The 115,343-nt window shown below is 44.7% G+C and carries 106 protein-coding genes and 1 pseudogene (2 of these 107 running past the window's edge); 73 read left to right on the top strand and 34 right to left on the bottom strand.

The window, feature by feature from the left end:
- The 8 genes from V5G21_RS06220 to V5G21_RS06185 all read left to right on the top strand — a co-directional run.
- A protein-coding gene (locus V5G21_RS06220; protein WP_011248358.1) for an extracellular solute-binding protein crosses the window boundary here: on the top strand, positions 1–998 show its 3' portion. 262 nt of this gene lie to the left of the window's left edge; the window shows 998 of its 1,260 coding nt (coding positions 263–1,260); its start codon lies off the left edge, out of view; its stop codon occupies positions 996–998.
- A 60-nt stretch (positions 999–1,058) separates the two neighbouring features.
- The gene (locus V5G21_RS06215; RefSeq protein WP_050749063.1) at positions 1,059–2,333 is read left to right on the top strand and encodes a carbohydrate ABC transporter permease; all 1,275 of its coding nucleotides are present in this window, start codon (positions 1,059–1,061) and stop codon (positions 2,331–2,333) included.
- On the top strand, positions 2,333–3,175 hold the full coding sequence (locus tag V5G21_RS06210) for a sugar ABC transporter permease (RefSeq protein WP_035203351.1): 843 nt from the start codon (positions 2,333–2,335) through the stop codon (positions 3,173–3,175). The genes V5G21_RS06215 and V5G21_RS06210 overlap by 1 nt, the downstream gene beginning before the upstream one ends.
- A 20-nt stretch (positions 3,176–3,195) precedes the next feature.
- Positions 3,196–4,398: a glycoside hydrolase family 53 protein gene (locus V5G21_RS06205; RefSeq protein ID WP_011248355.1), complete on the top strand. Its 1,203-nt coding sequence runs from the start codon at positions 3,196–3,198 to the stop codon at positions 4,396–4,398.
- 21 nt (positions 4,399–4,419) lie between these two features.
- Positions 4,420–6,468, top strand: a complete 2,049-nt coding sequence (locus V5G21_RS06200) for a beta-galactosidase (RefSeq protein ID WP_212929674.1) — start codon at positions 4,420–4,422, stop codon at positions 6,466–6,468.
- A gap of 322 nt (positions 6,469–6,790) precedes the next feature.
- Positions 6,791–7,591, top strand: a complete 801-nt coding sequence (locus V5G21_RS06195; RefSeq protein WP_011248353.1) for a transcriptional regulator — start codon at positions 6,791–6,793, stop codon at positions 7,589–7,591.
- Entirely contained in the window at positions 7,588–7,878 is a 291-nt protein-coding gene (locus V5G21_RS06190; protein ID WP_011248352.1) for a hypothetical protein, read from the top strand. The genes V5G21_RS06195 and V5G21_RS06190 overlap by 4 nt, the downstream gene beginning before the upstream one ends.
- Before the next feature lie 610 nt (positions 7,879–8,488).
- Positions 8,489–9,016: a DinB family protein gene (locus V5G21_RS06185; protein ID WP_011248351.1), complete on the top strand. Its 528-nt coding sequence runs from the start codon at positions 8,489–8,491 to the stop codon at positions 9,014–9,016.
- A 57-nt stretch (positions 9,017–9,073) separates the two neighbouring features.
- Here V5G21_RS06185 and V5G21_RS06180 read toward each other — a convergent pair whose 3' ends face one another.
- Positions 9,074–10,156: a M20 family metallopeptidase gene (locus V5G21_RS06180; RefSeq protein WP_011248350.1), complete on the bottom strand. Its 1,083-nt coding sequence runs from the start codon at positions 10,154–10,156 to the stop codon at positions 9,074–9,076.
- Positions 10,157–10,194: 38 nt separating this feature from the next.
- On the bottom strand, positions 10,195–11,244 hold the full coding sequence (locus tag V5G21_RS06175) for an ATP-grasp domain-containing protein (RefSeq protein WP_011248349.1): 1,050 nt from the start codon (positions 11,242–11,244) through the stop codon (positions 10,195–10,197).
- 287 nt (positions 11,245–11,531) lie between these two features.
- On the opposite strand from V5G21_RS06175, the gene V5G21_RS06170 reads away from it, so the two are divergent.
- From V5G21_RS06170 to erm, 3 genes are all read left to right on the top strand, one after another.
- Positions 11,532–11,960: a MerR family transcriptional regulator gene (locus tag V5G21_RS06170; protein ID WP_011248348.1), complete on the top strand. Its 429-nt coding sequence runs from the start codon at positions 11,532–11,534 to the stop codon at positions 11,958–11,960.
- Positions 11,957–12,307, top strand: coding sequence for a DUF4260 domain-containing protein (locus V5G21_RS06165; RefSeq protein ID WP_011248347.1), 351 nt, complete (start codon positions 11,957–11,959; stop codon positions 12,305–12,307). Before V5G21_RS06170 ends, V5G21_RS06165 begins: the two co-directional genes overlap by 4 nt.
- A gap of 799 nt (positions 12,308–13,106) precedes the next feature.
- A complete protein-coding gene (erm, locus tag V5G21_RS06160; RefSeq protein WP_011248346.1) occupies positions 13,107–13,952 on the top strand; it encodes a 23S ribosomal RNA methyltransferase Erm in 846 nt (281 codons plus the stop codon).
- 142 nt (positions 13,953–14,094) lie between these two features.
- Here erm and gsiB read toward each other — a convergent pair whose 3' ends face one another.
- The gene (gsiB, locus tag V5G21_RS06155) at positions 14,095–14,496 is read right to left on the bottom strand and encodes a glucose starvation-inducible protein GsiB (RefSeq protein ID WP_011248345.1); all 402 of its coding nucleotides are present in this window, start codon (positions 14,494–14,496) and stop codon (positions 14,095–14,097) included.
- A 376-nt stretch (positions 14,497–14,872) separates the two neighbouring features.
- Between gsiB and V5G21_RS06150 the strand changes: the two genes are divergently transcribed.
- Positions 14,873–15,424 carry a DJ-1/PfpI family protein gene (locus tag V5G21_RS06150; protein WP_011248344.1) on the top strand — a complete coding sequence of 184 codons (552 nt, stop codon included), beginning with the start codon at positions 14,873–14,875 and terminating at the stop codon, positions 15,422–15,424.
- Positions 15,425–15,504: 80 nt separating this feature from the next.
- Here V5G21_RS06150 and V5G21_RS06145 read toward each other — a convergent pair whose 3' ends face one another.
- The 6 genes from V5G21_RS06145 to V5G21_RS06120 form a co-directional block, all read right to left on the bottom strand.
- Positions 15,505–16,359, bottom strand: a complete 855-nt coding sequence (locus V5G21_RS06145) for a class II fructose-bisphosphate aldolase (protein ID WP_011248343.1) — start codon at positions 16,357–16,359, stop codon at positions 15,505–15,507.
- Positions 16,360–16,377: 18 nt separating this feature from the next.
- Positions 16,378–17,643 carry a PTS sugar transporter subunit IIC gene (locus V5G21_RS06140; RefSeq protein ID WP_011248342.1) on the bottom strand — a complete coding sequence of 422 codons (1,266 nt, stop codon included), beginning with the start codon at positions 17,641–17,643 and terminating at the stop codon, positions 16,378–16,380.
- Positions 17,644–17,673: 30 nt separating this feature from the next.
- Positions 17,674–17,973 carry a PTS sugar transporter subunit IIB gene (locus V5G21_RS06135; RefSeq protein WP_011248341.1) on the bottom strand — a complete coding sequence of 100 codons (300 nt, stop codon included), beginning with the start codon at positions 17,971–17,973 and terminating at the stop codon, positions 17,674–17,676.
- A gap of 2 nt (positions 17,974–17,975) precedes the next feature.
- Complete coding sequence (locus tag V5G21_RS06130; RefSeq protein WP_011248340.1) at positions 17,976–18,980, bottom strand: 6-phosphofructokinase; 1,005 nt, start codon at positions 18,978–18,980, stop codon at positions 17,976–17,978.
- Complete coding sequence (locus tag V5G21_RS06125) at positions 18,964–21,084, bottom strand: BglG family transcription antiterminator (protein WP_011248339.1); 2,121 nt, start codon at positions 21,082–21,084, stop codon at positions 18,964–18,966. The genes V5G21_RS06130 and V5G21_RS06125 overlap by 17 nt, the downstream gene beginning before the upstream one ends.
- 350 nt (positions 21,085–21,434) lie before the next feature.
- Positions 21,435–21,788, bottom strand: coding sequence for a VOC family protein (locus V5G21_RS06120; protein WP_011248338.1), 354 nt, complete (start codon positions 21,786–21,788; stop codon positions 21,435–21,437).
- A 211-nt stretch (positions 21,789–21,999) separates the two neighbouring features.
- On the opposite strand from V5G21_RS06120, the gene V5G21_RS06115 reads away from it, so the two are divergent.
- Positions 22,000–23,436 (top strand): carboxylic ester hydrolase, encoded by a 1,437-nt coding sequence (locus tag V5G21_RS06115; protein WP_212929675.1) that lies wholly within the window; start codon positions 22,000–22,002, stop codon positions 23,434–23,436.
- A gap of 48 nt (positions 23,437–23,484) precedes the next feature.
- Here V5G21_RS06115 and V5G21_RS06110 read toward each other — a convergent pair whose 3' ends face one another.
- The 3 genes and pseudogenes from V5G21_RS06110 to V5G21_RS06100 form a co-directional block, all read right to left on the bottom strand.
- Positions 23,485–24,306, bottom strand: coding sequence for a carbohydrate ABC transporter permease (locus tag V5G21_RS06110; RefSeq protein ID WP_011248336.1), 822 nt, complete (start codon positions 24,304–24,306; stop codon positions 23,485–23,487).
- A pseudogene (locus V5G21_RS06105) lies at positions 24,306–25,169 on the bottom strand (carbohydrate ABC transporter permease). The gene V5G21_RS06110 and the pseudogene V5G21_RS06105 overlap by 1 nt, the downstream one beginning before the upstream one ends.
- Positions 25,170–25,182: 13 nt before the next feature.
- Positions 25,183–26,412: an ABC transporter substrate-binding protein gene (locus V5G21_RS06100; protein WP_041824112.1), complete on the bottom strand. Its 1,230-nt coding sequence runs from the start codon at positions 26,410–26,412 to the stop codon at positions 25,183–25,185.
- Positions 26,413–26,760: 348 nt separating this feature from the next.
- On the opposite strand from V5G21_RS06100, the gene V5G21_RS06095 reads away from it, so the two are divergent.
- On the top strand, positions 26,761–27,516 hold the full coding sequence (locus tag V5G21_RS06095) for an ABC transporter ATP-binding protein (protein WP_011248333.1): 756 nt from the start codon (positions 26,761–26,763) through the stop codon (positions 27,514–27,516).
- Positions 27,513–29,432 (top strand): ABC transporter permease, encoded by a 1,920-nt coding sequence (locus V5G21_RS06090; RefSeq protein WP_338465371.1) that lies wholly within the window; start codon positions 27,513–27,515, stop codon positions 29,430–29,432. Before V5G21_RS06095 ends, V5G21_RS06090 begins: the two co-directional genes overlap by 4 nt.
- Before the next feature lie 121 nt (positions 29,433–29,553).
- Here the strand turns inward: V5G21_RS06090 and V5G21_RS06085 are convergent, their stop codons facing one another.
- The 3 genes from V5G21_RS06085 to V5G21_RS06075 are packed head-to-tail and all read right to left on the bottom strand — an operon-like array spanning position 29,554 to position 33,200.
- Positions 29,554–30,675 carry a Ger(x)C family spore germination protein gene (locus V5G21_RS06085; protein ID WP_338465369.1) on the bottom strand — a complete coding sequence of 374 codons (1,122 nt, stop codon included), beginning with the start codon at positions 30,673–30,675 and terminating at the stop codon, positions 29,554–29,556.
- Positions 30,672–31,760, bottom strand: a complete 1,089-nt coding sequence (locus V5G21_RS06080) for a GerAB/ArcD/ProY family transporter (protein ID WP_011248330.1) — start codon at positions 31,758–31,760, stop codon at positions 30,672–30,674. The genes V5G21_RS06085 and V5G21_RS06080 overlap by 4 nt, the downstream gene beginning before the upstream one ends.
- Before the next feature lie 6 nt (positions 31,761–31,766).
- Positions 31,767–33,200 carry a spore germination protein gene (locus V5G21_RS06075; protein ID WP_051881177.1) on the bottom strand — a complete coding sequence of 478 codons (1,434 nt, stop codon included), beginning with the start codon at positions 33,198–33,200 and terminating at the stop codon, positions 31,767–31,769.
- A 361-nt stretch (positions 33,201–33,561) separates the two neighbouring features.
- Here V5G21_RS06075 and V5G21_RS06070 point away from each other — a divergent pair, with 361 nt between their 5' ends.
- From V5G21_RS06070 to V5G21_RS06040, 7 genes are all read left to right on the top strand, one after another.
- The gene (locus V5G21_RS06070) at positions 33,562–34,692 is read left to right on the top strand and encodes a DUF6612 family protein (RefSeq protein ID WP_035203301.1); all 1,131 of its coding nucleotides are present in this window, start codon (positions 33,562–33,564) and stop codon (positions 34,690–34,692) included.
- 180 nt (positions 34,693–34,872) lie between these two features.
- Positions 34,873–35,808: an ectoine hydroxylase gene (gene thpD / locus V5G21_RS06065; RefSeq protein ID WP_073305344.1), complete on the top strand. Its 936-nt coding sequence runs from the start codon at positions 34,873–34,875 to the stop codon at positions 35,806–35,808.
- A 299-nt stretch (positions 35,809–36,107) separates the two neighbouring features.
- Complete coding sequence (locus tag V5G21_RS06060; protein ID WP_338465368.1) at positions 36,108–37,637, top strand: ABC transporter substrate-binding protein; 1,530 nt, start codon at positions 36,108–36,110, stop codon at positions 37,635–37,637.
- A 103-nt stretch (positions 37,638–37,740) separates the two neighbouring features.
- On the top strand, positions 37,741–38,718 hold the full coding sequence (locus V5G21_RS06055) for an ABC transporter substrate-binding protein (protein WP_338465367.1): 978 nt from the start codon (positions 37,741–37,743) through the stop codon (positions 38,716–38,718).
- Complete coding sequence (locus V5G21_RS06050; RefSeq protein WP_422397411.1) at positions 38,708–39,739, top strand: FecCD family ABC transporter permease; 1,032 nt, start codon at positions 38,708–38,710, stop codon at positions 39,737–39,739. The genes V5G21_RS06055 and V5G21_RS06050 overlap by 11 nt, the downstream gene beginning before the upstream one ends.
- Positions 39,729–40,754, top strand: coding sequence for a FecCD family ABC transporter permease (locus V5G21_RS06045; protein WP_338465366.1), 1,026 nt, complete (start codon positions 39,729–39,731; stop codon positions 40,752–40,754). The genes V5G21_RS06050 and V5G21_RS06045 overlap by 11 nt, the downstream gene beginning before the upstream one ends.
- 29 nt (positions 40,755–40,783) lie before the next feature.
- Positions 40,784–41,605 (top strand): alpha/beta hydrolase, encoded by an 822-nt coding sequence (locus V5G21_RS06040; RefSeq protein WP_338465365.1) that lies wholly within the window; start codon positions 40,784–40,786, stop codon positions 41,603–41,605.
- 81 nt (positions 41,606–41,686) lie between these two features.
- Here V5G21_RS06040 and V5G21_RS06035 read toward each other — a convergent pair whose 3' ends face one another.
- Positions 41,687–42,985: a Zn-dependent hydrolase gene (locus tag V5G21_RS06035; protein WP_095254316.1), complete on the bottom strand. Its 1,299-nt coding sequence runs from the start codon at positions 42,983–42,985 to the stop codon at positions 41,687–41,689.
- Between the two features lie 127 nt (positions 42,986–43,112).
- Here V5G21_RS06035 and V5G21_RS06030 point away from each other — a divergent pair, with 127 nt between their 5' ends.
- Both V5G21_RS06030 and blaOXA read left to right on the top strand, forming a co-directional pair.
- Complete coding sequence (locus tag V5G21_RS06030) at positions 43,113–43,799, top strand: FHA domain-containing protein (RefSeq protein ID WP_035203287.1); 687 nt, start codon at positions 43,113–43,115, stop codon at positions 43,797–43,799.
- Positions 43,800–43,916: 117 nt separating this feature from the next.
- Positions 43,917–44,729, top strand: coding sequence for a class D beta-lactamase (gene blaOXA / locus V5G21_RS06025; protein ID WP_035203696.1), 813 nt, complete (start codon positions 43,917–43,919; stop codon positions 44,727–44,729).
- Positions 44,730–44,842: 113 nt separating this feature from the next.
- Here the strand turns inward: blaOXA and V5G21_RS06020 are convergent, their stop codons facing one another.
- Positions 44,843–45,673, bottom strand: coding sequence for a nucleotidyltransferase domain-containing protein (locus V5G21_RS06020; RefSeq protein WP_035203284.1), 831 nt, complete (start codon positions 45,671–45,673; stop codon positions 44,843–44,845).
- A gap of 137 nt (positions 45,674–45,810) precedes the next feature.
- Between V5G21_RS06020 and V5G21_RS06015 the strand changes: the two genes are divergently transcribed.
- Entirely contained in the window at positions 45,811–47,160 is a 1,350-nt protein-coding gene (locus tag V5G21_RS06015; protein WP_051881176.1) for a globin-coupled sensor protein, read from the top strand.
- A 30-nt stretch (positions 47,161–47,190) separates the two neighbouring features.
- Here the strand turns inward: V5G21_RS06015 and V5G21_RS06010 are convergent, their stop codons facing one another.
- Both V5G21_RS06010 and V5G21_RS06005 read right to left on the bottom strand, forming a co-directional pair.
- Positions 47,191–48,228, bottom strand: coding sequence for a LacI family DNA-binding transcriptional regulator (locus tag V5G21_RS06010; protein ID WP_035203281.1), 1,038 nt, complete (start codon positions 48,226–48,228; stop codon positions 47,191–47,193).
- Positions 48,229–48,432: 204 nt separating this feature from the next.
- A complete protein-coding gene (locus V5G21_RS06005) occupies positions 48,433–49,266 on the bottom strand; it encodes an aldo/keto reductase (RefSeq protein ID WP_035203279.1) in 834 nt (277 codons plus the stop codon).
- 168 nt (positions 49,267–49,434) lie between these two features.
- Here V5G21_RS06005 and V5G21_RS06000 point away from each other — a divergent pair, with 168 nt between their 5' ends.
- From V5G21_RS06000 to V5G21_RS05955, 10 genes are all read left to right on the top strand, one after another.
- On the top strand, positions 49,435–50,412 hold the full coding sequence (locus V5G21_RS06000; RefSeq protein WP_035203277.1) for an iron-hydroxamate ABC transporter substrate-binding protein: 978 nt from the start codon (positions 49,435–49,437) through the stop codon (positions 50,410–50,412).
- Between the two features lie 129 nt (positions 50,413–50,541).
- Positions 50,542–51,327, top strand: coding sequence for a helix-turn-helix transcriptional regulator (locus V5G21_RS05995; protein WP_035203276.1), 786 nt, complete (start codon positions 50,542–50,544; stop codon positions 51,325–51,327).
- Between the two features lie 60 nt (positions 51,328–51,387).
- Positions 51,388–51,750 (top strand): nuclear transport factor 2 family protein, encoded by a 363-nt coding sequence (locus V5G21_RS05990; RefSeq protein WP_035203273.1) that lies wholly within the window; start codon positions 51,388–51,390, stop codon positions 51,748–51,750.
- A 159-nt stretch (positions 51,751–51,909) separates the two neighbouring features.
- Complete coding sequence (locus V5G21_RS05985; RefSeq protein WP_035203270.1) at positions 51,910–52,926, top strand: LacI family DNA-binding transcriptional regulator; 1,017 nt, start codon at positions 51,910–51,912, stop codon at positions 52,924–52,926.
- A 93-nt stretch (positions 52,927–53,019) separates the two neighbouring features.
- On the top strand, positions 53,020–54,000 hold the full coding sequence (locus tag V5G21_RS05980) for a Gfo/Idh/MocA family protein (protein WP_051881175.1): 981 nt from the start codon (positions 53,020–53,022) through the stop codon (positions 53,998–54,000).
- 38 nt (positions 54,001–54,038) lie between these two features.
- Positions 54,039–55,262 carry an ABC transporter substrate-binding protein gene (locus V5G21_RS05975; RefSeq protein ID WP_251225518.1) on the top strand — a complete coding sequence of 408 codons (1,224 nt, stop codon included), beginning with the start codon at positions 54,039–54,041 and terminating at the stop codon, positions 55,260–55,262.
- Positions 55,263–55,282: 20 nt separating this feature from the next.
- On the top strand, positions 55,283–56,218 hold the full coding sequence (locus tag V5G21_RS05970) for a carbohydrate ABC transporter permease (RefSeq protein WP_338465361.1): 936 nt from the start codon (positions 55,283–55,285) through the stop codon (positions 56,216–56,218).
- Positions 56,215–57,048 carry a carbohydrate ABC transporter permease gene (locus V5G21_RS05965; protein WP_095294006.1) on the top strand — a complete coding sequence of 278 codons (834 nt, stop codon included), beginning with the start codon at positions 56,215–56,217 and terminating at the stop codon, positions 57,046–57,048. Before V5G21_RS05970 ends, V5G21_RS05965 begins: the two co-directional genes overlap by 4 nt.
- Before the next feature lie 19 nt (positions 57,049–57,067).
- Positions 57,068–58,030 carry a sugar phosphate isomerase/epimerase family protein gene (locus V5G21_RS05960; RefSeq protein WP_095316224.1) on the top strand — a complete coding sequence of 321 codons (963 nt, stop codon included), beginning with the start codon at positions 57,068–57,070 and terminating at the stop codon, positions 58,028–58,030.
- Between the two features lie 146 nt (positions 58,031–58,176).
- Positions 58,177–59,100 (top strand): AEC family transporter, encoded by a 924-nt coding sequence (locus V5G21_RS05955; protein ID WP_338465360.1) that lies wholly within the window; start codon positions 58,177–58,179, stop codon positions 59,098–59,100.
- Between the two features lie 27 nt (positions 59,101–59,127).
- Here the strand turns inward: V5G21_RS05955 and V5G21_RS05950 are convergent, their stop codons facing one another.
- On the bottom strand, positions 59,128–59,367 hold the full coding sequence (locus V5G21_RS05950; protein ID WP_035203257.1) for a hypothetical protein: 240 nt from the start codon (positions 59,365–59,367) through the stop codon (positions 59,128–59,130).
- Positions 59,368–59,469: 102 nt separating this feature from the next.
- Positions 59,470–60,084: a helix-turn-helix transcriptional regulator gene (locus tag V5G21_RS05945; RefSeq protein ID WP_338465359.1), complete on the bottom strand. Its 615-nt coding sequence runs from the start codon at positions 60,082–60,084 to the stop codon at positions 59,470–59,472.
- A gap of 203 nt (positions 60,085–60,287) precedes the next feature.
- Between V5G21_RS05945 and V5G21_RS05940 the strand changes: the two genes are divergently transcribed.
- The 4 genes from V5G21_RS05940 to V5G21_RS05925 all read left to right on the top strand — a co-directional run bounded on the left by V5G21_RS05940 (position 60,288) and on the right by V5G21_RS05925 (position 63,397).
- On the top strand, positions 60,288–60,668 hold the full coding sequence (locus V5G21_RS05940; protein WP_338465358.1) for a VOC family protein: 381 nt from the start codon (positions 60,288–60,290) through the stop codon (positions 60,666–60,668).
- Between the two features lie 55 nt (positions 60,669–60,723).
- Positions 60,724–60,900, top strand: a complete 177-nt coding sequence (locus tag V5G21_RS05935) for a hypothetical protein (protein ID WP_169024156.1) — start codon at positions 60,724–60,726, stop codon at positions 60,898–60,900.
- 288 nt (positions 60,901–61,188) lie between these two features.
- Positions 61,189–61,698, top strand: coding sequence for a DoxX family protein (locus V5G21_RS05930; protein ID WP_073305329.1), 510 nt, complete (start codon positions 61,189–61,191; stop codon positions 61,696–61,698).
- A gap of 232 nt (positions 61,699–61,930) precedes the next feature.
- Positions 61,931–63,397: a UDP-N-acetylmuramoyl-L-alanyl-D-glutamate--2,6-diaminopimelate ligase gene (locus V5G21_RS05925; protein WP_338465357.1), complete on the top strand. Its 1,467-nt coding sequence runs from the start codon at positions 61,931–61,933 to the stop codon at positions 63,395–63,397.
- A gap of 3 nt (positions 63,398–63,400) precedes the next feature.
- Here V5G21_RS05925 and V5G21_RS05920 read toward each other — a convergent pair whose 3' ends face one another.
- Positions 63,401–64,243: an STAS domain-containing protein gene (locus tag V5G21_RS05920; RefSeq protein WP_338465355.1), complete on the bottom strand. Its 843-nt coding sequence runs from the start codon at positions 64,241–64,243 to the stop codon at positions 63,401–63,403.
- A 228-nt stretch (positions 64,244–64,471) separates the two neighbouring features.
- Here V5G21_RS05920 and V5G21_RS05915 point away from each other — a divergent pair, with 228 nt between their 5' ends.
- The 5 genes from V5G21_RS05915 to V5G21_RS05895 all read left to right on the top strand — a co-directional run bounded on the left by V5G21_RS05915 (position 64,472) and on the right by V5G21_RS05895 (position 68,220).
- Positions 64,472–65,065 (top strand): TetR/AcrR family transcriptional regulator, encoded by a 594-nt coding sequence (locus V5G21_RS05915; protein ID WP_063609232.1) that lies wholly within the window; start codon positions 64,472–64,474, stop codon positions 65,063–65,065.
- Between the two features lie 81 nt (positions 65,066–65,146).
- Positions 65,147–65,836 carry a YqeB family protein gene (locus V5G21_RS05910; RefSeq protein WP_338465354.1) on the top strand — a complete coding sequence of 230 codons (690 nt, stop codon included), beginning with the start codon at positions 65,147–65,149 and terminating at the stop codon, positions 65,834–65,836.
- 152 nt (positions 65,837–65,988) lie between these two features.
- A complete protein-coding gene (locus V5G21_RS05905; RefSeq protein ID WP_170969632.1) occupies positions 65,989–66,294 on the top strand; it encodes a PadR family transcriptional regulator in 306 nt (101 codons plus the stop codon).
- Between the two features lie 2 nt (positions 66,295–66,296).
- The gene (locus V5G21_RS05900; RefSeq protein ID WP_338465353.1) at positions 66,297–66,878 is read left to right on the top strand and encodes a hypothetical protein; all 582 of its coding nucleotides are present in this window, start codon (positions 66,297–66,299) and stop codon (positions 66,876–66,878) included.
- Between the two features lie 457 nt (positions 66,879–67,335).
- Positions 67,336–68,220, top strand: coding sequence for a VanW family protein (locus V5G21_RS05895; RefSeq protein ID WP_338465352.1), 885 nt, complete (start codon positions 67,336–67,338; stop codon positions 68,218–68,220).
- Between the two features lie 934 nt (positions 68,221–69,154).
- Here the strand turns inward: V5G21_RS05895 and V5G21_RS05890 are convergent.
- A complete protein-coding gene (locus V5G21_RS05890; protein ID WP_338465351.1) occupies positions 69,155–69,793 on the bottom strand; it encodes an SOS response-associated peptidase in 639 nt (212 codons plus the stop codon).
- A gap of 188 nt (positions 69,794–69,981) precedes the next feature.
- Between V5G21_RS05890 and V5G21_RS05885 the strand changes: the two genes are divergently transcribed.
- The 3 genes from V5G21_RS05885 to V5G21_RS05875 all read left to right on the top strand — a co-directional run bounded on the left by V5G21_RS05885 (position 69,982) and on the right by V5G21_RS05875 (position 74,087).
- On the top strand, positions 69,982–70,947 hold the full coding sequence (locus V5G21_RS05885) for a S8 family peptidase (protein ID WP_063609238.1): 966 nt from the start codon (positions 69,982–69,984) through the stop codon (positions 70,945–70,947).
- Positions 70,948–71,102: 155 nt separating this feature from the next.
- On the top strand, positions 71,103–72,068 hold the full coding sequence (locus V5G21_RS05880; protein WP_338465350.1) for a multidrug resistance efflux transporter family protein: 966 nt from the start codon (positions 71,103–71,105) through the stop codon (positions 72,066–72,068).
- Between the two features lie 537 nt (positions 72,069–72,605).
- Complete coding sequence (locus tag V5G21_RS05875; protein WP_338465349.1) at positions 72,606–74,087, top strand: SA1320 family protein; 1,482 nt, start codon at positions 72,606–72,608, stop codon at positions 74,085–74,087.
- A gap of 166 nt (positions 74,088–74,253) precedes the next feature.
- Here the strand turns inward: V5G21_RS05875 and V5G21_RS05870 are convergent, their stop codons facing one another.
- Positions 74,254–75,417, bottom strand: coding sequence for a dicarboxylate/amino acid:cation symporter (locus V5G21_RS05870; protein WP_063609240.1), 1,164 nt, complete (start codon positions 75,415–75,417; stop codon positions 74,254–74,256).
- A 180-nt stretch (positions 75,418–75,597) separates the two neighbouring features.
- Between V5G21_RS05870 and V5G21_RS05865 the strand changes: the two genes are divergently transcribed.
- Entirely contained in the window at positions 75,598–77,286 is a 1,689-nt protein-coding gene (locus V5G21_RS05865; RefSeq protein WP_095254978.1) for a M3 family oligoendopeptidase, read from the top strand.
- 264 nt (positions 77,287–77,550) lie between these two features.
- On the top strand, positions 77,551–79,650 hold the full coding sequence (locus tag V5G21_RS05860; protein WP_338465348.1) for an ATP-dependent Clp protease ATP-binding subunit: 2,100 nt from the start codon (positions 77,551–77,553) through the stop codon (positions 79,648–79,650).
- 171 nt (positions 79,651–79,821) lie between these two features.
- On the opposite strand, the gene V5G21_RS05855 is transcribed toward V5G21_RS05860, so the two are convergent.
- Positions 79,822–80,445, bottom strand: a complete 624-nt coding sequence (locus tag V5G21_RS05855) for an N-acetylmuramoyl-L-alanine amidase family protein (RefSeq protein WP_095326449.1) — start codon at positions 80,443–80,445, stop codon at positions 79,822–79,824.
- A gap of 429 nt (positions 80,446–80,874) precedes the next feature.
- On the opposite strand from V5G21_RS05855, the gene V5G21_RS05850 reads away from it, so the two are divergent.
- Together V5G21_RS05850 and V5G21_RS05845 are read left to right on the top strand one after the other, a co-directional pair.
- On the top strand, positions 80,875–81,171 hold the full coding sequence (locus V5G21_RS05850; RefSeq protein WP_035203234.1) for a hypothetical protein: 297 nt from the start codon (positions 80,875–80,877) through the stop codon (positions 81,169–81,171).
- A 672-nt stretch (positions 81,172–81,843) separates the two neighbouring features.
- Complete coding sequence (locus V5G21_RS05845; RefSeq protein WP_011248284.1) at positions 81,844–83,382, top strand: helix-turn-helix domain-containing protein; 1,539 nt, start codon at positions 81,844–81,846, stop codon at positions 83,380–83,382.
- Positions 83,383–83,578: 196 nt separating this feature from the next.
- Here V5G21_RS05845 and sda read toward each other — a convergent pair whose 3' ends face one another.
- From sda to V5G21_RS05830, 3 genes are all read right to left on the bottom strand, one after another.
- Positions 83,579–83,722, bottom strand: coding sequence for a sporulation histidine kinase inhibitor Sda (gene sda, locus V5G21_RS05840; RefSeq protein WP_081427673.1), 144 nt, complete (start codon positions 83,720–83,722; stop codon positions 83,579–83,581).
- Between the two features lie 89 nt (positions 83,723–83,811).
- Entirely contained in the window at positions 83,812–84,258 is a 447-nt protein-coding gene (locus tag V5G21_RS05835; RefSeq protein WP_035203230.1) for a hypothetical protein, read from the bottom strand.
- Positions 84,255–84,605, bottom strand: coding sequence for a YolD-like family protein (locus tag V5G21_RS05830; protein ID WP_011248283.1), 351 nt, complete (start codon positions 84,603–84,605; stop codon positions 84,255–84,257). Before V5G21_RS05830 ends, V5G21_RS05835 begins: the two co-directional genes overlap by 4 nt.
- Positions 84,606–84,876: 271 nt before the next feature.
- On the opposite strand from V5G21_RS05830, the gene V5G21_RS05825 reads away from it, so the two are divergent.
- From V5G21_RS05825 to V5G21_RS05790, 8 genes are all read left to right on the top strand, one after another.
- Positions 84,877–86,109, top strand: coding sequence for a DUF418 domain-containing protein (locus V5G21_RS05825; protein ID WP_011248282.1), 1,233 nt, complete (start codon positions 84,877–84,879; stop codon positions 86,107–86,109).
- 262 nt (positions 86,110–86,371) lie between these two features.
- Positions 86,372–87,583, top strand: coding sequence for an ROK family transcriptional regulator (locus V5G21_RS05820; protein WP_011248281.1), 1,212 nt, complete (start codon positions 86,372–86,374; stop codon positions 87,581–87,583).
- 11 nt (positions 87,584–87,594) lie between these two features.
- Entirely contained in the window at positions 87,595–88,851 is a 1,257-nt protein-coding gene (locus tag V5G21_RS05815; RefSeq protein ID WP_011248280.1) for an ABC transporter substrate-binding protein, read from the top strand.
- A gap of 12 nt (positions 88,852–88,863) precedes the next feature.
- Positions 88,864–89,808, top strand: a complete 945-nt coding sequence (locus tag V5G21_RS05810) for a carbohydrate ABC transporter permease (protein ID WP_011248279.1) — start codon at positions 88,864–88,866, stop codon at positions 89,806–89,808.
- A 69-nt stretch (positions 89,809–89,877) separates the two neighbouring features.
- Entirely contained in the window at positions 89,878–90,642 is a 765-nt protein-coding gene (locus V5G21_RS05805; protein WP_081427723.1) for a carbohydrate ABC transporter permease, read from the top strand.
- Between the two features lie 45 nt (positions 90,643–90,687).
- Positions 90,688–91,704 (top strand): Gfo/Idh/MocA family protein, encoded by a 1,017-nt coding sequence (locus V5G21_RS05800; protein ID WP_011248277.1) that lies wholly within the window; start codon positions 90,688–90,690, stop codon positions 91,702–91,704.
- A 21-nt stretch (positions 91,705–91,725) separates the two neighbouring features.
- Positions 91,726–92,730 carry a Gfo/Idh/MocA family oxidoreductase gene (locus tag V5G21_RS05795; RefSeq protein ID WP_338465347.1) on the top strand — a complete coding sequence of 335 codons (1,005 nt, stop codon included), beginning with the start codon at positions 91,726–91,728 and terminating at the stop codon, positions 92,728–92,730.
- Positions 92,714–93,553, top strand: coding sequence for a sugar phosphate isomerase/epimerase family protein (locus tag V5G21_RS05790; RefSeq protein WP_011248275.1), 840 nt, complete (start codon positions 92,714–92,716; stop codon positions 93,551–93,553). The genes V5G21_RS05795 and V5G21_RS05790 overlap by 17 nt, the downstream gene beginning before the upstream one ends.
- Before the next feature lie 114 nt (positions 93,554–93,667).
- Here the strand turns inward: V5G21_RS05790 and V5G21_RS05785 are convergent, their stop codons facing one another.
- Entirely contained in the window at positions 93,668–94,579 is a 912-nt protein-coding gene (locus tag V5G21_RS05785; protein ID WP_338465345.1) for an alpha/beta hydrolase, read from the bottom strand.
- A gap of 155 nt (positions 94,580–94,734) precedes the next feature.
- On the opposite strand from V5G21_RS05785, the gene V5G21_RS05780 reads away from it, so the two are divergent.
- A complete protein-coding gene (locus tag V5G21_RS05780; RefSeq protein WP_338465344.1) occupies positions 94,735–95,577 on the top strand; it encodes a LysR family transcriptional regulator in 843 nt (280 codons plus the stop codon).
- Positions 95,578–95,870: 293 nt separating this feature from the next.
- Here V5G21_RS05780 and V5G21_RS05775 read toward each other — a convergent pair whose 3' ends face one another.
- The gene (locus V5G21_RS05775) at positions 95,871–96,647 is read right to left on the bottom strand and encodes a 3-hydroxybutyrate dehydrogenase (protein ID WP_035203209.1); all 777 of its coding nucleotides are present in this window, start codon (positions 96,645–96,647) and stop codon (positions 95,871–95,873) included.
- 264 nt (positions 96,648–96,911) lie between these two features.
- Here V5G21_RS05775 and V5G21_RS05770 point away from each other — a divergent pair, with 264 nt between their 5' ends.
- On the top strand, positions 96,912–98,165 hold the full coding sequence (locus tag V5G21_RS05770) for an MFS transporter (RefSeq protein WP_338465343.1): 1,254 nt from the start codon (positions 96,912–96,914) through the stop codon (positions 98,163–98,165).
- A gap of 94 nt (positions 98,166–98,259) precedes the next feature.
- Here V5G21_RS05770 and V5G21_RS05765 read toward each other — a convergent pair whose 3' ends face one another.
- The gene (locus V5G21_RS05765) at positions 98,260–99,726 is read right to left on the bottom strand and encodes an MDR family MFS transporter (protein ID WP_338465342.1); all 1,467 of its coding nucleotides are present in this window, start codon (positions 99,724–99,726) and stop codon (positions 98,260–98,262) included.
- A gap of 171 nt (positions 99,727–99,897) precedes the next feature.
- Here V5G21_RS05765 and V5G21_RS05760 point away from each other — a divergent pair, with 171 nt between their 5' ends.
- A complete protein-coding gene (locus V5G21_RS05760) occupies positions 99,898–100,521 on the top strand; it encodes a TetR/AcrR family transcriptional regulator (protein ID WP_095236570.1) in 624 nt (207 codons plus the stop codon).
- 38 nt (positions 100,522–100,559) lie between these two features.
- Here the strand turns inward: V5G21_RS05760 and V5G21_RS05755 are convergent, their stop codons facing one another.
- Positions 100,560–101,345, bottom strand: coding sequence for a class I SAM-dependent methyltransferase (locus tag V5G21_RS05755; RefSeq protein WP_095254973.1), 786 nt, complete (start codon positions 101,343–101,345; stop codon positions 100,560–100,562).
- A 131-nt stretch (positions 101,346–101,476) separates the two neighbouring features.
- On the opposite strand from V5G21_RS05755, the gene V5G21_RS05750 reads away from it, so the two are divergent.
- From V5G21_RS05750 to V5G21_RS05700, 11 genes are all read left to right on the top strand, one after another.
- The gene (locus V5G21_RS05750) at positions 101,477–102,610 is read left to right on the top strand and encodes a zinc-dependent alcohol dehydrogenase (protein WP_011248267.1); all 1,134 of its coding nucleotides are present in this window, start codon (positions 101,477–101,479) and stop codon (positions 102,608–102,610) included.
- 232 nt (positions 102,611–102,842) lie between these two features.
- Complete coding sequence (locus V5G21_RS05745; RefSeq protein ID WP_011248266.1) at positions 102,843–103,793, top strand: ABC transporter substrate-binding protein; 951 nt, start codon at positions 102,843–102,845, stop codon at positions 103,791–103,793.
- A complete protein-coding gene (locus tag V5G21_RS05740) occupies positions 103,790–104,797 on the top strand; it encodes a FecCD family ABC transporter permease (protein WP_011248265.1) in 1,008 nt (335 codons plus the stop codon). Before V5G21_RS05745 ends, V5G21_RS05740 begins: the two co-directional genes overlap by 4 nt.
- 81 nt (positions 104,798–104,878) lie before the next feature.
- On the top strand, positions 104,879–105,202 hold the full coding sequence (gene isdG, locus V5G21_RS05735; RefSeq protein ID WP_011248264.1) for a heme oxygenase: 324 nt from the start codon (positions 104,879–104,881) through the stop codon (positions 105,200–105,202).
- Positions 105,203–105,249: 47 nt separating this feature from the next.
- Positions 105,250–105,942 (top strand): heme uptake protein IsdC, encoded by a 693-nt coding sequence (gene isdC / locus V5G21_RS05730; RefSeq protein WP_063609804.1) that lies wholly within the window; start codon positions 105,250–105,252, stop codon positions 105,940–105,942.
- A gap of 16 nt (positions 105,943–105,958) precedes the next feature.
- Positions 105,959–108,370, top strand: a complete 2,412-nt coding sequence (locus V5G21_RS05725; RefSeq protein ID WP_095294027.1) for an NEAT domain-containing protein — start codon at positions 105,959–105,961, stop codon at positions 108,368–108,370.
- Between the two features lie 55 nt (positions 108,371–108,425).
- The gene (isdE, locus tag V5G21_RS05720; protein WP_095254970.1) at positions 108,426–109,334 is read left to right on the top strand and encodes a heme ABC transporter substrate-binding protein IsdE; all 909 of its coding nucleotides are present in this window, start codon (positions 108,426–108,428) and stop codon (positions 109,332–109,334) included.
- Positions 109,335–110,318, top strand: coding sequence for a FecCD family ABC transporter permease (locus tag V5G21_RS05715; protein WP_094425521.1), 984 nt, complete (start codon positions 109,335–109,337; stop codon positions 110,316–110,318).
- Complete coding sequence (locus tag V5G21_RS05710; protein WP_011248259.1) at positions 110,305–111,075, top strand: ABC transporter ATP-binding protein; 771 nt, start codon at positions 110,305–110,307, stop codon at positions 111,073–111,075. Before V5G21_RS05715 ends, V5G21_RS05710 begins: the two co-directional genes overlap by 14 nt.
- Positions 111,076–111,090: 15 nt before the next feature.
- Complete coding sequence (gene srtB, locus V5G21_RS05705) at positions 111,091–111,858, top strand: class B sortase (RefSeq protein ID WP_095294029.1); 768 nt, start codon at positions 111,091–111,093, stop codon at positions 111,856–111,858.
- A gap of 467 nt (positions 111,859–112,325) precedes the next feature.
- Positions 112,326–113,633, top strand: coding sequence for a hemolysin family protein (locus V5G21_RS05700; protein ID WP_053856836.1), 1,308 nt, complete (start codon positions 112,326–112,328; stop codon positions 113,631–113,633).
- Positions 113,634–113,675: 42 nt separating this feature from the next.
- On the opposite strand, the gene V5G21_RS05695 is transcribed toward V5G21_RS05700, so the two are convergent.
- Together V5G21_RS05695 and V5G21_RS05690 are read right to left on the bottom strand one after the other, a co-directional pair.
- Positions 113,676–114,533: a glycine betaine ABC transporter substrate-binding protein gene (locus V5G21_RS05695; protein ID WP_220557555.1), complete on the bottom strand. Its 858-nt coding sequence runs from the start codon at positions 114,531–114,533 to the stop codon at positions 113,676–113,678.
- A gap of 62 nt (positions 114,534–114,595) precedes the next feature.
- Positions 114,596–115,343, bottom strand: the 3' portion of a protein-coding gene (locus V5G21_RS05690; RefSeq protein WP_338465341.1) for a DUF2254 domain-containing protein. 650 nt of this gene lie beyond the right edge of the window; the window shows 748 of its 1,398 coding nt (coding positions 651–1,398); its start codon lies off the right edge, out of view; it ends in the stop codon at positions 114,596–114,598.

Raw genomic sequence — 115,343 nt, 5'->3', positions numbered from 1 at the left:
GTTCTGGGCCGGATGTATTGACGATTCCCCATGACCAAATCGGCACTGCCGTCGTCGAAGGGCTTCTCGCTCCTTTAGAGGTCGATGATGAAGTGACAGGCCGTTTTACGGAAGAGTCGCTGCTTTCGCAAACAGTTGATGGAGAAGTTTATGGATTGCCAAAAGCAGTAGAGACAACGATTCTTTTCTATAACAAAGAACTGGTAGACGAGCCGCCGCAGACGCTTGATGAATGGTATGAGCTATCGAAAGAGAGAGTCGCTGAAGACGAATACGGATTTGTGGCAAAGTGGGATGAAATTTATTATGCCATGAGCGTCATCGGCGGAGGTGGCGGCTATATTTTCCCGCAAAATGAAGATGGGCAGTATGACGTGAACGATATCGGGCTTGCCAATGAAGGGGCGATTGAAGGCGGCACGTACATTCAAACGTTTTTTGAAGAAGGGCTGTTTCCTGCTGGCATTGTTGGTGAGCAAGGGATTAATGTGCTTGACTCCTTGTTTACTGAAGGAAAGGCAGCAGCGGTCATTTCTGGACCTTGGTCGTTTGAGCCGTATGCGCGAGCTGGCATCGATTACGGTGTATTGCCGTTGCCTGCTTTGGCGGATGGCGAGCCGATGAGTTCCTTTTTAGGAGTAAAAAGCTATAATGTCTCTTCTTATTCTCAAAATGCAGAACTGGCACAAGAGTTTGTAGAGTTTTTGACAAATGAAGAGAATTCACTGGACCGTTTTGAACAAACGCGGGAAATACCGCCGCTCACCTCACTAGTGGAACACCCGGCCATTGCTGAAGACGAGCATGCGGCAGCCGTTTCTGAACAAAGCCTTTACGCGACAATGACACCGAACAATCCAGAAATGGCCGAAGTGTGGACGCCAATTGACAATGCGCTAGGATTGATTGCGACAGGACGGACAGATGTACAGGAAGCATTAGAAGAAGCAGTTCAAACAATCGAGTCGCAAATCGAAGCGAACCATAGCCAAAACTAGGAGCGAACGCCTCTATTAAAAGAGAAGGTGAAGCACGTGAAACTTGACGAGCAACATAAGATGAAGCCTGCCACGAACCATGCGCTCGTGGCGGGAATGCTCGCCATTATCCCCGGAATGGGGCAGATGTACAATAAGCAATTTGCAAAAGGAACGCTTTTCTTCCTTTTTGGCGCAGCGTTTCTGTTTGTATTTAAAGACATTTTTAATATGGGGTTTTGGGGATTAGCAACGCTAGGCGTGCAAACGCCAAGAGACAACTCCGTCTTTTTGTTAGCAGAAGGAATTATTGCGGTCATTGTGGCAGCGTTTGGGCTTGCATTTTACTATTTCATGATTAAAGATGCGGCGAAGAACGGAAAACGCCGCGACTTAGGGCTTGAGCTTCATTCGATCCGCCGCCAGTACCATCATTTGCTCGATGCGAGCTTTCCCTATTTGATGAGTTCACCTGCCTTTTTTCTGCTAATCTTTACGGTGATTTTTCCGATTTTGTTCAGTTTGGCGATTGCCTTTACCAATTATGATTTATACCATTCTCCGCCCGCCAACTTGTTCGACTGGGTGGGGTTGAAAAATTTCCGTGATATCTTTTCTGTCCCGATTTGGCGTTCGACCTTTTTGGATGTGCTTGGCTGGACAGTTGTATGGACGCTTGTTGCGACAACGCTCCAATGCGCGTTGGGCATTTTTTTGGCGATTTTATTAAATCAGCGCGATGTACGGGGGAAAGCGTTTTTCCGAACGTTTTTTATTCTCCCTTGGGCGGTGCCGGGGTTTGTAACGATTCTTGTGTTTGCTGGCTTGTTTAATGATTCGTTTGGGGCGATTAACAACCATATTCTCACGTTTTTTGGCGTTGATGGCCTGCCTTGGCTAAATGACCCGTTTTGGAGTCGTGTGGCGTTAATCGTTATGCAAATGTGGCTAGGGTTTCCGTTTGTGTTCATTATGACGACAGGCGTCTTGCAAGCGATTCCTAATGATCTTTATGAAGCGGCGACGATTGATGGGGCCGGCTTTATCCAGAAATTCCGCTTGATTACATTGCCGCTTGTGCTCTATTCGATTGCACCGATTTTAATTACACAGTATACGTTTAATTTTAACAATTTCAACATCATTTATTTGTTTAATGGCGGAGGCCCACCTATGCCAGGCTCAACAGCAGGGGGAACCGATATTCTTGTGTCGTGGATCTACAAACTGACGATGCAGTCATCCCAGTATGCATTGGCCGCGGCGATCACGATGTTGCTGTCAATTTTTGTTATTTCGATTGCCCTTTGGCAATTTAAGCGTACGAACTCCTTTAAAGAGGAGGATATGATGTGATGACGGTTTATACGAAAAGGCGCATTCGCTTATTTGTGACTTATAGCATTTTGGTTAGCGTTGTCCTTGTAATTGCTTATCCCCTTGTGTGGACAATCGGGGCTTCCTTTAATCCTGGCAATAGTTTGATGAGCACGTCCATGATCCCAGAGAATCCAACGCTGGCCCATTATATCCATTTGCTTGGGGAGGGGTCGCATCCTTACGTTCAATGGTACCTCAACTCACTAAAAATTAGCCTCCTTACTATGGGCATAACGCTTGTGCTTGTTAGCTTTTCTGGTTATGCGTTTTCTCGATTTCGTTTCAAGGGAAGAAAAAATGGCTTGATGCTGTTTTTGCTTTTGCAGATGATCCCGCAATTCTCTGCCTTGATCGCGATCTTTGTGCTGGCGCAAATGCTCGGCTTGATTAATAGCCACTGGGCATTAGTGTTGATTTATGCAGGCGGGCAAATTCCGATGAATACGTTTTTGTTAAAAGGCTATCTTGATTCGATTCCCCGTGACTTGGACGAATCGGCACGGATGGACGGCGCAAGCCATTTTCGCATTTATGGGCAAATCATTATGCCCCTTGCGAAGCCGATACTTGCTGTGGTCGCGATCAATTCATTCACAGGCCCACTAGGTGACTTTATTTTAGCAAGCGTCATTGTCCGTTCGCCGGAAATGTATACTCTCCCGATTGGCCTTTATAATTTAGTGTCCAATCCAATGGGAGCCAGCTATACGATGTTTGCGGCAGGGGCGTTGTTGATTTCGATACCTGTTGCGCTCATGTTCTTGTTGTTGCAAAAGCAGTTTGTCTCTGGATTGACACAAGGAGGCGTCAAAGGATAAACGAAGGAGATGATCGGAAGTTGAGCTTGCGTGGCAAATGGCCGTTTGTCGTATTGCTAGTTTGTATCGTTTTATTTGGAGGTGCGGATGTGAAAGCAGCGGTTACAGTTGAACCCATTGCTGGATTGGATGATCGCTTTATTAAAGGAGCCGATATCTCGATGTTGCCAGAAATCGAGGAAAACGGCGGGCGCTATTATGCCGATGGAGAACAAATTGATCCACTCGTGTTGTTAAAGGAAAAGGGTGTAAATGCTGTCCGTATCCGCATTTGGGTAGATCCTTACGATGAAAACGGCAACCCGTATGGCGGCGGGACTGTGGGTGAACAGCGCGCCGTCGATCTGGCAAAGCGTGCCCATAACCATGGTTTTCAACTGCTGCTTGATTTTCACTACAGTGATTTTTGGACAGACCCAGGGAAGCAGTTTAAGCCAAAAAGCTGGGAACATTACAGTTTTGAGGAATTAAAGAGCGCTATTTATCACCATACATCCAATGTGCTTGGCCAGTTAAAGGATGCAGGGATCATTCCGGAAATGGTCCAAGTTGGCAATGAAATCAATGCCGGAATGCTATGGCCTGACGGCAAAAGCTGGGGAGAAGGCGGCGGTGAATTTGATAGGCTCGCCGCGTTGTTGAAAGCAGGGCTTACTGCCGTGAAAGACTGCGACCCGGGCATTCGCACGATGCTTCATTTAGCAGAAGGCGGAGATATCGATATGGCTCAATGGTGGCTCGATGAGATCGTGAAGCGGGACGTTGATTTTGATGTCGTTGGGTTGTCTTACTACCCTTACTGGGATGGGGATTTCAGTAAGCTCAAACAAGTAATGGAGCTTGTTACTAACGATTATGGCAAAGGCGTCAATGTCGTCGAAACAGCATATGGCTTTACGACAGACAATGGCGATAACTTAGATAATATTTTTTCAAGTGAATACGCACAGCTAGTCGGTTATCCAGCATCACCGCAAGGTCAAGCGTCTTACTTGCGCGATTTAATGGAGACGATCCATGCGGTTGGTGGAGAAGGGTTCTACTATTGGGAACCACTTTGGATTCCAGTGTCTGGCGCCTCTTGGGCGAACGAAGCCGGAATGCGCTATATCCAAACAGAAGGGGAAGTTGGCAATGCTTGGGACAATCAAGCGATGTTTGATTTTAATGGAGAAGCATTGCCTTCATTAGATGTGTTCCATTTAGTAAACCAACTGAAATGACAAGAAGAGAGGAGTAGGAGAATGAAATATCCACCAGTACACCCAACAGTGGAAGGGATGATGCATGGCGGCGATTATAATCCGGACCAATGGCTGCACATGCCAGAAATCATTGAGGAAGATTTCCGTTTAATGCCCCTCGCTCATTGCAACACGTTTTCGATTAATATTTTCGGCTGGAGCGCGATTGAGCCAGAGGAAGGAGTCTATACGTTTGCATGGTTAGATGACATTATGGACCGTCTTGCCGAAAAAGGTTACCATGCGATCCTGGCTACGCCAAGTGGAGCGAGGCCGGCATGGCTGTCGAAAGCCTATCCGGAAGTGCTCCGTGTCGAAGCGGACAGACGGCGGAATTTGCATGGACAGCGTCACAATCACTGTTTGACTTCCCCTGTGTACCGTCAGAAAGTCAAGCAAATAAACCGCAAATTAGCAGAGCGCTACAAAGGCCATCCGGCTTTGAAAATGTGGCATATTTCGAATGAGTATGGCGGCGCTTGCCATTGTGACTATTGCCAAGACGCATTTCGCGCCTGGCTAAAGCGCCGTTACGACAATCGTTTGGATAAGCTAAACGCAGCTTGGTGGACTGGTTTTTGGAGCCATACGTATACAGACTGGGAACAAATCGAGTCGCCTGCCCCCCATGGGGAATCGATGATCCATGGCCATAATTTAGACTGGAAGCGATTTGTTACTGACCAGACGATTGATTTTTATCGAAATGAAATTGAGCCGCTCCGTGAGTTGACGCCTGAAATCAAGATCACAACGAATTTTATGGGCAATTACCCCCATATGCGGCCATTTCTTGGGCTGAATTACCGAAAATTTGCTGATGAATTAGATGTGATTAGCTGGGACAGTTATCCGGGCTGGCACGGAGAAAAGCAATCGACCGAAGCACTTGCCTCAGATGTCGCCTTTGTCCATGATATCTACCGCTCTTTAAAAGGCGGGCAGCCGTTTTTGTTAATGGAAAGCACGCCAAGCCTTGTTAACTGGCATGATGTGAACCGCGCCAAGAAGCCAGGCATGCATGAGTTATCATCATTGCAGGCCGTTGCCCACGGGGCAGATGCGATTCTCTACTTTCAATGGCGCAAAAGCAGAGGCTCTTCTGAAAAATTTCATGGCGCCGTCGTAGACCATGTCGGCCATGAACATACACGCGTTTTTCAAGAAGTCGCTCAACTGGGGCGAACGCTCGAACAGTTGGCTCCCGTTGCAGGTTCGACCGTAGAAGCAGATGTCGCAATCATTTATGACTGGGAAAACCAGTGGGCGATTGATGATGCCCAAGCAACGAACAATATTGATAAAGGCTATGCGTCCCAAGTTCAGAGCCATTATCGAAGCTTTTGGAAACACGGTGTTCCAGTCGATGTCGTCTCAATGAACGATGACATTTCCACTTACAAAATTGTCGTTGCCCCGATGCTTTACATGCTCAAACCGGGAGTGGCTGAGCAAATCGAAGCATATGTCAAAAACGGCGGTACGTTTATTGCTACGTACTGGAGCGGCATTGTAGATGAAACCGATCTATGTTTCCTTGGCGGTTTTCCTGGCCCATTAAAGCCCGTGCTTGGCGTTTGGGCTGAAGAAATTGACAGTTTGTACAAACATGAAACCGTACCGTTCACGTGGAATGGCGATACGTACGAGGCTCATTCATTTATTGAACGAATCCATCTAAAAGGCGCTGAAACAATCGCTGCCTTTCAAGGCGGCAGCTCGCCAACACCGGCTGTCACGAAAAACCGACTAGGTAAGGGAACGGCTTATTATATGGCGTCGGCTAACGAACAACGCTTCTATGATGCTTTTTACGAGCTGCTCATTAACGAACACGGGCTTGCCTCTCCTATCGCAGCTTCTATTCCGACAGGGGTCAGTGTGCAAACAAGGACGAACGGCGAATATGCGTATACGTTTTTCATGAACTTTAGCGAATACGAAAAGCGTCTTACACTAAATGGAGAAAAGAAGACGATCCACGGGGAAACGATCAATCAAGTCACGCTCCGTCCATATGGGTGGGAAGTGGTGGTCGAAGCCATCTAATTGTTAACAAGGTGGACACCCATTCGCGGCTTTTGAGCGTAATACGGCGTGTACTACACCAGAGTACAAAGAACCGCTTGACATGATGCTTTCAGAACGTGTGGCTCATTTCAAGTAAACCGGAAAAACATACATTCAGGATCGGTAGCCCTCCACGGCTGCCGGTTTTTTTTCCTTTTGTATACAAATAGGCAATTACGGTTTGGGTCTGAAATCTAAATTGGGACATTGATTATTTAATGTTGGGAAATATCCAATTAACTTACATTATCGGAAAACATCGTCTATACTAGTAGTATTATATATTGGTAGAGGTGATACAATGTCAATAATGACTGCTGAAAAAGCTGGGGCGAAAATTGTTGAGTGGTATAGTTGTGTAATTGCTAAGTCTCATGATCAAGCTATTTTGCTTAAAGAAGAAGTCAAGCAACTCCTAAGTGAGATGAAAGACAATGATAAGATATTGGCCTACTATTCTTTAGTTGAATTTAGGCATGACATGCTGATAAATAGATACAACAAAAATGAATTACAGGCTGATTTTCAGAATATTGAACATATAGCTAAAATTGACAACATACTAAAGTACCTCTATTACTTTGTTAGTGGTCAAAGCGAGTATGTCAATGAACGCTATAGATCAGCTATTAAGCTTTTTAACAAAGCTCAGCGCTTGTTAGAGTATGTGAACGATGAGGCTGAAGAAGCTGAGTTTTATCAATATAGCGGACTTGTTTATTACAGATTAAACCAATACCTTGTAGCTGCTTCTCATATTGAACATGCAAAGGTTATCTTTGATCGTCTTGAATATACTGAGCCATCATTAAATTGCCAAATTGTACTGGCGGGTATTTACCAAGAGTTGCATAACCCTAAAAAAGCAGAGGACATCTTACTAGATGGCTTGGAAAAGGCCACGGACAATGACGTAATGCTTGGGTTAATCAATCGATCCTTAGGGCTAAATAAACTTGGCATTAAAGATTACAACCAAGCAGAAGTTTATTTTAGACAAGCTTTATCTTTTAAGGTGCACAGGATGCAGCGGTTGGAGCTAAAACAACATACAATCTTAGTAACGTTCTTTTCAACCAAGGCAAACATGAAGAGGCAATGAAGCAGTTTAAAGCGGCTCATGCAGGCGCTAAATACTACAAAAATCATGAATACATGGCAAGATGTCTGGCAACAGAAGGATTGCATATCAAAAAAGATTACAGTTTAGTTGATACAGCAATCGATGACCTCAACAAATTAGGCTTGGACTTTAAAGTGGCTGAGGTGGCGGAAGAAGCAGCTAATTTTGCAGAAAAAGAAGGAAATGACAAATTGACATTGAAATATTTAAAGACAGCTTACAAAGCCCGGCTATTCCAAAATACGTTAGGAGATGACCAACAATGAAAAAGTTTCTAGCACTTAGCGTACTGGTTCTAACTCTTTTAGCAGGAGTAAATAGCTTTGCAACAGGAGAATTTGAGCCGAATGATAAAGTAGAAATTAGTTAAGAAACCTGCCTTTAGTAGCAGGTCTTTTTTTAATTTCAAAATATCGTAGTGTTATTTTTCTCTTATGTTAGTAATACAGGAAGTATAAGTGATGTTGTGGAGAAACTGGAACGGAAGAGTTTTAATCATGGTACAATCCAGAGGAACAGTAACACACAAAAAAATAGGTGGGTTTCGGTAAGGTAGGATACATTGCAATAGCGGTAGGAATCATCTTATTGATAAAGGGATCTGAAACTACAAAAATGATTTGGAACAAGCTTTATTTCTATGATTGTTTAAGTATTCTCTTAATCATTTCAGAAAATGTATGTATTCGTAATAAGCTCACCGTGTAGAGATACAGTTATATATAAATTTAATGTAGATTCGTTCTGTCCATCTTTCCTACTTAACTAGATACATGTTGTGAACGAAACTTAGAAATGTCCTCACTCGTATATATAAACCACTGTTTTGCCAGGCACAAATTCTGGTTCGCAATAGACTGAAATGGGGGGATCGGTTTGAATTTTAAGGTCGAAGAGGCGATCGAGATACTTGAGCGTACGCCGGACACACTTGCTCATTATCTAGCGGGTTTGTCAGAAGGGTGGCTGCACTGCGATGAAGGGGAAGGTACATGGAATGCTGTAGAAGTAGTAGAGCATCTTATTGAGGCGGAAAAGCATAATTGGCTGCCAAGATTAGCTTTTATTATTCGTGAAGGCGAAAGCAAGCCGTTTCCTGAGTTTGATCGTTTTTCTCACTTGCATCATGAAGGCAAACGTCCAGCAGCGCAAGCGTTGGCCGATTTTAAAAACGTGCGGCTCAACAATGTGAACACATTGAAAACATGGATTGCCGACGGTTTCGATTATGAAAGGGCAGGTTTTCATCCTGCATTTGGCCGCGTCAAAACAAGGGAATTGCTGTCGACGTGGGTCGTCCATGATTTTACGCATATTGCCCAAATAGCGCGCGTAATGGCGGAACGATATAGGGATGATGTAGGGCCTTGGCAGGCGTATTTAGGTATTTTAAATAGAAAGTAGCAAGCAGCGTTGTGCTGCTTGCTCAACCTTCAAATAAACCGCTCGCCGTTGCTGTTACTACACAAAGTCAGATTGGCCGTTTTTTAGGAAATCGATCAAAACGGCTTGGTACTGCCTAACTGAATCTGTATACACCATTTCATTGTCGCCATGCCAGTCATAGCCAACGGGCCCGAATTCAACGGCATTTCCGCCGTACTTTGTAAAAAATTGCCCATCGTTGGAGCCGTGTTGCCCGTAAAGTGTCGCCTTTTCCAATTGTGTTTGTGCCACTAACGAATCCGCGAGCGCTTGGACAAATGGATTGTCTGCTTTTGTTTTGACAGGGCTATTGCAAATATGTGTGCGTACGACGCCGTCCGTGATTCCTTTAATTTGCCGCAAAATCTCGCTAGGCGATTGGTCTGGCAAATAGCGGATGTCCAGTGACATATCGCATTGGTCAGGTACTTTGTTGTAGACGGTGCCTCCCTGTAACTTTGCAAGGTTAATAGACGGTTCTTTGAACATGGGAGGCGCTACCTCTTGGGCGAACGGCAATTCAAGAATGGCTTCATAGAGTGCATGTGCTTTTAATATGGCGTTATTGCCTTCCCAAGGACGGCTGCCGTGCGCAGGTTCTCCCTTGATGTGAATATCAACCTGCAAGACGCCCTTTGACTGAATGGCGATTCCCATGTTTGTGGGTTCGCCGCAGATGATGAAATCGCCTCGGTGCCCTTGTTCTACTAAATAGTTGGTACCGTAAAGGCCTCCTGTTTCTTCATCAGGGACGATTTGAAGTTGGACGCGCCAAGGGAGAGGCACGCCGTTTAACTCTGCCATTGTTTCCATCATCGCGGCTAAACCGGCTTTCATATCCGCCGAGCCGCGTCCATATATTTTTCCTTCCTTTGTGTATGGTGTAAACTGGGATCGGCTGCCTTCAATCACGTCAATATGGCCATTGAGCACAATGGTGTTGCTCCCACTTCCAATGCTAGAGACAAGCATAGAATAACCGTTGTTAACAAGCCGTTCGACTGGCAGCCCTTTGTCGTTCAGCCACTCTTCGCAAAAAGCCATCGCTTTGTTGACTCCGGCTTTGGTTGAACTATCTATGCGAATTAAATCCTTTAGCAACGGGATTGGGTCCCCCATGTTTTTCCTCCTAACTTCGCAAATAGTATGATACTCGATCACCGACTTGGATGCAGTTCAGAAAATGTCTTCTCAATTGGGACAACGATGTCATGGCGAGCAAGTTCAAGATTGGGCCGTGTTGTCAGCCACTCCTCTTTGACAGCCTTCCCTGCTGTAAGGGCAATAATGGCGGATGGAACATCAGCACCAGCGTGGTGAGAAAACGCATAACCTCCGCCAAATCGAGGGTTGATGTCAATGACATAGTAATCATCGCCATTGAAAAACACATCGGCATTCATATAGCCAGCGTGACCTAAATGCTCGCCCATTTTGCGGGCAATCTCGACCAACTCAGGTTGATGGACGGTTATGCACCGGTCTACATCGCCGCCTCTCATTTGCAGTTGTTTGCGAATAAACGACGCGCAGAAACGACCTTCTAAGTCATTGAATATGTCCAGGCTGTATTTATCGCCTTCGATAATTTCCTCAATTAAAATGTTATTCTCTGCTTCTTTCGCGGTCGCATCGTCTAATGGCGACTCTTTCACCGTATTGACGGCGTGTTGGTATGCATGTTCAATGTCTTCGATTTTATGTGCCGTTTCCACTCCGATTGAAGCAGAGCCGTTGCGGGGCTTGATCATTAGTGGAAACGCTATCTGATCGTTAGCAAGGGCAGCTTTCACGGTTGCGATCGAGCAATATGATTTTGGTGCTTTCACACCAATAGGGCTCAACAATTGACGGTAGTTGCCTTTATCGCGGACGCTGTCTACGACTGATTGGTCAGGGGCAAAAACAGCGACTCCCTGTTCTTGAAGTTCCTTTTTGTGTGCAGCTATTTTTGGCACTTCCCAATCATTTAATGGCACAAGACAATCAACGTTGTGTTTTTGGCAAATGGTAAGAATTGCTTCTATATAATGCTCGTCCGTTTGGTGGGGAATCACATAGTTTTCGTCTCCTGCTTGTAAAGAAGGAGCGTTGTAATCTGGATCGGCAACAATTACTTTCCCTTCTATGTTTGCTTTCTTTAAAGCCTCGTGAAAGAAGCCCACAAAATCAATTCGTCTAGCACCTGATGTCAATAATATATTCATGGCGATTGCCTCCTTCTTGAACGTTTGAAAGTTTTATACCCCGGATTTCATATTTAAATCATATTGATATCAACTCGTTCTTTGATCATGGGATTCGTCGTGACTTTGGGACTTTGTTATTGCAAATAAATGGATTGTTGGTGATTCAATCATTTTTATGTATTCAGCGAAAAAGGAAGTTTGCATGAAGGATGCTCGCCAAGGTTTAAAGAGGGGCCATTTGTGTTAATCTTGACCTTGGACGTTACTCCAATGTTATCGTTGTACTAGAGGGAAGGGTGGTTCGTATGCAAATCAAAGATTTTGCGGACAAATATCAAATGCAAGCTGATACAATTCGTTATTATGAGAAACAGAACTTACTAAAACCAAAGAGACGAGAAAATGGGTATCGGGAATACGATGAAGAATGTGAAAAACAACTACAGCTTATTGTTGTATTAAAGCAACTAGGATTTACGATAAAAGAGATTCAACAATTGCTGATATTAAAGGGTAAAGCAATATCGGCGGAATGTAACCTTTCAACCACATCGTTATTAGAACAAAAAGTAAGCGACGTTGAGGAAAAAATTCAGTTTTACCAACACGCATTAAAAGTATTACAAACAATTAAAGAACTAATAGAGGGAGAGAAATATGCAGAAAATAAAGCGATCATTGAAGAATTGATCGTCGCGTTCTTTGAAAGCATGCAAAAAAGGGGGATATCATGACTGTTCATCAAATCGTCCGTCTTGAAAACGGAATGGCCTTTGCCCTTTGTTTTTATATTTATATACAGCTAGGCTTTCCCATTTGGTTGTTTTTTGTCCTTCTTCTCGTTCCTGATATGACCATGATTGGTTATGCGCTGAATGAAAAAATAGGGGCAATCGTTTACAATGTCGGCCACAGTTTTACTCTCCCGCTACTGTTCACACTCTTTTCGTTCTATTTTTCAAACGATTATCTACTACTTATCTCTATCATCTGGATTGCTCATATATTTATGGATAGACTATTTGGCTTTGGATTAAAGTATCAAGAGTCGTTTAAAAACACTCACATACAAAGACTGTGAACTACCCACCACTTATCACCCTTGCAGGTCGCTTGAAGTGGGGGCTTCTTGGGTAATCGCCCCTTTTGGTAGCTGACGAAATGGACCAAGCGAACCCTCTTGTTCCAAGAGTTGATTTATTCATTAGGCAGTGGCTAATAAGCGAATTCCTTCTTTTTTGATATTGACTGCTGAATTGTAGTCTCGATCAAGGCTTCGATGTTCTTACCATGCCGTATGAAAAGCTTTTCGGCAATCACCCAACCGATAGTCATCTCCCCCTTACCGCCCAACTACGCCCTTCATACGCTTGAAGAGGGAGAATTCTTTCGGAAATATGTTAAATGGAGACAAATTGTGAATGGAGTGCTTCAGGAATGGCCAAAAGCTTGCTTCTCTGACGAAAATTACGTTGACTTTTTCGAATTATTCATGTATGGTTTATGAGTAATCAAGTCAAAATAACTGGAGGATTGTTAAAAATATGTATTTCATAAGATTGCGTTTTCTCGTTTTGAACAAGTAATTTTATATGTTCAAAGCTCTGCTTGCTCGCAGAGTAAACGGGAGCAGTCTGCCCATTTTTAATAATTCTTCATGGAACAAATATGCAATAGTGAAATGTGAAGAAAGGGGACTCGTTCTGCCTTTCTTTTTTGTGTGCCTAAACGTTCGTTTTAGGCGTATTTTGGCAAACGTTTGTTTGTGAAATGCGCTTCGGGCGTATTCTTGTTCTCGTTTACTTTAAGCCGCAGACGCTTTCGTCTGCGGCTTTTTTTGTGCAGGTAGGGCTAAAAAAATGAAAAAGGGGCGAGTAGCCATGACGAAAAAAATGAACAAGTATAATGGGAAAAAACTTAGCCGTGGAGAACCTCCCAATTTTAGCGGCCAGCATTTTATGCACAATAAACGGCTGCTAAAGGAAATTGTTGATAAAGCTGACGTCTCTGTTCGTGATACGGTATTAGAGTTGGGGGCAGGAAAAGGCGCGTTGACGACGATTTTAAGCGAACGCGCGGACCGGGTTCTAGCCGTCGAGTTTGACCAAAAGTGTGTTGAAGCGCTGCAATGGAAACTAGTTGGGTCAAAAAACGTGTCCATTCTTCATCAAGATATCATGAAGGTGACGTTGCCAACGGAACCGTTTGTTGTTGTTTCCAACATCCCTTATGCGATTACAACGGCGATCATGAAAATGCTGTTAAACAATCCAAAAAACAAACTACAACGGGGGGCAATTGTAATGGAGAAAGGAGCGGCAAAGCGGTTTACAAGCGTTTCGCCGAAAGACGCTTATGTGATGGCTTGGCACATGTGGTTTGACATCCATTACGAAAGGGGAATTTCCAGAAGTGCATTTTCGCCGCCGCCGAAAGTCGATTCTGCCCTTGTCCGCATTGTCCGCAAACAGCACCCGCTTTTTCCTTATAAGGAGGCGAAAGCGATGCATGGCTTTTTATCGTACGCACTAAACAACCCTAAAGCCCCTCTTGATCAGGTATTACGCGGAATTTTCACCGCCCCTCAAGCAAAAAAAGTGCGGCAAGCAATCGGCGTCAAACCTGAGACGCCAGTAGCCATGCTTCATGCTAGGCAGTGGGCGATTGTTTGTGACGCGATGGTTCGGCATGTTCCAAAAATGTATTGGCCAAGGAGAAAAAAGTAGGAGAGCATGTAAAAACGAATGAAAAATTTGTGAGGACATATAGACGCTGACCACGGGGATTTGCTACAATAAGATCAATAAACGGGCACGGAACAGGGTAAAAGCACGAAAAGAGAGGCGGCCACCTCTCTTTTCCATTCGCTTATGAGTTGCTGCTGTTCCGTTGTCCGCCTTTTTGACCAATCTCTTGGTAGAATTCTTTGTCATGGTTTTGGCTAGTCGTTTGTCCACCTTTTTTGCCAATTTCTTGGTAGAATTCTTTATCGTGGTTGTTGCTAGTAGCTTCTCCGCCTTTTTCGCCAATTTCTTGGTAGAATTCTTTATCGTGGTTGCGGCTAGTGGCTTCTCCGCCTTTTTCGCCAATTTCTTGATAGAATTCTTTGTCGTGGTTGCGGCTAGTAGCTTCTCCGCCTTTTTCGCCAATTTCTTGATAGAATTCTTTGTCATGGTTGCGGCTTGTAGTTTCTCCGCCTTTTCTTCCTGCTTCCTCATAGCTCATTTTTCCGTTGTTTCCATTATTGTTGCGGTTATTGTTTTGTGCCATTTTTAATTCCTCCTTTAAGTAGTGTGGTATTTGTATACCTCAAAGAAATCAATTAAAACCCCCTTGATTTCATTTTGCTCTAATCATCCTAGGTAAATATCTTTTGTTTCTATTTGTGTATATTTTTGGATTTTACGTAAGTCTGTAGGTTTAAATATCGGCCAGAAGAATGATGGGATCCTCCATAGCGTGGCTGTTTTGATAGCAATACAAATTGCTTCTGTAAACATGTTTCATTAGGAAGGAAATCGCTTCTTGTTTCGCGAAAGGGTAATCGCTAAGACACTATGTAAAGAGGGTGGCCGTGTTTTGGTGTGTTTTCCATGTGGAAGACAAAAAACGGATGAAAAAATAACGAAAGTGAGTGTGTGAACAAATGGCTAAAATGCTCATTTTGACAGGGGACGCCGTAGAGGCGCTTGAAGTGTTTTATCCGTATTACCGTTTTCTTGAAGAAGGATTTGAGGTTGATATCGCCTCTCCTGCTGTGAAAAAGCTCTATACGGTAAACCATGATTTCGTTGAAGGGTACGAGACATTTGTAGAGAAGCCGTCTTATCAATTAGACAGCCACATTGCCTTTGAAAATGTGCGGCCTGATGAATATGCGGGTTTAATCATTCCTGGGGGACGGGCGCCAGAGTACATTCGTATCCACGAGCACACGGCAGCAATTGTCAATCATTTTCTTGATAATAATAAGCCAGTAGGAGCTATTTGTCACGCTGTACAAGTGCTAGCAGCAGTTGCAGGCGACCGCCTTAAAGGCAGAGCCCTGACAGCGTATACCGCTTGTGAGCCAGACGTGAAAGCACTAGGCGCCGAGTTCCGCAAAGAAACTGTTTATGTCGACGGCAACCTCGTCTCTGGCCACGCCTGGGATGATCTGCCACAGTTTATGCGCGAGTTTCTTAAGCTGACGCGGTAAAGTCATCGCGTTAACAGTTTGAGGCCATCTCTGTGCGGAGATAGCCTCATCCCTTTCCTATTTAAGCATGAAGACTTGTTTTAGACCGAAGCTTTTTCCAGTGCGAAAACCGCCATTTTCGCTTTGATCACTTGTTTGATTTGTTCATTGCAAGGAATTAAATGGTTACGCAATGAGTCTGTCAAATCGGCTTTTGCAAATTGGTGTTTGGCTGTGCGCGTCCAAGCGATTAGCAATTCAGTGCCGACGTTAATCTTTACAATCCCTCTCGTTACACATTTTTGGATATCTTCATCCTTGACGCCTGTGCCGCCATGGAGAACTAAAGGGCGTGCATGGTTGTTGGCGATCGTCTCTAGCAAATCAAACTGCAAATTGGCTTTTGATTTGTATTGGCCGTGTGTTGTCCCAATAGACAAAGCGAGTGCATCGACAGTCACGTGTTGTAAGAACTGGCTGACCTCTTCTGGTTGAGTGAAGCTTACTTGCGTAGAATCGATCATGACTCCGTCTTCGGCGCCGCCGATTATGCCGAGTTCCGCTTCGACGGAGACGTTGCGAGGGTGGGCATAGGCACTAACTTCTAATGTTTTTTCAATATTTTCTGCTATCGGGAGCGTTGAACCGTCGAACATCACAGATGAATAGCCTGCATCGACTGCCTGTTTGATTTTCGCAAAATCTGTTGCATGGTCAAGATGCAATGTAACCGGTACAGGAAGTTGCTCAGCAAGGGTTTTGACAACGGCGACAAATACGTCATAGCCTACATAATCGGCTGTGCCCGCTGTTGTTTGGATAATGATCGGCAAGTTTGTTTCCTTTGCTGCATGGAGCATAGCTGGAACCATTTCTAGACAATGGGCATTAAAGGCGCCGACAGCAATGCCTCGTTCTTTCGCGTAAGCAAGCGTTTCTTTTAAATTCGCATACATGATATTTCCACTCCTTTATTAATTAAACCATTCCAACACATACCCAAGCAAAATGCCAATCGTAATGACATCGGAGTCACTAAACGTGACATTTTCAAGGCCGAATGACCCGAGAACAGGGATTAATAGAGCTGGAAGCAATGTGATAAACAGACCGTGGACAATTCCGCCAATCGCTGCACCGCGGAAACCACCTATTGCATTGCCAAATATGCCAGCTGTGCCGCCGGCGAAAAAGTTGGTCAGCATTCCTGGCAAAATCATTGCTAGGCCAATGACCGGGAAGAACAGCATGCCGATGACCGTGCCAATGGTCGTGAAAATAAAGCCGACGATCACCGCATTCGGCGCATATGGGAATAACACAGGGCAGTCCAGCGCTGGAACAGAATTAGGTACAACGCGCTGGGCAATCCCTTTAAAAGCTGGAACAATTTCGCCAAGGAAGAGGCGGACGCCAGCGAGAAGTACGTAAACGCCGACAACAAATTGGATTGCTTGCATAAACGCGAAGACTAAATAGTGCATCCCGCCGGTATACGTTTCCATAAAGGCTGGTCCTGCAAAAACGGTTGGAATGAGGTAAATCGGAATCATGACAACCATCATCGATAGATATGTGTCTTGCAGAAATTCCAAGCTTTTTGGCAAGTTGATGTCTTCCGTGGACTTTTCTTTGTTGCCGACAAGTTTTGCCGTGCCTGCCTGGACAAGGTAGCCGAGTGTACAATAGTGACCTAATGCGATGTCATTTGAGCCTGTAATTTTGCGTACAAACGGTTGGGCGATCGCTGGCATAAGCACTGCCATTGAGCCAGCAATAACACCGCCGAGTATAATCAGCGTCAGGCCGCGGAGACCGCCCATGTAGCCGACGACGGAGCAAACAGTCGCCATCCACAATGAACCTTGCCCGGTTAAAAAGATGTATTTTATTGGCGTGAAGCGGGCAATTAAAAGGTTGACAGCAAACGCTAGGACCATAATCAAAGCCGTTTCTCGGCCAAGTGTTTGCTGGGCGATGCCGGCAATAGCGCCTACATCGGTGACAATGCCTCTCATCGCAAACGCTTCTTGGAAGACGTCGCCTAAAAACTGCAAAGTGCCTACAATAATTTGTGTACCTGCCAAAAGGACAAGAAAACCGAGCATTGTTTTCATTGTGCCTGAAACGATTTGGCCAATTGATTTTTTGAGGGCGATGAGGCCAATACAAGCAATGAGTGAGACTAGAATGGGTGCTTGTGATAAGATATCGTTTACTAAAAAATGCAAAATCTCCATTGGGGCGCCTCCCTTTTCATGATTGTCTCGTTATAGGGCTTGTTTTGCTTTTAGGACGGGAACAAGCTTTTCTTCAATTTCTTTTTGATCGACAAGCCGTTTTAAATAGAGAATTTCTGCTTCAATTTGGTAGTGTTTTAATTGCGATTCAAAATTTTGACCAGTAATTAAAATGTCTGCCCGTTGACTGCTTGCGGAAGAGATATCGCAGTGGTTCAGTTTTGCCTCAACTCCTAGTTTTTCGAGCACGGATTCCACCGCCATCTCACAGGCAAAACTGCTTCCAAGCCCTGCCCCGCACACCATTAAAATCGATAGTTTCTTTGCCATAATTATCCCTCCAATTGGATCAGTTGGTTTTCTTTAAAAGCCAATTGCAGAAGCTCTTTCGCCAAAGTAGGCGCTTGTTCAATTGCTGTAAGGGGAATGGCTTTGACGCGCCCTTCCTTTAACGCCACAAGCATCGCCTTTTCACCGTTAAGCAACGCATCGACCGCACATTGGCCCATCTGCTTGGCCATCAGGCAGTCATAGCTTGTCGGGTCACCTGCCCGTTGTGTGTAGCCAAGTATTGAGAGGCGCACTCGCTTTCCTGTTGATTCCTCAAGCGCTCGGGCAAGTGCAAACGACACGCCCTGGTCGCCAGCAGAAAAACGCTTGTTCAAATAGATGCCTTCAGATACGACAATAATGACGCTCTTTCCTCGTGCTGAGCGGGCATTTACTTCTGTAATGAACTTGTCTATATTGAGCTCATATTCAGGAAGGAGCACGATATCTGCGCTGGCAGCAACAGCAGCAGCAAGTGGAAGTTGGCCGCAGCGCCCACCAAAGGTTTCGACCATAAAAATCCGGCCTGGCAAGTTGGCTGCTGTTTGGCGGAGCCGGTGGAGCGACTCGGCAATCGCATTGACTGCTGTGTCATGGCCAATCGTGTATTCACTTCCGCCAATGTCGTTGTCGATCGTCATTGGCACAACGGCAACTGGCAAGCCTGCGCTTAACGATCTTGCCCCTTGTGCCGAGCCGTTGCCACCGCACACAATCAGGGCGTCGATGCAGTCTTGCTTTAATTTTTCGAGGACACGCTTTTGTCCCGCCTCATGGAGCATATGTGTGCTGCGGCCAGAAAAACATAACAACTCTCCCTGTTGCACAGCCTCCCTCGCTGTTGTTGGTGATATGGCGATAGGGTCCTGCTCAATGATCCCGTCAAATCCGCCATGATAGAAATAAAGGTTAACATCCGGCGTTTGGGCAATTGCCGCAATGGCACCATTTAGCCCTGGCGCATCGCCGCCGCTTGTAATTAAAGCAATGTTACGGACCGTCGACATAGGCTTTCTCCCCTTCTTCGTTGAGAACGATTCTGGTTAACGATTGCTTGGAGGTGGCGGCTTTTATTGCGTCTAGTCGCTGTTCGTCATTAATTAATTTCACAATTGAACGAAACGCTTTTAAGTGTGAAAAACTGTCAGAAGCGGCCAAGCAAATCACAAGAAATACCGGGTCGTTATCTGGATTGCCGAATGGTATCGGCTCTGCTAGCTGGATAAAACTAACACTTAGCTCATTTACGCCGTCTTCTGGCCGGGCATGGGCGATCGCAACCCCTGGAGCAAGGACAATATAAGGCCCGTATTCATGCACAGAGGCGATCATCGCTTCTGCGTAATTTTTTGTAATGGCGCCGCTTCTTTCTAAAGGTTTAGCGGCCGCATAAATGGCTTCTTGCCAATTGGCGGCGCGAACGTTTAGTTCAATATGGTCTTCGCTCATTAGCTCGGCTAACAATGGCTGGATCACTCCTTCGTAGACTGGCAACTGATGTTTTTTAAATAGAGACGCTAATTCTTCCATAAACGGTTTAAGCATGAACGATTTGCTGTTTGCTTTTGCAATTTCCACAATCGAACGGAAGAAGTCTTCATTCGTTGCTCCGTGCTTCTGCCGTTGCCTTTGTTTTGATTTCGCGATTTGCGCAATCGTTGTTTGGATTAAGGCTGTGTCCTCATCCTTGAAAAACGGGGACACTTGCAAGCAAGGCACACCTTTGATGGAAAGGGGCAATGTCGTTAAGACAAAGTCGACTTGCAATTTTTGGATGACATCGACTTCATAACGGGATAATGTGCCTAATACTTCAATGGAAGAAAAGCGCGCGTACAAGCTTTCTTCGATTAAACGGGCATTTGTAATGCCATGACCGCAAATAATGACCGTCCGGTACACAAGCGTTTGCCGTTTCAGTCGTTCAGAGGCGACGCAAGTATGCATCGTTAAATAGGCAATTTCATCGATTGGAATCGTTAGTTGCAGCGTTCGTTCCAATTCATTTCCTGCCATGCGGCATGCCGCAAATAAATCAGGGTATTGTTTGACAATGACGTCGGCAATCGGGTTTTCAATCGGCAGCTCGTTTTTAAGTCGTCTTGCCATTGTTTGGATATGGGCATAAATACTTGAAAAATATTCTTGGTCGTTTACAAATGGTAGTCCTGTCTGCTTTGTGATGGAGTGCACAAAGTCCATAACAGCGACTTGGATTTGCCCCCAATTTCCTTCCATTTTGAATAAGAATTGCTCTTCCTTAGCAGTCGAAAGAAATAGCGATAATACGTAAATTTCGGTGTTCAGCTCTGTTACCGGTTTTTGAAAATCAAATGTTTGGGCAAGGGCAAATGCTTGTTTGTCCAGCTGTTCTGGGACCATTACCTTCTCTGTCAATAAGTAGCCCATTTTGATGCGCTTAAGCGCTAGCAATGCATACAAGCCAATTTCTAAATGGGTTTCGTACGTAAAACGGCCATTCTTTTGCTGTTCGATTGTCCGAATCCATGCCAAAGTCTGTTCCAACGCAGTGGCTTCCACCAATTTACAGCAATAATCTTCAAAGAATGTGGCTGCTTCGCTTTGTTTCAACATGTCCAAGCCTCTATTACGGCAGGCCCGTTTCAAAAACCGGAAAAGCCAGCGCCGCTTCGCGAACTCTGAGCCGACGACGGCAAATCCTTCTTTAGGCAAACTGTCTATTCGCAAGTTGTCAGCAAGAAGCTCCGTCCGCAGCCGCTGAATGTCTTTGTCTACTGTGCTTTTACTCACTAGCAAGTGCTCGCAAATCGAAGGGACAGTCACTTTCTCCTCGGCGTAAAAGAAAGCGAATACGAGAAAAGCTTCGCGGTCGGCAGCATCGGGAAAATGGAGTGTGTCAGAACCAAGAAGCTTGTGGAGCACCTCTTGATCGCAGTCATAATAAACGCCTTTTTTCCGATTGCGCTTAAGCGGCGGCTGCTGATGATCCCTTAAATAATCATCGATTTCCTCCAGGGCATAACGGATTGTTCGCGCAGAGACTTGGAATGTTTCGGAAAGCGATTTAACGGGCACGTAGCCCTTATGCCTGACAATTTCTTGGAAGATTTCTGCATGTTTGCGTTTCATTCGCCACCCTCCTTTGGCTTAATCATATGTTACCGCTTTCACGATTTGAAGCTTAAAGTTCTTCCATTTTAAGCGGAAAAGAAGTAGGCGGCTAAGGCGGTTAGAGAAGGAAATGTAGGTGTTTTTTGTATGAATCTGAGAGTGTGATGATCAGTTTGTTAAAAGGAGAAGGGGAAATTTACGTATTTATTAAAGAAGAAAAAGCGAAAGGGTTTAAGCTTATGAAAAAACGGCCTCCCCGGATAGGGATAAAGCCGTTTTAACTAGCAAAATGCAAATTAAAGGTTGTCTGGATACTTCTATTCTCCGTGGTTGAGTAAATAAGTAGTTGTTAATAGTGATAGCCAGAATTAATACTCACATACTTCTAAACAATTGCCGTCCAAATCATAGAAGGCAAAATAACGGGCTCCATATTCTTTAAGTTCTTCTACTTGAACGCCATTGCTTTTTAAATGCTCATACGCGCTTTCGGCATCGGCGACATAGAAATTGAAGGCGCTCCGTCTTGGCTGAAAATAAACGTCCTCGTCTGTAAGAAATAACGTAATCGATGTATCGCCAAACTTAACCGATTGGTACTCCCCTTCGTCTCCTTTCCAACCTGGAACGCCCCCTAAAATGTCGGTATACCATTTAAACGCTTGATCGATATTGCGAGTAGGCACAAAAACGGTGTCAATTCGTTGGAAAATGGCTGTCATGGCTAAGCCTCCTTTAATCGATGTGCGTATTTGTTCTACAGTCGCTAGAAAAACCCCTCTTTTTAATGAAAATAATTGCTTTCTTACTATTAGAAACGTCTCCTGCCTTATTTGTAGTGGCAACTAAGCGCTGTTTACTAGCGATTTTACGCATATGATAAAATGGAAGCGTGCTTTATATAATTAAAAGAAACAAGAAAGGATTAGGATTTTGAGGTTATTGGAATTGATTCTTGTGGTGTTGGCAATCGCCGTGTTTTTATGGTTTGTTGTCAGCAAAACGAAGAAGCAGAAAATGATTGTTATTGGATTAGCAGCCCTCTATATAGTGGCCGTGCTGCATGTGATGGTTGAAGGGCCAAGGTGGCAAATGGTGTTCGCCTACTTGGTGCCGTTTTTGTTGACGATTGGAATGTTGTTTAGGAAACAAGGAAGAAGGCAAAAGCGTCTTTTGCACTGGGGCGGATATGGGCTCGCTGCTGTCTATGGGCTGGTGATGGTGGCAACCCCTTTGCTGTTGCCTGTCTTTTCATTTGAAAAGCCGACGGGCAAGTACCCAGTTGGAACAGAAACATTTTATCTAAAAGATGAGAACAGAGAAGATGCACCTACGATTGCAGGCGGGCGAGAACTGATGGTGCAAGTTTGGTATCCGAGCGAGAGCCAACAAGGAAAACGGGCTCCCTATACGAAAGACGTTGGCCCGATTACGGAAGGATTGGAACAAGCACTGTCAATCCCTGCCTGGGTGTTAAGCCATCTTCGTTATGTAAATACTTACGCTACAGAAGGCAGCCAAGTTTCCGAAAAGGCTGATACGTATCCCGTGATTGTTTTCTCCCATGGCATGACAGGGTTTCGCAACCAAAATACATTTCAGGTTGAAGAGTTGGCAAGCCATGGCTATATTGTTGTAGGCATTGACCACGCTTTTGATGCTGCTGCGACAGTCTATCCAGACGGACGCAGTGTTTTGCTGAGTGAAAACCAATTGACTGGGTTCGAACAGTTGGATGCCCATATGGACATTTGGGTAAAGGATATTTCGTTTGTTTTAGATGAACTTGAAAAATGGAATCGCTCAGGTATTGAAGGCGATTTTGAAGGCAAACTCGATTTAGAAAAAATCGGCATGTTTGGCCACTCTTATGGCGGGGCGGCAGCGGCGCAAATGCTTGCTCGCGATTCTCGAGTAAAAGTAGCTTTAAATATGGATGGGACATTATATGGAAGCGAGCCTCCGGCAAATGGATTTGCCAAGCCTTATTTGCAAATGAATGGCGAGAAAAGCATTGATAAAGCCGCCTTTGACGCTAAATTGGACCAAGCTGTGGCGCAAACCGGAAAGTCACGGGCTTCCTATGAAGCCTTTTGGGCCGAAAGCCAAACACGGCGGGAAACAGCGCTCCATGGCGGTGGGTATACAATGACGATTCCGCACACATCCCATATGAGCTTTACAGACTTTCACTTGTTTTCGCCGTTGCTTGAAAATAAAGGGGAACAGATTGAAGAAGTCCACCATCTTATCAATGACGTGAGCATTGCCTTTTTTGACGAGTATTTAGCAGGAAAAGCAACAGGGTTGTTGCAGGAACAAGCGAACAAACATCCTGAAGTCGGCCTTGAAGCCCCGTTTGCTCCTTGACAGAGGGAAGTAGGTAGGAGGAAAGCCAGTTGAGAGAAACTCAACTGGCTATTTAACTGCCCCACGCGTTACGTTGCTAATAATCCAACGCTGGGCGATTAAGTAGACGATAACTAATGGCAGCATCGCCAGCAAATAAGAAGCGAACGCCAAATTGTAATTTGTGCTAAATTCCGATTGGAAAATGTACTGTGTTAATGGCAACGTGGCGTCGGCTGGATTTGTCAGGATCACGAGCGGCAACAAAAAATCATTCCACGCGTATAAAGCAGTCAAAATCGCGACTGTTGCATTCATCGGCGCCAGCAACGGAAAAATCACTTTCCAAAAAGTTCCCCAAGCGCTGGCGCCATCCATAATTGCAGCCTCCTCAAGCTCAACAGGAATTGATTTAATATAGCCAACGTATATAAATACGTTGAAAGACAGTTGAAACACGATGTATAGGCAGATTAGCCCGAATACATTATCCATATTCCAAATCGCGGTCTGCCGTACAAGAGGAAGCATAATGATCGGGAACGGCACGAACATCGCACTAACAAAGTAATAAAACAAAGCTTTAAAAAACCGTTTGTGCATATTACGGGCGATGGCGTACGAAACAAGGGAATTGCTGAGCACCGTTAGCACGACAACGGCTGCTGTTACCGTAAAGCTATTCGACAGGGCGTTAAAAAAGTTTGTTAATTCGATTGCATCTAGAAAGTTTTGAAAGCGCCATTCCTTTGGCAGCGACAACAACGGTTCGCCCATTTCTGCTGGCGTCTTTAAAGCAATGTTGATCGTTAAGTAAAGCGGCAAGAGAATAAACAGTGAACCGAGCAAAAGCAGCCCTGTTACAAGCCAGTTTGTTTTGTTTTTTTTCATTACTGCTGCACCTCCCGTTTCTGCAAGATCCGGAGCTGGAAGAGAGACAAAGCGACAATGATAATGAAATAAATCACAGCGTTGGCCGATTGGTAGCCAAACTGGCCCCCTTGGAAGCCGCCGCGGTAGATGAGCACCGAAATCGATTCGGTTGCATAGCCAGGGCCGCCGCCTGTTAAGGCGATAATATGGTCAAATACCATGAGAAAGTTTTTGAGTGCAAGCACCATATTAATCGTAAAAAAAGGAGCAATGATCGGAAAGGTAATGCTCCAAAAGCGACGCCATGCTTTGGCGCCATCAATTGCAGCCGCTTCATATACATCTTCTGGAACCGTCTGCAACCCTGCTAAGTAAAGAATCGTATTAAACGCAGTTGCTTGCCAAACGGCCATCACGACGATGCCAATCCATGCGTAATCAGGGCTGCCAAGAATGTTAGTAGACAGCGTGCTTATGCCAAGCATGTCTGCCAATTGAGGCAAAAATAGTGTAAATATAAATTGAAAAATGAATCCGACGATTAAAACGCTTAGAATGTTAGGCATGAAATAGATGGCGCGCAATGTTTGTTTACATTTGATTTTTGCATGTAAGCCCAAGGCAATTGCCAGGCTAAGAATATTGACCAGGATCGTTGAAACAATCGCAAATTGGAATGTAAACCCATACGCGCTCCAAGCACGCATATCGTTAAAGACATTTATATAATTGGACAGGCCGACAAAGTCCCAATCGCCATAGCCTTTCTAATTGGTAAAACTGTAAAACACGCCTTGCAAAAGCGGAAAGGTATGGAACAAGAAAAAGAGAAGCACAGCGGGAAGGGTCATAAGCAAAAACACCCGTTGTTTTGTTTTCATTGGTGGCTCCTTTCTAGTACCGCAGTTGGGTTTGGTCCCATTCCCGGTCCATTCGTTTCAAGAAATCTTGTTCATTTCCTCTGTACATAAACTCCTGTATCATATTTTCAACGCCCATTCCCGGCAAATAAAAATGGTCAGGAAAACTGGCAATATTCCCTTGTGCAAAATGTTCACGAATTCCCTCCATATAAGGATCGTCAGTCAGAACGCCTTCCAACACAGAAAACGCTGATTGTTCAGCCATATATTGCTCTGCCGGGGCTTCTTCTAGCATGAATGAGATAAACGCTTTTGCTTCTTCTGGGTGATTGGTGTCTTTAAGCGTTGCAAACAGGACATCGACGCCAGAAACGAGTTTATTTTGCTCAGTGTCATCGGTGACGGGGAGTGGGAAGACGCCTAAATCTAGGTTAGGATTGGTTGTCAACAATTCAGGTACAGCCCAGTTGCCTTGGAAATAGAAGAGGCCGTTTTCTTGAGCAAACGCACGGTTCCCATCATCGTAACCAATCCCGTACATGCGGTCGTGGCCATAATCAAGCAATGTTTGAATCTTACTAGTTACTTCCGTATGTGTAGCTTGGAATGTGAGGGAGCCTGCTGTTTTTTGAGCAGCAAATTCGTCAGGCTGGAGAACACCGGCAACAGCATTCCAAAGGGGCAGTGCAGTCCAAGCATCTTGTAACGTATAGTAAATTGGAATTTCGCCAGCCTGTTTTGCTATTTCTAAAGCGGCAACAAACTCCTCCCACGTTGTTGGCACATCAAGGCCAAGTTCCTCCAATTTCGTTTTGTTGTAAATGACCGTATTGGCGTTCGCGGCAAACGGCACGCCGTAGATACCGGTTTGCTTTGGCCCTTGCAGCTCTTGTACCATTTCTAAATAGGCTGGCTGGATACCGTCCAATAGAGACGTCTCTTCATAATCAACGAGCAAATTGGCTTGCGCCAGTTCGCCATATAGGGCATTTCCGCCAATCGCCAACATGTCGGGCATGTCATTTTTGACAAGCCGTGTACGCAGCAACGTCTCAGCGTCAGGAGGAGCATAAAGGTTAATGCGAATGCCTTCGTGCTCGGCTTCGAATTGGTCAATTAGCTTTTGATACGTGTTGATGTTTTCCGTTTTGTTCGAAAACAATTCGAGTTCAACAACCCCATCGCTAGAAGACTCGCCGTTGCAGCTGGCCATAAACAGGAGAGACGTGAACGCCAAGAATATGGTCAGGATTTGTTTCATGGAAAACGACTCCTTTCCTAATAAAAAACAATAGATCGATCCTTTTCGCGGGCGAGTTAATATCTTTCTCCGCAAATTATAGTAAACGTTTACGTTAGCGTCCTGCGTGGGAGTAAACGTTTTCGTATTCATTATCATTTCCGCAGGTCAGATTGTCAAGTATGTTCTGAAAGTTGTAGAACATGCAAAACAAGCACGCTTGCTTTTGACAAGAAGAAATCAACGATCGGTGCGTTTGCTAACTCTTACAATTTTGTCATGTACGCTATTTCGTTTGTCATCTAAATCAAAGGCAAGTGTGCAGCTTCCTCAGTAAAATGAAGGTACTTAAGAAGGAGGAAGCAGTCCATGGTTGTACTTGAAGCAGCAAATATTTGCAAACAATACGGAAACAAATGGAATAAGCAAGAAGTGTTGAAAGGACTTGACTTAACGATTGAAAAGGGCGAGTTTGTGAGCATTATGGGGGCTTCAGGCTCAGGGAAAACAACATTTTTGAATGTACTGTCGTCAATTGACCAAGTGACAAGTGGAACGATCATTATAGATGGGAAAGACATTACCACTATGAAAGAGCGGGAACTTGCTTGGTTTCGCCAAAGGCATTTAGGGTTTGTTTTCCAAGAATACCACTTGCTTGAGACGCTTACCGTCAAAGAGAATATTCTGTTGCCATTGTCGGTTATGGGGGCAGGCAAAAAAGAAGCAGACGAAGCGTTTCGGTCTGTTGCGGCAGAATTAGGCATTTACGAATTAAAAGACAAGTACCCTAATGAGCTGTCTGGTGGTCAGAAACAACGGACTTCAGCCGCCCGGGCATTTATTCACCAACCAAGTATGATTTTTGCCGATGAACCGACGGGGGCGCTTGATTCTAAATCGGCAACGGACTTGCTTAATAAACTCACTGAATTTAATCAAAAATACGAAGCAACGATTTTAATGGTGACGCATGATGCAGCAGCAGCCAGTTTTAGCAGACGTGTCGTCTTTATTAAAGATGGGCAAATGTTTACAGAAGTGATGCAGCAAGACCGGACGAGAGAAGACCATTACGAAGAAATTATGAAAACCCAGGCCATTCTTGGGGGGATCAAGGCATGAATACAGGCCAACTGGTCATGCGCAATTTGCGGAAAAACAGCAAAACGTACGGATTATACATTTTCTCATTAACTTTTAGTGCGGCACTCTATTTTGCCTTTGTGACGTTGCAATATGATCCGGCGCTTGACGAGGCGGCTGCATCGGTAAAAGGAGCTGCTGCCATTCAGTCCGCATCAGTCTTGCTTATCGCAATCATTGCGATCTTTTTGCTCTATGCCAATCGTTTGTTTTTAAAAAGGAGAAGCAAGGAAATCGGTTTATTTCAGTTGGTTGGCATGCGGAAAGGCCGGATTTTTTGGGTGCTGTCAGGGGAAAACGTGCTCGTTTACTTTGGTGCGCTAGCTGTCGGCATTTTCATTGGTTTTTATTTGTCAAAGCTGGCAACGGTAAGTCTGTATCGCATTATCGGTGTCGAAACGGCCGCGAAACTGCATTTCTCAGGCGCTGCTCTAACCCAGACGCTGCTTGTCTTTGCGGCTATTTGCGTTCTAATGATGGGATTCACGTATGTCTATATCCGCAAGCAAACGATTTTGTCTTTGTTCCACATCAAAGGCAAAACAGAGATGGTCGCACAAGGATTGCGTGCATTTGAGATCGCATTTGGCGTACTCGGCATTGTGTTGATTGGATTTGGCTATTGGTTATCCTCTAAATTGTTTGAAGGACAATTCGTCACACAGAATGAATTGTTTTTGGCGATGACGACCATTTTGGCCGCTTGTGTTTTCGGCACATGGTTGTTTTATAAAGGAACGGTTAGCTTTGTTGCGAAAGTGATTCGCCGCAAAAAGGATGGTTATTTGAACATTCGCGAAGTGATGTCCTTGTCGGCGCTCATGTTTCGAATGAAATCAAACGCTGTGTTGCTAACTGTCATTACAACTGTCTCGGCACTAGCGATTGGACTGCTGTCATTAAGTTATATTACCTATTATTCAGCAGAAAAATCTGCCAAACAATGGGTGCCGACTGATTTTGCTTTTACGAGTGTGGAAGATGCAGAAGCATTTAAAAACAAACTCGATCAAACCGGAGTTGACTATCAAGAACGTACGACTGAATTTATACAAGGGAATGTCAATGTAGAAGGGATTATTAATTCGTCGACGGAAATGATGACCGGGACAGCACAAGAAATGGCGATCACAAGCGCTGCCTATATGACAGATGTCGATATCTCCCCTGACGAAGCGGTGTTAACTGGTTCCAACGACTTGCTACAGCGGTTCGTCACGTTTAAAGAGGAAGGCGAAATCGTGATTGAACTTGGGGAAGAGACATTAAGCCAACACTATCGAGGCTTAAAGAAGGAATTTGTTCTCCCTTCTTTCTATAAAGTAGCGGGAGGCATGCCGACTGTTGTTGTCAATGAAGAGACGTTTGTTTCACTGAAAAAGCAACAAGAAGCAGAGACATCTTATGGCATTGATATTATAAAAGAATCAGAAGTAGTTGCGGCGAATTCAGCTTATCAAGAAATGGATTTTCAAGAACAAAGTGAGTCACAATGGGCGATGGCTACAAATCAAAAAGCCCATATGGGTTTATACATGTTCATTGTCGCTTTCTTAGGGCTAACGTTTTTAATTACTTCAGGCTGTATTCTTTATTTTAAGCAAGTGGATGAAACAGAAGGAGAAAAGCACAATTATACGATTTTACGCAAGCTCGGTTTTAACCGTCGTCAGCTGGAAAAAGGCAGCTATGGCAAACAATTATTTGCGTTTGGTATTCCACTCCTTTTAGGCTTGTCCCATAGCTATTTTGCTGTACAATCAGGCTGGTTCTTTTTTGGTGGTGAATTGTGGACGCCGATGCTGCTGGTCATGGCTGTTTATACAGTACTCTATTCGATCTTTGCTTTGCTGTCTGTATCGCATACGAAAAAAGTCATAAAGGAATCGTTGTAACCAACACGAAGCGGACAACGCGGGCGTTCGTCAGAGCGCTCGCGTTGTCCGCTATCTTTAGTGGTGAAACACCTTTTTAATAGCCATTTACATACATGTCGGATATGCTTGGCGCGGATCATTAGTTGACAATGCCATGGTAAAGAATTTCCGTGTCCAGGTTAACCGAAATCGGTATTTGCGGATATAATTCTTTCCAATCGGTGTTTTGCCAATCGCCGTAATAAAAAGCACGCATATGTTTGCCAATCCCGTAATAATCGCAGTTTGCTGCTTGAATGATTTGGATCACTTCTTCGCACTCTTTTGTTAATTGCGCGGTAATGCGGTTATTCAAATCATCGACATTCTCTTGAATGTAAAGTGAGTCTTTCGGGTATTCAATGACATTTAAAGTCAATTTCACATCAAATCCGACTTGGAATTGGCCAGCGCTGTTTTTCGTTAATTTCATGTTCGATTTGCGGTCCTCTATATCTACCGTTGCATAATTGTTCGCTTTTATCGCATTGTCATTGCTTACTTTGATATTTAAGCGCGGTTCTTTGTCTTGTTTTTGATCTAATAACAACAAGCGCAATGTTTGGTCCGCGCTTAATTCACCTGACATTTTGTTTTGATTAAACAAAGCCACCCCGTGCAACTCAATATTATGGTGGTCCATTACATGAAGAAGTGGCAAAACAAAATCGGTGCCTTTATCAAAGAGTAAGGAAAGGATATCTTCTAGCGAAGTTGTTGGAATATTCCCTGTGTTTTCTAAGCCGTAGAGCAGGTCCCCTAAGTAATTGCTAATAAGCGGTGTTTCTGCCGTTTTTACATGGAGGGCGTCTTTAGCTGGCCCATTGACAATACTGATGCGTGCATTGGTCGTGCTAACAGGAGAGCGGTAGTGCACATCAAGCATTGAGTAAATATTTTGTTCGGCCAGTCCTCTGCTTAATAACGTGACCCGGTTTTTGGAGGCAAACAAATCGCCTGACACTTTCCTATTCAATTGGATGCGGCTGTCCCGTGGAGTCGTCCCAACGGCTGAGATAATCGCGGGCATCGTCGAAGTGCCTACCGTAGCTCCAGACTGGTTTTGTGTGCCAGCACCGATTGTTACAATCGTTGTTTCAATTTTTCCATCATGCGTTTGGTCGAGTGCTTGGCTATAAATTAAATTAATATCTTTGACGAGCCGCTGGTCCCAACAGCCCGTTAACAGGATTAGCATAAGGACTGCTTGAATCGCTTTCACACTTTCGACCTCCTTTTAAAGACGATAGCAATTAGAAGCATAAGCAAAGGAATGGCAGCGTTCATTATTGTACCAAACTCGTCTGTTCTTGTTATCATTTGTCTGACTTGATACATGCTATCAGGCATGAGATTCACTAGAAAGGTGATGAGGAAAGCTAGGACAATATACAAATGGTAACGCTGAGAGCGGAACAATGTCATCGTACCGATCACCCCACAATAAACGTAAATCCCATAAGTCGTAATCACAATGACCGACCAAAGGCATAGAAAAATCAAATCGATCCGCTCTACAATTGGAAATGAAAACGACTTGATTAAATAGAGAAACGGTTCCGGCAACAGCTTCAGTTCTCCAGCGCTAAATGACGTGTAACAGGCAACGACAACAATTAAATAAATAAATGTAACGACCCAATGAGCTAGTGAAACAACCTTTATTTTCTCGGCGGCAGTCGCTTTCACGTATGGAAAAATCAAGCTCATGACAATATAGCCATTAATGGCGAAAGAAGCAGCCAACGTCCCTTTCATAAGCCCCTTCGGTTCAGTAACGCCGATCGGCAGCAAATTTAAAAAATCGGCATTATGAAAAAAACCACCAATCATGACGATTGGGATAAGGAGAATGAGCGGAGCAGTCAAGACAAACATCCGCGCTTTTTGATCAAGCGTACTTAATAAAAGTGGCAAACATGTAATGATAATCAAGGCCATAAAAACAGGCTCAGGCGTTTTGGTTAAAATCCAAATAACAATGAGTTGCGTGAAGTTTTTCAACACAAGCGCTGCCGTATAAATAAAATAAGCAATGTAGATAAGAGTGAGGACTTTTCCAGCAAAAACGCCCAATATTTTTTCGCAAATTGAAAATAAATGGTCATTGGGGAAGCGTTTATGGAGCAGCCATAGGACAAAAATGGCGATTTGCACTAGAATGGCCGAAATCAGCAAAGAAATCCACCCATCTGTTTGCGCTTCCTTGTAAAGGGAGTATGGCAATGAAAGAATGCCAATTCCAATTTGTGCTTGTACATAAAACCAAAACAACTGTGTTTTCCCTAAACGTTTGTTGGTTTCCATTGCGTATCATCCCCCCTTTCGTGACTCCCGTTTTGAATGGGGAGACGCATAACGGGTATGCTGTTGGATCAACCAAGTTGGGAACCGCAGCAAACCATCTTTGACGCCTTTAAGACGAAAAGGCGCAAGCGGCGAAAAGTAAGGCACCCCATATGAATCAAGTTTGACAAGATGCATGAGAATAGCAAAGAAAGACAAGATGACCCCGATCAAACCGAAAGCAGCGCTTGCGAGCATGAGCGGGAAGCGAATGAGGCGAACGACTGAACTCATTTCCGTGTTCGGAATGACATAAGAAGCAATCGCGGTAATAGCGACGACAATAATCATCATATTGGACACAAGCCCGGCATTGACAACGGCTTCGCCTATAACAAGGCCTCCAACAATGCCAATCGTTTGACCAATTGGCGCCGGCAGCCTTACACCTGCTTCACGGATGAGCTCGATCGTGAGTTCCATAATGAGCGCTTCAACGAGCGGTGGGTATGGAATATTTTGCAAGGAGCTTTTGACAGAAATAATCAACGGTTGCGGAATGATTTCAAAATGAAACGCAACTAAGGAAATATACAAAGATGGCACAAAGACAGCAATGCAAAGCGCTAGCAAACGAACTGAGCGCAAAAAGCTTCCCAGGAAAAAATGAAAATTGTAGTCATCAACAGACTGCAAAAAACTAAAAAATGAAACAGGCAAAATCAAAGCAGTCGGATTGCCTTCCATTAAAACCGCAATCCGTCCTTCTGCCATATTTCCAGCGACGACATCTGGCCGTTCTGAATAAAGAACTTGTGGGAAAATCGACCGTTTTGACTGTTGCAGCAGCTCGTTTAAAACACCAGGCGAAATGGTGATATCTTGGTTAATCGCTTCTAGCTTTTTCATCAATTCTGCTAGTACAGTAGCAGAAGCTCTGTCGTGCATATAGACAACAGCGACGTCTTTTTTAATCGTTTTTCCTATCTTTTTTTTGCGGACGATCACCTTATCCGTCGCAGCTTGCCTGCGGATAAGATGAAGATTGACTAGAAGGCTTTCAATAAAGCCCTCATGTGTTCCCTGGAGGGCGCGCTCATTTGTCGGTTCCTCTATGCTACGGTTTATCGATAAGGCTGCCTCTACCATAAAAAAAGACGGGCCTTGGTCATAGAGAACAATAGCAGCTTGCCCCTTATAAAGAAGAGGCACACATTCTGCAACAGTCGCTTTTTTTTTCAAGGAAGCAGAAGCGAGCGCTTCTTGGAGAGACCGCTTTGAGGCAGGGGCCTGATTCAATTGTTTAAAAATAATATTCTCTAGCCATTTCTCATCAACTAATGAATCTAAAAACAAGACAAACCCGTGCAAGCCTTGGTAGGTGAATTCACGAAAAACAAGATCATCTGTGCCATGCACAGCTGCTGTTAATTTGTTTTTAATCTCTTTAAGTTCGCTCATCTAAACCACCCTCTACTTGCTAATAGGCTTACTATTTCCTAAGAGTGGTTCTTTATACGGCAGCCAAGGTGATTTTAGCCATAACGATGCCATTGTTTGGGCAGCGGTGCGTTGAGGAGTGAAGAATCGACTGATCGCTTCGAGGATTGGGTAGCGCCTGCTTTTTATAAATCTAAATAAAAGGATAAATGACGTGATTGTATGCTATTAACTGGGTTTCATACTCTCTTTTTTACTATATACATTCATTTAAAGGGTTAAAATGTATTTTTACTAGGCCTTAGTTCTTAATTGTTTCTTCTTCACTGGCAGTTTATGCTCCTTTTCTTTGTTTATTTTAATTAAACGGAAGAAGGCGAATTTGAAAAAAGGGTTGATTGCGACTGTCATGTTGGCTTATAGTGGTTACTGGATTGATTGGCCTCATTTTACAATTGGGGAAATGTTGGACGTTTTTTCAGTGTCTGGCAATACAATAGTATGGATGGTGCCAAATGATGGAGGAGGATTATTTGTGAATAAAATGAAATGGTTTTTGCTTGTGCCTTTCAGCACGCTTGCATTAGCGGCTTGTGGAAGCGACAATACAAGCGGTAACGGTGGACAAGAGGCAGAAGCGGAAACTGAACCTGCAGCGGAAACAGAAGAGCTAACGGCTGAAGACGTATTAGTAAAAACAAGTGAAGCGATGGAAGCTCTTGATAGTTTTCGTATGGAAATGTCAATGGATTATGGGATGGAGTACGAGGGCCAGCCGTTTGAAATGTCCATTGGCATGACGGCTGATATGATTCAAGAGCCCCTATCGGCTTATTTGAGCACGACTATTTCCGATTCAGAAACAGGTATGGATTTTACAACAGACCAATACATGGTTGACGATACTTTTTACATGCAAAATCCACTTGGACCAGAGTGGATGAAGTATGATATGAGCGAAGATCCAGCATTTGCAACAGAAATGGAAATCGATACGCAAGAACAGCTTGACGTATTGAAAAGCGTCGCGGAACATATTGCCCTTGAGGAAGAGGAAGGGTCGTATGTCTTAAAAGTAGACGGATCAGATGAAGAAATGAACGCATTGGTTCAATCTTTTATGGAAATGGGCCAAGAAGGCGCGCTTCCAACTGAAGAAGACATGGCATTAATGGAAGGCTTTGGATTAAAAAACGTTACCTACACGATTTATGTCAATAAAGAGACGTATCTTCAAGAAAAAATGGTAATGGATTTTGAGATGGCTTTTGACGATGAAAGCGAAAGTGAAAGCTTTAGTATGTCTGGTACTGCCGAAGCAACTTACTCGAAATTCAATGAGTTTGACGAGATTGATATTCCACAAGAAGTGTTAGACAATGCTGTTGATGGTGCAGAAATGGAAGCACAATGGGAAGCTGAGATCGATGCCCTTGAAGACATTGAAGGCCTCGAAGATGTTGAAGGGTTCGAAGAAATTCTTGAAGATATTGAAGAAGAGAATGGCGAATAATCATTTGCAACAACACGCGTCCTTTTGATCAAGGGCGCGTTTTTTTATGCCCACTTTTTCAAAAAAAAGCACACTCATTAGCCACTATGTTTAATAATTGCCCTATGAGGGTTAAGAAATAGGAGGCAACGAATAAAGCAAGCGTTGCTCAGAAACAACACTATTTAGGAGGTTTTCATTATGCAAGAAAAGGTAGATCTCTATCCTTCACGCGTTAAGGAGACCGCAACCATTATGGAAAGAAAAGACCCAATCGTTTATTCAAGGGAAAAAGGACCGCTTGATCGTGAGGAATTGGCTTTTTATGAGGCAAATGGGTATGTAATGTTAGAACGGCTTTTTCAAGAAGACGAAGTGCAAGTCATGGCTAATCAATTGGATGAAGTGATGAAACAGAACCAAGAGCGGGACAGTGATGAAGTCATCAAAGAGCCTGATAGCAATGAAATTCGCTCTGTGTTTGAAGTCCACAAAGACAACGGCTTTTTTGAAATGTTGTCTAAACATGAGCGCATTGTGGCCATTGCAGAACAACTCCTAGGCAGCCAAGTGTACATCAACCAATCGCGCATTAATTTTAAACCTGGTTTTAAGGGCAAAGAGTTTTTCTGGCATTCTGATTTTGAAACGTGGCATGTGGAAGATGGGATGCCAAAGATGCGGGCTGTCAGCTGCTCGATTATACTTACGGATAACTATGAATTTAACGGACCGCTAATGCTAATCCCAGGCTCACATAAATGGTATGTTTCTTGTGCGGGCACAACGCCGGACAACCATTACAAATCATCGTTAAAGCAACAAGTTGCAGGAACGCCAGACCATACAAGTTTGCAATGGCTGACTGAACAAGCGGGCGGACGGATTGACCGTGCTACTGGCCCAGCCGGATCGGTGCTATTTTTTGAGTGCAATACGATGCATGGCTCCAATGCCAACCTTTCTCCTTACCCACGCAGCAACGTCTTTTTCGTATTTAACTCAATTGAGAACCAGTTGCAGGCACCTTACTCCGGAAAACAACCAAGGCCTGAATTTTTAGCCAACCGCGACAGCATAACCCCGATTCAACCTGTGAAAGATAGCATTGCCCAACATGCCCATGCAACTAAATGAAGGACAGATCTGGATTGAAAGTAACCGTAGCAATATGAAAGTGGTGGCAATCAAAAACGGGACGAGCGGCTTTATGACGTTTCCAATTACAAACCAGCCACTTTTGTGCCTGCTTGCTGGAGTACACGGATGGCCAGGGGAAAAAACAGCGTTAACAGCCCATAGTAGAATCAAAACACGAACAGTGCATGAGCCTGTTCGTGTTTTATTGTAATTAGAATGAGAAGGGGGACGCGCATTCGTCAGGAAATATGCTATATTTATTGATAATGATTATCAATTAATTGAGGTGTGTGCGAGTGAGAGATTGGAAAGAAGCGCTGATCCGTTTGGAAAAAACGACAACAAGCACTGTCTCTCTGGTTCATAGCATGGCATACGCGGACACGTATATGCTTTGCTTTGTCCAGTCCGGTTCTTTGGCGGTCCAGGTAAACGATACAAAGGCATCGCTGTCCCCCTACCATTTTTATCTTTTAAAACCTGGGGATGCCTACCATTTTCCAGGCGAAGGCGCGGAAATCGCCCTCTTTTGTTTCCGTATGTATGAACCGAGAGAGAATGGGGAGTTGCTGCAAGCGACAAATTGGCATTTTCCAAGACGAAAAGGATGTGCAAATGAGAAAACGGCAGATCTTGCAGCTGCTCTTTTGAGAAAAAACAAATATGCGTTTTTCTGGAATCAAGTCCAATTTCCAGACTTGTTATACCGCTGTCTGGAAGAAGGCAGCAATATCTCGATGAGCGGAATTGAATTGGCAAAGCAATATATTGAAGAAAATCCCCATGCCCGTATTAGCTTAAAAACGTTGGCGGGATTATCAGGCCTCCATCCGTCGTATTTAAGCGAAAAGTTTGCGCAACAAACGGGCAAAAGCGTGTCACAATATGCAGCGGAAGTCAAATTAACGGAAGCAAAACGGCTTATTCAAACAACGACGTTGCCCCTTAAAGACATTGCACATCGGATCGGCTATGACGATGAATTTTATTTTAGCAGGAAGTTTAAAAAGGAGGTTGGCCTTTCGCCTAGCCAGTATAGAGAGAAGAAAATGCGGAAACTGGCCGCCTACGATCTTGATTCGCTAGGTGATTTGCTTGCTTTGCGGCAAATTCCATTTGCTGCGCCGATGCACCCGAAATGGACAAAGCACTATTATGAGCTGTACCAGCACGAGGTTCCAGTCCATTTAAGCGCTTACCGGGCGAATCATGATTGGCAAGCAAATATGGAAAGGCTGATCGATTGGAAACCGGATGTTTTATTTGCGAAAAGGAAACTCCATGAAGAAGAACGGAATGCCTTTACTGTCTCCATCCCTACTTTTATAGACCTTAGCAACGCTGGAAGTTGGAAAGACCAGTTTATCCTCGTCGCCGAAGCCTTACATGAACAGAATGAAGCACAGCGGTTTCTTAGCCATTATGAAGAAACAGCATTCGCTTGCAAACAATCGATTGAAAAAGAAAACACGGGCAGTCCAGTCATTTTGCGGATTGCAGGCGAAGGGATTTATTTATATACAAACCCAGGCATTTCAAGTTTGTTTCATGACGTTGGTTTTGAAGGCTGGCAGCAGTCGGCAGCACCGTTGTCTTTGCTTGAGCTTAAAGAATTGGCGCCGAGATGGTTGTGGGTGCTTTGCCTCCATGACAGCCAAACAAAGGCTTTTTATGAACATGTCCGGCAAAGTGAAGAATGGAACGGGCTGCCTGCTGTAAGAACCGGCCAAGTCAAACATTTGCCTTCTGATTTGTGGTTCGAATACTCTGCCTTTGCCCAGTGGCGCAAGCTTCTTTTTCTCCGCTCCCAACTTCAGTCCATGTAATTGCTGAAAAAATTCCATGTGCATATACAAGTTGTCCCCCTATACTAACCAATAGTGATAATCGTTCTCATTTAATTGACGATAAAGAAAGGGGTTATAAACAATGGAAAAAGGGTGGTTAGGGGCACTTGCCTTGGCGAGTATAGCTGCATTAACAGCATGTGGTTCTGGAGCAGAGGGCAGTGGTCCAGCTAATGAAGGAACGACAGAGAACAGTGGGGAACAACAGGGCAATGGCGAGCAGACGCTCTCGTACCTTGGCCAAGACTATGTGCTGCCGGAAAACGTTGAGCGCATCGTTGTAACGGGAGCGATGGAAGCTATGGAAGATGCTCTTGTTCTCGATGTAGAGCCAATTGGCGCTATGACCATTGGCGGTGCGTTTCCTGACATGTTTGCGCCGATTACGGGGCAAACAGAACCAATTGGGGAAAAGACGGAGCCAGATGTAGAAAAAATTTTGGCACTCGACCCAGATGTCATCTTGGCTTCAACGAAATTCCCTCCTGAAGTCATTGAAGAGCTTGAAAAAATAGCGCCAACTGTGCAAATTTCACACATTGCAACAGACTGGGAAGACAACCTTCGCTTTTTAGCGGAGCTAACAGGCAAACAAGAGGTGGCAGAGGAATCGATTGCCGCTTACTACGAGGAACTGGAAGAGGCGAAGGCAGTAATTGGCGATTCGTTAAAGGATCAAACGGTTTTAGCCGTCCGTGTGCGAAATAACGATCTTTACATTTATCCGGATACCGTATTTGTCAATCCAATTCTTTATGAAGACTTAGGTATTGAGGCGCCGGAAGTCACACAAGCTGCCGAAGCACAACAATTGATTTCAACCGAACAACTTGCCGAAATCAATCCCGATTATTTGTTTATTCAAGATGCAGCACAAGAGAACTCAGAAGATGAAGGGGATTTGCTTGAACAACTGCAGGATGACCCAATTTTGCAAAATGTCCCTGCCCTTGCTGAAGGACGGACATTTGTGAATGTTGTGGACCCATTGTCTGAAGGAGGTCCGTCTTGGAGCAGGATCGAGTTTTTAAACGAGGCTGTTGATCTCCTTGTCGATTAACGGCCACGCCTTCCGACCAGCAAGGCGAAACGCAATAGTTCTCGCCATTGGGTTTGTCGGTCTCATAGCAGCGATCGGCTGGTGTTCACTTGCTATTGGCGCAAAGTCAATGGAGTGGCGCACGGTCATACAAGCGCTGTTTCAGTTTGACCCTGGCAATACGGACCATCAAGTAGTATGGCGTACGCGCTTGCCACGCTTTGCCGGGGCAGCACTCATTGGCGCCAGCCTCGCGGTCTCAGGGGCGTTGATGCAAGGCATTACGCGGAACTATTTAGCTTCCCCGTCCATTATAGGGGTTACCGATGGTTCGCTGTTTATGATTACGGTCTTAATGGTATGGCTTCCGGGGGCGTCGGGGCTCGAAATGATCTTGTTTTCCCTTGTTGGCTCTGCTGTAGGAGCAGGGGCAGTTTTTGGGGTTGCCTCGCTCTTGCCACATGGTTTTTCCCCTGTCCGGCTTGCGATTTTAGGAACAATTATGGGGACGTTTTTAGGAGGAGTCGCCCAAGCGATTGCTGTCTATTTCCAAGTCTCTCAAAACGTGAGCTTTTGGTATAGCGCCAGGCTTCATCAAATGGAACCATCTTTACTGGTGTTGGCGCTCCCATTCTGTGTCGTAGGCACCCTATTAGCGCTGTCTTTGTCTCGGCAAATTACAGCGCTTGCTTTAGGCGATGAAGTATCGGCGGGTATCGGACAGCGCACTCGCTTGATTAAACGTTTAGCGTTTTTAGCCGTTGTCATTTTAACCGGCATATCGGTTGCCTTGGCAGGGAAAATTGCTTTTGTAGGCCTAGCCATTCCCCATATTGCTCGGTTTCTATTTGGGTATGATTACAGAAAAATCATTCCTGCATCTGCTGTATTAGGAGCGATGTTTTTGCCTCTTTGTGATGTAGCGAGCCGCCTCGTCCATTTTCCGTTTGAAACGCCTGTTGGCATAATGACATCTTTCGTTGGCGTGCCTTTTCTCTTGTACTTAATTAAAACCAAAGGAGGGAAAAGGCATGCCCTCTGATCGAAAGCGCTTTGGATTGTTTCTAGTTGGGGCAGCTACACTGCTCATCGTCGCCGTCTATCTTCATTTAACGAGTGGGTCATATGAGTTAACGCTTACGGAAACGTTCAAGACGTTATTTCGGCTTGAAGAAAATACGCGCTTCGACCTTGTTGTCTTTGAATTCCGCTTGCCTCGCATTGTAATTGGGGCGATTATCGGATTTGGGCTTGGCTTTGCAGGGGCAATTTTGCAAGGCATCACGCGAAATCCATTGGCTGACCCAGGCATTATAGGCATTAATGCCGGGGCAGGGGCGGCTGTTGTTTGTTTTATGTTCTTCTTTCAAGGGCAGCTGTCTACTGTCAATTGGCTAAGCGTGCTGGCAATGCCAGTATTTGCCTGGTGTGGCGGTTTGCTTGCCATCGTTTTTATTCTCGCATTTGCAATGGAAAAGGGCCGGCTCGATCCGCAAACATTTATATTGACAGGCATCGCCGTTTCGGCTGGATTTGGAGCGCTCACGCTGTTTTTCTCACTTAAAATGAATCCTAGAGATTACGAAGCGGCTGCTGTTTGGTTGGCAGGCAGCGTCTATAGCGCCAATTGGAAACATGTCGTCACAGTGCTGCCGTGGATTATTTTATTGACGCCTGCTGCCTTTTATAAGGCTAGAGTTCTCGACGTACTTGGCTTAGCTGATACAAGTATAAAAGGGCTTGGTGTTGATTTAGCAAAAGAGCGCCGTCTCCTGATTTTGCTAAGTGTTGGCCTTGTGAGCGCATGTGTATCCGTGGCCGGAAGCATGACCTTTGTTGGTTTGCTTGCCCCTCACATAGCAAGGAGGCTTGTAGGGATCCACCATCGTTTTCTTTTGCCGTCTAGTGGACTTATTGGAATGGGGATCGTCGTCGTTGCTGATTGGCTAGCGAAAACGATGTTTTCCCCAGCACAGCTCCCGGTCGGCATTGTCATTTCGATAATCGGCGTCCCTTATTTTGTATTTCTATTGTTCCAAACACAAAAAGCTAGATAAATCGATGCACGGCAAAGGAGGTTGGTGACATGCTAAGCAATGCTGGGGCATACGTATTGCCTCATAGCGATAAGTGGGTTTTAAAAGCAAATGGCAGCGAACACGTCCTATTTGTATCAGTGCCATCAGAACAGGCACCTGAAGGTGGATTCCCTGTGTTGTATTTGCTCGATGGCAATGCAGTATTTGCCTCGATGACAGAGGCGCTTCGCCTCATGACACGGCCGCCACATGGTTTTTCTCCCGCGGCTGTTGTCGCCATTGGTTATGACACCGATGGACCGTTTTGTAAGGAAAGGCGCTTTTTTGATTATACCGTTTCTGCTACACAAGAAGAGGTTGGCACAAGCAAACATGGCGAACCTTGGCCACCATCAGGCGGGGTAGACGTTTTCCTTTCTATGTTGGAAGAACAGGTAATGCCTGAGCTAGAGCGAAAATATCCCCTTGATCCAACAAAACGAGCGTTTTTCGGGCATTCACTCGGCGGGCTTTGCGTTCTTCATACATTATTTACGAGAAACCACTTGTTTGACACGTATATAGCAGGAAGTCCGTCGGTTTGGTGGAAAAACCGCTATATTCAAGACGTGGCAGCCGCGTATTTAGCGGGAAAACACGATGCTGCAGCGCCCATGAAAAAGCTACTGCTTAGTGTAGGAGAAAAAGAAAAATCCCATATGGTCGAAGATGCGATCGCTCTCCATGATCGTTTAACAAGGAATGCATCCAACATTCAATCCACTTTTTTCTCTGTACCAGAAGGGGGACATATGAGTGTATTGCCTACACTGATCGGAGAAGCGATTCGTTTCTTTTTAGCTAATGGCACGGAGTCTGAACATTTATAAGGCAACCGCCAGTAAGCTCAATAAACTTACTGGCGATTCAAGTGCTTGGCTCCCAATTTATCTCCTATTTGTTTTTCTGTTTTAGTTGATAGAGGTCAACAATTGGGCAAGTACGTCCTTTAATACGGCTGTGCCTTTTACACAGTCATCAAGTGAGGTAAACTCCTCTGGACAATGGCTTCTGCCGTCAACGCTCGGTACAAAAATCATGCCTGTATGGGGGACATGGCGGCCGATAATCATCGCATCATGCCCAGCACCGCTAGGAAGAGTCATCGTAGGCAAGCCTAGTTTTTCCCCACTTGTTTTAATCGTCTCTTGAATAAAAGCAGAAATGGGAACAGGGGCAATATCAGTTAATACTTGATAAGAAAAGTCCAGTCCACGTTTGGCAGCAATCTCCAACCCGGCCGCTTGAATGGCTTCCACTAAGCGGTTGCGTTGTGTGAGCTCAATGTCGCGAATGTCAACGGTAAGTGTTGCTTCACCGCTAATAACATTCGGCGTATTCGGATATACCGTTTGTTGGCCAACGGTAGCAACAGCCGTTTGGCTAAACTGGGCAGGGAGGCTTTCAATCGCGACCAGCCATTCCGCTCCAGCGACAGCTGCGTCCTTACGCATGCCCATCGGCGTATTCCCGGCGTGGTCGCTTTCACCTTTAAATGTGCCCTGAAGCCATAGCGGGCCCGCAATCCCGCTAACGACACCAATCGGAATATTTGCTTTTTCTAACCGTTTGCCTTGCTCGATATGCAATTCGATGAAGGCATAAAAGCCTTTGTGCTGACGATGGGCTTTTGCTAGTTTGTGTGGGTCAAACCCTTGATTTTTTAAGGCATCCACTAACGTCACGCCATCTTTGTCAGCGTAGCGCTCAAGATCAGCCTCAGTAAATTCGCCCATCATCACTTGTGAGCCATAAATGCCAGTTGGAAATCGAGATCCTTCCTCGTTCACAAAAATAATCCATTCCAACGGGCGAGGAAATGACTTGCCGTCTTCTAGAAGCGATTCAATTGCACATAGGGAAGCGACCGCGCCGAGAGCGCCATCGAACGCTCCGCCATTGACAACGGTATCAATATGAGAACCTGTCGCTACGGCTCCTAGATCAGGCTGTGTTCCTTCGAGCCGGCCAATAAGGTTTCCAACCTCGTCCTCTCGCATTGTCAGCCCAATGCGTGTCCCCCATTGCGTCAGCAGGCGTTTTGCGTGTGCTTCTTCGTTGGTATAAGCAAGCCTCGTCACCCCTCCTGTTTTCGTACGGCCAATTTGCGATAGGGCGGTGAGGCGGGCTGCAAGTTTGTTCGGCTGGATGCCATTGAACGCCTTTGTTTGGCTGGCATCATCGTTGAATTGTTGGCGGATAAAACTCATATTATGCTCCTTTTTCATATAAATGGTTGTCTCCCTTATTATACACGGCCAAAGCTCGTTGTCTTTCTAAATAAGTGGAAGTCGATTATGATAAGGAAAGAGTGATCGTAAAAAAGGAGGAAAAGGGATGCAGAAAACCGCCATCCAAATCATTAAAGGGCAAGGTTTTCCAAGCGGCGAGCAGCTTTTTGTTCGCGGAGGTCGAATGCTCATTGGCCGGGCAGGCCCTTCTGTCGATATTGGCTTTGCTGATCCTTATATTTCACGCAAGCATGCTTTAATAGAAGAAAAAGATGGCGATTATACAATAACAGACTTGAATAGCAAGCATGGCGTCGAAGTGAATCGGTTGCCAATACCAGCAGGCAAGCCTTTTCCCCTGCACCATAGTGATTCGATCACATTGGCAAAAGGGGTAGTGGAGCTGACATTTTTGCATGGAAGCGAACAACGCCAAGAACAAACGCGAGAATTAGATGCCGTCATTGACCATCGTTTAGTTGTACACAAGACGAAGCGGCAAGTCATTGTCGATGGCAAGCGCTTAGCATTGAGCGGCAAACATATTGAATTGCTGTTTTGCCTATATGATAATCGCAATCGCGCCGTCAGTTATGAAGAATTGAAAGCCAATGTTTGGCCTGAGCGTTTGGCCGTACAAGGAGGAACGGTGCCTGATGTTGAGAAGGAAGAAGTGAATGCACTCGTTTATCGGCTTAGGAAAAAGCTAGGCGCATACAGCAGCATGATTGTGACAGTACCAAGGTACGGCTATATGCTGGATTTAGGAGAAGGACGCTCAAAGAAAGGTTGATCGGACATCTCAAGATTCTGAACATTATTAGGGAAACGTCAGGAAAGCATCATCTTCATGCCATGTTAAAAGAGGTGGCTTTTTGCTATGCTCGAGGGAGAAGATGAGGTGAAAGCAATGAAGAAGGCAATAATGGCAGCGAGTGTTTTAGGTTTAGCTGGTGTAGTAGCGTTTATAGGCGAAGGCGTTCCAGCAGATGAACCAACATTTGCAAAAGAGATTCCGAAACTAGAGGAAATTGAAGCGGAGGAATATTTTTCTGGCCATGATGGCACTTTTGTTCTTCACGATTTACAGCAGGACCGTACATTTGTGTACAACCACGAGAGAGCAGAAAAAGCATTTCCGCCACAGTCGACTTTTACAGTCGCAAATGCCCTAATTGGCTTGGAAACGGGGGCAGTGGAAGATGAATACGATATAAAGTACTGGGACGGCATTGAAAGAGAGCTCGACGTCTGGAATAAGGATCACACACTTGGATCTGGATTGAGGCATTCTGTCGTTTGGTATTACCAAGCGCTTGCCAGGGATATTGGCGAAGAACAAATGCAAAAATGGCTTGATGCCATTTCTTACGGCAATCGCGATATCACGGGTGGCATTGACCAATTTTGGCTAAGCAGTTCACTTGAGATTACTCCTCTTGAGCAAGCTGACTTTATCCACAATTTATACTACGAAGTACTTCCATTTTCAAAAGATGCAATGAAAACAGTAAAACGTATGATGATGGAGGAGGAAGGCGACCATTTTACCCTTTATGGGAAAACGGGGCAAGGGCCAGACGTTGGCTGGTATGTCGGTTTTATTGAATCTGGCAATGGCACGTATGCGTTTGTGACAAACTTAGATGGCACAAGTGCGCACGCGAAAGAAATTACGTTAAGTTTGTTAGAAGAATTTCACTTAATGGATGGGCCATCATAAATAGAGCAGACAGAGCTCTATCCGAGGTTGTCGACTAGGTTGACAACCTCTTTATGCTTATCGCAGGAAATCGAGCATTGTCAGACATACACGATCCGCCTTCTATCAACGTCTTAAAGGCTTTTTACTTCTTCCAGCAGTGCCTTTAGTTGGGCAATGGCTTGCTGGCAGCAGGAAGCATGACTAGAAAGAAGAGTGATTGCTTCATCAATCCGTTCTGTGTAGTGAAGCGGCTTACGTGGAAAGGATGAAATCATCATGACGGCTTTCTTCTCATTAATGCAATATCGTTCATTTTTAGCGAAGAGGACTTGATTTAAACAGGCTATCGCTCGGTAGCCGTGCCCCATCAAGTATGATAAATCGTTTTTATCAACATTGGCTTCCATCAACATGAGGGAAAATGAAGCTTCAAACGTGAAAAACTGGATAAGCGCCTGTTTCATTTTTATTGGATATGGCTCAGTCAACGCTTTTAATTGTGCGAGTTTTCCGAAAGGATCAGTTTGAATACGGGAGATCGCCAGTTCACCCATATACATAGCATTGGCATAGCCGTGTGGATGTCCCGTTTGGTAATGCATCGTGACGGCTCCGTTACGGCAATCGGCAATGGCTTGTTCGACCCGTGTGATGTCACGTAATATTAGATCCACGTGATAGCTATTAATAACAAGCCAGGCACCAGCATTCACCCACTCTCCCCACTCCCCAATAGCGGTAACGACACGCTCCTCTTCGTTACAATCTTGTAAAGCCCGGACAGACCGGTCAAGCTGTTCGGTCGTAAATCCTTGGCTGAGATCATAATAGATGCCGATATCGATGTCAGAATTGGCGCTGTGGGTGCCTCGCGCGCGAGAACCACCAAGAACGGTGCCAACAATTCCGGGCACAGCTTTTAGTTGTTCGCCTACTTTGGCAACGAGTTCGTTTGGATCCATGGCTTATGTGCTCCTTTCGCTAAAGGTTTTGCAAACAAAACAAGCATACACGATAAGCAATCATTCATCAAAGCTAAACGGAAAAAACTGGCTGCCGATAAAAAAGAAAAGTGTGCAAATAAGGAGGGGGCAGACTGTTGTTTTTAAGAAAAGCAAACAAACAGGAGAACGAGCAAGTGAAAAGGGAGCCAGACCCTATTAAAATCGAACTGGATGAAAGTGACTGCCAAAAACAAATTGGGTTTATCGATTTACATGCAAGTGATCTCGAATATATACATCTCTTGTATCCACTTGTAAACGAACATATTGCACCGATTACTGAAGCCTTTTACGAGAAATTGCTTGAACAGCCCCATTTACGGCAGCTAGTAACGACTCATAGCAGCATTGACGCGTTAAAACAAACATTAAAGCAGCATATTTTAGAAATGTTTGAAGGAAAGGTGGATGCCGCTTTTTTTGCTAAGCGTAAACGGATCGCGCAAACCCATGTTCGAATTGGCCTTAAAACCAAGTGGTACATCGGCGCTTTTCACAACTTGCAACTAGAACTACAGCGGATGATCGTCAAACACTTCAAAAGTGGCAATGAACAATTTCTTGCTTTTTGCGCAGTTGGGAAGTTTATCAACTTTGAACAACAGCTCGTTTTAGAAGCGTATGAAGAGGAAGAACGGCGGATCCGGTTAAAATTTGAGAAACATAAAGATACGTATATCGGGCAAGTCCGCCACGCTCTCCAAAACATTGAGCATTTAGTCGGTAAAATCGAGCAATCTGTCCAAAAAGCAGCTGTCCAATCCCAATCAATTGAAACATTAACGGACGAAGGCAAATTTCATTCCGCGCGCTCATTAGATGCTTCCAAAAGTGGCCAGCTGCAAGTGGACAGGCAGAGCGGCCATATGGACCACATCCAAGCATGTATAAAACAAATTGAAGCTAGCATGAATGAATTGACGACGTTATCTACACAATTTGAGGAAGTTGTTGCGATTGTTAAGCAAATCGCAGACCAAACGACACTATTGTCTCTAAATGCGAGCATTGAGGCGGCACAAGCGGGAGACTACGGAAGAGGGTTTGCCGTGGTAGCAGACCAAGTCCGCAAATTAGCAATAAAAACCAAAGACTCAAGTGGCCACGTAGCCAGTTTAGTTTCAGACGTCCATGCCCAAAGAAAGCTTGTTGAACATTCGATTTCGGAAGTTGTCCAAGCTGTTGAACAAGGAATCTCTAGTATGGAAACGATGGAGACATGCTTCGAACAGATTCTCCATTTTGGGCAAACAAATGAAGCCCACTTTGGCGAAATTCAAAGCAATGTTAGCCAATTGCATGTATCGATAGCTGAACAAATGAAAGCGGTTGTCTCATCAGCTGCAGCTGCGATCGAACAATTGGCAGCTCAGACTGCAAATTATGAGCAATCGATCGAGAAAAAGACAGAAGACGAGATCACGACTTTATCAGGGCATTCCTGAATAGTCTTAAAAACCCTTTAAAGAGCGTGTTTAATCCATCGTTTTAGTGGATGAGGGCATTTGGACGGAGTGCCTTTTGATGAGTTCATGTCGGATGATGCGTCCTGAACTTGCTCGCCCGGTTGCGATTGAATCAAACAGCAAGTTAGCAGCCGTTTTGCCCATGCTAAAAAAATGTTGCGAAACGGTTGTTAAAGGAGGAACGGCCATTTTTGCGAGCTTGGTGCCATCAAAGCCGATAACAGAAAGATCTTCCGGAATGCGAAGCCCTTTTGCAGTAGCGGCGGACATGGCACCGATCGCGAGTTCATCGCTTGCCGAAAAGATAGCTGTCAAATTCGGATGATCGGTGTAAAGCCGTTGAAAGGCTTTCTGCCCATCTTCAAAATAGAACCCTTTGTCCCAGGCAACTTTCGTAGGCACATAAGCAATTCCCGCTTCCTTGAGCGCCCGTTTGTAACCGGCCATTCGTGGCGCTCCAGCCAACAAATCAGACGGGTTTCCGCTAATCATACCGATCTCTGTATGGCCTTGCTGAATGAAATAACAGATCGCATCATAAGCTGCCGTTTCATTGTCGACTTGGACAGCTGGTATCGTTGGGTCTTCCGAATAAGCAGATACGGTGACAACAGGCACGCCCATTTTGCGGACGATTGCCACATATTCCAATGTTAGCAGTTGGCTTGCAAATAAAATGCCGTCTACTTGTTTTTCTTGCAACAACTTTAAGTATTCTTTTGTTTTATGGCCGCTAGAGGCTGTATTGCAAATGACAATGCTTTTCCCTCTCGCATGTGCAGCTTCCTCTATTCCTTGAAGAATTTCAGCGCTGACAAGTCCTGATATTTCTGGAAACAAAACGCCAATCGTATTGCTTTGCTTATTAATGAGGCCGCGGGCAATCGCATTTGGGGAATAACCCATTTCTTCGATTGTTTTTAGCACATGTTGTTTTGTTTTTATAGAATAGCCAATTCCGTTGTTTAATACGCGGGAAACAGTGGCAATCGAAACGCCTGCTTCTTTGGCTACATCTTTAATGGTTGGTTTGTTCAATCGCGTCATTCCCCCTAAAACACACTTTCCTAAGTTTAGTATGGGAGCGTTATAATAAATAGTCAAGCGCTTTCATGAAGCAACACGAGTACATTTACTGTACTCGTGTTAGCCTGTGGACAAGGGTATGCTCGGCATTTGCTTCGGTCATATGCTTGCTTATGAAACTACGTGTATTCGTTACGTCCCACTCTACCATTTTTTGTCTAATAGTTAAAATTCTTCATATTCAGCAGGATCCTGGTTTTGAATGCGGCCGTCGGCTTTTGTTAATTTGTTTATTTGCTCCATTTCTTCCGTGCTTAGGGAAAAATCGAAAATCGCTATGTTTTCAAGTTGGCGTTCAGGTGAAGCCGATTTTGGCAACGGAATTGCCCCAAGCTGTACGTGCCAGCGCAATATAATTTGTGAGACGCTTTTTCTGTGCGTAGCCGCAATCTGTTTAATCACTTTGTCTTGCAAAACGCTGCTAGCGCGGCCGAGAGGGCTCCATGATTCAGTAACAATATGATGATTGTTATCCCAAACACGTTGGCTTTCCTGAGAAAAATAAGGGTGAAGTTCAATTTGGTTAATGCTTGGCATGACGCCTGTTTCCCGTTCTAATCGCTCTAAATGCTCTGGCAAAAAGTTACATACTCCAATTGAGCGAATAAGCCCCCATTTTTGGGCATCGATTAATGCTTGCCATGCTTCTACATATAAGTCGGTTTTTGGGTTTGGCCAATGGATCAAGTATAGGTCATAATAGTCCAATCTTGCGCGCAACAAAGATTCTTGAATGGTCACGATCGCTTGCGCATATGCTTGTCGCCGCCCTGGTAGCTTTGAAGTGACGCGCAACTGTTCCCTTGGGACAGAACTACGCCGAATCGCTTCTCCGACAGCTCCCTCATTCTCGTAGTTGAAGGCAGAATCTAGCAGACGATAGCCAATATCAATCGCGCTCACCATTGCATTGACGCCTGCTGCTCCATTCAACGCATACGTGCCAAAGCCAATAGCTGGCAACTGCAGCCCATCTTTCAGTGTGACAGTGGGAATCATCTGAAACACTCCTTGTCTTTTTTCAATAGTCTAACATTGAACGTTTATCAACGTCTAACCAAAGGTTGTTTGCGACTTCAATTGCTGTTGACGCTTTCCTTTGCTGCTGCTATAGTGTTGGTGATAATGATTTTCATTTGCAAATAAACATATGGAGGTACTTGGTTCATGAAGGTTCCTGTTATTTTCAGTTCTTTCCTTGCAACTGTACTTTTGCTTGGAGGCTGTGGCAATACAAGTTCAAATGAAGGCGAGGAGCCTAGCGACAATCAAAACGACGCAACTACGAGTGGAGAGACGCGGGCGTTTACGGCTCCTAATGGGGAAGAAATAAACATACCTGAAAATCCAGAAAGAATTGTCACTGATTTTTATGCTGGCGAGTTTTTAGCCGTTGGCGCGAATGTGGTCGGGGCAGGTTCTTGGAGTTTTTCGAACCCGTTTATTGAAGAAGAGCTTAAAAATATAAAGGATGTGGGTGATCCGATTCATACAGAAGAGGTTCTTGCGCTTGAACCTGACTTAATTGTTGTGATGGACGAAGAACAATACGAGAAGCTTTCTCAAATTGCGCCAACCGTAGTCATTCCATACAATACGGCCAAAAATGTTGAAGAATCGTTGCAACTGTTTGGCGAACTAGCAAATGCCGAAGCAGAAGCGGCTCAATTTCTCGACAGTTTTAATGAAGAGGCGGAAGCGGCTCGAGCTCGCGTACAGGAAGTAGTCGAGGACGATGCGACATTTGGCATTTATGAATTGACGGACAAAGGCGATTTCTGGGTATTCAATGACAACGCCGGCCGTGGCGGGCAAGTCATTTACAATGCGCTTGGTTTAAAGGCGCTGAAAGCGATTGACGAAGAAGTAATCAAAACAGGGGAAATGAAACAATTGTCTACGGAAGTCATTCCTGATTACGCAGCTGATTACATGTTTATTACCGACTACCATCCTGAAGGGGACAGCAAGCTTGCTGAGATGGAGTCTTCCCCTATCTGGCAAGGGCTTGAGGCAGTCAAAAACAATCGTGTGTTTATAAATGATTTCGATACATTTTATCCGTATGACCCGATTTCTGTCCGTGGCCAAATTGATTTAATTGCTGACATGATTGTAGAGCGTGCTGAAAATAACGGCCAGTAGAAACGGGACAACTTAGCGATCTCGCTGTTCCATTTCGGTGGAACAGCTTCTTCCGTTTTCATCTACCGGGGCTTGATTTGCCAGCAACTCTTTGCCAAGGTACAATGGTAGAAAAAGAGGTGTGAACCGTTGTCAGCTCCTACGCCGGAAATCATCGAGGCTGTTTCGTTTATCCAGCGAAACCTCCATGAATCGCTTCGCTTAAACGTGATCGCCAAACATGTCGGATATAGTCCGTATCATTTTGTCCGAAAATTCAAAAATGAAATCGGGATTTCGCCGCTTTATTATGTCTCTGCCCTTCGTTTAGATAAAGCGAAACGCCTGCTCGTCCATACAAATTTAGGAGTTCGCGACATCGGTTTAGAAATTGGCCAGCAAAGCCTTGGCACGTTTACGACTCGCTTTACTGAACGAGTAGGGGTGAGCCCTGGCCGTTTCCGTGAATCATTAGCAAGTGCGGAAGGACATTTACAAGCTTTGCAAAGGCTGCAAAAGTGGCCTGCGACACGAGCGGCTGCCCCTCCGATAAATAGCGTAAGCGGGACTGTGACAGCCGGTTCGCCGTTTTCAGGTGTTGTGTTAGTCGGCTTATTCTCAAAACCGATCCCTGAAGGGTTGCCACGTTACGGTACGTTGCTCTCTGGCAGCGACGATTTTTGCTTTTTGAATGTTGCCCCTGGGACGTATTATTTGCTGGCAACAGCCGTTTCATGGGGGATGGAAGGCAAAGACTTTCTACTCCCGCAGCAAACATTGCGCGGCCGCCTAAAGACAGCGATTGTCATGCGGCCATTTGCCGCAGTAGAGGGGATTCGCCTACAACTTCACCCTCCTAAACAGGATGATCCGCCAATCTTGATTTCCTTGCCATTATTGATGAACCATTTTCTTCTTAAACAGCGCAATTGGTGAGAAACGGCCGTTTGTTCCATTTGGTAAGATGAGTGTAACTTGATTTAAGGAGGCAATGACTTGAAAACAGAACAAACACAGTTTACGCAATTGTATGCAGGTTTAAATGAGGCATTCGCCAAAGGGGACGTTGATTTTATTCTTAGCCATGCGGCCGAAGACATCCGGTGGGAAATGGTAGGTGACTCCGTTATTGAGGGGAAGCAGGAGGTCGCCAAAAGGCTGGAATCAGTAGTAGGGGTTGTGAGCGAAGAATACACGACAAAACGGATCATTGCTTCTGGCCGTACTGCAGCCATCGAAGGAACCATGCTGTGCCCAGATAAAACAGGAACGAAAAGGAAAGCGGCGTTTTGTGACCTATATACACTCAATGAAAAAGGAAAGATTACGGATTTAACGGCTTATTTCTTTTTTTTATAAAAGAAGATCGTTTCCGAGAACAACGCCTGGTTACGCCAGGCTGTTACGCCAGGCGTTGATTGTGTCATAAAATTTTATGCTTGTTTTTTAAAACGTTTACATGTATGATTTTGATAATCTTACAATTGACTTACGATAATCAAAACGAAGAGGGAAGAAATGAAAGTCACAGCAAAAGAAATATCGAAACAACTAGGCGTTTCAATTGCTACAGTAGATAGAGTTCTGAACAATCGCGCCAATGTCAGTGAAAAAATGCGCAAGCGCGTATTGGAAAAAGCGGAGGAAATGGGCTATGTTCCTAACCGGATGGCCAGCATCCTCTCACGAAAAGTAACCTTTCATGTCGCTGTCGTTTACAAAGAATATCCGGCTTACTTTTGGGAGCAAATCGAGACAGGCATTGCCCAAGCTGAATTAGAACTGCGGGACTACGGCGTCACAGTCCATCGTTTTCGCCTCCCGGTTGAAGCATTTACGGAATCACCTGAACGGATTCAAGAAATATTGGCAGATGACACCATTGATGCTGTTGCAATAGCTGCCCTTGGCGATGCGATTTCCCCGTATTTAAAAGCGAGTAAAAAGCCTATTTGTACGTTTAATGTGGACGCACAAAACAGTGGGCGGTTATTTTATGTTGGCTGCGATTATTACTCGTCAGGAAGGTTAGCTGCTGAATTAGTGGCGAAGCTGGTTCCAGCGCAAGGAAAGGTTGGCGTGCTGCTAGGCGGAAATCATGATTACCAAGCGCGGGAAAAACTACAAGGTTTTCGTGAAGGCCTAGAGGAATTTAGGCTGGAGCTGTGTAAGGCGGTTCGCCTTGGAGAAAGTGACTTGCCCTTCCAGCCAGGACAGCAATGGCAGAAAGAAATGGCTGGTTTGGATGGGTTGTATGTAGCTACAGCAGAGTTAGGGAATGTGGCCGAGTTTTTTTCAAAATACCCTAAGCATCAAGTGGCAGCATTGGTTGGCCACGATATGAATGATTTGATCTATAAGCATCTTCATACACAAATGATTGCCGCAACGATTACTCAAGACCCAGTCAGCCAAGGATACCTAGCAATCAAAAAATTGTTTTCTTTGATGGTGCTCGAGGACGAAGACGCTAAACAATCAACGATTACGAAACTGGAAATTGTCATGAAAAACAATGCCTCGTACTATACTTAATCATTGGGTTGTATATTCCAATGATTAAGTTGTTTCTTTACTTTGTTTTGATTATCGATAATCAATTGACTGAAAAATGGAGGTTGAAGGAACATGTTAAAAGCGATTCAAGTTGGAGTAGGGGGGTTTGGACTTTCTTGGTTTGAACTGCTCCAATCTTACCAGCAAGCAGAGGTAGTAGCCATTGTCGATCCACTCGAGACGAATGTGCAAGCGGCATTGAAACGGGCAAATCGCAATGTTTTATCATTTGACAGTCTAGCAGAAGCAATCGAGAAAGTAGAAGCCGACTTTGTGTTAATTGTGACGCCACCAACTACTCATGCCGATTTGGCGAAGACAGCCATCAAAGCGAAGCTTCATGTCATGATGGAAAAGCCATTGACAGATACGCTCGAGGAAGGAAAAGCATTACTGGCATTTACGAACGCACACGCGCAAAAAGTAATGGTTAGCCAAAATTATCGCTACCACCCGCAAATCCAGACGATTAAAGAGTTACTCGATCAACAGGTGATTGGAAAGGTGGAGTATGGGGATTACTATTTTAACCGCGCCACTCGTTTTGGCGGCTGGAGGGACGAATATGCTGATATTCTTTTGCAAGACATGGCGATCCACCATTTTGACATTCTCCGTTTTCTGCTAGAAAAAGAGGCGGTTGAAGTGACAGCAGCAAGCTTCCGCCCATCATGGAGCTGGTTTAAAGGCATGCCTAATGCCCATGTTGAGATCCTGTTTGAAGAGGAAGTGCGAATAAGCTATACCGGTAGATGGGCTGGAAAGGGGCGTAAAACCCCTTGGAATGGAGAATTGCGTCTCGTAGGTGAAAAAGGGGCAATTGAACTAGTCGACGACCGCGTTTACGTGTATAAAGCAGAAGAAGATGAACCAACGGAGATTCAGCTTAAAACGAGTTTGTTGCCAGACCGACTGTTGTCTCTTGATGCATTTGTTGCCGCTATTCACCATGATACAGTCCCACCTACGTCAATTGAAGATAATGTGAAAAGCCTCGAATTGACGTGGGCAGCGATTGAAGCGGCAAAGTCAGGAAAGAAATGGACTTGTTGAAAACGGCTTGATACTCGTTAAACAGGGAGTGTTTCTTTATGAAAAAAGCATTTGCGTTCATGCTGGCATGTTCACTGGCGCTTGGCGTTGCCGCCTGTAACGAAACAGCCTCGAAGGAGCAAACGACTTTGACATGGTGGGATACATATGGCAGGGATGGCACAGAAAAATCAGTCATCGATGCCATTGCCAAATATGAGGAAGCCCATCCTGATGTTAAGATTGAACGCGTGTCTGTCCCTTTTTCAGAAATGCAACGGAAACTTCTCTTGGCGATGGTTGGCGGGGAACTTCCAGATATTATGATCGTAGATAATCCGAACCATCAAGCGCTTTCAGCTGCCGGGGCAACAGCTGATCTGACAGAATTGGTTGAGCAATGGGGAGAAGCAGACCAGTATTTTGAAGGCCCGTGGGAATCAACGATGTACCAAGGACGGAATTTTGGCATTCCATTTGGAAGCAACAATTTAGCCCTTTTTTACAACAACGACTTGCTAGAAGAAGCGGGAGTCAAACCGCCTACGACATGGGATGAGTTGAAGGAGGCTGTTCCTCGTCTGGCAGGCACGACGGACGGTTACCCATTTTCTGTAGCTGCTGTTCGCAGCGAGGAAGGCGCCTTTCAATTTCTCCCTTTTTTATGGCAGGCAGGCGGGGATTTGCACCAGTTGGATAGCGAGGCAACGAGAGAGGCACTTGCGCTTTGGAAAGAGTTTATTGATAGCGGTTACATGTCCCGTGAAGTTCTATCGCTCAATCAGCAGGATATTGCCTTGCAATTTGTAAATGGGAATACAGCGATGATGGTAAATGGGACTTGGCAAGTGGAGCAATTTCGCGATTCGCTTGAATTTGATTGGGGCGTAGTCCCTCTCCCAGCGGCTGAGGCACAGGCAACCGTCATCGGCGGCGAAAATTTTGCGATTGGCAGTTCTTCAGAGCATATTCAAGAAGCGTGGGATGTGATCATGTTTATGCAAGAAGAAGAGGTGCTTATGCAAATGGTAAAAGACAAACATTACTTGCCTGCGAGAAAAGACTTAATCGAAGACCCCTATTGGCAAGAAGACGAAATGTATGAGCCGTTTGCTGAAAGCATGGAATTTGCCAGAGCAAGGGCATATGGCGAACAGTACCCAGCCATTTCCAACGAAGTGCAGAACATGATTCAAGCAGCGCTGTCTGGATCAATTCCTATTGATGAAGCGATTCAGGAAACAGCCAGTGAAGTGAACGCCTTGTTTGAGAAAAACCAATAATAAGCTTAGGGGGAAAGCGAATGGAGTCGCCACTTTCAGCCGTAAAACGGCCGCGTTCGTTCAAACCGAAGAAAAGGCTGCCAAAAGATATAGTAGGAAAGTATATGTTTGTGTTGCCTGGGCTGCTTTTTTTAGCTGTCTTTATGTTGTTCCCAATCGGCTACAATGTATATTTGACGTTTCATAATGTAACCGTATTCAACATTATGTCTGGCTACGAGTTTACTTGGTTTGACAATTACAAGGCTGTTTTAACGGACGCGGTGTTTTTGCAATCCATGAAGAACTCGGTTGTGTTTACAACATTATGTTTGCTATTCCAGTTTGTCATCGGGCTTGCCTTGGCGTTATTTTTTAATAAAACATTTCCAGGCCGTGGCCTATTTCGGGCGCTCCTTTTAATGGCCTGGATGATTCCACTTGTGATTACCGGTACGCTGTTTCAATGGATGTTCGCCGGCGAATATGGGGTCATCAACCATTTTCTATTATGGGCAAACATTATCGAAGAGCCTATTTATTGGGTGTCGAATGAGCAAACGGCCCTTTATAGCACGATTATTGCTAACATTTGGATTGGCATTCCCTTTAACATGGTCATCTTGCTGGCAGGACTCCAATCGCTGCCAACGGACATTTACGAAGCAGCCCGAGTAGATGGGGCTTCTAAATGGCGGCAGTTTTTTGCGATTACATTGCCTTTGCTAAAACCGACGTTGTTCATTTTGGTCATGCTCGGCATCATTTACACATTTAAAGTGTTTGACATCATTTTGATTATGACCAAAGGCGGGCCGCTGTACGCTTCAACTGTCATGCCGTTTTATGCCTATGAACAAGCGTTTATTAACTACAACTTCAGTATCGGCGCTACCATTACCACCGTGATGCTTACCTTGTTGATTGTTGTTTCGCTTATCTATTTACGGATTGCTCGTAAGGAGGATGCAGCATGAAAAAGCGGTTTGTGGAAAGTCAGTATGTAGCCAGTTTAGTTGGTCTTATTTCAACCATGCTGTTTTTGTTTCCTGTTTATTGGATGTTTGTCACGTCCATTAAACCAATGTCAGCGATTTTCGCAATTCCCCCACAACTCATTCCACGGGAGGTGACTACGGATGCCTATATGGACAATATTTTAAGCAACCCAGAGATTGTCCGTTTTTTTCTCAATAGTGTCGTGATTGCACTGGGCACATTGGTTTTAACATTAGCGCTTGCTGCTCCTGTTGCTTACGGATTGGCAAGGCTCGACATTAAGGGGAAAGGAGCGATGATTGGCGTCATGCTTGTAGCGCAGATGCTGCCGAGCATCATGCTGGCACTGCCCTTTTTCTTGCTGTTTTCTCATTTGGGGTTGTTAAATCATGTTATCGCCTTGATTTTGGCCAATACAACAACGGCGCTGCCGTTTGCCGTCCTTGTATTGCGTCCATTTTTTATGTCCATTCCCCAAGGGTTAGAAGAAGCAGCAGCCATTGACGGAAGCAATCGTTTTTTAACGTTTGTACGGATTATTTTGCCATTGGCAAAGCCAGGGCTGCTAACAGTCGGTGCCTTTGCCTTTTTATTTGCCTGGGGTGACTTGCTATACGCCCTTATTTTGACAACCGATGAAAGCATTCGGCCGCTTACAGTCTACTTGTATACGTTTGTTGGCCAGCATGGAACGAATTGGAACAGTTTAATGGCAGTTTCATTCGTGGCCATTATTCCGATTATCTTAATTTTTATTGCTTTTCAAAAGCATATTGTCGATGGTATTGCATCTGGTTCAATGAAATAAATAATGGGAGGAACGAATGATGAGGCTTGGTGTATTTGCTGTTTTATACGGAGAAAAGCCGTTGGCAGAAATGTTGGATCACATAAAAGACAAGGGCCTTAATACAGTTGAAATCGCCACAGGCGGTTATGTTGGTGATGCCCATTGCCAACCAGAGGTGCTTTTAACAGATGAAAATAAGCTTGCCGCGTTTAAAGCTGCTTTTGACGAGCGTGGTATAACCATTAGCGCCCTTAGTTGCCATGGCAATGGGCTACATCCTAATCCGCAGGTGAGCAACGCGCATGACCGTGTGTTTGAGCAAACTGTACAATTGGCTGCAAGGCTAGGTGTGGAGACTGTTGTGACCTTCTCTGGTTGTCCAGGCGAGTCGGAACAGTCTCGCTATCCTGTTTGGAATACGTGCCCATGGCCACATGATTTTTCGGAAATGCTTAAATGGCAATGGGAGGAAAAAGTCCTCCCTTACTGGCGCCAAAAGCATCGCTATGTAAAAGAACATGGTGTGCGGGTTGCCATCGAGCCACATCCTGGTTTTGTCGTATATAACAATGAGACATTGTTGCGGCTACGCAGGGAATGCGGGAAGCAAATCGGCGCCAATTTTGACCCGAGCCATTATTTTTGGCAAGGCATGGATCCCGCCCTTTGTATTCGTGAACTTGGAGAGGCCATCTATCATTTTCATGCGAAAGACACGAAAATCGAGGCAGTAAACGCAAGGCGCAACGGCGTTCTTGATATGAAGCCGTACCGCGATATCGCGAATCGGTCCTGGATTTTTCGGACTGTCGGTTATGGCCATCATGAAGAAGTTTGGCGAGAAATAATTAGTGCCCTTCAGCTCATTGGCTACAAGGGAGCCATTAGCATTGAGCATGAGGACGGGCTCATGACAAACGAAGAAGGCTTGACGAAGGCGATCGCGTTTTTACAAACGGCGATTATTCGTAATGATGCGGGCGAGATGTGGTGGGCTTAAAGGAAAAACGAGTACGCGTCAAAGCAAGCAAAAAGAGGTGATAATAAAATTGAATCAATAAGCTTCCAATAAACCACACACTAGCACCACGCTGATAGCGCTATAATGAGGAAGGAATGTTTTGAATTAAAAAGGAGTTATCAGCAATGGGGTACATGAGTCTTGTATTTATGAACGTTGTCCTTCCAATTCTTATTTTAATCGCAATAGGCGCTTTGTTTCAGCGGCGTTTTCACTTTCAATTAACGCCAATTTCGAAACTCTTGACGTCTTGTTTTATGCCAGCTGCTGTGTTTTTGAACATTTATGAAGCACAGTTTGACATGCAGTTATTAGCACAGCTTGTTTTTTATTTGCTCGTGTTCACAGGAAGCACGATGGCGCTTGGGCAGCTTTTAGCGAAAGTCCTAAAATTAAAACGCGGGGAAGGAGCGGCATTAAAAAACAGCATCTCGTTGATGAATTCCGGCAATTACGGGCTGCCTGTTAGCCAACTTATTTTTAGTGCAAACCCGTTGGGCGTGTCTGTACAAATTATTGTCCTTGTTTTTCAAAACTTGCTTACATATACATATGGGCTTTACAATTTGTTATCGGCGACTAAGTCGATCGTTGACATTGGCAAGTCGCTTGTAAAGCTTCCAATTGTGCATGCGCTGTTAGCAGGAATCGTTTTTCAAGCTTTTGCTTGGCCGATTCCAGGATTTGTACTCGTTCCACTTGAACAATTGGCTAATGGATTTGTAGCGTTGGCACTGTTTTTGTTAGGTGCTCAACTTGCAGGCATACGTTTACGTTCTTTCCATCGTGCAATCGCCTGGAGTTTGCTTGGAAGGCTCGTCGCCGGTCCCGCCTTTGCTTTGCTGTTCATCTTTACCCTTGGCATTGAGGGTGTTGTAGCCCAATCCTTGTTTATTGCAAGCTCGTTTCCTACTTCAAGAAATACGGCGACACTGGCGCTTGAGCACGAGGTAGAGCCTGAGCTCCATGCCCAAATCGTTCTTTATTCAACGCTGCTCAGTTGTGTAACAGCTACAGCAGTCATTCATTTGGCGAGCGTCTTATTTTAATGGCAGAAGGCTACTATCTGTCGGCGTTTATCCAACGGTCTCTGTTTCGGTTACCTTGATGTCGAGAAGATAGTAGCCTTCTGTACCGCGAAGCAACGTGCATAAAGCTTCCAGTTTTGCAACGGCTTCAGTAGGAGTTAAGGCTTTGTTATCATTTAGGCGAATGCTTGTCGAATGTTCTCGGTGATGATCTCTACTTGCTTGTTTGCTTGACTCGCCTTCCCCCGCCTTGTTTCTAGCCGACTCATGTGATGGTTCGTTTGACATAAACATCCTCACCCTTCGATTTGATTGTCCGCTACTTTCAATCTGCAGCGGGAAAGACTAGCAAATGCTATCGTAATAGGCGAAACATTACACCTCTTTTTTCTATTTTCTTCTTCCTTTTTCCTCTTTTTCCATCCATTTCTTTAAAAGTTGTTTTGCCTCTTTACGCCGATGAAGACCAATTTTGCTATAAATGTTACTGATATAGTTTCTTACAGTCCCTTCATGAATCGCCATTTCGTGGGCAATTTTTTTGTTAGGGTAGTCAGCCGCTATGTAAGCGATTACTTTTCTTTCCATGCGGGAGAAGTGGACACGGGCCAAATGAGTCGATTCCTCTTCCACTAAATGGGTATCATAAATGGACTCGCCTTGCAAGATTTTTGCTGCTTTTTCCATTAATTGTTGAAAGTTGGTGCTTGTCGATAGAAAGCCGTTGACATCATAATTCCTACAAACTTTGATGTACTCGTATGTCGCCCTATCTGCGAGCACAAGCACCGGCAAATGGGGATTGCTAGCGCGCAGTTGTTTAATAAAGGCGATACTGTCTGGCTGTTCTCCATAGACGATGGCGATATCTACGGAAAAATTGGCAAGACACGTTTCTATCTCATGAGCTGTGTGGACAACGCACAGCTGACTGTCGGTTTCTGCAATACGGTAACGGAACATGTCGGCAAGCAAGCCTTTTCTTGAAATAAATAATAGGTTCATCGCCTCATCATGACTATATATCAACCCTTTCCCTTCGTGCTCACACCTCTACCGTAATGTGACGACCTGTACAATTCCTAAACATTCCACAAAGCCTTATGGACTATGTATAGAAATTGTATAGATCGAAACAGTATTGTTAACCAAAAGAGTATTAAACGAACGAGTGTGTCGGTTTTAGGAGAAGCGAGGCGGATTAGGCAATGACGGTGCAGATCATACCAGTATTTAAAGTTACGAATTTGGCTAAGAGCAAAGAGTTTTATACAAAACGGCTCGGGTTTACAGCAAACGATATTGCAGCTGATTGCGTGGCGGTCCAAAAAAAAGATGCGATCTTCCATCTAATGGAGAGACCAGGAAGTCAAAACGCCCATTGCCGTCTATTTGTAGAAGACATTGGCGAGTTTTTTACGGAAAGAGAGACTTCATTAGAGGAATGGAAGGCACTTGGGAAATTGTGGTTAAGTGCAAATGGCCAACTTATTTTAGCAATCAAAGATACGGATGGAAATACAATTGAATTGATTGAGGGCAACCAAAAACAGTTGGCTCTGGTACCTCACCTAAATGCGTATGAATAAATTGTTCCTTTTCTCATAAGCTAAATCCAGCTTAGAAAGAAAAGAGGGTAAAATTATGGGCAACAAGGACAAAAAGCGCAATAACCAATTTAAAGAGAACAGCAATCATGGCGAACACCGCAATGGCCGGTTAAGCCAAATCAAAAACCATCATGCAACTGGCGGCGAACCAAATGAATATTTGAACAGAAAAGCGGATGAGGAAGAGCATGGCCCAAACACAATCAATTAATAAAAGACGCCCAATGCAAGTGCGTCTTTTTTGTTTTTCGCTAAAAGGAGGGAATAGACATGGCAAATCGGTAACAGGAAACCATTCCTGGCTAGATCGTATTTTCAGCAATAATAAATAGTCGTCAAAAAAGTGGCAAATGGAGGCAGCGGCGTGCTGTTGTTAACCAAGGCAAATTATGGCGATTTCTTGAATTAGTTTGTGAAATGTTGAACAAATGAAAGTAGTTGTGTATAGTGGAGGTAGAAAGGCATGTGAAAACATTCACAAATAAAAGGGGGAAATTATATGTTACATTTTTTACAAAAGACAAAAGCCGCGGCTGTATGTTTGCTTGCTGTGCGACTATATTTAGGATGGATGTGGGTTACTTCTGGCTTTGGCAAAGTGACAGGCGGATTCGATGCTTCCGGGTTCCTAGAAGCCGCAGTTGCCAATCCTGTTATGAAAGGGGAGGGACTTGCTTTTCCACTCTACCATGCATTTTTGGAAAATGTGGCCTTGCCGAACGCCGGGTTGTTTAGCTTTTTCGTTATGTGGGGGGAAATCTTCGTTGGGATTGGCTTGATCGTTGGTTTGCTTACACGAAGCGCTGCGTTCTTTGGAAGTACGATGAATATGTCCTTTTTGCTGGCGGGCACCGTTTCTAATAACCCGATCATGCTCATTCTATCCATTTTCATTCTTATTAGCAAAAACAATGCAGGAACGATCGGTTTAGACCGTTATGCAGCTCCGTTAATGGGACAATGGCCGTTATTACAAGGAAAACCGAAAAGAAAAGCAAAGAGCGCCTGACCTGATGCCTAAATAAATAGGGTCAACGCTTGTGCGACTTCAAGCAGCTACAATAGCTGCTTGTTTTTTTATCCGTAATCGCTCCAGCAAGGCTGCTTCTTTGATTAAAATAAAGCTTTGGTAATGAAAACGTACAGCGTTCAAGCTTACAGATATTGCATGTGCTCATTTGGTGGTGCTTGCCCATACTAAGGGCAATGAAAGATAGCGAAGCCAAGGAGAAGGAGCCAGTATGTTATTAAGACATTTGTTGGATATATTGGAGTACGAGGAACGTCACGGCAGCGATGCTGTTAACATAACCGGCATATCGAATAACTCAAAAACGGTGAAGCCAGGTGATTTGTTTATCGCCATTGCGGGCTATTCGATCGACGGCCACAAGTTCATTGACCAGGCGATTGCCGCAGGAGCTAAAGCAGTCATCGGCGAGAAGGAAATCGGAAAACAGGCTGTTCCTTATATAAAGGTGACAGATAGCAGAAAGGCGCTTGCGTTAGCTGCAAAGCGCTTCTATAAAAATGAACAGAAGAAAGCGATCATAATTGGCATAACAGGAACAAATGGAAAAACAACAACGTCCTATATGTTGAAACACATAGTAGAAACATGTGGGTATACATGCTCTCTGTTTGGGTCTGTCCAAAACATCGTAAACGGACAAATCTTACCAGCAACTACAAACACGACGATGGATGCTCTGGAGCTACAAAGGCAATTGGCAGCGAGCAACGACCAAGTGGTTATTATGGAAGTCACTTCCCATGCATTGATGCAGTATAGAGTATTTGGAATCGAATTTGATTATGGGTTGTTCACTAATTTAAGCCAAGACCATTTGGATTATCATGGAACGATGGAAGCTTATTTTGGGGCAAAGCTACGGTTATTTGAACAACTTGCGCCAGCTGGCAAAGCCGTCATTCACGCTCAAGGTGAATGGGGGGAAGCATTTCTAGCCTCTTTGAAAAAGATGGATGTGCCTTACATTTATACATTAGGTGGAGCAGAAGCGACGCTACAATTAAGCAATGTCCGGATCGAAAAGCCGATGCAAGCCACGCTTGCTGAAGACCATAAATCGTATGATTTAAAGGTTCCTCTTCTTGGCGAACATAATGTGTACAACGCTGCAATCGCTTTTTTGACAGCGCGCTTGCTTGGGCTGAATGCAAGAAAAATGTTGGCTGCACTTGAAAAATTCCCAGGGGTTCCTGGACGTTTTGAACTTATACACCATCCAAAAGGCGCCAATATCGTGATTGATTATGCCCACACAGAAGAGGCGTTTTATCATTGTTTAAAAACAGCGAAAGAGTTAAATGCCCGTCGAATCATTCATGTGTTCGGCTTCCGTGGCAACCGCGATACGTCAAAACGGCAGGCGATGGTTAACGTTTCGAAAAGGTTCTCTGACTTCATTATTTTGACTATGGATGACTTAAATGGCGAAAGCTTTGAAAGGATGAGGAAGAAGCTTGAGAACTACCAACTTGGCGAAAATGGGGTTGTGATTCCCGACCGCACAAGCGCCATTGCTTATGCGTGGGAATTAGCGGAAAACGGGGATTGGGTTTTTATTACAGGCAAAGGGCATGAAGCCTATAGGCAATCGTACCACTTGCCAACCCAATCCGATAAAGATACGGTACAACATTTATGGCAAAGAACAATAGCCAGTAAGATGTTGGTTGACTGAAATTTAGCCTAACTTTGCTTCAAAACTTAGTTTTTCCAGTGCTGCAGAGATGGATGAATAAATGCGGATATGGGTAAAGTCAATGCCAAGTTGAATCGCCGTTTGGGCAATTTCTGGTCGGATGCCTGACAGTGAAGCTTTTGTTCCAATTAGTTTTAATCCATCTATTAAGGAGAAAATCTGATTGGCGACCATCGTGTCAATCACCGGCACGCCAGACAAATCAATGAGCAGTGAATCAACGCGGGTGTTGACGCATTGTTCAAGAGTTTGATCAAAGATAACTTTTGCTCGGTGCGTGTCAATTTCACCGATAAGCGGCAACAGTGCTACTTGCTCATTTAAATGGATAACAGGAGAACTGAGTTCTGTAATCATATCTTTCTGTGCTTGTAGTAGTTCTTCGGATAACTCCTGGTTACGGACACTAAACGCAATCATAATTTTTTTGAACGAGTGGAAAATTAACTGGATCGTCTCGTTATACTGTTTTATGCTCATCTCAGGATGGTGCGTTTCCACATATTGGTGCAGAGCGTGTAAATATAAGGATTGAGTATTTAAAAATTCTTCCATAATTTCAGGGAGGGGTGTATCCAAATGAGCAGGGTCCGAGGCGATGTCAGTAACCCACTTATCTATGTAGATGTCGACTTCTTCATTTGCTGGATTGAAAATTTCAATAAACAGTTCGTGAAACTGGCGATTTTGCGCTTTTAATTGCTTGATTTTTATTGGGTCCGTTGTTCCATAAATCCCCTCTTTCGACTTGTCTAAATTTGCATACCATGTTTCCGTCAACTCTGCAGATCGGTCTTTAAAATATTGATATAAAGACAAAGGCATAAGCGTTCGCTACTCCTTCTTAAATACTGTATTTATCGTCATTATTACAGCTTTTTAAGCGCTTGTCCAGATTGTGGCCCGCAACAAGGACAAAGATGTTTTCGCAAGTATGTCGCTGTTTCTCTGTTACTTGAATCGAAAAGGAACCTCTTGACTTGTCTTTCTATTTCATGCTAATTTGATTACGTAATCAAATTTTTGATCGTTTATTCAATAGGGGGGAGTCACGTGGCCGAATCGTTTATTGCCGAAGCACGCAAAGAACAGATTATCCAAGCATGCATAAGAACGCTTTCTGAAATAGGCTACAATAAAATCAGCTTAACAAAGATCGCCAAAAACGCGAAAATTAGCACAGGTTTGATCTCCTATCATTTTGCCGATAAAGCGGACTTAATTCATCATACGCTTATGTATTTAGTTGCTGATCAGCTTCATTATATTAGTGAGTGCATAGAAGCGACGAAAAAAGGGGCAACGGAACAATTAAAGGCTTTTATTGAGGCGAGCCTTGCTTATCAGGCAACCCATTATGAAAACAATGTGGCCATGATTGAAATTGTTTTTAATGCCCAAACGGAAGACGGCACGCCTTTTTATCTTTTAGCAGACAAGGAGACAGATGGGCTCGAATTGTTATTAACCGAAATTTTAATCGCTGGGAAGGACAAAAAAGAGTTTGCCACTGATTTCGATCCAGCGCTTGTTGCCACGATCATTCAAGGAGCGATAGGGGAGATCATGTTAAAAAACTGCGACCATGAGCAATATGAAACGTATAAAAATGAATTGACACGGATGGCTTTAAAGATGCTGGCTTAGAGCTATCCATCTTCTACGAAATAAAACTGATTGAACAGCCAAATAAAAAATTGGTTAACTAAAAAAAACGGAGGATGAACCATGCAAAACGTTACCAAACTAGGCCCGAACCGTTTTGAGCAGGGGCTTGTGTGGATAATACCGGCTCTAGTAGGAGGAGCAATCGGCTGGTTTCTGCCAGCGATTATTGATTTTTTGCTAAGTATTCCTTTCTTGTCATCGCAAGGCGTTCTGTTGCTCATTGATTCGTTTTCCGCCTTATTTGTTTCCATTGCTGGAGTAGTGGTTGGCGTATTGTTAGGACTGATTTTGTCGGGGGCAGCTTTTCATGAATCGTTAGTGGTTGATGTTTCCGACTCAAATGTTACCGTAATGAACAAAAACAAACAAAAACAGTTTTTAAAAACGGATATTTCTGCAGTGTTTGTTGAACATAAGAGCCTTGTCATTCTCGGGGCAAATGGGAAAGAGCTTTATCGCGAAACGATTGATGTCAAGCAAGACAAAGTCGAGCAAGCGTTTTGGCACCATCGTTATCCATGGGTTAAGAGCGATCCATTTGCTAATGCGTACCGACTTTGGACGCTTAGCGATGAAGCTTGTGGTGAAGCAGCGAACAAGGTTCTCTATTCACGCCGTATGGCCTTGAGAGAAGGGGAAAGCGAACAAGCAGAGCGGTTGCGGGAAGATTTGCGAGAATTAGGTATTGCCGTAAAAGACAAGGGAGAAGAGCAGTATATCCGCTGTATGCAAACAAATAATAGCCATTAGCACAGAATCAATTTCTGTGCTTTTTTTTGCCAGCCACTTGACATTATATCTACTTAGTAATACTATATACCTGTACTTAGTAATACTATATAGCGGTGCTCTTTCACCCTTATTTGCATAAAGAGGTGCTTGTTATCGATAATTTAAGTTTAATGCTCAAAGGAGTATTGCAAGGAATGATTTTGCAGTTGATTGAGAACAAAGAAATGTATGGATACGAAATTACACGTAAGCTAAACCAACTTGGTTTTACTGGCATCGTCGAAGGGACCGTTTATACTGTGCTTGTCCGTTTGGAAAAGAACAAGTTGGTCAATGTGGTGAAAAAACCTTCTGATATGGGTCCGCCGAGAAAATTTTATACATTAAACGAGGAAGGCAAGGAAGAGCTTTTGCGTTTTTGGGAAAAATGGGCGTTCTTAAGTGAACGAATTGAACAAATCAGAAATGAGGGATAAGAATGGCTTTAAGCAAACAGGCGCAAGAAAGCATTAAATTATTCGCGAAAGAACAAGCCAGCAAGCATTTGGACAATGCGGAAATGAGTTATTTTGAAAGTTTAAGCCAAAAAAGCGGCGAAGTGAAGAAAAAACTCGCCAAACAAATGGAAAAGTTTAAACGGACATCCAAGCAAACCCTTGAAGCACGTGAGGATTTAGAAACGTATATGAGCGATTATGTCAATGATCTCATGAGCCAAGGCTACCAAGAGGAAGAAGCGATGGAGCTGGCTAAGAAAGCACTAGCTGCTGACAGCGACAGCGATTTAGCGGCAAATCTTCAAGATAAGTATAAAACGTATTATTTAACCCGAAGCCCTGAAATGGAGGAAACAATCGGACTGTTTTACGCAGGCTTTATGTTTGTTGGCATGGCGATCGGTGCCGTGGTTGGCATACTGATAGGGGCGTTTGTGTTTACTGCACACTTTTTTGCCTCAGTGGCGATCGGTACTGGTCTCGGGTTGATTTTTGGACTCGGCTGCGGCATGCTTAAGCACGGCTCTATCGTGAACAAATCATCAGCCAATGACCGCTATTGATGCGAGTATGAAGGAAAACTAGTTAGGTAGAAAACGCCTAACTAGTTTTTTTGATTCGTGTAGCCCGTGTAACATTTTGGAGTTTGTAAGCAACTAGAGGTCTAAATTTCTATTGTTTTCACCGTTCGTTTACACATTATGTCTCTTGTTCGGACAAAAATGGACAAATTAAATTACAATCATATTACAAATCGATTACATTTTTCTTGCTTATTCTAAGTGTTTGTTATAAAATCAAAATGGATGGAAATATATTCTATCCATTTAGCGAAAAGTAAACCTAGTTGTCTACTTTTCGGGCAATCATAATCGAATAATCCGTTACATACGCTATCTAGGAGACTTTGAAAAATACCGAAAAAAGAAACTTTCTAGGATTGTTTCCGTTTTTAAGTCGGATGCTGTGTTTTCTTCCTCCTAAATGAAGCAAAACGGAGTGATTGAGAGGTGTTGACGAATGAAACACTTTCTGGCACTTATGGCGTTTGCCTCTATTTGTGTGCTCGCCGCTTGCGGCAGTGGTGAAGAACGTGTGGCCGCTTCAGTTTCTACCCACGAGAACGTTGTCCTGGAAAAAACCATTCCTGACCTTTCCGTGACCGTTTTTTTAGACGAGGAAGAATTCGATAAACTTCCAGTGGAGTTGGTCAACGAGGATGACCTCCGAAAATGGGCAAGGGACTTGGCTAGAGGCAAAGACGGCTTTGACCAAACGATGATACCGGCTAAATGGAATGGCCAAGAACTAGTTGGCGGCCAAGACCAAATAACGCTCGACGAACAGAAGCTCGTTGAAGACATCCTTAGCTTAAGCGTTTGGGAGCGAGAAGTGACGCTGCCTATCAACAGGCAAGCAATTTCTGCCAGAGCCGACGATATAAACAACATTGAGAATAAAACAATTGGCCACGGCCGAACAAGCTACAATAAGAACGTTAGCGGACGTGTTGAAAACATTCGCTTGTCGACAGAAAGCGTAGACTATGTCGTTTTAGGGAGCGGCGATACGTTTACGTTTAACGGCATTGTAGGCGAACGCACAAAAGAACGGGGCTACCAAGTGGCAAGCGTCATTATGGATGGCGATTTTACAGATGGGCTTGGCGGCGGCATCTGCCAGACATCGACGACTCTTTACAACGCTGTTCTTGACGCAGGTTTGACGGTATTAGAACGCCACCCGCATTCTCTCCCAGTTGGTTATGTAGAAGAGGGCATGGATGCGATGGTAAGCTGGGGCAGTGCAGATTTGCGCTTCCGTAATGACTTTGATTACCCAGTCGTGATCCGTGGCGGCGTTGATAAAGAAAAAGGCGAAGTCTGGTTCGACATTCGCAAATAATGTTGGGTGAGGGGAACGAAAATGATCGTTCTCTTTTTTTTTGTTGGAGAAAAAAGAAAATACTTGAATATTGTGTAAAATGGATGTCAAAATGGGAGGGAAAATTAAAAAAGAAGAGCGTGGTCTATCAGTGGGGCAACTAGATTGTTTTCTTGTAAATCCACGTGGATATATGACAAATTTCAATTTTATAACACTATAAATCGGTGAGACAATCGTTAAAAACAGGCAACCTATTCTTTATAAACAAGTCGCTTTTTTTTGTACTTCATACCTAACGCGAAGCTAGTAATGAAAAGGGTTATGAACGAAACAATCATTAGAAACGGGTATGGAAAGAACTTGTTTTGAAAAGCATAAATATAATGATCCAACGATGTGACTCCTTGAATAGGAACGTTTCTCCCGTCCATCTTTACTTGTATATTACGAACCTCACTTCCTACGTACCAAGTAAGTGCGAGTGAAAACAACAACATCATTATAGACGCGCCTAATGGTAAAGAGTATTTGTAAAAATTCATTTATTTCCCTTCTTCCCTTAAACATTTTTATCCATTATAACACGAAAGGTTTTAAATTAACTATTATTTCAGAATACAAATATCAATACTGAGCATCCGTTGGACTTCTTTGCGACGAGGTAATTGGAGCGAGTGGTCGCAATAACGCAAGGAGGAAATTGCTTCGCCGCTAAAAAAAGGCCCCAAACTATAGACGTTTGGGGCATGAATGGTGCCCTTTAGAAGGGCGAGAGAATGGAATTCGGGAGCGAGTATGGTGTAGGGGAGAATACTCGCTCTTTAAATACTACCATATTTATCGGAAAAGTAAAGATTTAAAATTGGTTTTTTTGATAACGGTTTTTTCATCTATTTTCTGCTTTGGGTTTGAGCGAGCCCTCATCTGTCTCTTTTTTGCTCAGCATAGAGTTTTATAGCGGTCCCTTGTATGTTGGGTTGTTTATAGCTTTACTGATTCGGCAAGCATGCATTTTATCACTATCGTAAGGCTCAAGCACTTTTTGAAGTAGGGAGGCGTCGGTAATATCAACATCGAGCCATGCTTCGCGGTTGCCTTCTTCTAAAATAACAGGCATGCGGTCGTGGTATTTTGCCACTAGCTCATTGGGGCGCGTGGTAATAATCGTGCAGGAAGAGACCGCCTCGCCGCTTTCGCTGTCTTGCCACGTGTCCCATAATCCAGCAAACGTCATGAGCCGCCCATTTTCGTTTTGAAAGTGGAATGGGGTTTTATCACTCGTCCATTCATAAAAGCCATCGGCGACAATGAGGCAGCGTTTACGGGGGAGCAAGTGTTTAAAAGGCATCGTATCGGCAATGGTTTCCGCCCTAGCATTAATCGGTTTAGGGCCTTTGTTCTTCTGTTTTGACCAATGAGGGATAAGGCCCCAATGAAAAAAGCATGCTATTGGCGCCGTATGAATGGCAGCGATCGCAAGAATCTCTTCGGTAGGCGCAATGTTATGGCTAGGTGGAAACGACGGAATCTCAATGCCTAACTCCTCTTCGACGTCAGTAGGTGAGGCAGTTAGCGTAAAACGTCCACACATACAGCAAACCTCCTTTTTAACAAGTATATCCCTTTTTGCTTATTCCATAGACAAGCCTACATAACAAGTGGACAAACTTGGCATATTTCGTTCAGTTCGTCCATATATCTGTAAAAAGCGTTTAGCAGCTTAGAGAACGAACATTCACATAGGACAAAATCGCAATCTTTGAAAAGGAGTGTCTGCACATGCGTAAATTTCGCTTGATCCCGTATAAGCAGGTTGACAAGGCAAGTGCTTTATCTGAAGTACCGATGGGGGTCGAAATCGTTGAAGCACCTGCTGTGTGGAAAGCTTCAGGCAAAGGAGCCGGCCAAATTATTGGCGTAATCGACACTGGTTGCCAAGTCGATCATCCTGATCTGGCTGAAAGAATTATCGGCGGTGTCAATTTGACAACTGACTATGGTGGAGATGAAACGAATTTTTCAGACAACAATGGGCATGGGACACATGTGGCAGGGACTGTTGCTGCTGCAGAAACAGGGAGCGGCGTCGTTGGAGTTGCTCCGAAAGCGGACTTATTCATTATAAAGGCGCTGAGTGGCGATGGCAGTGGGGAAATGGGCTGGATTGCCAAGGCGATACGCTATGCAGTGGATTGGCGCGGCCCTAAGGGAGAACAGATGCGTATCATTACGATGTCTCTTGGTGGCCCCACTGACAGTGAAGAGCTTCATGATGCAGTCAAGTATGCTGTGAGCCACAATGTGTCGGTTGTATGTGCTGCTGGAAACGAAGGGGATGGCCGTGAAGACACAAACGAATTTGCTTATCCTGCTGCGTACAATGAAGTGATTGCTGTAGGTGCTGTTGACTTCGATTTGCGGCTAAGCGATTTTACGAATACGAACGAGGAAATTGACATTGTTGCGCCTGGTGTAGGCATTAAGTCAACGTACCTTGACAGTGGTTATGCAGAGTTGTCAGGCACATCAATGGCAGCGCCCCACGTCGCCGGAGCTTTGGCGTTAATTATTAATCTAGCAGAAGATGCCTTTAAGCGCAGTTTATCGGAAACAGAAATTTATGCGCAACTTGTCAGACGGGCGACGCCAATTGGTTTTACTGCGCAAGCGGAAGGCAACGGGTTTTTAACATTAGGCTTAGTTGAGCGTATTACTGGCCAGTTTACTGAGAAAGGCAAAAAATAAGGCCGTGGGATAACCACACAGCAAACACTCTCTCTTCGAACATGCAGGGGGAGTGTTTGCATCTGCATCGCTTTGAGCCGTTTTGCTAAAAATAGCGCATCTCGATAAGGAAATTTAGTATACTGAAAAGAAGTTTAATGTTTCGAGGTGCTGTCATGAAGGCAATGTTACTTGGCATTTTAGCCGCTTTTTTCTTTTCATTTACCTTTTTATTGAACCGAATGATGGAAGTTGAAGGTGGAAGTTGGTTGTTTAGCGCGTCATTGCGCTTTTTGTTTATGTTGCCATTTTTGTTGGTTATCGTTTATATCCGAACGGGATTCAAAGCACTGTGGCTGTCGGTGCGTAATAATCCTTTCCCTTGGTTTGGTTGGAGTTTTGTCGGGTTCGTCTTGTTTTATGCGCCGCTTACGTTTGCTTCAGGCTATGCGCCTGGCTGGCTTGTTGCTGGTACTTTCCAGTTGACGATTGTTGCCGGCTTGCTGCTGTCGCCGCTTTTTTATCATGTTTCAGCAGATGGCAGCAAAATCAGGCAAACGATTCCCTTACGGTCGCTTTTGTCTTCGGCCGTTATTTTCGTAGGCGTCGTCTTTATTCAAGCACAGCATGCGACCAGTATTTCTGGAAACTTGTTGTTCTCAGTCGCGCCTGTTATCGTTGCTGCATTTGCTTACCCACTCGGAAACAGAAAGATGATGGAACTTACTGATGGACGTATCGACACCTTTTCCCGTGTTCTCGGGATGACCGTGATGACGACGCCTGTATGGGTGGCATTGTTTGTGACAGGGACGATTCAACACGGATTGCCGACCGCTTCGCAAACAGGCCAGGCATTGATCGTCGCCATTTCTTCCGGAATCATTGCAACATTGCTTTTCTTTTATGCGACAGACCGTACACGGAAAAAACCAAATCAACTTGCCGCCGTCGAAGCAACCCAATCAGGGGAAGTCATTTTCGCACTCATATTGGAGCTTCTCTTTTTGCACGCATTGTTTCCTTCTCCCCTTGCGCTTCTAGGGATTGGACTTATTGTCATTGGCATGGCGCTGCACAGCTTTCTCTCACGGAAAACAGCACAGCCGGGTAACAGTAGATCTAGAAAGATTTTGGACTAGAGAGATTAAAACGAAAATCCCGAATGCGTACATACGTTTCTCTCAGGCTGAGTGATTTTGGCGACAGCCGCAAATCGCATCTCGCGTTTTTTTTGCTGAAATGAAAAGTTGGGACAAGTAAGCGGATACAAACGGTCGGGGCAAATCTATAGAACTATTACTTCTCTACTGTTTTACTAAAAACGCAGATTTTTTGCGTGAACATCATAACAAAGGAAAACATTTCCGTTAAAATACATACGTAGAGAATAGCAGTCTTAGCTGCCGTATTTCTAAAATAGCATCTAGTAAGTGAGTGTTCTTTCCATCTCCCTATTCCGATATACCCGCAATCAAGTAACATTAATGACATCTTTTAGCTGGCAATAGGGATCCATTAAGAACATATTTCCTGACATATTAAAAAAGTAGGGAACTCTAGAAAGCGCGATTCTTGTTACGAAGCCACACGTTCTTCCCTGAAAAAAGAAAAACGTTTCTTGGCTAATTAAGATCATTTTGAAGCGGGATGTAGCTTCTTTGTAGGAGGATGCACCGATGAATGGAGAAAACGAAAGGGGCAAGCTTGCTGAGCTAGGCCAAGAAGATATGGGCAGCGATAAAAGGCAAGTCTTAATTGTCGGAAGCCAGGAAGAGGGGGGCTACGAAGCAAGTTCACTAGATACAAGCCTCATGACAGAAAAAACGCTATATAGTGGAGGGGCCCAACAGATCGAACTTGATTATGGGTCGGTAGCCCAGTTAGGCAATTTATTGGAACGTACTGTACAGGAAAGGTTGCTTTTAGTCCGTACGCATATTAACGATGCGAAGGATATTACAGAGCAGGAGAGCGCACGCTTCCTAGAACGAGTCAACCAACTTCGTGAAATGTATGTCACGCTCGTTGAACAGGCAGGGGAGGGCGGGCTTTTTCAAGGGATTGGCCAAGCAAGTGGCCGTCTTACCCAAGCCATTTCTGGAGTGCAGCAGCTCATTAGCGATGCGGAAAGGTGTTGCCGTGGCCTTCGGGAAGCGCAAACGAATGCACCTGAGGAATTAGCTGGTTCGGTCTCGCAACAGGCCGTGCAAATGGAAGACATCTTTGCGGAAATTAGACATCTTGTTTCTCGCTTGGAAGAAGGGGCTGACCAGCTATTTTTGTTTGTTAATCATGTGTCAATGAATTATATTGAAGATGTGTTTAGGGGCGGACAGGACCTATTTGCCGACTCGGTAGTCGAAGAGTTTCGCGCCCATTTGGATTATATTGTCCGCAACGAACAACAAGTTTACCAGCAAATTGCCGATTATAAAGAACAAGTCGTATTTCTTGCCCAAGCTTTTACAGAACAAGATCAAACACGTGCCCTTGCCGATCAATCAAGCGCGAGCGGGGCGGTTAACCTAGCTACCCAAGGAACGTCCTATCCTCTGGAAGACTCACCTTATATGCTGTCGGCGATGGATATCCGGGAATTTCACGCTACTAACGGAATTGAGCGATTGTCAACGGCGACTGTACCGTTGCTGTTTAACATCTTAGAAGAGACTGTTGTCGCTGTAAAAAAACTAGAACTTCTCGGAGAGGAAGCGGTAGCTGCTGTCCAGGAGGCTTCGCATGTGCCCCTATACGGCACACTTTCCGTAAGTGGGGAAAGCCTATTTGCTTCTTATCGTGCCTCAATCGAGGAAAAAGCGCTAGAGGCTATGAGCTTGCTCAGAGAAGCGAATACTCAAGTAGCTGGGATTAGGCAAGGACTTTATTCCCTCCAATGGAACTATCCGTCTTTACTTGAAGAATTGCGCCCACAGATCGAAGAGGTTCTGTTTAATGGCATGGCTTTCCAGAGTGTTCATGCGTGCCACTCCGCTGCCAGTGATCTTTTAAATGAAATGCAAATCGCTTTTAAAGATGTGGTCTTCCAGCTCGCCCAAAATCAAGCTCAGTCCATTGAGGAGCTGCACAACAGTTCTCATATGATTGTCGAAAATATGGAATTGCTAAAATCGCAAATGAAACGCGGGACAATAGGCTAATAAGAAGCGCCTTCCACACGGAAGGCGCTTCAAACTGTAGGCAAACGCTCGCATACTTCGTCGTTTGCCGCACTCATATGCTCATGAACCCACGTTCTATTCGCATCTTCCCTCGGCTGCACTCCTCGTCTGACAAGCGCTTTCTATCAGTCTGAGGACGCTTCTTTTATGACGACTGATGGTTGCCTAATCGTCTTTCTTTTAATCCATTCATTAACACGGCAATCGCCCCGTCACCTGTTACGTTTGCAGCTGTTCCGAAACTGTCTTGGGCGAGGTAAAGGGCAATCATCAGGGCGATCGCTCCCTCCTCAAAGCCTAGCATAGAAGTAAGGATGCCTGTCGCAGCCATGACTGCTCCCCCTGGAACGCCAGGAGCAGCAATCATAATGATGCCGAGCATAAAGATCACAGGAATCATTCCTGAAAATCCCGGAAACGCCAATCCTGGGTAAATGTACATAACGGCTGTAGCAGCTGTTAAAATTGTAATGGTGCTCCCTGAGAGATGGATATTCGCGCATAACGGCACGACAAAGTTCGTAATCGAGTCACGGATGCGGTTTTTTCGAACGGCTTCCAGTGTAACAGGAATGGTTGCGGCACTGCTCATTGTTCCTAGGGCAGTCACATACGCAGGCAACATCGCTTTTAGCAACGACAGTGGATTGTTACGATTAACGGCTGCCGCTACGGTATATTGAATAAATAGCCAAATAATGTGCATAGCCACCGCTAAAAGCAGGACAACGCCAAAAACGCCTAATGTGTTAAAGACAGTGCCTTCATAGCTCATTTCCGCAAAAACACCGGCGATATAAAAAGGGAGCAACGGGATAATGGCCTTACGTATGACTAATTCAACAATGTTTTTCCCTTCCTCGATAAAGCCATGTAGTGTACTTGAATGTGTGGCGGCAATCCCTATGCCGAAGACAAAAGCAAGAAGCAACGCTGTCAAAACGTCAAAAAGCGGCTCTACCGACAGTTGCAAAAACCCCTCGATTTCTGAAGGGGCGTTGGCGCCTGTCCCAGCAATCCCTAGTGAAGGGATGACGTTCATCGCTACGAAAACCGCAAAGAAGCCGGCTAGAATCGTTGACAAATACGAAATGAAAATGGTCGAGCCGAGCATCTTTCCTCCGCCCTTGCCTAGAGCAGCAATGCCAGCAGCAATAAAGAACACAATAATAAGCGGAACCATAAAGAAAATAAAGCTGCCGATCACGTCTTTTATCGTTACCATCAATTTGGCAATAAACTCATTGGCAACAAAGCCAATAGCAACACCGGCAATAATACCAAAAACAAGCCGGGCAATTAATTTCACAAACAACACTCCAATCTAAATAACGGTTGTTACTTGAAAAGTACGTTGCTAGTATACCATTATTTAGTAGGTTTCGCATTGAGAGCGTTATCATTGCCGTCCTGTTGAGTGAAAGGGCAAAAACGTTTCATTTTCAAAAACGCCTAAGTTTGGTACGATTAAATACATGGAGGGGAAAATATGGGAAAATTTTATCAAGAACAATTGGATTTTTCAGATACGAAAAGCATTGAGCAAGCATTTACGAAATTGTTAGCTGTTTCTCTTGATACGAGAGAAGGACTTGAACGCTTTATGGAAGAGGAATCCGTCCTCCTTGATCAGTTGGAGGAAGCGATCACTGGGCATTATATTGATTTTAACTGCCATAACGGTTCTGAAGAAGCAAAGCGTGCCTTTGAGTATGACCAACAAGTGATCGAACCTCTAATGAAGCGTTATGAGGCTAAGCTCGATGAGGCGTTCTTGGCAGCGCCAGCTTTAGCACATTTGCCAGAAGAGAAATACGGCCTTTTTGTAAAAAGAAAACGAAATGCCCAACAACTTTACCGGGAAGAAAACGTCAAGCTTGAAATTGAAGAAGCAAGCCTCGCTACCGCCTATTTTGAACATACGGGATCAATGACAGTAGACTGGGACGGGCAAGAGCTAACCATTCCTCAGCTGTCTCCTTATTTTCAGAATGAAAATAGGGAGACCCGCAAAAAGGCCATGTCGTTGGCGAGGGAGGCACTGCTCAAAATCGAAGAGCCATTGCAGGAAATTTTTTCGAAGTTGATGGTCATTAGGCAGCAAAAAGCCGAGAATGCAGGGCTTGCTAATTATCGTGATTATATGTTCAAAAAGTACGCCCGCTTTGATTATACGCCTGAAGATTGTAAACAGCTCGCTCTTAGCATTGCCAAACATGTGAAACCATTAAAGGAAAAGTTGCAGCGTAAGCATGCCGACCAACTTGGCGTCGACACATACAGGCCGTGGGATGTGGAAGCTGTTATTCCCGGGCAACAGCCTTTAAAGCCATTTGAGGGAGCAGCGGAATTAATTGAAAAAGCCGGAACAGCACTTGATGCGCTTGATGCTCGTTTTGGCGGCCTGCTTAGAAGAATGGATGGAGAGGGCATGCTTGACTTAGAGAGCCGCAAAGGCAAATCGCCTGGAGGCTTTTGTGCGCCACTGCCGATATCAAAGCTTTCGTTTATTTTTATGAACCACGCAAATACACATGATGACATGATTACGCTATTCCATGAAATGGGCCATTGCATTCATAATGACTTAAAAAAGGAATGGCCTTTGTCGCTTTACCGTGACACACCAATGGAATCAAGCGAATTGGCGAGCATGTCGATGGAGCTTATGACAATGGACCAATGGTCATTGTTCTATTCAGAAGAAGACTTAAAACGAGCCAAATACAAACAATTAAAAGGCATTGTCGACTTTTTGCCAGCAGGAATTGTCATTGACCAATTCCAACATTGGCTCTATGAACACCCATCGCATAGCGAAGAAGAACGAAATCAAAAATACCGTGAGCTGTTAGAAACAATAGATGCCAATGTTTCTGATTGGAGCGGATATGAAAAATGGCGGGAGAGCAGTTGGATCAGGGTGCTCCATATTTTCGAAGTACCGTTTTACTACGTAGAATATGTGATTGCCCAGCTTGGGGCGCTGCAGTTGTATAAAAACTATAAACAAGAGCCTGAACAAACGCTTGCTCGCTATAAGGAAGCCCTAGCACTTGGCAGTTCAAAATCTCTTCATGAAGTCTACAGTGCAGCTGGAGTGCGCTTTGATTTTTCAGCAGAAATGATTGGCGATTTAATGGCTTTTGTTGAACAAGAGTTAAACGAGCTTGTCTAAAGATAGACTAGCTGCATCGTTTTTTATAAAACATAGAGAACTCTAGCTGCGGAGAAGGAGCTCAGCTGCCCATCGGCGTTCATTAATCTGACCTTTTTTGACTTTTTTTGCCCAAAGGGGTTGAAAGGTCAATGAAGGTCAGTTATAATAAAGCCATAGTCAACAGCCTCTTTATTTTAAAGGCTGTTTGTTTTTACTCACAAAGGTCAAAGATAGTCAAAATCAAATTCCGCTTATAAATAAAAAACAAGGAGGAGAAAGTCCATGAAATGTCAACATTGTCAAACTCGTGAGGCTGTGATTTCCTTGAATGTTGTTGTAAACAATCGTCAAAGCCACTATGCGCTTTGCCAAGAGTGCTATGCGCAGTGGAGCGATTCAAACATGAATGGTCAATTTGATTCGCTGTTTCAGCAATTTATGAATCAAGGCCAGCCACAACAAAACGTTCGTACAAAAGAGCAAAAACGGACCGATGATGGTTTCCTCGGTCAATTTGGCTATAATTTAACAAACGATGCGAAAGACGGCAAAATTGACCCAGTGATTGGCCGCGACCAAGAAGTAGAGCGCGTCATTCAAGTGTTAAGCCGTCGAACAAAAAATAACCCTGTGTTGATCGGGGAAGCAGGCGTCGGAAAGACAGCGATTGCTGAAGGGCTTGCACGGCGAATTGCCAGCGGCGATGTGCCTGCAAAACTGCAAAATAAACAAATCTATGCGATTGACTTTTCTTCTCTAGTCGCCGGTACAAGCTACCGCGGCCAGTTTGAAGAACGGATGCAGAAGTTGATTGACGAAGTCAGCAGCCGTGATGATGTGATTGTGTTTGTCGATGAACTTCACATGATCGTAGGCGCTGGTGCTTCTGGAGAAGGCAACATGGATGCAGGCAATTTGCTCAAGCCAGCGCTTGCTCGTGGAAGCATGCAACTGATTGGGGCGACAACGCTAGCAGAATACCGCAAAATTGAAAAGGACCCGGCCCTGGAACGCCGCTTCCAACCGGTAACAGTCAAAGAGCCTACTACAAGCCAAGCGTTGGCGATTTTGCAAGGTCTAAAAGGCGTATATGAAACGTACCACGGCGTTCGTTACTCAGATGAAGTGCTAGAAGCGTGCGTTAAACTGTCAGATCGTTATATTCAAGACCGTTATCTTCCAGACAAAGCGATCGACCTACTTGATGAAGCCGGTTCCCACTTGTCCTTGTCTTCTAACCATGAAGATAAAGCGACATTGGAGAAACGTCTTGCTACGATACGCGCGAAAAAACAAGAAGCAACTAAACAAGAACGGTATGAAGAAGCGGCCGCGCTTCGGGATGAGGAACTGAAAGTACAAGCAAAATTGCAAGAGGCCGTGTCAGAATTAGAACCAGTAGATGTCACTGTTGAAGATATTGAAATGCTGATTGAACGGCAAACAGGCGTACCTGTCCGTAAGTTGCAGAAAGCGGAGCAACAAAAAATGAAAGACTTGGCCAACAGGCTTGCAGCCAAAGTCATTGGGCAAGAGGAAGCAGTCGACAAAGTTGCCAAAGCTGTAAAACGAAGCCGTGCTGGTTTAAAAGCAGGCAATCGTCCAATTAGTTTTCTGTTTGTCGGACCGACTGGCGTCGGAAAAACGGAATTGACGAAACAGCTTGCCCAAGAGGTGTACGGCAAGAAAGAAAGCATGATACGCCTTGATATGAGTGAGTTTATGGAGAAACACTCTGTATCTAAACTGATTGGTTCCCCTCCTGGCTATGTTGGCCATGAAGAAGGCGGACAGCTGACGGAACGGGTGCGACGCAATCCGTACAGCATCATTTTGCTGGATGAAATTGAAAAAGCCCATCCTGATGTGCAACATATGTTTTTGCAAATTATGGAGGATGGCCGCTTGACGGATAGCCAAGGGCGTGTCGTTTCCTTCAAGGATACAATGATCATTATGACGTCAAATGCGGGTGTTGGCGTGACAAAACCATCGCTTGGTTTTACAGCTGAACAAAGCAAAACATTGGGGATTTTGGAAAACCTTAATGATTATTTCAAACCAGAATTCCTTAACCGCTTTGATGCATTGATCGAGTTTAACCAGCTTTCAGAAGAAAACTTGATTGACATTGTCGATGTGATGCTTGCCGATTTGAATGAACGGTTGGCAGCGCAAAACATTGAAATGGAAGTGAGCGAGGAAGCGAAGCGTAAACTTGCTAAACTTGGCTACCACCCTGCGTTTGGTGCCCGTCCGCTTCGCCGGGTGATTCAGGATACCATTGAAGATGATATCACCGACCTTTTGATCGATGATAACGACTTGAAGCGCGTAAACGTCGATGTCGTCGACGAGCAACTTGTTGTCCGTAAAGGATAAGCGCAAGGCAAACGGTGATGCGTGCGAGCGTTAGTCCGTAGTTTGCAGGCTGCTGGGATCATTCCAGCAGCCTTTTTTGGTTGTGCAGACACTAAGCTGTGCGAAGACTTAGGCAAAACGAGATAGATGCGTCTCTGTTTGTACAAAGGCTTGCTGGAACAGGTCATGCTTTTAATGGTATTGTTGGAGCCCGCGTACAATCGCTGTTGCAGCTTCGTTTGGAAAGCTGGCGGCTTTCATCCGTTCTGCTTCTTCAGCATTTGTAATAAATCCAAGTTCGACAAGGGCGGCAGGCATGGCAGTATTGCGCAATACACTAAAATTTGCCGATTTGACGCCGCGGTTTCTTGTATTTAGTGTGTTGACGAGTTCTGTTTGCAAAGCTGAAGCCAAAGCTTGTCCTTGGCTGCTTGATGGGAAGTGAAATGTTTCTGTCCCATGGGCACTTGGGGTAGCTGCATTGGCATGAATGCTAACAAATGTATCGGCATTACGGGCATTAGCAAGTTCGGCCCTGGCTTCGAGCCCAACATATGCGTCCCCTGTTCTCGTCATAATGACTGTTGCCCCTGCCTCTTCCAGCCTATCTTTCGTATGCGCAGCTACTTTTAAAACAAGATCTTTCTCGGAAATTCCATTTGCGACTGCCCCAGGATCGCTTCCACCGTGGCCCGCATCAATGGCAATGACTTTACCAGATACACTAGCCGCCGCTTCTGATGCTAGAAAATAGCTAGTGGAGACTACTGCAAGGATGGCGGCCATCAAAAATGAAAAAGCATGCTTTTTTCTCATGAGCGCCTCCTTGGTTTTTATCGCTTGGCTTATATTAGTAGTCTAAGAGATTGCCATAGAGGCAACAAGGGATTTTGTCGAAAACAGCCCTTCCTGATTAAAATGAAGGGAAAATATGTATCCAAAGAGAAAAACATGAAGAATCACAGTGGTTAAGTTTTATGAAAGCAAGGAAAAGCGTCTGAACAGAGGTGACTAGTAACGGTTCAAGATCGCCTAGTTAGGAAGCTGTTTAGCTCATTTCAATCTTTTGTCCCAGGTAGATATGGTAACGAAGTAACAAATCGGCTTAATTTCTCGTTTTTCGGCAATCATAGATGTTTCAAATTTTGCGAGCAAGGCGCAAAATATGAAATTAGCAAATTGGAAAACTATAGTAAAATAAGTACTAAAACCTAGACCTTTAGGCTTGTAATCGGAGGAGAAACGATGAAATCAAATTTAGAAGCATACCGGATTATGAATGACATTTATCGTCTATTGCGCCAAGAGGTAGGCTCTCCGACGTCTACGTTTCGTGAAGTGGTAGATTTTGCGATTGTAAAGCTACGCGGGCGAATGGAAGACAAAGAATTAAGTCGCCTCTGGCATATCGTTTACTTGCGTCAAGACATGATGAATTTCGAGACGATCTCCCGCAGCCAAGTCGAGTACTTAAAAGCTGTTCGCAAAGCTTTAATGAAAGCGCTAAAAAAGCAGGACGATGATAATGAGATCTGCGTATAAAAAACGCAGAAGCAGTGCTCAAGAGGGGGAGAAGGGGAGGAACGGCTTAACTAAACCATATTGGCAGATAATTCGGAATATAAATCGTTGAACGATTTCCTTATTTTATTCTAAGATAACGTTTTTTGTTAGGCCAATTAGCAGGCTTTTGCGTAATACTGTGCAATGGGGTGCTATACAATGCATTTGCTATAAGCAGTCTGGTTATGGCTATTGATGGCTAGAAACAGTCATGTATTAGAAATGCTTTGCTGTTTTTAACAGATAGCTACAAAAACAAAGGAATATTGACAGTCTTTGCAAAATAACTGGAAGGAAACCCAATTGTTGCGAAAAATAGGTAACCGTTATTTTTTAAACTTCATGTCCAATGATAAATTGTTTATGGCTAAGCGAGAGGAGGTGACAAAAAAGCGGGGGTCTGCACAAGAAAAATTATAGGGGGTTATTTGAACAGGCCAAAGCTAGGAGTTTGGAGGCAGAACGCAGCTGGTGGTTAAAGCGTTGATTGTAGGAAAGGGCTTGGGGTTTAGTCTACTCTTGTTCTTTATATAAAGCCCCTTTTATGGACTCACTTATAATAGCAATTAGAGGTTATGGGGGAGATGGCGTAGCAGGTTGATACGGCGAATATGCGGGATGCCGCTAGATCATTCACTAAGAGGGTTTTTTATGGATATGCTGACAGATAAACGCATTGAGCGCTTAGTGAAATTGATTCATTTCATTGGCGCCAAAGAGAACTGCACGAAGGCGGAAATCCGTAAAACATTGGCTTGTTCGGACCGCACGGTTGATTATACGATAAAAGAATTGGAAAAAGAACTACAGCAAACGGGCACAGACATGGCGATTGTGCGCAATGCTCATAATCAATATAGTTTTTCAAATAAAGATGACCGGCAGCTTAATGAAGTTTTGCGTCGTCTCTTTTTTCAGGATGATATGGTCCGTTTTATTGGCTGCTCTTTATCTGGCCGCTTAAGTGTGGATTCGTTTATTCAAAAACATTTCTTAAGCCGTTCTACATTCTTCCGTAAGCTCCATAAAATCAAACCTTTGCTTCATGCTTTCCATCTGCGGTTTGAGCCAAGGACGTTTAAACTTATTGGCAAAGAACATCATATCCGCATTTTTTATTTTTGCTTTTTTTGGGAAGTGACCGGAAGTGGGATTGCGTGGCCTTTTTCGATTGAAAAACAGTTTGCTAAACAATTGTTTGCGCCGATTGCAAAGGCAATGAAGTTAAACTTGTCCTCATTGCAAACAGAACGTTTCTTGTACTGGATTGCTATCCAATGGTTGCGAGTAAAACAAGGGCACTTCACTGACCTTTATGATGAGGCATTTCCGTCCGACTTGCAAACAAAGATGCTTGCACATGCTGGAGAATTGCTTAAAACCGTGCCGGAAAACATAAGGTCATCAGAAGTGCAGTTTTTATTGATCATTCTTTTAAATTCGCCGTTTCTTTACCATGACGCGGAGCTTGTCGCTTCAAATCTAGCTGCAAACCAGTTACACCGCACTGAAGAGTGGAGGGCCACGCGGCGGTTCGCCCGTGCATTAAAAAAATGGTTTTCTAATGCATTAGACGAAGAAGCGGCGCAGCGGATGGAAGGGCATTTGCTACAAATCCACCGAAATAAACGGTACTTTTCCGTGAACTATTCGAGTTTTAAAGAGCGGATTCAACTAGACGTATTGCAAGAACGTCATCCGCTTATTACAGAAGGCGTTTTTGCTGCTTTTGAAAAAGTCTTGGCTGAGGAAATGGTGCCTTTTTTGCAAATGGATCAAGCTGCTTTGCTCATCCGTTATATTTTACTAGTCTATACATTTGCCGACATTGAGAAATTAAATGAACCATTGAATATCCACATCTTTTCAAGTGAAGGGCCTGTCTATGAGCAAAAGCTTTCTAAACGAATGAATGCTGCATTGCCGTACCATTTAAACGTCCAAACGTCCGTAACGTACACCCGTGACAAAGCAGAAATGCCTGCATTCATTGTTACAGATACACTTTTTCCCTATCATGAAAAAGTCGATGTTGTTTATATCCAGTCTCCACCAACGAACCAAGACTGGCGACGGATCCAACAACATTGTGAAAAACACCACAAAAGGGCGATTGAGTCGATCCTTCTTAAACGAAAAGAGCAGCAAGAGACGGAACACCTTTTCAAAAGGGAAATGAATGGGGGATAAAAAAACCTGCAAGGCTAAGCAAGAACCTTGCAGGTTTTATAGGTTGTAGACTTGTTCTTGTTCATGGGCCGTCGAACGTCCGTTAGTCACATCTCCGCTCGCCTACACTTCTCCCGCCTTCTATGTGTGAAGAAAAAAACCATTGGAAAGCCAAAAGCACAGTTGTCCACTATAAAGGGGGCGTGCCAAGAGACATTTATGTGTTTTGACCAGCTGTGTGCAGCATGCCTCTGCGGAATAATTCGTTTTTTAAAATCACAATAAAATCAACGGATAATTGATGTTCGATCGCTTGGTAGTATGAATGGAGCAGAAGGTCGTCTGATAAATCTTTCAGCATACGATATCCCCCTCTGTTATGTGGTGAGAAATGTTGGCTATGTGTGCCCTAATATTACTACATATAGTATTTAATATCAATAAAAAGCCCTATATATATGATTGGTGATCGTTTAATTCGACCATGTAATAGCGGAGCGTTTTTTCAACATTTCTAGAAAGGACGAACGGCGCACCGCCAACTGAATATTTTACTCCTTTAACCCAATAAAGGTGTTCGATATAATGGGGAGACAAGGATGCTTTTTCAGAAACATGGATAGCGTGTTTTTGCATAAAGTCTTTTAGTTTTCTCATGTCGATGGAGAGGCGGGCGAGTGCTCGTTGAATGATGTTTATATAGATAGAAGGGTATTTAATGCCTGCCACTTGTTTCCCTTGGAAACGCACCAATTCCCGCGTCAAAATGATGCGCGCATAATGCAAGCGGATATAGGCTTGCGCCGCCTTTTCCGCTTTTTCACTAATGGTTTCCCGGGCGGTTGGGGCAAGCCCAAACAGGGCTCGCACTTGGTTGTTGGACAGGTCCATGTTCAAACGGGGCTGACATGTTTGATGATACGCAAAGGAAGCCACTCGCACCTATCTGGAAAAGCGATTTTGATTCGCTTGTTCCATTCGTCCAATTTATCAATAGTGCCAATTTTTTGGCGGTAGCGTCCGTGATCCCAATAAGTGACAGTCACCTCATACGTGTGATTTAACGCGTCCATGATGGTAGCCCCTAGCTCGCGCCATTCGTCATCGTCCAACTCTCCATGCAACGGAACGTCCTCTTCCTGCCGTTGAAGTTCAATCCATGCCTGTTTATGCTCAGGCAGCATCATCCGACTTCCTTCCCATAACAAGTTTCCTCGATGGATGTACCACTCTTCTTTTCCCATCAGCAAACTCCTTTCTTATTGGAACGTTTGTTTGTATTGTATGCGAATGTCCGTTCGATAACAAGAGGAAAATAGAGGAAAAAGACTGGTTCTTTTCTGGATGGGAACAGCGTAAATGTAAGAAGGAAACGTCGTGCCTGTTAGCACCATGAAAACAGCTATCGCATTTCTTGAATACGTGCAATAAATTGGGCAAATTGTGTTATGATGTTGCTTAAGGCTTATGGTAAGATGAAATTTTTGCGAAAAACAAGGGAAGAGGAGACGTTGTATGAAACTAACTGCGACCATGCCTTCGGAGCGGATTCACGAGTTGGACATGATCCGGGGAATTGCCTTGTTCGGCATTTTAATGGCAAACATGATTGCCTTTAAAACGTTAGCTTTTACCGATGCGAGCTCTATGCTTGAGGGGAAAGCCCTGTCTGAAAACCGCTTGGACGCCAATGTACAGCTGTTTATCAGTTTTTTTGTAGACGGCAAGTTTTACCCGATGTTTTCTTTGCTGTTTGGACTTGGGTTTTTTATTTTTTATACCCGCGTCCTAGCGAAAAATATGGCAGCAACACGGGTTTTTTATAGGCGGATCGTCTTTTTGCTAGTGGTCGGTCTAGTGCATTTGCTGCTCTTATGGTCAGGAGACATCTTGTATACATATGCATTAACAGCTTTGCTCTTGCCATTGTTCTTCCACCGCAAGCAAAAGACGCTCATTACTTGGACGATCGCTCTAATGCTTGTTTCCGCAGTAACGATGACATGCTACATGTTGTTTTTAGGGGTTAGCATGGAATTTGGCTTACGGGAAGGGCTCATGACAATGGAAGACATTGCTGGCGATACGGCTAGTGCTTTAGCAACAATGGCGAACGGCACCTATTTACAAATAGTAGAGTATCGCTTTTTTAATGAATCATTTTTCCAACTTTTCACCGTTATCTTTGTCATACCAGGAATTTTGCCGTTGTTTTTAATTGGCTTATCGATGGGGAAGGCAGGAATGTTCCATGATGTGAAAGCCAACGTAACACGCTGGAAAAGGCTGTGCTGGATTGGCTTCTTGGCGGGTTTCCCTCTTACGTTGCTTGAAGTGTCGATCAGATACAATTTAATCGACATCAATCCTGTGTTTACACAAGGGTTGGCCGAGGGCATCAGAATGCTTGCTGGCCCGTTGCAAATGTTGTTTTATGTATCAGCATTTGTGCTCCTTTTACAGAAAGGAACAGTGGCACGGTTGTTCATGCCAATTGCTTCGGCGGGGCGCATGGCCTTGACGAATTATTTGCTGCAAACGATTGTGGCAACGACCATCTTTTATGGGTATGGCTTTGGGTTGTTTGGCAGCGTCTCTAGCAGCCAAGGGTTACTTATTGCCATTGTCATTTATGCTACGCAAGTTATACTTAGCCACTTGTATTTAAAAAAATGGAAACAAGGGCCCCTTGAAGCTTTATGGCGGAAATGGACATATAGCGGCGGGGCGGCCAAACGTACCGCATAAAGAGCCATTTGGGCAATCGCCCAAATGGCTCTTAGCCTGAAAAAGCACCCCTTTTACAACGAGTTTCGCTTACAACCTCATCCGAGCCATACTGGACTAAACCTCAAAATCTGCTAACATTTGAAAGCTACTGGAAGAACTTCTGACAAATTAAAGGCGATATTAAAGAGGGATTTGCCTTTATAACATCGAAATGGTCTTAAAAACCGAAACTTTTTAAAGTTAAAACGAAAAGTGAGGTGGCGAAAAGATTAAGCCTCCGGTGCAATTGCATGAAGTCAATCGAATTAATGCGTTAAACCTTATCCGCCTACGCGGGCCCCTTTCCAAGAACATGATTGCCAAACAAATACAAGTCAGCCCAACGACGGCCGCAACGATTTTAAACAAACTTATTGACGAAGGGTATGTGCAAGAAGAAGGGGTCGGCCATTCAACAGGTGGAAGAAAGCCGGTGCTTTACCGCTTTAATCCAGACAAATCGTTTATAATCGCCTTGTCACTGGCAAACTCATCCGTTCGCATCGCTGCTTTGAATTTAGAAGGGCATGTCCGCTCCGAACAATATGGACAAGTCGATTCGCTCCGTGGCGAAGCTTATATCGATTTTGTTATGAAAACGCTATCTGAATTTATTGGCCGGTTTGAAAAGCTGGACGAATGTTTGGGCATTTCGATTGTTGTCCCAGGAATTGTCCAAGCCGAACGAGGTATCGTATCTTATAATGCAAAACTTGACTTGTATGACGTTCATTTAAAACAAAAAGTGGAAGCGGCATTTGGCTTGCGAACGTATGTAGACAATGACATGAATGCGATGATGATGGCAGAAAAGCAGTTTGGCACAGCGAGATATAAAGAAATGTTGTTTATTTCAGTAGGCGAGGGGGTTGGTTCAGGGTTGAGCGTAAACGGCAGCATTTACCGCGGCTTCAGCGGCAGTGCTGGCGAAATTGGTCACATGTCCGTTTTGCCTGGTGGTCCTGCTTGCCCTTGTGGCAACCAAGGCTGTCTTGAAAACTATGTGAATTGGCCAGCTATTTATTCACGAATCCTCTCTGCCTGGCTCACACAAGGCGTGAAAACGGCCATCATTGAGAGCGCCGCTGGGCGGCCAGAAGCAATCAAACCAACGGACTTTGTTGAAGCCGCTTGCGCAGGCGACCCGTTTGCGCTAACGGTTGTCGAGGAAATGGCAGAATCTCTGGCGGTAGCAATTACCAATAGTTTGCACTTATTGAATCCACAAGCAGTTGTGTTGACTGGGCCTCATGTGCAAAACAACCTGCCTTTGTTTAAACGCCTTAATGAAAAAATCAACAGCCGGGCATTGAATCCAATTGCGCGCCACACGGAAGTAAAACCGGCCTCTCTGGAAACAAATAAAGACATTCTTGGCGCGTTAGCAGTTTTGTTGCAATACGAAATGCAAGTTGGCAAGTATGAGCTGTTTTTACCTGAGGCAAATGATTAAGGAGGCAAAGCATGAAAAAAGCGATCGCTTTAGTAATGCTAGTCGCAGTACTTTCGGTGGCGGGGTGTCAGAGTGAACGGGCAAGTCCGCGGCAGCAGACGCTTGATATTGCATTATGGGATGAAAAGGCGAAGCCGGCAGTTGATGAAGCAATTGCCGCCTTTGAAAACAAGCATCCAGATGTCCGTGTCAATGTGACTTATAGCCCTTACTCTCAATATTGGACAACCCTTAGGACGAGCATAGGAGGAGGGGCAGGGCCAGACCTATTTTGGATGAATGCCGTCAACTTCCACCAATATGCAGAGCCTGGCTTGCTTCAAAGCCTTGAGCCATTTATTGCCGAGGACGAAACGTTTCAAAAACAGCATTACTATGAGAGCATGATTGAACTTTACAGTTATGAAAATGACCTATTCGGGGCGCCCTACTTTGTCGATGCTGTCGGCTTGTTTTACAACAAAGCGCTTTTTGATGAAGCAGGTATCCCCTATCCAGATGAGACTTGGGATTGGGAAGACATCGAGCGGGTTGGCGCTCAGCTGACAGACGCCGATAAAGGGGTTTATGGATACGCAGCGCCGATTGTTAGCAACCAGCGAGGCTATTACAATTACATCCACCAAGCGGGCGGGGAAATTGTTAGCGAAGACCAGGCGCATTCTGGTTTTGGCACTGCCGCGGCGAAAGAAGCGTTTGCCTTTATAGAACGACTAGTCGACCAAGGCATTTCGCCAGATATTAAGTCGCAAATTGAAAATGACCTCGATCAAATGTTTATGTCTGATAAAGTGGCTATGTATCCAACGCTCTCAGTTAGCGCTGTCTTGTTTCATGAGGAAATGGGCAACAAAGTCGATGTCGCGCCATTGCCGAAAGGGAAAGAAGATGCTGTGATTCTCCACGGGATTAGTTGGACGATGAATAAAAAAACAGAGCACCCTGAACTTGCCTGGGAACTAATTAAGGAGTTAACAGGCGAAGCAGGCAACGAAACGATTGCCAAAAGCGGCTTTTCCACACCTGCTGCGCGCTCTGCAGGCGATCTCTGGCTTGAATCGATCCCAGACATGGATTTGCACGTTTTTATCGCTGCGCAAGAAACCGGAGTGGCGTATCCGGTTTCAAAAAACACAATGGAGTGGCAGCGGATGGAGCAAACAGAAATTCAAGGCGCTTTCCTTTCAGGGGAACCCCTTGACGATGCACTTGACCGAGTTGCTACAGAAATGGAGCGAATTTTGCGGCAAGGACAAGAGTCTGAATAGGAGGGAGATGTCATGATAAGCGAAGCGGGAAAACCCCCAGGTATGCGAGCAACACCTAAAGCGGGGAAACGAAAACGCAAAGGGGCAAAAGAGGCGCTATGGGCGCTTTTGTTTATCAGCCCCACATTCATCGGCTTGTTTGCCTTTTATCTCGGCCCGGCGATTGCTTCATTTGCCCTTTCCTTTACACATTGGGATGGGCTAACGCCGCCTACTTTCGCTGGGTGGGAGAACTTCAGCGCGCTGCTCTCGAGCCCGGTGTTTATCCGGTCGCTCGTTAATACACTTCTTTTTATGCTTGTCGCTGTGCCCGCTTCTGTGGCGCTTGCCACATGTATAGCTGTGCTGCTAAACCAAAAAATCAAAGGCATGGTTGTCTATCGTGCCCTTTATTTTTTGCCTGTCGTGACAATGCCGATCGCCGTCGGAATGGTTTGGAAATGGCTTTATAATACGGAGTACGGTTTGGTGAACTATGTTCTCGGCTTTCTCGGCTTGCCTCAACCTGAATGGCTATTTGATCCGAATATCGCTTTGCTTAGTGTGATCGCTGTATATGTCTGGATGACAGTCGGCAATAACATCATTTTAATCGTGGCGGGGCTCCAGCATGTTGATCCTACTTACTACGAGGCAGCAGCGATAGACGGGGCGTCCAAACGCAGTCAATTTTTTCGTATTACGTTGCCTTTGCTGACGCCGACGCTGTTTTTTGTCGTCATTACAGCCATGATTAGTTCGTTGCAAGTATTTGATTTGATCTTTGTAATGATCGGCGACACGACGGCGCTAGTCGGCCCGCTGCGCACGATGGTGTATGGCGTTTATGAATCAGGGTTTATGTTTTCACAAATGGGCTATGCGTCAGCGCAAGCGTTCCTGTTGTTCCTTCTTATTTTGGCAATGACAGTCATACAGTTTGCTGGGCAAAAAAAGTGGGTTCATTACGACGGATAATTAAGGAGAGGAGCAGTGGTCATCGTGAGAAAAGGAGTGGTTCATCTTCTTCTAATTGCCGGGGCCATTATGATGGTCACCCCGTTTTTATGGATGGTGACTACCTCATTGAAGACGTATTTAGAATCGATGCAAATTCCGCCAACCATTTGGCCGGAAACGTGGCGTTTTGACAACTTCGCCCGTGTGTTTGAGAGCGCCGATTTCCTGCGTTATTATGCCAACACTATTTTTATCACAGTGTTACGCACAGGCGCACAGCTTTTCCTTTGTTCCATGGCAGCCTATGCGTTTGCCCGCTTGAATTTTCCGTTTAAAAACACGCTTTTTCTCTTAATGTTGTCTGTTCTGATGGTGCCGATGCAAGTGATTTTGATTCCAAACTATGCGCTATTAGCACAATTAGGCTGGATTGATACATTTTATGCCCTCATTGTGCCAGGCATGTTTAGCGCGTTCGGTGTTTTCCTGTTGCGGCAATTTTTTATGGGGATCCCGAAAGAGCTTGATGAAGCGGCGATCATGGATGGCTGTACGCACTGGGGCATCTATTGGCGGATTATTTTGCCCAATGCCAAACCGGCACTGGTTGCACTGGCCATTTTTACAGTGCTTGCAGCTTGGAATGATTTTCTGTGGCCGCTTGTAATGACCAATTCCGCTGATATGAGGGTTTTGTCGGTAGGGATCGCCAATTTTGAAGGGCAGTATTCAACCGAGTATCCACTCTTGATGGCCGCGGCGCTCATGTCGACTGTGCCGATGCTGCTCATGTTTTTATTTTTACAAAAACATTTAATTGCAGGAATTGCACTAGGGGGAGTACGAAGATAGTAGAGCAAGCCAGTAAAAATCGATTTGGACAAAGGGGATGGGAAGATGGTTCGTGTAGTAGTTGTCGGACTTGGAACGATGGGGGCTGTCCACGCTCGCAGTTTCGCGAAAATGGAAAATGCAGACCTTATCGGCGTTGTCGATATAAACGAAAGCCGAGCAGATTCGTTTGCGAAAGAACTGGATACATTGGGATTTTATTCGTTTACTGATGCGAAACAAGCGCTCGGGGAACGCATTGATGTAGTGTCAGTTTGCTTGCCGACAGACTTGCATCCTTCCTATGTGAAAGAGGCGGCCAATATAGGCGCAGATGTTATCTGTGAGAAACCACTTGCGCGTACGGCTAAAGCGGCAGAGGAGATCGTCCGTTACTGCAAGAAAAAGGGAGCCAGATTGTTCGTTGGCCATGTAGTCCGCTTTTTCCCAGAATACCGAAAGGCAAAAGAAGCGGTTGAGGCCGGGCGAATTGGCGATGTTGGCGTCGTTCGGACGACAAGGGGCGGCGCTTTCCCAAAAGCAAGCGAAAATTGGTATGCGGACTATGATCGCAGCGGTGGTGTTGTCCTCGATTTATTGGTCCATGATTTTGACTTTTTGCGTTGGACATTCGGCGAAGTAGAGCGAATCTATGCGAAAAATATCGGCGGCGTAGCTGGCATTAATGAGCAGGCAAAAGAGTATGCGCTCGTATCGATTCGGTTTAAAAGCGGCGTGATTGCCCATTTGGAAGGGTCATGGGCCCATAAGCAATTTAGAACGTCGTTTGAATTTGCCGGGCGCGATGGCATTTTAGCTTATGATAGCCAGAGCGCACAACCGCTAATCGCCGAAAAAAGCGACGCAGGAAAAGCAGGTGGCGTGGCTGTACCAGAAAGCCCACTCAAACAGTCGCCTTATGAACAAGAACTCCGTCATTTTATTGCGTGCATTGAAAAAAATGAGCAACCGCTTGTTACCGCAGAAGATGCGTACCGAGCCGTTGAAATCGCAGAAGCCGCATTAGAGTCGATTAAACAAGATAAGCCCATCACGTTGCATGTGCAAACGGTGCTGTCATAACGAGAAAGAGGAGGAGATGAAGTGAGAGTAGGAATAATCAGTTTTGCGCACGGTCATGCCTATTCATATGCGTCGAGTTTACGGAACATAGAAGATGTCGAGTTGGTAGGAATCGCTGATGATGACCAAGAAAGGGGCAAACAAGCCGCGAAAACATATGAAACGGCCTATTACCCTACCTACCAAGCGTTGCTTGCCGAAAAACTTGACGCAGTCGTTGTGACAAGTGAGAATAGTCGCCATAAAGAACATGCAGTGGCAGCGGCAAGAGCAAAAGCTGCTGTATTATGCGAAAAGCCTCTTGCCTCTACAGCCGAAGATGCACAAGAAATCATTGACGTTTGCAACGAAGAAGGCGTGCTCTTGCAAACCGCTTTTCCAGTAAGGTTCAATGAAGCCGTAGCCCGTGCCAAACAGCGCATTGATGCCGGTGAATTTGGGGATATAGTGGCGATTAAAGGGACAAACCGTGGCAAAAATCCAGGCGGATGGTTCAATGACGAGGAGTTAGCAGGCGGAGGCGCGGTAATCGACCATACTGTCCATGTCGTCGATATTATGAGGTGGGTGCTGGATGATGAGGTGGCACAAGTATACGCAGAAGTAGACCAATTGTTTTCCGGCAACGGCGTTGATGATGCTGGATTGCTGACATTCACCTTTCACAATGGCGTGTTTGCCACCCTTGACTGCAGTTGGTCGAGAAATGACCATTTTCCCATTTGGGGCGATGTGACCATTGAGTTTATTGGCACGAAAGGGACCTTAAAAGTGGATGCCCAAGGGCAAAAGTTTGATGTGTTCCATGGCAACGGGCTCAGCTACATGTATTGGGGAGATGACATGGACGACGGGCTTATCCGCGACTTTATTGCCAGCGTCCAAACAAACCGGGCCCCGTCTATTAGTGGGAATGACGGTTTGCGCGCGCTTGAAGTCGCATTAGGTGCCTATGAGGCGGCCGCTACAAAAGAAGTCGTTGTCCTCCAAGGAAAGGAGAACGAAGGCCGTGAAAAAAGGGATTAACCAATGGTGTTATCCACCAGAGACAACGCTCGAAAATGTCTTAAAATGGACAAAAGCAGCGGGGTTTGAGGCGATTGAGCTCAATGTCAGCCAGCCGGGGGCAATCGGCTTGACGTTGGAGACGAGCCATGCAGAAGCAAAGCAAATCAAACAAGCGATTGCAGCTCATGGACTAGAAACGGACAGCCTTTCCACTGCCTTGCTCTGGGAATTCCCTCTGTCGTCAGCGGACAGCGCTATTCAAGAGGAAGGCAAGCGCATCGTCCGAAAAATGTTGGAGTTGGCCTCTGCCATCGAGGCAAGTACGATCCTTGTCGTTCCAGGCGTTGTAACAAAGGAAACGCCTTATGATGTTTGCTATCAGAACAGCATTGCTGCTTTAAGAACGTTGTTGCCGTATGCGGAGGAGCTAGGCGTCGCTATTGGAATTGAAAATGTCTGGAATCGCTTTTTGTTGTCGCCCCTTGAGATGAAGACGTTTATTGATTCACTGCAATCAGAGCATGCTGGCGCTTATTTTGACGTAGGCAATGTATTGCCATTCGGTTATCCTGAGCAGTGGATCCGCATTTTAGGCAAGCGGATTTTAAAAGTTCATGTCAAGGATTTTAAAGAAACGATTGGGAACATGAATGGATTTACGAACTTGCTTGCCGGTGACGTTGATTTTAAAAGGGTGATCGCCGAACTCAAGGCCATTGGCTATGATGGGGAAGTAACTGCTGAACTGACCCCGTACAAAGAGCATCCTTTTGCGCTCGCGTACGATACGGCACGGCAACTTGATGTGTTGCTCGGACGCGATTCTCTCGTCAGCCTGTAGACAAACGCTCGCTATACAACCTCAAACATGGAGCGCAATGGTCGCGCTCCATGTTGCAGCCTGGAGACAAGTTTTTCTATTCGTCTAAATGAGGTTTCTCATGGATTATGCCTGCTATGTTTGATAAATGTCTTCTAAAAATGGCACAAGCTCTTGCATCATAGCGTCTGGCTGCTCTTCAGGAACATAATGACCACAACCAGCAAGCTCTTTCCCTGTAACCATCGTCGCTACTTCTTTCCATATCGTAAGCACAGGCTGACCAGCCAAATTCCCGTTTTCCCCCCAAAGCAGCAAACAAGGTTGATTGATGTTTTTATTCATTTCTTTTTCTACTCGATAGTTCGGTAAATCAAGCTTGTGCGCCGCACGATAATCGTTCAGAGCGGCTTGAAAACCACCTGGTTGCTTCCAAATACGTACGTATTCATCCCAAACTCCGTCAGCTTTTAATTGCTCCAGTAAATGGGGCGTTCGTTTAAACAAAGCCCCAAGATAAACCTCTTCCCGACCTTCAATGAGCGCTTCAGGCAACTCTGCGACTACTTGAAAAACCCAATGCCAATATTTTTTAGCAGCTTCCGAGGCAGAAAGGTTGTCATAAACATATTCCAAAGGAAGAATATCGATGAGGCAAAGGCTTGCTACATAGTCAGGATAATCTAAGGCGAATCTTCTGGCTACTCTAGCCCCCCGGTCATGCCCAATCAAAGTCACTTTTTCTAATCGTAAATGGGTCACAAGGTCATAAATATCTTTGGCCATGTTCGCTTTCGTATAGCCTTCTATTCCTTCTGGTTTATCTGAATCCCCATAGCCTCTCAAATCGACAGCGAGTACACGATAACGCTTTACTAAATCGGGAATAACGAACCTCCATAAGACCCAACTTTGTGGGAAGCCATGCAATAAGACAACCGTATTAGAATGCTGCTCCCCTCCTTCAACATAGTGTAGTTGAATCCCATTCACGCGAGCATAGCGATGCTTCAGTTGGCATAACTGAAAATCATTCCAAGCATCCATTTGTCTAGCGCCTCCTTTTGCTATCTTTATAGCAATACAATTGCATTGTAAGCCCTTTCCTTTATAATTTAAAATGATTAAATTTAAAGGTACCGATCATTTTTAGTGATATGGAATAGGCGAACAACGATGTTAAAACAAAGGAGACGGTAAAGGTGGATATTAAAGACCTGCTTATATTTAAAACATTAGCTCAGCAAAAAAATATTACGAAGACTGCGGAGCAGCTTAACTATGTCCAATCAAATGTAACAGCAAGAATAAAAAAGCTTGAGGAAACATTAGGGACTAAGTTGTTTTATCGTCATCCACGGGGAGTAAGTTTAACTGGTAAAGGGCGCATTTTGTTGAAGAAAGCAGAACAAATCTTATTGCTCATCAACGAAACCGAGAAAATGATCCAAGATGATGACGAACCAAATGGGTCACTATCGTTAGGAACAAACGAAACAACAGCAGCGACACGGCTGCCGCAGTTATTAGTGACATACAATAAGCAATACCCTAAAGTTGAACTATCGTTACGCGTTGCCTTAACACATGAACTCATTGCCGATGTTCTTGATTACAAACTCGACGGGGCCTTTGTGCTTGGCCCCATACATGATCAGCAGCTTCAGGCGATTCCAGTCTTTCAAGAAGAACTTGTCATTGTATCAAAATCAACAGCGTTGACTGAATGGCATACACGAAACGTCTTAACACGGCCATGTTGTCCTTATAAAGGGAAACTCGATCAATGGCTGGAAACACAAGGCTATCGCCCTGATCGTATTATTGAATTTGGCACGCTTGAGTCGATCATTCATTGTGTTCAAGCAGGCCTAGGAATGGCTATTATCCCAAAGTCATTAGTATTGAAACAGTTTGCGGAAAAGGATATAACGATACATTCCTTACCTGAACCTAATCAAATGATTAATCTTTTCTTTATTTATCGAAAGGATATGTATCTTGACAAAGCTTATCTCGCATTTCTGGAATTCTTGCAAACCTAAAAGGTGACATCCTTCATCCCACTTTTTTTGGCCTGTCACCATCTAAGGATGTCGATTTTCCTGAATCAAAAATAAGACATGGAGCACAACAATAGCTTCATGTCAGAAAATAAGGGCACAAACGGTTCTGTGGATAAGATACCGCTGTTTGTTTATAAATATAGATGAATAGTGGACAAACGTGGTGTATATGTGTATATGTTGATGGTTCATGTGGATAATCTCTACGGTCTGTGGACAATATTGTGGAAAAGAACGCGGCTTCAATTGTACTACAGGATGTGCCCCCACTTTTATTGTACGGTGTAGCCGCCATCCACAACGAGTGTTTGTCCTGTAATGCCTTTGGCCTCAGCAGAAGAGAGGTATATCGCCAAACTAGCGACTTCTTCCACAGTAATCAAGCGTTTTTGTGGAACAAGTGGATAAATAACATCATCTAACACTTTTTCTACCGGCACTTGGCGGGATTTCGCCAAAGCTTCCATTTGATTGCGGACAAGGGGGGTGTCAATATATCCTGGGGCAATGCAGTTAACGGTTATTCCGTCTTCAGCCGTTTCGAGGGCAGCGACTTTCGATAGGCCGATAATGCCATGCTTTGCGCTGTTATAAGCCGCCTTACCAGAAAAGCCAATTAAGCCGTTAATGGAAGACATGTTGATAATCCGGCCAAACTGTTGTTTCCTCATAATGGGCATGACGTGTTTAATTGCCATAAATGGGCCAACAAGCATAATGTCAACGAGGAGCTTGTATGTCTCTGTTGGAAAGTCTTCAATCGGTGATACATGTTGCATGCCTGCGTTGTTAATAAGCACATCAATTCGTCCAAAACAAGCAACTGTTTTTTGAACCATCGCTTTTACTTCGTTCTCATTCGTAACGTCTGTTTGGATGCCTTTAGCAACGTAGCCGTTTTCCGTCAATGCCAATGTCGCTTTGTGCAAGCTGTCAGCATGCACATCGGCAACCATAACGCTCGCTCCTTCAGCGGCAAAACGTTGAGCTAAATGAAAGCCGATCCCGCTTGCTGCACCAGTAATCAGTACAACCGTTCCTTTCATCATAAAACCTCCAATAGGCGCTGTGAAATGGCCAATAGACTGAAAGAAGTGCGTCTTCGTTTACAGGCATAAAAAAAACACTTCTTTTTTATCAAAGTGCCAAAAAACATATGTTCGTTTGTTGCAGCAGCTAAAGAGAAAAATCGCTTCCTTTATTTTCTTATTATTAGTATAAAATATTTCTGAATATAAGTCTATATTTTTATTCTCCTACTTCATAAAATAAAAGGCACCTGGCCAGGAATACAGTGAAAAGAGGAGCGTTGCGTGTATTGGAAACGCCTTGATCGGAATCTGAAAGTGCGTTTAGTCGGTGAAGGGCTGTTTAACATTTGTTATTGGATGTATTTTCCGTTTATTGCTCTCTATTTTAGCATGACTTTGGGCAGTGAAGTTGCTGGAGCATTTATGATGCTTCCGCCTCTTGTCAGCATGATCGGAAATTTGGCAAGTGGAAATCTAGCCGACCATTTCGGACGGCGTCCTATCCTAATAGGAGGGGCGGCTATACAAACAGTGATGTTTGTTTTCTTTGCTTGTTCCTTTTCCCCTTGGCTTGATTATGCTGCATTTATCGGCATTGCGCTTGGAAGCGCTCTATACCGTGCGCCAAGTCTGGCAATGGTAGCTGATGTCGTACCTGAAGAGGAGAGGCGCGACGTATTTGCGCTATTTGCAACCACGAACAATATGGGTGCTGTCGTCGGTCCAGTAATGGGAGCTTTTCTCTTTTTTCAATTTCGCCAAATACTGCTATGGACGACCGCAAGTGTATTACTGCTTTATTTATTGTGCCTAATTTTGTTTGTCAACGAAACAAAACCAACAAGCACACATGAAAAACAAGTTTCTGTTATCGCTGGGGTGAAGCATGCTTGCGTTGCATACGGGCATATTTTGGGCGACCGGGTGTTTGCCCGTTTTATTATTGCCGGTGTTTTCTCCGTTATGACCATCATGCAACTAGACTTGTATTTGGCCTATTACATTGTGACGGAAATACCAGATCAGCGCTTCTTATTTTTTGAATTAGGTAGTATGTTGCTGACAGGCGAGACCATTCTAGGTTGGATGCTAGCGTTAAACGGCCTGCTGTTTGTTATGCTCGTTTTTCCGCTTGCCAATTGGACAAAAAGGTGGAAAGAACGAGATCTGTTTGTCTTCTCCTGCTTGCTCTCAGGTATCGGCATGTTTGCACTCGGTTTCGTGTCGACGATTTGGTCATTGTTATTATTGACCGTTGTCTTTACAGTCGGTGAACTATTGCGAGCGCCAATTTCTGATAGTTTTGTAAGTCGTTATGCGCCTATGGAATCAAGGGCAATGTACATTGGCGCTTCCAATTTACAATATACAGTTGGACGAATGCTAGCCCCCCTTACGATTTTATTTGCTACATGGGTGGCTCCGTTAGGGATATTTTTTTTCATGCTTGTTTGTTCACTGGCGAGCGCGGCATTGTATACCAACTTGTTTCGGATGATTTCTCAAAACAAAGAGAAGCATGAACGGGGCAGTTGAGCGATATCGTTTTTATGTCTGCTCTGCTGCAAAATTTGATGATAGGAGAATAAACCAAAAAAATGTGCCCCCTTTTCGCAAGGGGTGCACATTTTTATTCGGCTTGTGTTTGTTTGCTGCGCTTGATAAAAAATGAAAGAACGACTGCTGCACAAGCAAAAAAGAAACCAGTGGAGAAGCTTTGTTGGGAACCGTATAGGAGCGCTTCGACCGTCTGTTCAGCGGTCGGCTCGCTAATGCCTAAATTAGCCAAATAACGTTGTTGGCCGTTTTCCATGACAGAAATAAACAAAGCGGCGCCGATTGCGCCAGCGACTTGCATAAGCGTGTTCATAATCGCTGTTCCGTGAGGGTAAAGTCTTGCCGGCAGTTGGTTAAGCCCGTTTGTATTGGTAGGCATCATAATCATGGCGACAGCAACCATTAGAATCGCCAGTTGGACAATGACGATCCAAACTGGCACACCTGGCGTTGTATAGCGGTAGCTAAACACAATCGCTGCAAGGATAATGGTGCCTGGAATTAACAGCGGCCGTGGACCAAATTTGTCAAAAAGCCGTCCCATTACCGGAGAAAGGGCACCATTGAGAAGCCCGCCTGGGAGCATAATGAGCCCAGCTGTAACAGCCGTAAATAACAATGCCCCTTGCATATAAATCGGCATAATGAGCATCATGGCGAACATTGTCATCATGACGAGCATCACGACAATAAGGCCAATTAGAAACATCGGGTAGCGGAAAACACGTATGTCTAACAGCGGCGTTTCCAATTTCAGTTGGCGCCAGCCAAAAATGCAGAGACTCGCAAAACCAATTAACAGAGTCGAATAGACGAGGGGGTCTGTAAAAGAGGCGTCCCCTTTGCCTGCCGCACTAAAGCCAAAGACAATTCCACCAAAACCGAGTGTCGAAAGGATAAACGAAACGACATCAAGTTTCGGCCGTGATGTCTCTCCGATATTGCGTAAAACTTTTACGCCAAATAGCAACGACAATAAAGAGATGGGCGTAATAAAATAAAAAAGCCAGCGCCATGACAGGCTATCGACAATGATACCAGACACAGTCGGTCCAATTGCCGGGGCAAACATAATGACAAGTCCGACCATCCCCATGGCAGCGCCTCGGCGCTCGATTGGAATAACGGCTAAAATGACGTTCGTGAGCAGGGGAATCATGAGCGCTGTCCCGACTGCCTGCGTCAACCGGCCGACAAGCAACATAGCAAATACTGGACTAAATCCAGCTATTAATGTGCCGAGTGTAAACAGCGACATCGCTGTAATAAACAATTGCCGCGTCGTAAAACGTTGCATAAAATACGCAGAGATGGGGATTAATGTGCCTATTACTAACATATAGCCTGTAACAAGCCATTGGGCTGTACTGGAAGCCACACCAAAATCGCTCATAATAGCGTTTAAGGCAACATTTAAAATGGTTTCGCTTAAGATAGCGACAAATGCCCCAGATAATAATACAGCAAGTAAAGGCAGCACTTTGACTTGTACGGTTTCCGTCGTCGCTGCCGCCGATGGTTCTTGTGAAACGTGAGCCATTTTGGAGATTCTCCTTCCTTATAAAACATACGGAACGCGTGCGTTCAGCTAAGTTATCTTACCACCTCCAATTACGAAACGCAATAGAATCGTATTTGCTCGCAAAATTAGGAAATGGTATGATGAAATGTAAGGAGTTGTTAGGAGATTTGAGGAAAGGCGGTAGCATTCATGGGGCAAAACGGGGAGCAACAACAAAAAGAGGAAGGGAAGCGCGGTCGTCCCCTTGACCTTTCGTTGAATAAAGCAATCTTAGAAGCTACACTCGACTTGTTAGCGCAGCATGGGTTTGACGCTCTCACCATTGAAGCAATCGCCCAACGGGCCAAAGTAGGAAAAGCGACGATTTACAGGCGTTGGTGTTCAAAAGTGGAGCTTGTCATTGACGCTGCTTCGTTCATGAGCCCGTACGAGACATTGTTAGAACAATTGGACAAAAGCAAAGGGCTGCGGGAGCAGTTAATTGATTTGCTCTCGACCACGTTCCAAAATGAGCATGAAACGCATCAACAGGCTATGGCGCAAATTGGCTCTGCGCTCGCCAATCACAGTGACCTAGAACAAGGGTTGCATACCCATTTTAATAGCCTGCATCGCTCTGCGGTGGAAGCGGTTATTTCTCCATTTCTAAAGGAAGGCCACCAGCTTGCAACAAAAGATTTGGATTTGCTTTCCGATGTCGGCCCTGCCTTAATGATGTACCGGGCTTGGATTATCCGCAAACCGTTTGACCGTTCCTATATAGAGCGGATTGTGGACCGGCTCATGATGCCCTTGCTTGAGGAATGGATGTAAGTAAAACAATCCGCTGGATTGCCAGCGGATTGTTTTTGCTATTTTATAGGTATTTTGTAGCCAACCACCATAAGCCGTTTGTAATCGGCGATCCACTGCCCTTCTTCCATCAGAACTGGTTGAAGGGCGATTTCTGTTTTGGCGATAATCGCTTGTTTGTCCTGTTCATCGATTTCGTTAAAGAAAGGATTTGCAAACATTTCAAGCCAATTGCGGAAGCCGTCTGCTCCTTCTAAAGGGGTGGGCCGTTCATAAAGCCGGGCAAATGAAACGGAAAAGCCTGTTTTCTCCATTAAAGAAGTATATTCCCCAATGGAAGGGAAATACCAAGGGAATTGCTTGCTCGAATATGGATATCCTGCCTGCTTAATTTGAGCAACCAATTCCGTTGTGATCGTTTCAACGTTCCCTTTGCCGCCGAATTCGGCGACAAAACGCCCTCCTGGTTTTAGTGCCCTCCATATGCTTTTTAATGCGGCTTCCGCGTCTAATACCCAATGCAAGACCGCATTGGATAAGACGGCATCGAACGTTTCAGTGAACGGCAGGTTGGTGGCATCGGCCACATCAAATAAAAGGTGTGGATATTTTGAACGGGCCTTAGCAACCATATTCGACGATTGGTCGACGCCTGTGACGACTGCCCCAAGTTTGGCCAACTCATTTGCTAAATCGCCAGTCCCTGAGCCGAGATCAAGGATGGCTTCCTTTTTTGTTGGCTGCAATAATTCGAGAAGATGGTTTCCGAATTTTGAGACAAATGCATGGCGATTATCGTACAAATTAGAGTTCCAGTGATCATTGAATGGGGATCGTTTGTTCATATCAGCATTCTCCTTTCCTTGATTATAACGAAAAAGAAAGACTAGAAAAAGCATTGTTTTGAGAATGGAGTGTGGAGGATGAATAGCATCAATAAGCTTTGACAAACTATCCTTTAAAGGAGGTTTATTGAATGAAAGCTGTCACGTACCAGGGAATGAATCATGTGGAAGTATCGACTATAAAAGCACCGGAAATCCAAGATCCAGAAGACGTCATTGTCCGCATTACGTCAACGGCGATTTGCGGCTCGGATTTGCATTTGTACCAAGGCAACATGTATACGCCAAAAGGGTTTGTTATCGGGCACGAACCAATGGGCATCGTTGAAGAAACAGGGCCAGAAGTAACGAAAGTCAAAAAGGGAGACCGAGTGGTGATCCCCTTTACAGTCGCATGCGGACATTGTCCTTATTGCCAAAACCACCAAGAAAGCCAGTGCGACCGCTCAAATCCTCATTATGATTCCGGAGGTTTATTTGGCTACTCGGAAAAATTCGGCGATTATCCAGGCGGACAAGCAGAATATTTGCGTGTCCCTTTTGGCAATTACACGCCATTTCGTTTGCCAGACGATTGCGAATTAGAGGACGAGCAAGTGTTGTTTTTATCTGATGTTCTCCCAACTGCATATTGGAGCGTAGTTCATGCAGGCGTAAAGAAAGGCGATACAGTCATTGTGCTTGGCTGCGGCCCAGTCGGCTTGATGACGCAAGCATTTGCCTGGCAACAAGGGGCAGAACGGGTCATTGCTGTCGATTATTTTGATTATCGGCTCGAAAAGGCAAGGCAAATGAATCACACGGAAACATTTGATTTTACAAAAGACAAAGACACAGGCGAAACATTAAAAGAATTGACAAAAGGCGGCGCAGACGTCGTCATTGATTGCGTTGGCATGGACGGAAAAAAGTCTCCATTAGAAATGGTGGAACAAAAATTGAAATTACAAGGCGGGACATTAGGGCCAATCCAAATCGCTACTAAGGCCGTCAAAAAATGCGGCATCGTCCAATTGACTGGCGTGTACGGTGGCAATTATAACCTCTTTCCTTTAGGCGCATTTTTTAGCCGCAATGTCACTTTAAAAATGGGACAGGCGCCTGCACGCGCCTATATGGAGACGCTGTATGAACAAATCAGCAAAGGATTGATTAATCCAACAAGCATTATCACCCATAAACTTGCTCTAAGTGATGCGCCAAAAGGGTACGATCTATTTAATAATAAGAAAGATGGCTGCATCAAAGTGGTTTTGAAGCCTTAACCAATCAATCAGTCAAATGGTGTTGCCGATAACTGCTAGGATAGCATAGGCCCTCCTAGCGGTTGTTTTTTGTCCAAAACACTTGTTATCAACAAGCAACAATATTTAACAAAAAGAACAAGAAACTTGAAAAACAATGAAACTAGCAATTGACATTGATATTGATTCTCATTATCATAATAATTGAATGGTAAATGATATTGTTTCTCATTATCTTTAAGGTGTGAAGGAAATGAATAAAAAAGCATGTGCTTTTGCGGTTTTTCTATTGCTTGCAGGTTGCCAAGGGGCCAGTTCAGAAACAGAGAACAAAGAGCCTAGTAAGGAAGGGGCTTATTCTGTCACCGACTTCGCAGAGCGAACGGTTTCCTTTGAACACCCCCCTGAGCGAATCGCTGTATTAGGAAATGGTGAGCTAGATATTGTTTATGCCTTAGGGAAGGAGGTTGTTGGAAGGCCGACGAGCGCAGAACCTGCTATTGTAGCGGAAGCAGAAGAGGCCGCGCAAGTAGGGTCGTCCCATGAAATTGACATGGAACGTTTAACGTTTGCCAATCCTGATCTAGTACTTGGTAGTTTCCCGATGAATGAGAAGGATGTCCCTGCTATAGAAGGAATGGGCGCCGATGTTCTCCTTACTAGCGCCAATTCTGTCAGCGAAATTGAACAACAAATCGAGTTGATCGGTCAAGCATTGCAAGAGCAGGAAGAAGCAGAGAAACAGATCGCGACAATTAAAGAAAAAAAGCAAGAGCTTTCTGCCAACCCTTTACATAAAAAAGATAAAGTACTGCTTGTTTATGGAGCGCCTGGTTCCAATTTAGCAGCGCTTCCAAATTCGCTAGCCGGTGACATTCTCGACATTGCAGGCGGAGAAAACGTAGCGGCGTCTTTTGAACAGTTAGATGAGTTTCCACAATATGCGGCGCTTTCGCCAGAACGGATTATGGAAGCAAATCCAGATCGGATCTTATTTATGGCCCATGGTGATCCTGCCAACGTCCAGGATGGTTTTATCAAGGAAATGGAGCAACATGCTGGCTGGTCGCAGTTGCCAGCTGTTAAAGAAGGGAAGCTTGAGCTTTTGCCTGCTGATTTATTTGGCACCAATCCTGGCACAAACATAACGGAAGCGCTTGATTATATGCGTGCGTTACTAGAAGAAGACGGTGCAGAACAGTGAGCGAGCTAGTGCTTGCTAAACGGGCTAGAAGAAGAAAAGGACTTTTGATCTCTTTGCCATTGGTTTTGCTCGTTTCGATGGCCGGTGGGCTTATGCTAGGAGCTGTGCCATTTTCGTTAGGAGACATTGGCGCCGTTTTAACAGGAGAGGGCACAGAAACAAATAGAGCGGTGATTGTGAATATTAGGTTGCCGCGCATCATAGTCGCCGCACTTGCAGGGGCATGCTTAGCGGCCTCTGGCGCGATATTGCAAGGTTTAATGAAAAATCCATTAGCCGATCCAAGCATCATTGGCGTGACAGCGGGAGGAGGGCTTGCTGCAAGCATCGCCATGGTCGCGTTGCCACAGCTAGGCTATTTGCTTCCTGGCTTTGCTTTTATCGGTGCGCTTTTAGCAACGGGAACGATTTATGTACTTGCCTGGGAAAAAGGCACTTCTCCTTTGAAGCTTATTTTAGCTGGAATTGCAGTGAATGCCTTTTTGGGAGCAATTCAAAGCGGAATTTTTATTTTATTTAGTGATAGGGTCCAGTCGATTCTTCCTTGGTTAGCAGGAGGATTTCAAGGAAGAGGTTGGTTTCATGTTGAATTTGTCCTGCCTTATGCATTAATAGGGCTGTTGTTATCGATTTTTGCAATTAGACCAATCAATTTGTTGCTGTTAGGTGATGACACGGCACGATTGCTTGGCGCGCCAGTCGAACGGTTTCGCTTGTGGCTTATTTTGCTTGCCGCTTTTTTAGCAGGAGCGGCAGTGAGCGTCGCTGGTTTGCTCAGTTTTGTCGGCCTTGTCGTTCCCCATATGGTCCGTCTTTTTATCGGCAGTGATTACCGCTATTTGCTGCCATTTTCGATTATTGGCGGAGCAGCCCTTGTTGTTTTAACAGACACTGTGGCCAGAACAGTGTTTGATCCAATCGAGCTTCCAGTCGGCATTTTGCTCGCTTGTCTCGGAGCGCCGTTTTTCCTGGTTTTGCTTAAGTACAACAAAATAACGCATTAGCGCGCGTCGTTTTAGTAAAGGAGGTGAGCATACGTGTAAGCAGAACGGCAGCGACAATGTGAAAAAAGAGGAGGAAATAAAATGGTGATTGTGGCAAACAAAACGTTGATTCGTAAAGGGGAAGGCCATAAACTCGTTAAGCGTTTTGACAAGATTGGCAAAATTGAAATGCAAAAAGGGTTTCTTGGCCTTGAAGTCCTTGTTAACGCAAAGGAAAAAGAGGTCGATGAAGTAACAATTAGCACCCGTTGGGAAACGAAAGCCGATTTTCATGCGTGGACGAAAAGCGAAGCTTTCCGTGAAGCACATTCAGGCCGAAACGCTCGCCCAGATTATATCTTAGGCAATGAAATCGAATTTTACGATGTTGAAGTAGTTCGCATGCCGATTGCACAAGCACAATAATAAAGGGGTCTTTTACCAAGCAGTACAACGACTAAGGGAGGAGAACAATGGGTATTCGACTAAGAAACATGATGTTCCTGCTAAGTATGGTCGCGCTGTTCGTGCTCGGAGCTAATTCTGACTACGCCAGTGCCGAGCTAGCAGACGGGACCTATACGATTGATTATACGGTCATGCATGCAACTGATCCTTCGGCTTCCATTGCCAATGACTACTGGGAGAAGCCAGCAACATTGCATGTTAAAAACGGTGAGATCACAGCAGAAATGAAACTAAACCATAGTTCATGGATTGTTGCATTCCAAACGCCAACAAATGGCGGTTTTGCAGATGTAGCTGTCGTTTCGGAAGATGAAGGGGCCGATACAAGAGTTGTGCAATTTCCCCTTGAAGGAATTGACGACATGACCGAAGCAAAAATCCATGTGATCGTTCCTGATATTGATTATGACCATCATTACACGATTCGCTTTGATTTTAATGAAAATAGTTTAACTGCTTTGGAAACGGCTGCATCAAGCGAAGAAGACAAAAACGAAGAAGATAAAAAAGACGATGAGCCGCTGGGAACGGCCCAATCGTCTGAAGACGAAGGCAAACGCACACACACAGACACAAGCAAACCAACGGAGGAGGACAATCCGCAAACAAACGATGCCGCACCCATTGCTTTGCTTAGCAGCCTTGCCATCGTCAGTGCTATTGTACTCCTTCGCAAACGTCTAAGACAAGTTTCGTGAAGGAGGAGAGGTAAACATGAATGTGCGAAACCGTTTGATTAATGGATTTCTTTCTCTCTTGCTTGTATTCGCTACCGTGCTGCCGACATTTGCAAACACAGCTTCGGCGGCCAGCGAGCCATTGCAAAACGGCACTTATGAAATCCCTTTTAAAGTGCTTAAAAATGGAACTGATGAGACGTCGGTCATGGATGGTTATACAAAAAAGCCAGCCACGCTTTATGTAAAAGACGGCAGCTATGAAATTGATATGACGCTTACGAATAGCAACTGGTACCAAGACTTTAAGGTCGAAGGCGCACAGCCAGAAACGATTTCCGAGGATACGGGCAAAAATGAACGCGTCGTCCGTTTTCCCGTTTCCCAATTAGATGAAAAACTTGATGCCTATGTCCACATCATTGTTACTGGCATCCCTGGATTCGAATACGACAATAAATATGATGTGCAAATTGTTTTTGACATAAATGGAATCTCCATAATTGAATTAGACGAGCCTCCAACTGTCGAAGAACCAGGCACTGAAGAACCAGGCACAGAGGAGCCAGGTACTGAAGAACCGGGAACGGAGGAGCCAGGTACTGAAGAACCGGGAACGGAGGAACCAGTCGTACTGGAAGATGGCGAGTATACGATTCCATTCGCAGCTAAGCATGCAACAGAAGACCGCGATTCGACGATGAGCCGTTATTTAGTAAATCCAGCTCAGTTGAGCGTGAAAGACGGTGTTCAAACGGTTGCCTTAACAGTGAAAGACAGCCATCAAATTACAGCGCTCCAATTTGAAGAGAATGGCACGTTTTACGATGGCGAGGTTGTCAAAGAAGACGGAGAGGCCAATACCCGTACGTATGCATATACGGTAACAGATTTGGACAAGCCAGCAAACGCAAACGTGTCGATGCGCGTTTCAATGCCAAACGGAGACGTATATGAAAATACACAAAGTTTCCGTCTGTTGTTTGATGTTGAAGGAATTGAAGCGTTGCCTGCACCTGAAGAACCAGGTATTGAGGAACCAGGAGCAGAGGAGCCAGCAACAGAAGAACCAGGAACCGACGAACCAGGAACTGAAGAGCCAGGAACTGAGGAACCGGGAGCAGAAGAACCAGGAACAGAAGAGCCAGGAACAGAAGAGCCAGGAACAGAAGAGCCAAGTGCCGAGGAACCAGGGACCGAAAAGCCAGGAACAGGCAACTCTGGAACAGCCCCTAGCGGAAAAATAGACAATCTCGCCAATGGACGTTATGAAATTGACTTTACCTTTTTGAAAGATGGCACAGAGGACGTCTCGGTTATGGATGGCTACACGGAAAAACCAGCGACTTTGTACGTGAAGGATGGCGAGTTTACTGTTGATTTAACGTTGCTTCACAGCAGTTGGTATAAGGATCTTAAGATTGCAGGGGAACGGCCTGAGGTTGTTTTAACGGACGTAGAGGCTGATAAACGTGTTGTCCGTTTCCCTGTTAGTAACCTTAACGAAAAAACGAACGCTTGGGTGCACATTGTCGTCAAAGACATTCCAGGATTTGAGTATGACAATGAGTACAACACACAACTGGCATTTGACGTCGATTCGATTAAGTTGATTGAGAAGGATCCGGATCCTGAGTTGCCAGGAAGCCCAGATCCTGGAGAGGGACAAAATGGAAATAACGGTGGAAATACTGGCAATCATGGAGGAAACAATCACAACGGCGGAAACGGCAGAAATCCTGGCGGCAATGGCGGCAATGGAGGAAACAATGGAAACGAACCGCCTGTTGACGTTAACCAGTTAGAAGATGGTCGTTACGAAGTGGATTTCGCTGTTTACAAAGACGGCACTGAAGACATTTCAGTGATGGATGGCTATACGGAGAAGCCGGCGACCGTTTATGTGAAAGACGGCGAGTATACCGTTGATCTCACATTGACACATAGCGACTGGTATAACGATTTAAAGATTGAAGGCGAGCGCCCTGAAGTGGTTTCTGAAGATGAAGCAGCTAGGAAACGCGTAGTCCGTTTTGAAACAGACTCATTAGAAACACGCGTCAACGCATGGGTGCATGTCATTGTTCCTGATATTGGTTATGACAATAAATACGATGTGCAAATTGCGTTTGACACAGCTAGCCTTAACCTGATTGAAAAAGGGGAAACACCCCCTCCAGCCACAGAGCCAACAAAAAAAGGCAATAACGGCAATGATAACAATACGGGCAATGTTGGTCAAAACGGCAAAGGGCCGAATGGGGAAAACCTTGATTATAAGCGGGGCCAACTAAAAGATGAGAATGGGCTAAAGCAATTAAGCGGTGATTATGTTGCCAATGCCAAAACGGGCGATATGGCGATGATTGGTTTGTATGCGGCCTTGCTCGTCGCATCAAGTATCTATTTTATTTGGAAACGCCGCAACAAGCGGTTTTCAGCCAATTAATGAAAAGCCCTGGCCGCTTGTTTGGCCAGGGCTTTTAAAAAGGAGCTTGTTTGCAATGAAACTGAGAACACCTGTTGGTATAGCGGCAGCAGCCGTGATGCTTGCATCGTGTCAGCCAGCAAGTGAAGGGGCTACTGGGAAAAAAGCAGAGGAGGGAGTCGAACCATTAGACGAGCAGCCAGCTCGGATCGTGGCGACGACTGTCTCTGCAACAGAATTAGCTGACGCTCTTAACTTGGAGCTTGTCGGCATTCCGACTAGCTACAAGGAGCTGCCGGAACGTTATGAGAATGTCACGGAAATTGGCAATCCAATGAGCCCAGATATGGAACAAATTCGCAGTTTGGACGCTGATGTCGTTTGGAGTGTGACAACGCTAGAGGCTGACTTGGAAGAGCCGTTTGCTCAAGCTGGTATTGACGCTAAGTTTTTGAACTTTCAAAGCGTGGAAGCGATGAGTGAAGAAATCTTGGAAATGGGCGAGGCCTATCAACGAGAAGAACAAGCCAATCGTCTCGTCGCTCGTTTTAATGAACGGATTAGCGAGCTGCAAAAACAGACAAAGGACGCGGATTCGCCGTCCGTATTGATTTTAATGGGCGTGCCAGGAAGTTATTTGGTCGCGACTGAGCATTCTTACATTGGCGACCTTGTCCGTCTTGCAGGCGGGGAAAATATTGTTCAAGGAGAAGAGGAGGCTGAGTATTTAGCGTCCAATACGGAATATTTGCAACAGGCCAATCCAGATGTGATTTTGCGAGCTGCCCATGGGATGCCAGAGGAAGTCGTTGAAATGTTTGATGAGGAATTTAAAACCAATGACATTTGGAAACATTTTAACGCTGTCAAAAATGGGCGCGTTTATGATTTAGAAGAGCTGTTGTTTGGGACGACTGGCAATATCGCTGTAGTTGAAGCGTTAGATGAACTAGAAGCGATGCTCTATCCAGAGGCGGGCGATTAAATGAAAAAGACGGTTGTGTTTATTAGTCTTGCTGGATTGCTACTAGGCTTGTTGTACTGGTCGGTGATGAGCGGCAGCATTCGTGTGCCCTTTTCACAGCTTGTGCACGGGGTTATTAGCAAAGCAGATGAAGAAGTCAATGTCATTTATGATCTCCGCTTTCCGCGTATCATTATCGCCAGTTTTGCCGGTGCTGCTTTAGCGGTTGCTGGCGCGTTGTTGCAAGCTGTCATGCGCAACCCGATTGCCGACCCGAGTATTATCGGCATTTCGTCAGGAGCTAATTTTACGGCGTTATTAGCGGTTACGATCTTCCCGCAACTGTTTTATTATATGCCACTGTTTGCCTTTCTTGGCGGCATGATCGCCTGTGGCCTCGTTTACTCATTATCTTGGAAAGACGGTTTACATCCTTTAAAGCTCGTATTGATTGGCGTGGCTATCCACGCAACGTTTAGCGGTCTTGCCGAAGCATTTAATTACAGAGGCAGCTATTCGGTGACAAGCATATCAGCAGCCACGACGTCGACATTGTCGATGAAAACATGGGCAGACGCCAACGTTATGCTGTTTTATGGCGGGGTGGCGATTGTGCTCTCCCTTTGCCTGTATTCGATATGCAATTTATTAGTTTTAAATGATCGCACAGCAAGCAGCCTCGGCATGCGTGTCATTCCTGCAAGGCTTCTTGTTTCGTTTGCAGCGGTGGTGCTTGCGTCGACGGCGACGGCGATTGCTGGTGTGATTGCCTTTTTAGGGCTGCTTGTGCCCCATATTGGTCGGCAGTTGGTTGGGTCTGATTATAAAATGCTGTTGCCATTTTGCGCATTGGCTGGCGCAAGTCTTTTGCTCGCAGCTGACACGATTGGGCGCCTTCTCCTTGCACCGAATGAGATTCCTGCATCGATTCTCATGTCGATCATTGGCGGCCCATTCCTGATTTTCTTGTTGAGAAAGAGGGAGCAAATGAATGGACATTCGTAATTTATCGTTTTCTTATCGTCATCATGAAAAGACAATCAATCACATTAATGCCGCGATCCGCCCAGGGACTATTACTACAATCATTGGCCCCAATGGCTCTGGAAAGTCGACATTGCTCTCCTTGCTAGCAAATCGCCTGACTCCTATAAAAGGCGAAGTCGTAGTAGACGGCAAGACGCTTTCTTCTTACCGGGCGAAAGAATTGGCTCGACATTTGGCGGTTGTCTACCAGCAAAATGAAGCACCGGCTGACATTACAGTCAAAAAATTAGTCGCGTATGGGCGCTTTCCTTATCGGAAACGATTTTCCAACTGGAAAGAAGAGGACGAGCTTGCGGTAAATGAAGCGCTTGAAGCGACTAAATTAGAAAACAAGGCCCATTTGCCGTTGTTGTCTCTTTCTGGAGGCGAGCAACAGCGCGCTTGGATTGCGTTAGCGCTTGCACAAAAAACAAACATCCTGCTTTTAGACGAACCGACTACGTACCTTGATTTGTACCATCAGTTAGAAGTATTGGAACTTGTGCGCTCACTAAATCGGTTAAAAAAGACAACAATTGTGATGGTGCTCCATGATTTAAACCAAGCCATTCAATACAGCGATGAGCTCATCGTTATGCAGGCAGGAAGCATTGTCAAAGCTGGCTTGCCAAGAGAAGTGGTGACGGAAGAAATGGTAGAAAACATTTATGGCGTTCGTGCTGTTTTGCGCGATGACGCGGAAGCGGGCCTCGTATTGTTGCCAGTTGGTATTTAGAAAGGGGGGAGGGGATTGAAACAAGCCATTAGCAAAGTCATATCTTTCTTGTTCGCATGCGTGTTTGTTTATGCTTGCGCCAATTTGATTCAAATCGGTTATGATTACTGGAACAATCGTACAGTATTGGCGGAAGCCCAACAGCTGTACGAAAGGAGCAATCGCCCAACCGCTAGACAAGGCAAAGAGGGCACTGCCTTACAGGATTTGCAGCAATCGGCTTTTTCAGGTTTGCACGCGATCAACGATGACATAGTCGGCTGGATTTTTATTGGCAGGACCAATATTGATTATCCAGTCTTGCAAGGGCACGATAATGAATATTACTTAAACCGCAACTATAAAGGCGAGGAAACACGAGCAGGCAGTATTTTTATGGATTACCGCAATCACATTGGGGGAGAGGAGCGGAACCGGATCTTATACGGGCATCGCATGAAAGATTCGTCTATGTTCAGCGACCTTACTGCCTTTACGGACCAGTCTTTTTTTTATAACCAGCCAGACATGTTTTATGACACAACAGACGCGCAGTATGATATTGAAGTCTTTTCTGTTTACCAAACGAAAACAGATTTTTATTATATAGAAACCGATTTTCAATCAGATGATGCGTACGAAGCTTTTTTAACCGATATTCAAGAACGCTCGCTTTTTCAAGCTGAAACAGAGGTAACTGTAAACGATCAAATTATTACCCTTTCCACATGCGATTATCGCCTTCACCCAACAGAAGGAAGGCTCGTTGTCCATGGCAAATTGATTGAACGCAGCAGCGATTGATCGGGGACAAAAACTTAGAAATGAATTTAAATAAAGAGACGGGCGCTGGCAAAAATGCTGGCGTTTTTTTACAGGTAGTGATGTCTAATGTAAATAACCGCTTTAAGACAATGAGGAGCAATTGCGACATTTTTACACGGTTTATTAATCGTATCTTAACATATATTCGTTATAATAATATATTAAGTATAAAATGGAGCGGTCTCGTGCCTTGTTTGCCACTAAGCAGAAACATGCAGACAAAACAGCTACATTTCATTCGCCTTTGGTCAATTACCCATGTTTTCTAATGAAATTGAGCCAATTGTAAATACTACCGAGAAAGGTGGCTTGAAAGAAGGCGATGTGATGATGAAAAGGCTAAACGAAGCTGTAATGCGTATAAATGTCATTAAATGAACGTCAATCCACGAATCAATTGCGGAGGTGAATCCCTTATATAAGGGAATTGATTGGACATAGGCATAATGATTAATTTGATCGGCGTAGCGGTTTTAATTGCGCTCACTGCGTTTTTCGTTGCGTCTGAATTTGCGATTGTAAAAATACGAAGTACACAACTTGAACCCCATATTGAGGGCGGCAGCAAACGCGCGTTAGCAGCGAAAAAAGTTGTTACCCACTTGGACGAGTATTTATCTGCCTGCCAATTAGGAATCACGATTACGGCCCTCGGGATCGGTCGTTTGGCAGAGCCGACATTTGAGCGGTTGCTCCATCCTGTCATTGGCTCCTTTGCGATTAGCGATGCGTTAGTAACGACGATTTCGTTTCTTATCTCTTTTCTATTTGCAACGTTTTTGCATGTTGTCATTGGTGAACTTGCTCCGAAGACGATTGCGATTCAACGAGCAGAACAGGTGACGCTATGGATCGCCCGGCCGCTCATCTGGTTCTATCTCTTGCTCTACCCATTTATATGGCTTTTGAACGGTTCTGCCCGTCTGATCGTGAAAGCTTTTGGATTCCAGCCAATGAGTGAACATGAAGTAACGCATAGTGAAGAAGAGCTGCGCTTGATCTTGTCAGAAAGCTACAAAGGCGGGGAGATTAACCAAGCAGAATACAATTATGTGAACAAAATTTTTGAGTTTGATGAGCGGATTGCCAAAGAAATTATGGTTCCGCGGACGGAAATGGCCACACTGACGATTGACGACGATATGGATGAAATTCTTGCGAAAATCCGCGACCAAAAATATACCCGCTATCCCGTCACAGATGGAGATAAGGACCATGTCCTCGGGATTGTCAATGTGCGAGAGCTGTTAGGAAAGCTGGCGTATGAACCAGACCATCCCTTAGATTTAAGGGAAATTATGCGTCCTGCCATTACAATTATTGAGTCCGTTCCTATCCGCGACATTCTGGTGGAAATGCAGAAAAACCAGAGCCACATGGCGATCCTTTTTGATGAATACGGTGGCACGGCTGGTTTGGTCACAATGGAGGACATCATTGAAGAAATCGTCGGCGAAATCAATGATGAATTTGATATTGAAGAAGAACCGCATATTCAAAAAATTGCCGAGCACCACTACCGGATTAGCGGGCAGACACTCATTGGCGAATTGAATGAGTTGCTCCATATTGATATGGACGATGAAGACGCAGACACAATTGGCGGCTGGATGCTCACGCAAAAATACGATCTTCAAGAAGAAGAAACGCTCACCTATGGCAAGTATACGTTTAAAGTCAATTCGTTTGAAGGCTACCAAATCAACACGGTTGATGTGTTTTTAACGCCTAAAGAAGCGATGGAAGTCGAATAGCAAAAACCCCTTCTCTTTTAAAAGAGAAGGGGTTTTTCACGTTTAACCTTCCAGCCATGCGTGAACTAGATCCTCGTGTTTTTCGATCCATTCCGCTACGGCCCCGTCAATATCATCCTCATACTGTTGTTGCAGCGTAAGAAGTTCAGACAGCGTTTCCTCTGTAAAATGGCAATTATTTAGCCATTGAATAAGATCTGGCTCGTCTTCTGCCAAACCATTGCGAGCCATATAGTAAATATCATCTTCTTCGCCATAAACACGATCTGGGTCATCCAGAAACTTTAAATCGTAAGATCCAAATGTCCAATGAGGGCTCCAAAGAGTGACGACAATCGGTTCCTCGTTTTTGTAACGGGCATCTAGCTCGGCAATCATGGCTTGTTCAGAAGAGGATTGTAAAGTAAACTCTTCCAAGCCGTAATGGTCCATGACTTCGTCTTGCGTCAATTGCATTAACGCCGAGCCTGGATCAATCCCTGTGATTGTTCCCTTTAGCTCGTCGAAATAGCCAGCTAAGTCCCCAATTGTTTCCACATCATCCATATACGAAGGGACAGCCAGCCCTAAGGTTGTCCCTTCGTACAGGACGCCATCAGCCTGTACGTCTATTTCTTCTGAATCGAGTGAGACATATGCTTGGTCAGTGAAAGGGAGCCAAGTATTAAAGCCGATATCGATATCGCCGTTTTCGACTCCATTAAAAAGCATTGCTTTCTCCACAAGAGAAAGTTCCACTTGATAACCTTGGTCCTCTAAAAGCGTTTTCCATAAATGGGCAAAAGCAATTGACTCGGCGTAATTGTTGTGGCCAATTGTAATCGTTTGTTCATTGCTGGCACAGCCGCCAAGTGTCAAAGCGGCCAAAAGAATTCCCGTTATGCTTGTTATTTTGTTCACAACATTCCTCCTGAAATAAAATAAGGTACAGGCTTAGTATACAAAAAGGCGCGAAAAATTGCTTACGAACGTGAGTCCGCCTCAGCCTGTTGTTTGACTTCTTCCACAAACGATCGGTATCCCTCTTGGTTTCCTGTGGTGTTCGCTATTTTTTCCAGGCTGTCAAGAAAATGGCTTCTCGTATAATTGAACGTGAAAGGAGCGCGATAGCCTTTTGCGACCATAAGAGCGAATTCCCAAGAAATTTGATAATAAGAAGAGTCGATTGACTCGACAAGAAGGCAAACGGCTTCAAGGACATCATTGGTGATGACAGGATCGTCTTGGGCATAAATGGTGATGTGGGAGAAGGTGAAGTACAGGTAAAATTCAAATGTTTCTTTTTTAATTATGACGCGCAGGTCATTTTTTTGATCAGTCAAGTAAGGCGTAAAACGGGTTACTTTTGAAATCGACAAAAGCAAATCCGTCAACTGGAAAATGGCATTTGAAGCTGTATCAGGATCGTCATTGCCAATCGACTTAATCGCAATTTCTTTTAGCTTGTTAATGCCAAATTCAAGGTCTTGAACTTCTGTTTTTTTTGCGCCAATGTATACCCATTGCCGTAGCTTTTCCACGTTTGCATGGTTGCTTCCCCTCTCCCAATAAGTCATCAAAGGCGTTCCTTCCAAGACAAACTCGCCGATCCGTCTTTCAAATCGAATGATGAGATCGTTTTTTTGTGCATACCGTACGAGGTTTTTGTAATTGACAATTTGAATGTAGCCTGACTTGGCTGCACAAACAGTAATCGCCTCCTTGTTGCAA

This window comes from Shouchella rhizosphaerae (assembly GCF_036700015.1).
Lineage (GTDB): Bacteria > Bacillota > Bacilli > Bacillales > Bacillaceae_D > Shouchella > Shouchella rhizosphaerae.
The sequence above is the reverse complement of the archived record's forward strand: the minus strand, read 5'-3'. Positions and strand labels throughout refer to the sequence as shown.

What these genes read in the sequence shown, in the direction of transcription:
- V5G21_RS06215 (WP_050749063.1), top strand. Translation starts at nt 1,059, where the DNA reads ATGAAGCCTGCCACGAACCATGCGCTCGTGGCGGGAATGCTCGCCATT.
- V5G21_RS06210 (WP_035203351.1), top strand. Translation starts at nt 2,333, where the DNA reads ATGACGGTTTATACGAAAAGGCGCATTCGCTTATTTGTGACTTATAGC.
- V5G21_RS06200 (WP_212929674.1), top strand. Translation starts at nt 4,420, where the DNA reads ATGAAATATCCACCAGTACACCCAACAGTGGAAGGGATGATGCATGGC.
- V5G21_RS06195 (WP_011248353.1), top strand. Translation starts at nt 6,791, where the DNA reads ATGTCAATAATGACTGCTGAAAAAGCTGGGGCGAAAATTGTTGAGTGG.
- V5G21_RS06190 (WP_011248352.1), top strand. Translation starts at nt 7,588, where the DNA reads ATGAAGCAGTTTAAAGCGGCTCATGCAGGCGCTAAATACTACAAAAAT.
- V5G21_RS06180 (WP_011248350.1), bottom strand. Translation starts at nt 10,156, where the DNA reads ATGGGGGACCCAATCCCGTTGCTAAAGGATTTAATTCGCATAGATAGT.
- V5G21_RS06175 (WP_011248349.1), bottom strand. Translation starts at nt 11,244, where the DNA reads ATGAATATATTATTGACATCAGGTGCTAGACGAATTGATTTTGTGGGC.
- V5G21_RS06170 (WP_011248348.1), top strand. Translation starts at nt 11,532, where the DNA reads ATGCAAATCAAAGATTTTGCGGACAAATATCAAATGCAAGCTGATACA.
- V5G21_RS06165 (WP_011248347.1), top strand. Translation starts at nt 11,957, where the DNA reads ATGACTGTTCATCAAATCGTCCGTCTTGAAAACGGAATGGCCTTTGCC.
- erm (WP_011248346.1), top strand. Translation starts at nt 13,107, where the DNA reads ATGACGAAAAAAATGAACAAGTATAATGGGAAAAAACTTAGCCGTGGA.
- gsiB (WP_011248345.1), bottom strand. Translation starts at nt 14,496, where the DNA reads ATGGCACAAAACAATAACCGCAACAATAATGGAAACAACGGAAAAATG.
- V5G21_RS06150 (WP_011248344.1), top strand. Translation starts at nt 14,873, where the DNA reads ATGGCTAAAATGCTCATTTTGACAGGGGACGCCGTAGAGGCGCTTGAA.
- V5G21_RS06145 (WP_011248343.1), bottom strand. Translation starts at nt 16,359, where the DNA reads ATGTATGCGAATTTAAAAGAAACGCTTGCTTACGCGAAAGAACGAGGC.
- V5G21_RS06140 (WP_011248342.1), bottom strand. Translation starts at nt 17,643, where the DNA reads ATGGAGATTTTGCATTTTTTAGTAAACGATATCTTATCACAAGCACCC.
- V5G21_RS06135 (WP_011248341.1), bottom strand. Translation starts at nt 17,973, where the DNA reads ATGGCAAAGAAACTATCGATTTTAATGGTGTGCGGGGCAGGGCTTGGA.
- V5G21_RS06130 (WP_011248340.1), bottom strand. Translation starts at nt 18,980, where the DNA reads ATGTCGACGGTCCGTAACATTGCTTTAATTACAAGCGGCGGCGATGCG.
- V5G21_RS06125 (WP_011248339.1), bottom strand. Translation starts at nt 21,084, where the DNA reads ATGAAACGCAAACATGCAGAAATCTTCCAAGAAATTGTCAGGCATAAG.
- V5G21_RS06120 (WP_011248338.1), bottom strand. Translation starts at nt 21,788, where the DNA reads ATGACAGCCATTTTCCAACGAATTGACACCGTTTTTGTGCCTACTCGC.
- V5G21_RS06110 (WP_011248336.1), bottom strand. Translation starts at nt 24,306, where the DNA reads ATGAAAAAAAACAAAACAAACTGGCTTGTAACAGGGCTGCTTTTGCTC.
- V5G21_RS06100 (WP_041824112.1), bottom strand. Translation starts at nt 26,412, where the DNA reads ATGAAACAAATCCTGACCATATTCTTGGCGTTCACGTCTCTCCTGTTT.
- V5G21_RS06095 (WP_011248333.1), top strand. Translation starts at nt 26,761, where the DNA reads ATGGTTGTACTTGAAGCAGCAAATATTTGCAAACAATACGGAAACAAA.
- V5G21_RS06090 (WP_338465371.1), top strand. Translation starts at nt 27,513, where the DNA reads ATGAATACAGGCCAACTGGTCATGCGCAATTTGCGGAAAAACAGCAAA.
- V5G21_RS06080 (WP_011248330.1), bottom strand. Translation starts at nt 31,760, where the DNA reads ATGGAAACCAACAAACGTTTAGGGAAAACACAGTTGTTTTGGTTTTAT.
- V5G21_RS06075 (WP_051881177.1), bottom strand. Translation starts at nt 33,200, where the DNA reads ATGAGCGAACTTAAAGAGATTAAAAACAAATTAACAGCAGCTGTGCAT.
- thpD (WP_073305344.1), top strand. Translation starts at nt 34,873, where the DNA reads ATGCAAGAAAAGGTAGATCTCTATCCTTCACGCGTTAAGGAGACCGCA.
- V5G21_RS06055 (WP_338465367.1), top strand. Translation starts at nt 37,741, where the DNA reads ATGGAAAAAGGGTGGTTAGGGGCACTTGCCTTGGCGAGTATAGCTGCA.
- V5G21_RS06045 (WP_338465366.1), top strand. Translation starts at nt 39,729, where the DNA reads ATGCCCTCTGATCGAAAGCGCTTTGGATTGTTTCTAGTTGGGGCAGCT.
- V5G21_RS06040 (WP_338465365.1), top strand. Translation starts at nt 40,784, where the DNA reads ATGCTAAGCAATGCTGGGGCATACGTATTGCCTCATAGCGATAAGTGG.
- V5G21_RS06035 (WP_095254316.1), bottom strand. Translation starts at nt 42,985, where the DNA reads ATGAGTTTTATCCGCCAACAATTCAACGATGATGCCAGCCAAACAAAG.
- V5G21_RS06030 (WP_035203287.1), top strand. Translation starts at nt 43,113, where the DNA reads ATGCAGAAAACCGCCATCCAAATCATTAAAGGGCAAGGTTTTCCAAGC.
- blaOXA (WP_035203696.1), top strand. Translation starts at nt 43,917, where the DNA reads ATGAAGAAGGCAATAATGGCAGCGAGTGTTTTAGGTTTAGCTGGTGTA.
- V5G21_RS06020 (WP_035203284.1), bottom strand. Translation starts at nt 45,673, where the DNA reads ATGGATCCAAACGAACTCGTTGCCAAAGTAGGCGAACAACTAAAAGCT.
- V5G21_RS06010 (WP_035203281.1), bottom strand. Translation starts at nt 48,228, where the DNA reads ATGACGCGATTGAACAAACCAACCATTAAAGATGTAGCCAAAGAAGCA.
- V5G21_RS06005 (WP_035203279.1), bottom strand. Translation starts at nt 49,266, where the DNA reads ATGATTCCCACTGTCACACTGAAAGATGGGCTGCAGTTGCCAGCTATT.
- V5G21_RS06000 (WP_035203277.1), top strand. Translation starts at nt 49,435, where the DNA reads ATGAAGGTTCCTGTTATTTTCAGTTCTTTCCTTGCAACTGTACTTTTG.
- V5G21_RS05985 (WP_035203270.1), top strand. Translation starts at nt 51,910, where the DNA reads ATGAAAGTCACAGCAAAAGAAATATCGAAACAACTAGGCGTTTCAATT.
- V5G21_RS05980 (WP_051881175.1), top strand. Translation starts at nt 53,020, where the DNA reads ATGTTAAAAGCGATTCAAGTTGGAGTAGGGGGGTTTGGACTTTCTTGG.
- V5G21_RS05975 (WP_251225518.1), top strand. Translation starts at nt 54,039, where the DNA reads ATGAAAAAAGCATTTGCGTTCATGCTGGCATGTTCACTGGCGCTTGGC.
- V5G21_RS05970 (WP_338465361.1), top strand. Translation starts at nt 55,283, where the DNA reads ATGGAGTCGCCACTTTCAGCCGTAAAACGGCCGCGTTCGTTCAAACCG.
- V5G21_RS05965 (WP_095294006.1), top strand. Translation starts at nt 56,215, where the DNA reads ATGAAAAAGCGGTTTGTGGAAAGTCAGTATGTAGCCAGTTTAGTTGGT.
- V5G21_RS05960 (WP_095316224.1), top strand. Translation starts at nt 57,068, where the DNA reads ATGAGGCTTGGTGTATTTGCTGTTTTATACGGAGAAAAGCCGTTGGCA.
- V5G21_RS05955 (WP_338465360.1), top strand. Translation starts at nt 58,177, where the DNA reads ATGGGGTACATGAGTCTTGTATTTATGAACGTTGTCCTTCCAATTCTT.
- V5G21_RS05950 (WP_035203257.1), bottom strand. Translation starts at nt 59,367, where the DNA reads ATGTCAAACGAACCATCACATGAGTCGGCTAGAAACAAGGCGGGGGAA.
- V5G21_RS05945 (WP_338465359.1), bottom strand. Translation starts at nt 60,084, where the DNA reads ATGAACCTATTATTTATTTCAAGAAAAGGCTTGCTTGCCGACATGTTC.
- V5G21_RS05940 (WP_338465358.1), top strand. Translation starts at nt 60,288, where the DNA reads ATGACGGTGCAGATCATACCAGTATTTAAAGTTACGAATTTGGCTAAG.
- V5G21_RS05935 (WP_169024156.1), top strand. Translation starts at nt 60,724, where the DNA reads ATGGGCAACAAGGACAAAAAGCGCAATAACCAATTTAAAGAGAACAGC.
- V5G21_RS05930 (WP_073305329.1), top strand. Translation starts at nt 61,189, where the DNA reads ATGTTACATTTTTTACAAAAGACAAAAGCCGCGGCTGTATGTTTGCTT.
- V5G21_RS05925 (WP_338465357.1), top strand. Translation starts at nt 61,931, where the DNA reads ATGTTATTAAGACATTTGTTGGATATATTGGAGTACGAGGAACGTCAC.
- V5G21_RS05920 (WP_338465355.1), bottom strand. Translation starts at nt 64,243, where the DNA reads ATGCCTTTGTCTTTATATCAATATTTTAAAGACCGATCTGCAGAGTTG.
- V5G21_RS05910 (WP_338465354.1), top strand. Translation starts at nt 65,147, where the DNA reads ATGCAAAACGTTACCAAACTAGGCCCGAACCGTTTTGAGCAGGGGCTT.
- V5G21_RS05905 (WP_170969632.1), top strand. Translation starts at nt 65,989, where the DNA reads ATGCTCAAAGGAGTATTGCAAGGAATGATTTTGCAGTTGATTGAGAAC.
- V5G21_RS05900 (WP_338465353.1), top strand. Translation starts at nt 66,297, where the DNA reads ATGGCTTTAAGCAAACAGGCGCAAGAAAGCATTAAATTATTCGCGAAA.
- V5G21_RS05895 (WP_338465352.1), top strand. Translation starts at nt 67,336, where the DNA reads ATGAAACACTTTCTGGCACTTATGGCGTTTGCCTCTATTTGTGTGCTC.
- V5G21_RS05890 (WP_338465351.1), bottom strand. Translation starts at nt 69,793, where the DNA reads ATGTGTGGACGTTTTACGCTAACTGCCTCACCTACTGACGTCGAAGAG.
- V5G21_RS05885 (WP_063609238.1), top strand. Translation starts at nt 69,982, where the DNA reads ATGCGTAAATTTCGCTTGATCCCGTATAAGCAGGTTGACAAGGCAAGT.
- V5G21_RS05880 (WP_338465350.1), top strand. Translation starts at nt 71,103, where the DNA reads ATGAAGGCAATGTTACTTGGCATTTTAGCCGCTTTTTTCTTTTCATTT.
- V5G21_RS05875 (WP_338465349.1), top strand. Translation starts at nt 72,606, where the DNA reads ATGAATGGAGAAAACGAAAGGGGCAAGCTTGCTGAGCTAGGCCAAGAA.
- V5G21_RS05865 (WP_095254978.1), top strand. Translation starts at nt 75,598, where the DNA reads ATGGGAAAATTTTATCAAGAACAATTGGATTTTTCAGATACGAAAAGC.
- V5G21_RS05860 (WP_338465348.1), top strand. Translation starts at nt 77,551, where the DNA reads ATGAAATGTCAACATTGTCAAACTCGTGAGGCTGTGATTTCCTTGAAT.
- V5G21_RS05855 (WP_095326449.1), bottom strand. Translation starts at nt 80,445, where the DNA reads ATGAGAAAAAAGCATGCTTTTTCATTTTTGATGGCCGCCATCCTTGCA.
- V5G21_RS05850 (WP_035203234.1), top strand. Translation starts at nt 80,875, where the DNA reads ATGAAATCAAATTTAGAAGCATACCGGATTATGAATGACATTTATCGT.
- V5G21_RS05845 (WP_011248284.1), top strand. Translation starts at nt 81,844, where the DNA reads ATGGATATGCTGACAGATAAACGCATTGAGCGCTTAGTGAAATTGATT.
- sda (WP_081427673.1), bottom strand. Translation starts at nt 83,722, where the DNA reads ATGCTGAAAGATTTATCAGACGACCTTCTGCTCCATTCATACTACCAA.
- V5G21_RS05830 (WP_011248283.1), bottom strand. Translation starts at nt 84,605, where the DNA reads ATGGGAAAAGAAGAGTGGTACATCCATCGAGGAAACTTGTTATGGGAA.
- V5G21_RS05825 (WP_011248282.1), top strand. Translation starts at nt 84,877, where the DNA reads ATGAAACTAACTGCGACCATGCCTTCGGAGCGGATTCACGAGTTGGAC.
- V5G21_RS05815 (WP_011248280.1), top strand. Translation starts at nt 87,595, where the DNA reads ATGAAAAAAGCGATCGCTTTAGTAATGCTAGTCGCAGTACTTTCGGTG.
- V5G21_RS05810 (WP_011248279.1), top strand. Translation starts at nt 88,864, where the DNA reads ATGATAAGCGAAGCGGGAAAACCCCCAGGTATGCGAGCAACACCTAAA.
- V5G21_RS05805 (WP_081427723.1), top strand. Translation starts at nt 89,878, where the DNA reads ATGATGGTCACCCCGTTTTTATGGATGGTGACTACCTCATTGAAGACG.
- V5G21_RS05800 (WP_011248277.1), top strand. Translation starts at nt 90,688, where the DNA reads ATGGTTCGTGTAGTAGTTGTCGGACTTGGAACGATGGGGGCTGTCCAC.
- V5G21_RS05785 (WP_338465345.1), bottom strand. Translation starts at nt 94,579, where the DNA reads ATGGATGCTTGGAATGATTTTCAGTTATGCCAACTGAAGCATCGCTAT.
- V5G21_RS05775 (WP_035203209.1), bottom strand. Translation starts at nt 96,647, where the DNA reads ATGATGAAAGGAACGGTTGTACTGATTACTGGTGCAGCAAGCGGGATC.
- V5G21_RS05765 (WP_338465342.1), bottom strand. Translation starts at nt 99,726, where the DNA reads ATGGCTCACGTTTCACAAGAACCATCGGCGGCAGCGACGACGGAAACC.
- V5G21_RS05760 (WP_095236570.1), top strand. Translation starts at nt 99,898, where the DNA reads ATGGGGCAAAACGGGGAGCAACAACAAAAAGAGGAAGGGAAGCGCGGT.
- V5G21_RS05755 (WP_095254973.1), bottom strand. Translation starts at nt 101,345, where the DNA reads ATGAACAAACGATCCCCATTCAATGATCACTGGAACTCTAATTTGTAC.
- V5G21_RS05750 (WP_011248267.1), top strand. Translation starts at nt 101,477, where the DNA reads ATGAAAGCTGTCACGTACCAGGGAATGAATCATGTGGAAGTATCGACT.
- V5G21_RS05745 (WP_011248266.1), top strand. Translation starts at nt 102,843, where the DNA reads ATGAATAAAAAAGCATGTGCTTTTGCGGTTTTTCTATTGCTTGCAGGT.
- isdG (WP_011248264.1), top strand. Translation starts at nt 104,879, where the DNA reads ATGGTGATTGTGGCAAACAAAACGTTGATTCGTAAAGGGGAAGGCCAT.
- isdC (WP_063609804.1), top strand. Translation starts at nt 105,250, where the DNA reads ATGGGTATTCGACTAAGAAACATGATGTTCCTGCTAAGTATGGTCGCG.
- V5G21_RS05725 (WP_095294027.1), top strand. Translation starts at nt 105,959, where the DNA reads ATGAATGTGCGAAACCGTTTGATTAATGGATTTCTTTCTCTCTTGCTT.
- isdE (WP_095254970.1), top strand. Translation starts at nt 108,426, where the DNA reads ATGAAACTGAGAACACCTGTTGGTATAGCGGCAGCAGCCGTGATGCTT.
- V5G21_RS05715 (WP_094425521.1), top strand. Translation starts at nt 109,335, where the DNA reads ATGAAAAAGACGGTTGTGTTTATTAGTCTTGCTGGATTGCTACTAGGC.
- V5G21_RS05710 (WP_011248259.1), top strand. Translation starts at nt 110,305, where the DNA reads ATGGACATTCGTAATTTATCGTTTTCTTATCGTCATCATGAAAAGACA.
- V5G21_RS05700 (WP_053856836.1), top strand. Translation starts at nt 112,326, where the DNA reads ATGATTAATTTGATCGGCGTAGCGGTTTTAATTGCGCTCACTGCGTTT.